This is a genomic window from Streptomyces sp. NPDC055013 (assembly GCF_053608645.1).
The window spans coordinates 1-115,343 of the sequence record NZ_JBSGVW010000031.1; the positions used below are offsets into that span (position 1 = coordinate 1).

The 115,343-nt window shown below is 71.3% G+C and carries 97 protein-coding genes and 4 pseudogenes; 58 read left to right on the top strand and 43 right to left on the bottom strand.

Translation table 11 applies throughout. From position 1 onward, the window contains the following. Window positions 1–55: 55 nt before the first annotated feature. Window positions 56–1,495 (bottom strand): NADP-dependent phosphogluconate dehydrogenase, encoded by a 1,440-nt coding sequence (gene gndA / locus ACWGDB_RS30830; RefSeq protein WP_453825428.1) that lies wholly within the window; start codon window positions 1,493–1,495, stop codon window positions 56–58. A 299-nt stretch (window positions 1,496–1,794) separates the two neighbouring features. Between gndA and ACWGDB_RS30835 the strand changes: the two genes are divergently transcribed. Further along, complete coding sequence (locus ACWGDB_RS30835; RefSeq protein WP_453825429.1) at window positions 1,795–2,955, top strand: transglycosylase family protein; 1,161 nt, start codon at window positions 1,795–1,797, stop codon at window positions 2,953–2,955. Here ACWGDB_RS30835 and ACWGDB_RS30840 read toward each other — a convergent pair. After that, window positions 2,945–4,144: a DMT family transporter gene (locus ACWGDB_RS30840; RefSeq protein ID WP_453825430.1), complete on the bottom strand. Its 1,200-nt coding sequence runs from the start codon at window positions 4,142–4,144 to the stop codon at window positions 2,945–2,947. The genes ACWGDB_RS30835 and ACWGDB_RS30840 overlap by 11 nt on opposite strands. A gap of 210 nt (window positions 4,145–4,354) precedes the next feature. Here ACWGDB_RS30840 and ACWGDB_RS30845 point away from each other — a divergent pair, with 210 nt between their 5' ends. The 6 genes from ACWGDB_RS30845 (at window position 4,355) to ACWGDB_RS30870 (ending at window position 12,358) form a co-directional block, all read left to right on the top strand. Then, complete coding sequence (locus tag ACWGDB_RS30845; protein ID WP_453825431.1) at window positions 4,355–5,110, top strand: (2Fe-2S)-binding protein; 756 nt, start codon at window positions 4,355–4,357, stop codon at window positions 5,108–5,110. Between the two features lie 41 nt (window positions 5,111–5,151). Continuing rightward, complete coding sequence (glgA, locus tag ACWGDB_RS30850) at window positions 5,152–6,303, top strand: glycogen synthase (RefSeq protein ID WP_453825432.1); 1,152 nt, start codon at window positions 5,152–5,154, stop codon at window positions 6,301–6,303. Between the two features lie 50 nt (window positions 6,304–6,353). Beyond that, entirely contained in the window at window positions 6,354–7,610 is a 1,257-nt protein-coding gene (gene glgC, locus ACWGDB_RS30855; RefSeq protein WP_453825433.1) for a glucose-1-phosphate adenylyltransferase, read from the top strand. A gap of 99 nt (window positions 7,611–7,709) precedes the next feature. Then, window positions 7,710–9,155, top strand: coding sequence for a sialidase family protein (locus tag ACWGDB_RS30860; protein ID WP_453825434.1), 1,446 nt, complete (start codon window positions 7,710–7,712; stop codon window positions 9,153–9,155). 223 nt (window positions 9,156–9,378) lie between these two features. Then, window positions 9,379–10,716, top strand: a complete 1,338-nt coding sequence (locus tag ACWGDB_RS30865; RefSeq protein WP_453825435.1) for a wax ester/triacylglycerol synthase family O-acyltransferase — start codon at window positions 9,379–9,381, stop codon at window positions 10,714–10,716. Window positions 10,717–10,840: 124 nt separating this feature from the next. Then, window positions 10,841–12,358 carry an SDR family NAD(P)-dependent oxidoreductase gene (locus ACWGDB_RS30870; protein WP_453825436.1) on the top strand — a complete coding sequence of 506 codons (1,518 nt, stop codon included), beginning with the start codon at window positions 10,841–10,843 and terminating at the stop codon, window positions 12,356–12,358. Here ACWGDB_RS30870 and ACWGDB_RS30875 read toward each other — a convergent pair. Then, complete coding sequence (locus tag ACWGDB_RS30875; protein ID WP_453825437.1) at window positions 12,337–13,128, bottom strand: SDR family oxidoreductase; 792 nt, start codon at window positions 13,126–13,128, stop codon at window positions 12,337–12,339. The genes ACWGDB_RS30870 and ACWGDB_RS30875 overlap by 22 nt on opposite strands. Before the next feature lie 25 nt (window positions 13,129–13,153). After that, window positions 13,154–13,612, bottom strand: coding sequence for a hypothetical protein (locus ACWGDB_RS30880; RefSeq protein ID WP_453825438.1), 459 nt, complete (start codon window positions 13,610–13,612; stop codon window positions 13,154–13,156). A gap of 473 nt (window positions 13,613–14,085) precedes the next feature. On the opposite strand from ACWGDB_RS30880, the gene ACWGDB_RS30885 reads away from it, so the two are divergent. From ACWGDB_RS30885 to ACWGDB_RS30900, 4 genes are all read left to right on the top strand, one after another. Next, window positions 14,086–14,259, top strand: coding sequence for a hypothetical protein (locus ACWGDB_RS30885; RefSeq protein ID WP_328420641.1), 174 nt, complete (start codon window positions 14,086–14,088; stop codon window positions 14,257–14,259). 71 nt (window positions 14,260–14,330) lie between these two features. Beyond that, on the top strand, window positions 14,331–14,813 hold the full coding sequence (locus ACWGDB_RS30890) for an N-acetyltransferase family protein (RefSeq protein WP_453825439.1): 483 nt from the start codon (window positions 14,331–14,333) through the stop codon (window positions 14,811–14,813). An 81-nt stretch (window positions 14,814–14,894) separates the two neighbouring features. Further along, window positions 14,895–15,473: a TetR/AcrR family transcriptional regulator gene (locus tag ACWGDB_RS30895; protein WP_453825440.1), complete on the top strand. Its 579-nt coding sequence runs from the start codon at window positions 14,895–14,897 to the stop codon at window positions 15,471–15,473. A 44-nt stretch (window positions 15,474–15,517) separates the two neighbouring features. Beyond that, window positions 15,518–16,717 (top strand): SGNH/GDSL hydrolase family protein, encoded by a 1,200-nt coding sequence (locus ACWGDB_RS30900; RefSeq protein WP_453825441.1) that lies wholly within the window; start codon window positions 15,518–15,520, stop codon window positions 16,715–16,717. A 27-nt stretch (window positions 16,718–16,744) separates the two neighbouring features. Here ACWGDB_RS30900 and ACWGDB_RS30905 read toward each other — a convergent pair whose 3' ends face one another. After that, window positions 16,745–18,088, bottom strand: coding sequence for an amidase (locus ACWGDB_RS30905; protein ID WP_453825442.1), 1,344 nt, complete (start codon window positions 18,086–18,088; stop codon window positions 16,745–16,747). Between the two features lie 249 nt (window positions 18,089–18,337). Here ACWGDB_RS30905 and ACWGDB_RS30910 point away from each other — a divergent pair, with 249 nt between their 5' ends. The 4 genes and pseudogenes from ACWGDB_RS30910 (at window position 18,338) to ACWGDB_RS30925 (ending at window position 23,445) form a co-directional block, all read left to right on the top strand. Beyond that, window positions 18,338–20,173, top strand: a complete 1,836-nt coding sequence (locus tag ACWGDB_RS30910; protein WP_453825443.1) for a family 20 glycosylhydrolase — start codon at window positions 18,338–18,340, stop codon at window positions 20,171–20,173. 29 nt (window positions 20,174–20,202) lie between these two features. Next, a pseudogene (locus tag ACWGDB_RS30915) lies at window positions 20,203–21,715 on the top strand (alpha-L-fucosidase). Window positions 21,716–21,784: 69 nt separating this feature from the next. After that, window positions 21,785–22,888 carry a serine hydrolase domain-containing protein gene (locus ACWGDB_RS30920; protein WP_453825444.1) on the top strand — a complete coding sequence of 368 codons (1,104 nt, stop codon included), beginning with the start codon at window positions 21,785–21,787 and terminating at the stop codon, window positions 22,886–22,888. After that, window positions 22,888–23,445, top strand: coding sequence for a hypothetical protein (locus tag ACWGDB_RS30925; RefSeq protein WP_453825445.1), 558 nt, complete (start codon window positions 22,888–22,890; stop codon window positions 23,443–23,445). Before ACWGDB_RS30920 ends, ACWGDB_RS30925 begins: the two co-directional genes overlap by 1 nt. 10 nt (window positions 23,446–23,455) lie before the next feature. On the opposite strand, the gene ACWGDB_RS30930 is transcribed toward ACWGDB_RS30925, so the two are convergent. Further along, window positions 23,456–24,502 (bottom strand): LacI family DNA-binding transcriptional regulator, encoded by a 1,047-nt coding sequence (locus tag ACWGDB_RS30930; protein WP_453825446.1) that lies wholly within the window; start codon window positions 24,500–24,502, stop codon window positions 23,456–23,458. Between the two features lie 221 nt (window positions 24,503–24,723). Between ACWGDB_RS30930 and ACWGDB_RS30935 the strand changes: the two genes are divergently transcribed. The 7 genes from ACWGDB_RS30935 to ACWGDB_RS30965 all read left to right on the top strand — a co-directional run bounded on the left by ACWGDB_RS30935 (window position 24,724) and on the right by ACWGDB_RS30965 (window position 35,137). Continuing rightward, window positions 24,724–26,025, top strand: a complete 1,302-nt coding sequence (locus ACWGDB_RS30935) for an ABC transporter substrate-binding protein (protein WP_453825447.1) — start codon at window positions 24,724–24,726, stop codon at window positions 26,023–26,025. A 6-nt stretch (window positions 26,026–26,031) separates the two neighbouring features. Continuing rightward, window positions 26,032–26,934, top strand: coding sequence for a carbohydrate ABC transporter permease (locus tag ACWGDB_RS30940; protein WP_365052955.1), 903 nt, complete (start codon window positions 26,032–26,034; stop codon window positions 26,932–26,934). After that, the gene (locus ACWGDB_RS30945) at window positions 26,931–27,881 is read left to right on the top strand and encodes a carbohydrate ABC transporter permease (protein WP_453825448.1); all 951 of its coding nucleotides are present in this window, start codon (window positions 26,931–26,933) and stop codon (window positions 27,879–27,881) included. Before ACWGDB_RS30940 ends, ACWGDB_RS30945 begins: the two co-directional genes overlap by 4 nt. A gap of 42 nt (window positions 27,882–27,923) precedes the next feature. Further along, window positions 27,924–29,180, top strand: coding sequence for a glycoside hydrolase 5 family protein (locus ACWGDB_RS30950; protein ID WP_453825449.1), 1,257 nt, complete (start codon window positions 27,924–27,926; stop codon window positions 29,178–29,180). Further along, window positions 29,177–31,183: an endo-beta-N-acetylglucosaminidase gene (locus ACWGDB_RS30955; protein WP_453825450.1), complete on the top strand. Its 2,007-nt coding sequence runs from the start codon at window positions 29,177–29,179 to the stop codon at window positions 31,181–31,183. Before ACWGDB_RS30950 ends, ACWGDB_RS30955 begins: the two co-directional genes overlap by 4 nt. Before the next feature lie 26 nt (window positions 31,184–31,209). Then, the gene (locus tag ACWGDB_RS30960; RefSeq protein ID WP_453825451.1) at window positions 31,210–34,227 is read left to right on the top strand and encodes an alpha-mannosidase; all 3,018 of its coding nucleotides are present in this window, start codon (window positions 31,210–31,212) and stop codon (window positions 34,225–34,227) included. 94 nt (window positions 34,228–34,321) lie between these two features. After that, window positions 34,322–35,137, top strand: coding sequence for a peptidoglycan recognition protein family protein (locus ACWGDB_RS30965; RefSeq protein ID WP_453825452.1), 816 nt, complete (start codon window positions 34,322–34,324; stop codon window positions 35,135–35,137). A gap of 29 nt (window positions 35,138–35,166) precedes the next feature. On the opposite strand, the gene ACWGDB_RS30970 is transcribed toward ACWGDB_RS30965, so the two are convergent. Further along, window positions 35,167–35,871 carry a FadR/GntR family transcriptional regulator gene (locus ACWGDB_RS30970; RefSeq protein ID WP_453825453.1) on the bottom strand — a complete coding sequence of 235 codons (705 nt, stop codon included), beginning with the start codon at window positions 35,869–35,871 and terminating at the stop codon, window positions 35,167–35,169. Window positions 35,872–36,066: 195 nt separating this feature from the next. On the opposite strand from ACWGDB_RS30970, the gene ACWGDB_RS30975 reads away from it, so the two are divergent. Genes ACWGDB_RS30975 through ACWGDB_RS31010 form a run of 8 tightly spaced genes read left to right on the top strand, consistent with a single transcriptional unit; the run spans window position 36,067 to window position 43,893 of the window. Then, window positions 36,067–37,137, top strand: a complete 1,071-nt coding sequence (locus ACWGDB_RS30975) for a sugar ABC transporter substrate-binding protein (protein ID WP_453825518.1) — start codon at window positions 36,067–36,069, stop codon at window positions 37,135–37,137. Then, window positions 37,134–38,648 carry a sugar ABC transporter ATP-binding protein gene (locus ACWGDB_RS30980; protein ID WP_453825454.1) on the top strand — a complete coding sequence of 505 codons (1,515 nt, stop codon included), beginning with the start codon at window positions 37,134–37,136 and terminating at the stop codon, window positions 38,646–38,648. Before ACWGDB_RS30975 ends, ACWGDB_RS30980 begins: the two co-directional genes overlap by 4 nt. Further along, a complete protein-coding gene (locus ACWGDB_RS30985) occupies window positions 38,641–39,666 on the top strand; it encodes an ABC transporter permease (protein WP_453825455.1) in 1,026 nt (341 codons plus the stop codon). The genes ACWGDB_RS30980 and ACWGDB_RS30985 overlap by 8 nt, the downstream gene beginning before the upstream one ends. A gap of 37 nt (window positions 39,667–39,703) precedes the next feature. Next, complete coding sequence (locus ACWGDB_RS30990; RefSeq protein WP_453825456.1) at window positions 39,704–41,056, top strand: L-fuconate dehydratase; 1,353 nt, start codon at window positions 39,704–39,706, stop codon at window positions 41,054–41,056. After that, a complete protein-coding gene (locus ACWGDB_RS30995; protein ID WP_453825457.1) occupies window positions 41,053–41,808 on the top strand; it encodes an SDR family NAD(P)-dependent oxidoreductase in 756 nt (251 codons plus the stop codon). The genes ACWGDB_RS30990 and ACWGDB_RS30995 overlap by 4 nt, the downstream gene beginning before the upstream one ends. Next, on the top strand, window positions 41,805–42,752 hold the full coding sequence (locus ACWGDB_RS31000) for an aldo/keto reductase (RefSeq protein ID WP_453825458.1): 948 nt from the start codon (window positions 41,805–41,807) through the stop codon (window positions 42,750–42,752). The genes ACWGDB_RS30995 and ACWGDB_RS31000 overlap by 4 nt, the downstream gene beginning before the upstream one ends. After that, on the top strand, window positions 42,749–43,063 hold the full coding sequence (locus tag ACWGDB_RS31005) for an L-rhamnose mutarotase (protein WP_453825459.1): 315 nt from the start codon (window positions 42,749–42,751) through the stop codon (window positions 43,061–43,063). Before ACWGDB_RS31000 ends, ACWGDB_RS31005 begins: the two co-directional genes overlap by 4 nt. Continuing rightward, on the top strand, window positions 43,060–43,893 hold the full coding sequence (locus tag ACWGDB_RS31010) for an amidohydrolase family protein (RefSeq protein WP_453825460.1): 834 nt from the start codon (window positions 43,060–43,062) through the stop codon (window positions 43,891–43,893). The genes ACWGDB_RS31005 and ACWGDB_RS31010 overlap by 4 nt, the downstream gene beginning before the upstream one ends. On the opposite strand, the gene ACWGDB_RS31015 is transcribed toward ACWGDB_RS31010, so the two are convergent. Continuing rightward, a complete protein-coding gene (locus ACWGDB_RS31015; RefSeq protein ID WP_453825461.1) occupies window positions 43,881–45,302 on the bottom strand; it encodes a lipase maturation factor family protein in 1,422 nt (473 codons plus the stop codon). The two genes, ACWGDB_RS31010 and ACWGDB_RS31015, sit on opposite strands and share 13 nt — an antisense overlap. A 137-nt stretch (window positions 45,303–45,439) precedes the next feature. Between ACWGDB_RS31015 and ACWGDB_RS31020 the strand changes: the two genes are divergently transcribed. The 3 genes from ACWGDB_RS31020 to ACWGDB_RS31030 all read left to right on the top strand — a co-directional run bounded on the left by ACWGDB_RS31020 (window position 45,440) and on the right by ACWGDB_RS31030 (window position 49,794). Beyond that, window positions 45,440–46,735: a DUF6777 domain-containing protein gene (locus tag ACWGDB_RS31020; protein WP_453825462.1), complete on the top strand. Its 1,296-nt coding sequence runs from the start codon at window positions 45,440–45,442 to the stop codon at window positions 46,733–46,735. A gap of 88 nt (window positions 46,736–46,823) precedes the next feature. After that, window positions 46,824–48,899, top strand: a complete 2,076-nt coding sequence (locus ACWGDB_RS31025) for a SpoIIE family protein phosphatase (protein WP_453825463.1) — start codon at window positions 46,824–46,826, stop codon at window positions 48,897–48,899. Window positions 48,900–48,930: 31 nt separating this feature from the next. Continuing rightward, window positions 48,931–49,794, top strand: coding sequence for an Fpg/Nei family DNA glycosylase (locus ACWGDB_RS31030; protein ID WP_453825464.1), 864 nt, complete (start codon window positions 48,931–48,933; stop codon window positions 49,792–49,794). 26 nt (window positions 49,795–49,820) lie between these two features. Here ACWGDB_RS31030 and ACWGDB_RS31035 read toward each other — a convergent pair whose 3' ends face one another. The 3 genes from ACWGDB_RS31035 to ACWGDB_RS31045 form a co-directional block, all read right to left on the bottom strand. Beyond that, window positions 49,821–50,474 (bottom strand): zf-HC2 domain-containing protein, encoded by a 654-nt coding sequence (locus tag ACWGDB_RS31035; protein ID WP_453825465.1) that lies wholly within the window; start codon window positions 50,472–50,474, stop codon window positions 49,821–49,823. Between the two features lie 151 nt (window positions 50,475–50,625). Further along, window positions 50,626–51,141, bottom strand: a complete 516-nt coding sequence (locus ACWGDB_RS31040) for a hypothetical protein (protein ID WP_383599845.1) — start codon at window positions 51,139–51,141, stop codon at window positions 50,626–50,628. Window positions 51,142–51,287: 146 nt separating this feature from the next. After that, the gene (locus tag ACWGDB_RS31045) at window positions 51,288–51,833 is read right to left on the bottom strand and encodes a sigma-70 family RNA polymerase sigma factor (RefSeq protein ID WP_369274950.1); all 546 of its coding nucleotides are present in this window, start codon (window positions 51,831–51,833) and stop codon (window positions 51,288–51,290) included. A gap of 212 nt (window positions 51,834–52,045) precedes the next feature. Here ACWGDB_RS31045 and ACWGDB_RS31050 point away from each other — a divergent pair, with 212 nt between their 5' ends. Further along, window positions 52,046–53,194, top strand: coding sequence for a CapA family protein (locus ACWGDB_RS31050; protein WP_453825466.1), 1,149 nt, complete (start codon window positions 52,046–52,048; stop codon window positions 53,192–53,194). A 10-nt stretch (window positions 53,195–53,204) separates the two neighbouring features. Here the strand turns inward: ACWGDB_RS31050 and ACWGDB_RS31055 are convergent, their stop codons facing one another. Next, entirely contained in the window at window positions 53,205–53,678 is a 474-nt protein-coding gene (locus ACWGDB_RS31055; RefSeq protein ID WP_453825467.1) for a MarR family winged helix-turn-helix transcriptional regulator, read from the bottom strand. A 57-nt stretch (window positions 53,679–53,735) separates the two neighbouring features. Between ACWGDB_RS31055 and ACWGDB_RS31060 the strand changes: the two genes are divergently transcribed. Continuing rightward, window positions 53,736–54,551: an alpha/beta fold hydrolase gene (locus ACWGDB_RS31060; protein WP_453825468.1), complete on the top strand. Its 816-nt coding sequence runs from the start codon at window positions 53,736–53,738 to the stop codon at window positions 54,549–54,551. Window positions 54,552–54,690: 139 nt separating this feature from the next. Here the strand turns inward: ACWGDB_RS31060 and ACWGDB_RS31065 are convergent, their stop codons facing one another. Then, window positions 54,691–55,152 (bottom strand): universal stress protein, encoded by a 462-nt coding sequence (locus tag ACWGDB_RS31065; protein WP_453825469.1) that lies wholly within the window; start codon window positions 55,150–55,152, stop codon window positions 54,691–54,693. A gap of 88 nt (window positions 55,153–55,240) precedes the next feature. On the opposite strand from ACWGDB_RS31065, the gene lysX reads away from it, so the two are divergent. Together lysX and ACWGDB_RS31075 are read left to right on the top strand one after the other, a co-directional pair. Then, window positions 55,241–58,519: a bifunctional lysylphosphatidylglycerol synthetase/lysine--tRNA ligase LysX gene (gene lysX / locus ACWGDB_RS31070; protein WP_453825470.1), complete on the top strand. Its 3,279-nt coding sequence runs from the start codon at window positions 55,241–55,243 to the stop codon at window positions 58,517–58,519. A gap of 102 nt (window positions 58,520–58,621) precedes the next feature. Continuing rightward, window positions 58,622–59,476, top strand: coding sequence for a polysaccharide deacetylase family protein (locus ACWGDB_RS31075; protein ID WP_453825471.1), 855 nt, complete (start codon window positions 58,622–58,624; stop codon window positions 59,474–59,476). A gap of 27 nt (window positions 59,477–59,503) precedes the next feature. On the opposite strand, the gene ACWGDB_RS31080 is transcribed toward ACWGDB_RS31075, so the two are convergent. Continuing rightward, the gene (locus ACWGDB_RS31080) at window positions 59,504–60,175 is read right to left on the bottom strand and encodes a class F sortase (protein WP_453825472.1); all 672 of its coding nucleotides are present in this window, start codon (window positions 60,173–60,175) and stop codon (window positions 59,504–59,506) included. Between the two features lie 331 nt (window positions 60,176–60,506). Between ACWGDB_RS31080 and ACWGDB_RS31085 the strand changes: the two genes are divergently transcribed. Continuing rightward, a complete protein-coding gene (locus ACWGDB_RS31085; RefSeq protein ID WP_453825473.1) occupies window positions 60,507–61,001 on the top strand; it encodes a hypothetical protein in 495 nt (164 codons plus the stop codon). Between the two features lie 429 nt (window positions 61,002–61,430). Here the strand turns inward: ACWGDB_RS31085 and ACWGDB_RS31090 are convergent, their stop codons facing one another. The 3 genes from ACWGDB_RS31090 to ACWGDB_RS31100 form a co-directional block, all read right to left on the bottom strand. Next, window positions 61,431–61,940 (bottom strand): hypothetical protein, encoded by a 510-nt coding sequence (locus ACWGDB_RS31090; RefSeq protein WP_453825474.1) that lies wholly within the window; start codon window positions 61,938–61,940, stop codon window positions 61,431–61,433. A gap of 265 nt (window positions 61,941–62,205) precedes the next feature. Further along, the gene (locus ACWGDB_RS31095) at window positions 62,206–62,970 is read right to left on the bottom strand and encodes a bestrophin-like domain (RefSeq protein WP_453825475.1); all 765 of its coding nucleotides are present in this window, start codon (window positions 62,968–62,970) and stop codon (window positions 62,206–62,208) included. A 15-nt stretch (window positions 62,971–62,985) separates the two neighbouring features. Beyond that, window positions 62,986–63,576 carry a hypothetical protein gene (locus ACWGDB_RS31100; protein ID WP_453825476.1) on the bottom strand — a complete coding sequence of 197 codons (591 nt, stop codon included), beginning with the start codon at window positions 63,574–63,576 and terminating at the stop codon, window positions 62,986–62,988. A 271-nt stretch (window positions 63,577–63,847) separates the two neighbouring features. On the opposite strand from ACWGDB_RS31100, the gene ACWGDB_RS31105 reads away from it, so the two are divergent. The 6 genes from ACWGDB_RS31105 to ACWGDB_RS31130 all read left to right on the top strand — a co-directional run bounded on the left by ACWGDB_RS31105 (window position 63,848) and on the right by ACWGDB_RS31130 (window position 72,133). After that, a complete protein-coding gene (locus ACWGDB_RS31105; RefSeq protein WP_453825477.1) occupies window positions 63,848–64,834 on the top strand; it encodes an SCO0930 family lipoprotein in 987 nt (328 codons plus the stop codon). A 373-nt stretch (window positions 64,835–65,207) separates the two neighbouring features. Beyond that, the gene (locus ACWGDB_RS31110) at window positions 65,208–66,020 is read left to right on the top strand and encodes an SAM-dependent methyltransferase (protein WP_383599802.1); all 813 of its coding nucleotides are present in this window, start codon (window positions 65,208–65,210) and stop codon (window positions 66,018–66,020) included. After that, window positions 66,017–68,152 (top strand): putative bifunctional diguanylate cyclase/phosphodiesterase, encoded by a 2,136-nt coding sequence (locus ACWGDB_RS31115; protein WP_453825478.1) that lies wholly within the window; start codon window positions 66,017–66,019, stop codon window positions 68,150–68,152. Before ACWGDB_RS31110 ends, ACWGDB_RS31115 begins: the two co-directional genes overlap by 4 nt. 992 nt (window positions 68,153–69,144) lie before the next feature. Continuing rightward, window positions 69,145–70,047 carry a LysR family transcriptional regulator gene (locus ACWGDB_RS31120; protein ID WP_453825479.1) on the top strand — a complete coding sequence of 301 codons (903 nt, stop codon included), beginning with the start codon at window positions 69,145–69,147 and terminating at the stop codon, window positions 70,045–70,047. A 132-nt stretch (window positions 70,048–70,179) separates the two neighbouring features. Then, entirely contained in the window at window positions 70,180–71,190 is a 1,011-nt protein-coding gene (locus ACWGDB_RS31125) for an alcohol dehydrogenase catalytic domain-containing protein (protein WP_453825480.1), read from the top strand. 46 nt (window positions 71,191–71,236) lie between these two features. After that, complete coding sequence (locus ACWGDB_RS31130; RefSeq protein ID WP_453825481.1) at window positions 71,237–72,133, top strand: SDR family oxidoreductase; 897 nt, start codon at window positions 71,237–71,239, stop codon at window positions 72,131–72,133. 3 nt (window positions 72,134–72,136) lie between these two features. Here ACWGDB_RS31130 and ACWGDB_RS31135 read toward each other — a convergent pair whose 3' ends face one another. Next, window positions 72,137–73,021, bottom strand: a complete 885-nt coding sequence (locus tag ACWGDB_RS31135; RefSeq protein ID WP_453825482.1) for a LysR family transcriptional regulator — start codon at window positions 73,019–73,021, stop codon at window positions 72,137–72,139. 120 nt (window positions 73,022–73,141) lie between these two features. On the opposite strand from ACWGDB_RS31135, the gene ACWGDB_RS31140 reads away from it, so the two are divergent. From ACWGDB_RS31140 to ACWGDB_RS31160, 5 genes and pseudogenes are all read left to right on the top strand, one after another. After that, window positions 73,142–73,813, top strand: a complete 672-nt coding sequence (locus ACWGDB_RS31140; RefSeq protein WP_453825519.1) for a succinate dehydrogenase — start codon at window positions 73,142–73,144, stop codon at window positions 73,811–73,813. A gap of 1 nt (window position 73,814) precedes the next feature. Continuing rightward, entirely contained in the window at window positions 73,815–75,764 is a 1,950-nt protein-coding gene (locus ACWGDB_RS31145; RefSeq protein ID WP_453825483.1) for a fumarate reductase/succinate dehydrogenase flavoprotein subunit, read from the top strand. After that, a complete protein-coding gene (locus tag ACWGDB_RS31150; protein WP_369274969.1) occupies window positions 75,761–76,507 on the top strand; it encodes a succinate dehydrogenase/fumarate reductase iron-sulfur subunit in 747 nt (248 codons plus the stop codon). The genes ACWGDB_RS31145 and ACWGDB_RS31150 overlap by 4 nt, the downstream gene beginning before the upstream one ends. A 302-nt stretch (window positions 76,508–76,809) precedes the next feature. Next, window positions 76,810–77,580 (top strand): GNAT family N-acetyltransferase, encoded by a 771-nt coding sequence (locus ACWGDB_RS31155; RefSeq protein ID WP_453825484.1) that lies wholly within the window; start codon window positions 76,810–76,812, stop codon window positions 77,578–77,580. A gap of 14 nt (window positions 77,581–77,594) precedes the next feature. Beyond that, window positions 77,595–78,215: pseudogene (locus tag ACWGDB_RS31160) on the top strand (lysophospholipid acyltransferase family protein); the annotation flags it as partial. A 249-nt stretch (window positions 78,216–78,464) separates the two neighbouring features. Here ACWGDB_RS31160 and ACWGDB_RS31165 read toward each other — a convergent pair. Both ACWGDB_RS31165 and ACWGDB_RS31170 read right to left on the bottom strand, forming a co-directional pair. After that, the gene (locus ACWGDB_RS31165) at window positions 78,465–79,220 is read right to left on the bottom strand and encodes a hypothetical protein (RefSeq protein WP_453825485.1); all 756 of its coding nucleotides are present in this window, start codon (window positions 79,218–79,220) and stop codon (window positions 78,465–78,467) included. Between the two features lie 155 nt (window positions 79,221–79,375). Continuing rightward, window positions 79,376–81,709 carry an ATP-binding cassette domain-containing protein gene (locus ACWGDB_RS31170; RefSeq protein ID WP_453825486.1) on the bottom strand — a complete coding sequence of 778 codons (2,334 nt, stop codon included), beginning with the start codon at window positions 81,707–81,709 and terminating at the stop codon, window positions 79,376–79,378. Between the two features lie 201 nt (window positions 81,710–81,910). Here ACWGDB_RS31170 and ACWGDB_RS31175 point away from each other — a divergent pair, with 201 nt between their 5' ends. After that, window positions 81,911–83,227, top strand: a complete 1,317-nt coding sequence (locus ACWGDB_RS31175) for a phytase (RefSeq protein ID WP_453825487.1) — start codon at window positions 81,911–81,913, stop codon at window positions 83,225–83,227. Window positions 83,228–83,252: 25 nt separating this feature from the next. Here ACWGDB_RS31175 and ACWGDB_RS31180 read toward each other — a convergent pair whose 3' ends face one another. The 6 genes and pseudogenes from ACWGDB_RS31180 to ACWGDB_RS31205 all read right to left on the bottom strand — a co-directional run. Then, on the bottom strand, window positions 83,253–84,251 hold the full coding sequence (locus ACWGDB_RS31180) for an LLM class flavin-dependent oxidoreductase (RefSeq protein ID WP_453825488.1): 999 nt from the start codon (window positions 84,249–84,251) through the stop codon (window positions 83,253–83,255). 34 nt (window positions 84,252–84,285) lie between these two features. Continuing rightward, window positions 84,286–85,659, bottom strand: coding sequence for an FAD-binding oxidoreductase (locus tag ACWGDB_RS31185; RefSeq protein WP_453825489.1), 1,374 nt, complete (start codon window positions 85,657–85,659; stop codon window positions 84,286–84,288). A 133-nt stretch (window positions 85,660–85,792) separates the two neighbouring features. Further along, window positions 85,793–87,466, bottom strand: a complete 1,674-nt coding sequence (locus ACWGDB_RS31190; protein WP_453825490.1) for a LuxR C-terminal-related transcriptional regulator — start codon at window positions 87,464–87,466, stop codon at window positions 85,793–85,795. Between the two features lie 73 nt (window positions 87,467–87,539). After that, the gene (gene rpmF / locus ACWGDB_RS31195; RefSeq protein ID WP_453825491.1) at window positions 87,540–87,710 is read right to left on the bottom strand and encodes a 50S ribosomal protein L32; all 171 of its coding nucleotides are present in this window, start codon (window positions 87,708–87,710) and stop codon (window positions 87,540–87,542) included. 51 nt (window positions 87,711–87,761) lie between these two features. Beyond that, window positions 87,762–87,946 (bottom strand): annotated as a pseudogene (locus tag ACWGDB_RS31200) (hypothetical protein); the annotation flags it as partial. Between the two features lie 100 nt (window positions 87,947–88,046). Further along, window positions 88,047–88,319 (bottom strand): annotated as a pseudogene (locus ACWGDB_RS31205) (DUF1345 domain-containing protein); the annotation flags it as partial. A gap of 240 nt (window positions 88,320–88,559) precedes the next feature. Here ACWGDB_RS31205 and ACWGDB_RS31210 point away from each other — a divergent pair. From ACWGDB_RS31210 to ACWGDB_RS31225, 4 genes are all read left to right on the top strand, one after another. Beyond that, window positions 88,560–89,390 (top strand): FAD binding domain-containing protein, encoded by an 831-nt coding sequence (locus ACWGDB_RS31210; protein WP_453825492.1) that lies wholly within the window; start codon window positions 88,560–88,562, stop codon window positions 89,388–89,390. Beyond that, window positions 89,387–92,104: a molybdopterin-dependent oxidoreductase gene (locus ACWGDB_RS31215; RefSeq protein ID WP_453825493.1), complete on the top strand. Its 2,718-nt coding sequence runs from the start codon at window positions 89,387–89,389 to the stop codon at window positions 92,102–92,104. Before ACWGDB_RS31210 ends, ACWGDB_RS31215 begins: the two co-directional genes overlap by 4 nt. 5 nt (window positions 92,105–92,109) lie before the next feature. Then, a complete protein-coding gene (locus ACWGDB_RS31220) occupies window positions 92,110–93,084 on the top strand; it encodes an antibiotic biosynthesis monooxygenase (protein WP_453825494.1) in 975 nt (324 codons plus the stop codon). 131 nt (window positions 93,085–93,215) lie between these two features. Next, window positions 93,216–93,707 carry a phosphatase domain-containing protein gene (locus ACWGDB_RS31225; RefSeq protein WP_453825495.1) on the top strand — a complete coding sequence of 164 codons (492 nt, stop codon included), beginning with the start codon at window positions 93,216–93,218 and terminating at the stop codon, window positions 93,705–93,707. Between the two features lie 17 nt (window positions 93,708–93,724). On the opposite strand, the gene ACWGDB_RS31230 is transcribed toward ACWGDB_RS31225, so the two are convergent. The 5 genes from ACWGDB_RS31230 to egtA form a co-directional block, all read right to left on the bottom strand. Beyond that, a complete protein-coding gene (locus ACWGDB_RS31230) occupies window positions 93,725–93,940 on the bottom strand; it encodes a dodecin (RefSeq protein ID WP_369274981.1) in 216 nt (71 codons plus the stop codon). Window positions 93,941–94,006: 66 nt separating this feature from the next. Continuing rightward, window positions 94,007–94,969, bottom strand: a complete 963-nt coding sequence (egtD, locus tag ACWGDB_RS31235; RefSeq protein ID WP_453825496.1) for an L-histidine N(alpha)-methyltransferase — start codon at window positions 94,967–94,969, stop codon at window positions 94,007–94,009. Beyond that, entirely contained in the window at window positions 94,966–95,760 is a 795-nt protein-coding gene (gene egtC, locus ACWGDB_RS31240; RefSeq protein ID WP_453825497.1) for an ergothioneine biosynthesis protein EgtC, read from the bottom strand. Before egtC ends, egtD begins: the two co-directional genes overlap by 4 nt. Then, window positions 95,760–97,079 carry an ergothioneine biosynthesis protein EgtB gene (gene egtB, locus ACWGDB_RS31245; RefSeq protein WP_453825498.1) on the bottom strand — a complete coding sequence of 440 codons (1,320 nt, stop codon included), beginning with the start codon at window positions 97,077–97,079 and terminating at the stop codon, window positions 95,760–95,762. The genes egtC and egtB overlap by 1 nt, the downstream gene beginning before the upstream one ends. Continuing rightward, complete coding sequence (gene egtA, locus ACWGDB_RS31250) at window positions 97,076–98,380, bottom strand: ergothioneine biosynthesis glutamate--cysteine ligase EgtA (RefSeq protein WP_453825499.1); 1,305 nt, start codon at window positions 98,378–98,380, stop codon at window positions 97,076–97,078. The genes egtB and egtA overlap by 4 nt, the downstream gene beginning before the upstream one ends. 311 nt (window positions 98,381–98,691) lie before the next feature. On the opposite strand from egtA, the gene ACWGDB_RS31255 reads away from it, so the two are divergent. Further along, complete coding sequence (locus ACWGDB_RS31255; protein ID WP_453825500.1) at window positions 98,692–99,498, top strand: TIGR02452 family protein; 807 nt, start codon at window positions 98,692–98,694, stop codon at window positions 99,496–99,498. Between the two features lie 21 nt (window positions 99,499–99,519). Here the strand turns inward: ACWGDB_RS31255 and ACWGDB_RS31260 are convergent, their stop codons facing one another. From ACWGDB_RS31260 to ACWGDB_RS31275, 4 genes are all read right to left on the bottom strand, one after another. Further along, on the bottom strand, window positions 99,520–99,990 hold the full coding sequence (locus tag ACWGDB_RS31260; RefSeq protein ID WP_453825501.1) for a type II toxin-antitoxin system PemK/MazF family toxin: 471 nt from the start codon (window positions 99,988–99,990) through the stop codon (window positions 99,520–99,522). A 42-nt stretch (window positions 99,991–100,032) separates the two neighbouring features. Further along, on the bottom strand, window positions 100,033–101,502 hold the full coding sequence (locus ACWGDB_RS31265) for an SPFH domain-containing protein (protein WP_427844232.1): 1,470 nt from the start codon (window positions 101,500–101,502) through the stop codon (window positions 100,033–100,035). A 134-nt stretch (window positions 101,503–101,636) separates the two neighbouring features. Further along, window positions 101,637–101,855, bottom strand: coding sequence for a hypothetical protein (locus ACWGDB_RS31270; protein ID WP_453825502.1), 219 nt, complete (start codon window positions 101,853–101,855; stop codon window positions 101,637–101,639). Window positions 101,856–101,881: 26 nt separating this feature from the next. After that, window positions 101,882–103,306: an amidase gene (locus ACWGDB_RS31275; RefSeq protein ID WP_383616525.1), complete on the bottom strand. Its 1,425-nt coding sequence runs from the start codon at window positions 103,304–103,306 to the stop codon at window positions 101,882–101,884. Window positions 103,307–103,612: 306 nt separating this feature from the next. On the opposite strand from ACWGDB_RS31275, the gene ACWGDB_RS31280 reads away from it, so the two are divergent. Together ACWGDB_RS31280 and ACWGDB_RS31285 are read left to right on the top strand one after the other, a co-directional pair. Beyond that, window positions 103,613–105,001, top strand: a complete 1,389-nt coding sequence (locus ACWGDB_RS31280) for a glycoside hydrolase family 43 protein (RefSeq protein WP_453825503.1) — start codon at window positions 103,613–103,615, stop codon at window positions 104,999–105,001. 106 nt (window positions 105,002–105,107) lie between these two features. Continuing rightward, a complete protein-coding gene (locus ACWGDB_RS31285; protein ID WP_453825504.1) occupies window positions 105,108–106,565 on the top strand; it encodes a DUF1996 domain-containing protein in 1,458 nt (485 codons plus the stop codon). Between the two features lie 13 nt (window positions 106,566–106,578). Here the strand turns inward: ACWGDB_RS31285 and ACWGDB_RS31290 are convergent, their stop codons facing one another. The 4 genes from ACWGDB_RS31290 to ACWGDB_RS31305 all read right to left on the bottom strand — a co-directional run bounded on the left by ACWGDB_RS31290 (window position 106,579) and on the right by ACWGDB_RS31305 (window position 110,897). Continuing rightward, on the bottom strand, window positions 106,579–107,319 hold the full coding sequence (locus ACWGDB_RS31290) for an RNA polymerase subunit sigma (RefSeq protein ID WP_453825505.1): 741 nt from the start codon (window positions 107,317–107,319) through the stop codon (window positions 106,579–106,581). Window positions 107,320–107,355: 36 nt separating this feature from the next. After that, window positions 107,356–108,102, bottom strand: coding sequence for an SDR family oxidoreductase (locus ACWGDB_RS31295; protein ID WP_453825506.1), 747 nt, complete (start codon window positions 108,100–108,102; stop codon window positions 107,356–107,358). An 85-nt stretch (window positions 108,103–108,187) separates the two neighbouring features. Next, window positions 108,188–109,888, bottom strand: coding sequence for an L-aspartate oxidase (locus ACWGDB_RS31300; protein WP_453825520.1), 1,701 nt, complete (start codon window positions 109,886–109,888; stop codon window positions 108,188–108,190). A gap of 109 nt (window positions 109,889–109,997) precedes the next feature. Next, on the bottom strand, window positions 109,998–110,897 hold the full coding sequence (locus ACWGDB_RS31305) for an RNA polymerase sigma-70 factor (RefSeq protein WP_453825507.1): 900 nt from the start codon (window positions 110,895–110,897) through the stop codon (window positions 109,998–110,000). Window positions 110,898–111,108: 211 nt separating this feature from the next. On the opposite strand from ACWGDB_RS31305, the gene ACWGDB_RS31310 reads away from it, so the two are divergent. Next, entirely contained in the window at window positions 111,109–112,005 is an 897-nt protein-coding gene (locus ACWGDB_RS31310) for a UTP--glucose-1-phosphate uridylyltransferase (RefSeq protein WP_453825508.1), read from the top strand. Window positions 112,006–112,085: 80 nt separating this feature from the next. Here ACWGDB_RS31310 and ACWGDB_RS31315 read toward each other — a convergent pair whose 3' ends face one another. The 4 genes from ACWGDB_RS31315 to ACWGDB_RS31330 form a co-directional block, all read right to left on the bottom strand. Then, window positions 112,086–113,024 (bottom strand): hypothetical protein, encoded by a 939-nt coding sequence (locus ACWGDB_RS31315; RefSeq protein WP_453825509.1) that lies wholly within the window; start codon window positions 113,022–113,024, stop codon window positions 112,086–112,088. Continuing rightward, window positions 113,021–113,506 carry a hypothetical protein gene (locus tag ACWGDB_RS31320; RefSeq protein WP_453825510.1) on the bottom strand — a complete coding sequence of 162 codons (486 nt, stop codon included), beginning with the start codon at window positions 113,504–113,506 and terminating at the stop codon, window positions 113,021–113,023. The genes ACWGDB_RS31315 and ACWGDB_RS31320 overlap by 4 nt, the downstream gene beginning before the upstream one ends. Window positions 113,507–113,509: 3 nt before the next feature. Then, on the bottom strand, window positions 113,510–114,733 hold the full coding sequence (locus ACWGDB_RS31325) for a macrolide family glycosyltransferase (RefSeq protein WP_453825511.1): 1,224 nt from the start codon (window positions 114,731–114,733) through the stop codon (window positions 113,510–113,512). 116 nt (window positions 114,734–114,849) lie between these two features. Further along, complete coding sequence (locus tag ACWGDB_RS31330) at window positions 114,850–115,323, bottom strand: carboxymuconolactone decarboxylase family protein (RefSeq protein ID WP_383632674.1); 474 nt, start codon at window positions 115,321–115,323, stop codon at window positions 114,850–114,852. Window positions 115,324–115,343 lie beyond the last annotated feature (20 nt).

Genomic DNA, 115,343 nt, shown 5'->3' on the forward strand with positions numbered 1-115,343 from the left:
GGCGCGAACAGCCCCCACGCGGCGGAGCCGCGATACGACCGTCCCTACCGAGCCACTAGGCGGAAACCTCCGACCGGTCCCCACCCCACAGCGTGTGGAACGACCCGTCCCGGTCGGTCCGCCGGTAGGTGTGCGCCCCGAAGAAGTCCCGCTGCCCCTGCGTGAGCGCCGCGGGCAACCGCTCGGCACGCAGCGCGTCGTAGTACGCCAGCGCCGCGGCGAACCCCGGCGTGGGCACACCCTGCCGCGTCGCCGCGATGATCACCTCACGCCAGTCGTCCTGCGCCGCGGCGATCTCCTGCGCGAACGTGTCGTCGGACAGCAGGCTCGGCAGGTCGGCCCGGGCGTCGTACGCCGCGCGGATCCGGTCCAGGAACGCCGCGCGGATGATGCAGCCGCCGCGCCAGATCGCGGAGACGGCGCCCAGGTCGATGTCCCAGTCGTACTCGCCGCGCGCCGCGTCGATCTCGTGGAAGCCCTGCGTGTACGACACGATCTTCGACGCGTACAGCGCCTGCTCCACCCGGTCGGCGAACGCGCCCGCCTCCGCCTCGCTCAGCGGCGACGCCTTCGGGCCCACCAGGTCCCGCGAAGCGTCCCGCAGCGCCGCGTGCCCGGACAGGGAGCGGGCGAAGACGGCCTCCGCGATGCCGGAGACCGGCACGCCCAGGTCCAGGGCGATCTGGACCGTCCAGCGGCCCGTGCCCTTCTGCTCGGCCTGGTCGACCACCACGTCCACGAACGGCTTGCCGGTCGCCTCGTCCACGTGGGACAGCACCTCGGCCGTGATCTCGATCAGGTAGGAGTCCAGCCGGCCCTCGTTCCAGGTGCGGAAGATGTCCGCGATCTGGGCGGGCTCGTACCCGGCGACATCCCGCAGCAGCTGGTACGCCTCGCCGATGAGCTGCATGTCGGCGTACTCGATGCCGTTGTGCACCATCTTCACGAAGTGCCCGGCGCCGTCGGGGCCGACGTGCGTCACGCAGGGCGCGCCGTCCTTCGCCTTCGCGGAGATCTTCTCCAGCATCGGGCCCAGCGAGTCGTACGACTCCTTCGGGCCGCCCGGCATGATGCTCGGGCCGTGCAGCGCGCCCTCCTCGCCACCGGAGACGCCCATGCCGACGAAGTGAATGCCCTGCTCACGCAGGTCGCGCTCGCGGCGCCGGGTGTCGGCGAAGTGCGCGTTGCCGCCGTCGATGATCATGTCACCGGGCTCCAGCAGCGGCGCGAACTCCTGGATCACCGCGTCGGTCGGCTCACCGGCCTTCACCATGATCACAAGCCGCCGCGGCCGTTCCAGGGCCGCCACGAAATCCTTCGCGGTCTCGGCCGCGATGAAATCGCCCTCGCTCCCGAACTCCTCCACCAGCGCGTGCGTGCGCGCCGACGTCCGGTTGTGCACCGCGACCGTATAGCCGTTGCGGGCGAAATTACGGGCGAGGTTGCGGCCCATGACCGCGAGACCCGTGACGCCGATCTGCGCCGAAGTGCTCATGCGTTGGCTCCTAGTGATCTCGATACAGCAGCGGTACGGGTACCGCTCATGCCCGCCAGTATTGCCCCTCGTCCATCCTGACGTGCCGGTACTCCGACCGCACATCCGGGTGGCGCGTTGTCGCGCAGGCAGATACGGACGGAAGGCCCCGGCGCACTCAGTCGTCCCGGGGCGCCGGGCAACGTGCGCCGGTCGCGCGCCACTTGGCGTAAAGAGGCGGCTGATTTGCTGTCTTGTCATGGCCTGTTCGCAGCGCTTACTTTTGCCCCTTCTGACGCATGTCAATGGGGGGCTCCGTCATGGCCGTACGCGGCCGGCACCGCCGGTACCAGCCGAACAGGATCAACCGCGCCTCACTCACCGTCACCGCGGGCGGCGCGGGCATCGCGCTCCCGCTCATCGGCACCGGTACCGCGCAGGCGGCCGACGTGAGCACCTGGAACAAGGTCGCCGCGTGCGAGTCGACCAGCAGGTGGGACGTCAACACCGGCAACGGTTACTACGGCGGGCTCCAGTTCGCCCAGTCGACGTGGGAGGCGTACGGCGGCAGCCGGTACGCGGCACGTGCGGATCTGGCCACCAAGGACCAGCAGATCGCCGTCGCGGAGAAGGTGCTGGACGGGCAGGGGCCCGGCGCCTGGCCGGTGTGCTCGGTACGGGCCGGGCTGACGCGGGGCGGCGACACGCCCGACATCCACCCCGCCGGCACCGGCAGGAAGACCTCGGTGCAGGACGTCCAGCCGCAGACCCCGCCGCAGTCACGGGCGGGCACCGCCGAGATGTACACCGTCGTGCACGGCGACACCCTCTCGGGGATCGCCGAGTCGGAGCAGGTCAAGGGCGGCTGGCGGGGCCTGTACGCCGCGAACCGCAAGGCCGTCGGCGCGGACCCCGACCTGATCATTCCGGGCCAGCGGCTCGCACTGCGCGGCAAGGCCGCCACGGCGACGCCCCCGAAGACGGACCGGCCGGCGGCCACCCCGAAGTCCTCGCCCCGGAAGACCCCTTCGGAGAAGACCACCCCGAAACGGGAAGAGCAGGCGACGACGGCCAGTCGCTCCATGGTCGCCCCGGTGAGCGCCCCGTCGGGCACGCCGTACCGCAAGGCGGGTTCGGCCTGGTCGAAGGGCTACCACACGGGCCTCGACTTCCCCGTGCCGACCGGGACGTCCGTGAAGTCCGTCGGGGCCGGGCAGGTCGTGAGCGCCGGGTGGGAGGGATCCTTCGGCTACCAGGTGGTGATCCGGCACACCGACGGCCGCTACACCCAGTACGCCCATCTCTCGGCGATCTCCGTCAAGGACGGACAGTCGGTGGGCGCCGGGCAGCGCATCGGCCGTTCCGGGTCCACGGGCAACAGCACGGGCCCGCATCTGCACTTCGAGGTGCGGACGGGGCCCGGCTTCGGCGCGGACATCGACCCGGTCGCCTATCTCCGGGCCGGTGGCGTCAGGATTTGACGCGGATACGGTGCCGGTTGAGGACCGGCGTCGGGACGTACGGGCCGCCGTAGAAGGGACCGTAGAGGTACTGGGGTGCGCCCTCGGCGTGCGGCTCGTCCTCGTACGCGCCCTCCGCGACCTGGGCCGGCATGAGGATGTCCTCGATGCCCTCCGGTACCCGGATCTCGGACCCGTCCGCTTCGAGGAGCTCCCTCTCCGGTACGAGGACGCCCTCGTGCGGCAGTGCGGCCGCCCGCTCCGGAAGGCCGGCGAGCAACTCCTCGGCGGGCACCGGAGCCACCTGCGGCTCGGGCAGGGCGGCGGACCGGGCCGGCGAGGTCTGCGCCTCGGACAGAGCCGCCGAGGCCGGGGTCTCCGTGCGCGCGATCCGCTCCGTCGTCAGCAGGATCAGGCCGCCCGCCGCCACCACACCGCAGCCCAGGGCGAGCACGGTGCCCGTGGAGCCGTACCGGAACGTCTCGCCGAACATCGTGATGCCGACCGCGGCCGCGACCACCGGGTTCACGACCGTGAGCGTGGCCAGCGGCGCCGCGAGGCCCGCGCCCCGGTAGGCGGCCTGGGACAGCAGCAGACCGGCCGTGGCGAAGACGCCTATCGTCGCCAGCGCGGGGAGGTCGGATGCCGACACCCCGCCGTTCCAGTCGACCGCGACGATCTTCGTGAACACCGAGGACATGCCGAAGGCTATGCCGGACCCGATCGCGAGCAGCGTGCTGCGCACCGCCGGATGCCGGTGGGCCGCCCGCCCCGCGATCATCAGCGTCACGACGACGGAGCCGGTCACGAGAGCCACGGCCACCCGCTCGGCGCCGGCCAGCGACTGCGACTCCGAGGCGCCGACCAGGGACAGCAGACCCGCGAGACCCACGGTCGCCATGATGGCGCCCCGCCAGGCCGTCGACCCGGCCTTGCGGCCCACGAACAGCGCCGCCATCGGCAGCGCGAACACGATCGTCAGGGCACCCAGCGGCTGCACCAGACTCAGCGGGCCGAAAGCCAGCGCCACCACGTGCAGCAGACCACCGAGGCCGTTCAGCGCGACCGCCGCCCACCAGCCCGGCCGGCGCATCGGCGCGAACTGCTGTCCCGGAGAGGACACCGCGACACGCTCCTGTACGATCGCCCCGCCCGCGTACGCGACGGCGGAGACGAGCGACAGAAGCACGGACAACGCGAGGGCGCTCATGAGCTGGTCCTCTGCGTGAGGCGGGGCCGCTGACCCCGGCGCGGCGAACGGTCGGCTTTCATAATCAACACGATGCCGCGAAAACCTCTTCCCGTCGTCGTACCAGAGCACGCACTGTGTCGTACTACCGATGGAGTACGGCGCCGCAGGAGTCATCCCCAAGGCGGGTGACCCCGGGTGGAGACCCCCAGGTGATAACCCCGACGGGCCTTGGTACTACTGCTCTTCGTGGATCTCGACCCTCATCTCGCCGCGCTCCGGCCGCTCGGCGGCTTCTTCGTACTACGCACCCCCGGGGAAGCGCTCCGGCCGCTGCCGACCCTGGCGCAGACCTACCGGGAACCCTCGTCGGAGACCCGGGGAGACCCCCTGGGTCTCCGCGTCCGGAAGGTCGCGAACGCCCTGCACGCCCCCGAGTTGCGGATCGCCGCCTCCGTGGCCCAGCTGGGGCTCGCGGCCCGGCTCTGGTCGGTGGCCCTCGGCTGCGCCGCCCTGTACGGCCGCATCCCCGACCTCGACCCCGGCCTGCTGCACTGGGACCCCGACGGCAGCGCCCCGGCCGACCTGTGGCTCACCGAGGTGCGCCCGCTCCCCGCGGACCGGGCGACGGTGTCGGACGTCGTCCTGGACGGCCACCTCCAGCCGCTCACCGACGCCGTGCACGCCCGCTACCGCGTCGCCACCGGGCTGCTGTGGGGCAACGCGGGATCCGCCCTCGCGGGCGCCGCCCGGCAACTGGACCAGTGGGCCCACGCAGGCGGCCGTACGGACGTCGCCGCCCGGGCCCGCGCCCTGACCACGGAGCTTTTCGGCCACCCCCTCCTCGCCGGCACCGGCACCCTCACCGGGACCGCGTTCCGGCGCCGCAGCTGCTGCCTCTACTACCGCGTGCCGGGCGGTGGCGTGTGCGGTGACTGTTGCTTCACACGAGCCCCGCGCTCTTCCCCGCGCGCCCCATCTGGGTGACCATGAAAGGGCAACAAACCGCTGAGAACAGGGGGTTCCGGGTGCGTGTGGGACTGCTGACCCGGGAGTACCCGCCGGACGTGTACGGCGGCGCGGGTGTCCATGTCGAGTTCCTCGCCCGGGAGTTGCGGGACCTGGTCGATCTGGAGGTGCACTGCTGGGGCGAGGGCCGCGCGGTCGGCGTGCTGCGCCACCGCCCCTGGTCCGCGCTCGACACCTCGAACGACGCACTGCGGACCTTCTCCGTGGACCTCGCCATGGCCGCCGGCCTCGAAGGCCGCGAACTCGTCCACTCCCACACCTGGTACGCCAACCTCGGCGGCCACCTCGCCAAGCTCCTGTACGGCATCCCGCATGTGATGACCGCCCACTCCCTGGAGCCGTTGCGCCCCTGGAAGGCCGAGCAACTCGGCGGCGGATACGCCCTGTCGAGCTGGGCCGAGCGGACCGCGATCGAGGCTGCCGACGGGGTGATCGCCGTCTCCGGAGCCATGCGCGAGGACATCCTCAGCTGCTACCCGGCGTTGGACCCGGCGCGTGTCCACGTCGTGCACAACGGCATCGACACCACCCTGTACCGGCCCGACCACGGCACCGACGTCCTCAGCCGGTTCGGCCTCGACCCCGACCGCCCCTACGTGCTCTTCGTCGGCCGTATCACCCGCCAGAAGGGCGTGCCCCATCTGCTGCGCGCCGTACGGGACATCGACCCGGCCGCGCAGGTCGTGCTGTGCGCCGGGGCACCGGACACCCCCGAGATCGACCGGGAGTTCCGCGACCTCTACCAGGAGCTGAGCCGGGTTCGCGAGGGCGTGCACTGGATCCCGCAGATGCTGCCCCGCCCGGAAGTGATCCAACTCCTCACGCACGCCGCCGTGTTTGTCTGCCCCTCGGTGTACGAACCCCTAGGCATCGTCAATCTGGAGGCGATGGCCTGCGGAACTCCCGTGGTGGCCTCGCAGGTCGGCGGCATCCCCGAGGTCGTCGACGACGGCAAGACGGGCCTGCTCGTCCCGCTCGACGACGACTTCGAGGCGGGTCTCGCGCGGGCGCTGGACTCACTCATCGGCGATCCGGAGACCGCCGGACGGTTGGGGGAGGCCGGACGGCAGCGTGCGGTGGGGGAGTTCGGCTGGGACGCGGTGGCACGCCGGACGGCCCGGCTCTACGGCGAGATCCTCAAACAGGCTTAGCGCGCGGTACTCAGGGCAGGCTGGGACCAACCAGGGTGAGGGGAGCGGCCATGCGGCGATGGGGGTACCCCCGGTCGGGCGAAGCCGAGACTGGGGGAGGACCTTCGGTGCTCGGAATCGTACTGGCGGGCGGAGAGGGCAAGCGCCTGATGCCCCTGACCGCGGACCGCGCGAAACCGGCGGTCACCTTCGGTGGCACGTACCGCCTCGTCGACTTCGTGCTCTCCAATCTCGTCAACGCCGACATCCTGCGCATCTGCGTCCTCACGCAGTACAAGTCGCACTCCCTGGACCGCCACATCACCACCACGTGGCGGATGTCCAGCCTGCTGGGCAACTACGTCACCCCGGTGCCGGCCCAGCAGCGGCTCGGTCCGCGCTGGTACCTGGGCAGCGCGGACGCGATCCTGCAGTCCCTGAACCTGGTCTACGACGAACGCCCCGAGTACGTCGCGGTGTTCGGCGCCGACCATGTGTACCGCATGGACCCGCGTCAGATGCTCGCCCAGCACATCGAGTCCGGCGCGGGCGTGACGGTGGCCGGCATACGCGTGCCGCGGAGCGAGTCGTCGTCCTTCGGCGTGATCAGCCCCGGCTCGGACGGCCTGAGTGTGGATCGCTTCCTGGAGAAGCCCGCCGACCCGCCCGGTCTCCCGGACGACCCGGAGTGCGTGTTCGCCTCGATGGGCAACTACATCTTCACCACCAAGGCCCTCATCGAGGCGCTCCAGCGGGACGCCGAGGACGCGAACTCCGTGCACGACATGGGCGGTTCGATCCTGCCGCAGCTCACCGACCGGGGCGAGGCCCAGCTCTACGACTTCAGCGCCAACCACGTCCCCGGCGAGACCAACCGCGACCGCGGCTACTGGCGGGACGTCGGCACCCTCGACGCGTACTACGACGCCCACATGGACCTCATCGCCGAGCGACCGGCCTTCAACCTCTTCAACCGCAGCTGGCCCATCTACACCCACTCCAACCAGCTCTCCCCGGCCCGCTTCAACTCGGGCGGCATGGCCAGCGAGTCCATCATCAGCGCCGGCTGCCTGATCCGCGGCCAGGTCACCCGGTCCGTGCTCTCGCCGGGCGTGGTGGTCGACCCGGGTGCGGTGGTGCAGGGGGCGGTGCTGCACGACAACGTGCGCATCGGGCGGGGCGCGGTGGTGCGGGGCGCGGTGCTCGACAAGAACGTCGAGGTCCCGCCGGGCGCGACGATCGGCGTCAATCCGGAGCGGGACTCCGACCTGTACACCGTCTCCAAGGGTGGCGTGATCGCGCTGGGGAAGGGGCAGCGGGTTCCCTAGCTACTGCGCAGGACGCAGCGGCGGCGTCGCCCGGCGTACGACGACACCGCGGGACGGGCTCCCGAGGATGGTGACAACCGTCCGGAAGGAGCCGACGCCATGTACCGCGTCCTGCCCGTTCTCACCGCTGCCCTGGTTGCCTTACCCGTCCTGGCCGTCACCCCGGCGCAGGCGGCGACCGGAGCCCAACGCCTCTCCGCCGGCAGCCCGTTCGCCGACTGCGCGCCCGGCGCGCTGGACCCCCGAATGGCCGACGGCGCCATCGAGCCGCAGCTCGCCGTCGACCCGCACGACCCGCGCCGACTCGCCGCCGTGTGGCCGCAGGACCGGCAACGCGGGGTGGTGCTCGCCGCCAGCGACGACGGCGGCCGCTCCTGGACCCGGACCGTCGTCCCCGGCCTGACCCGGTGCTCGGGCGGCACGTACGACTACGTGGACGGCCCTGCCGTGACCTTCACCGGGGGCGGGGCGCTGCTGGTGACCGGCGGTCTCTTCATGGCCGACGGCTCGGCGAGCGCGGCCCTGTCCGTGCGCTCGGACGACCACGGCCGGACCTGGACCCGCCCCTCGGTCGTCGTCGAGGAGACGGACCCGGACCAGGGCGGACACGGCGGCGGTACGGCCGTGACGGACCCGCGCGACCCGGACGTGCTGTACGTCGTCACCCCGCGCTTCCCCGCCCAGAGCCGCACCCGCAACGACGCGTGGATCAGCCGCAGCACCGACGGCGGACGCAGCTGGGCGGCACCCGTGCTGGTGGCGGACGCCGGGGAGGGCCATCTGATCTCGGGGCACCGGCTGAGCGTGCTCGACGACGGCACGCTGGTCGACGTGTACAGCAGGGTCCGGTTCGGCGAAGGCCCGATCACCAGCCGGCTCACCCTGCAGGCCGTACGCTCCACCGACGGCGGCCGTACCTGGTCCGCGCCGGTGAAGGTGGCCGACCAGCGCACCAAGTGGCTGTTCCAGGACCCCGAGTCCGGCGAGCAGGTCTCACACACCACCAGTCTGCTTTCGGACACCGCCGTCGACCGGCGCACCGGCCGGATCTACGCGGCCTGGCAGGACTCGCGGTTCGGCGGCGGAGGCGCCGACGCGGTGGCCCTGGTGGCGTCGGACGACGGCGGCCGTACCTGGTCCGAGCCGGTGCGGGCGAACCGCACGCCCCCATCCGTCCCCGTGCCGAACCGGCAGGCCTTCACGGTGACGCTGGCCGTCGGCCGTGACGGCACCGTCGCCGTCGCCCATTCCGACTTCCGCCACAACGACGAGGGCTCGCCCCTGCTCACCGACCGCTGGCTGGTCCGCTGCCCCCCGAAGCCGGTCGACTGTGCGTCCGGCGGGGCGACTTGGCGAGAGGCCCGGCTGACCCCGACGTCGTTCGACATGCGCAACGCTCCTCGCATCCCCGACGAGGCCAGTCCCCGTGGCTACTTCCTCGGTGAGCAGATGGGGCTGGTCGCGACCGGGCGCGGCTTCACCGCCGTATGGGCGAAACCGGACGCACCCGGCCGGGCGGCGGTGTACGCATCCGCCGTGCGATGACCCAAAGGTGAAGCGATCCGTGACGCCTCCCGGGTGACAACCACAGGATGCCCGGTGCCGCTACCTGTGCTGGAGTGACCTCATATGCACCATGAGTCCCGCCCCTTTCACGAGAGGCGGGACTTAATCTGCCGTTAACTGAGCGTAGCTTGATCGTACTTGACTGTAATCGCCAGAGAGCGATTGACTGCTGGTCCACCCTTCGTCGACGCGAGGCAAGCCATTGACGTCTGACCTGCTCGCACCTCTCGACCTGGCGTTCTGGAACATCGAGTCCGCCGAACACCCCATGCACCTGGGCGCCCTCGGCGTCTTCACGGCGCACTCGCCCACCGCCGGCGCCCACGCGGCGGACCTGCTCGCCGCCCGCGCCGCCGCCGTGCCCGGACTGCGGATGCGGATCCGTGACGCATGGCAGCCCCAGGGCCTGCTGCGGCCGTTCTCCTTCGGAGGCGCCACCCGCGAGCCCGCCCCCGACTTCGACCCGCTCGACCACGTCCGGCTGCACGCCCCGACCGCCGACTTCCAGGCGGTCGCGGGCCGGCTGATGGAGCGCCCGCTGGAGCGCGACCGGCCGCCGTGGGAGGCACATGTGCTGCCGGGCGAGGACGGGGTGTCGTTCGCGGTGCTGTTCAAGTTCCACCACGCCCTCGCCGACGGACTGCGGGCGCTGACCCTCGCCGCCGCCGTGCTGGACCCCATGGACATGCCCGCCCGCAAGCCTCGTCCCGAGGCACCCAGGAGCGGCCGCCTTCCCGATGTGCGCAGGCTGCCGGGTCTGGTGCGCGGCGCCCTGTCCGACGTGGGGCGCGCCCTCGACATCGGTGCCTCGGTCGCCGTGTCGACGCTGGCGATGCGCTCGTCGGACGCCCTGACCGCCGAGCCGAGCGGCACCCGCCGCACCGCCGGGGTCGTCGTCGACATCGACGACGTGCACGTGATCCGCAAGGCCGTCGGCGGCACCGTCAACGACGTCCTGATCGCCGTCGTCGCGGGCGCCCTGCGCCGCTGGCTCGACGAGCGCGGCGACGGCAGCGAGGGCGTCGCGCCCCGCGCCCTGATCCCCGTCTCCAAGCGCCGTCCGCGCACCGCGCACCCTCAGGGCAACCGGCTCTCCGGCTACTTGATACGGCTCCCCGTCGACGACCCCGACCCGTTGCGCCGCCTCGACACGGTCCGCGCCGCCATGGACCGCAACAAGGACCTCGGCCCCAACCGGGGCGCGGGCGCCGTCGCCCTGCTCGCCGACCATGTACCGGCGCTCGCCCACCGGCTCGGCGGACCGCTGGCCGGCCAGGCCGCCCGGCTCTGGTTCGACATCCTCGTCACCAGCGTGCCGCTGCCCGGGATCGCCCTCAAGCTCGGCGGTCACCCCGTCACCGAGGTCTACCCGTTCGCCCCGCTGGCCCGCGGCCAGTCCCTGGCGATCGCGATCTCGACGTACCGCGGACGCGTCCACTACGGCCTCGTCGCCGACGCCGAGGCCGTACCCGACCTCGACGTGCTCGCCAAGGCCGTGTCCGAGGAGGTGCAGTCGCTGATCACCGCCTGCGCGCCCTGAGCCCCGCCGCCGCGGGCCTGATTCGCCGGATTTTGGAGGACCGGCCCGGCGCTCCGTAGAATTCCCCGTTCGAAAGCGGGCGCGGTCGGCGCGCCGCTCGGGTGATCAGGGAAACGGCAGCGCGATGACGGTGACAGAGGAAGGCCCGGCGACCACGGACGAGGTCGTGCACGAGCCCGGTGACCAGGTCGTGTACGGCCCCGGCATCGACCCGGAGCGGCTCGCCGTGTGCCTGAGCGTGCTGGACGAGCTCGACAAGCTGGAGGTCGACCACCCCGACGCGATCGCCGTGCGCCGGGCCACCGCCGGTGTCTACCGCACCGTCAAGCAGCGCCGCCGTCAGGAGCGCCGGGCCGCCAAGACCGCCCACGACAAGGCGGTCACGGAGGCCACGGCGACCGGCTCCGCCCAGCGCATCGACGACGAGACCGAGGGCCTGCTGCCGTCGTCGGCGACGGAGCAGGGCCGGATCGCGGGGATACTCCAGCGCCCGCGCTCCTGCTACACCTGCAAGACCCGGTACGTGGAAGTCGACTACTTCTACCACCAGCTCTGTCCGGACTGCGCCGCCCTGAACCGGGCCAAGCGCGACGTCCGCGCCGACCTCACCGGCAAGCGCGCCCTGCTCACCGGTGGCCGCGCCAAGATCGGCATGTACATCGCGCTGAGGCTGCTGCGCGACGGCGCCCACACGACGATCACCACGCGCTTCCCCAAGGACGCCATCCGCCGCTTCAAGGCCATGGACGACTCCGCGGACTGGATGCACCGCCTCGAGGTCGTCGGCATCGACCTGCGCGACCCGGCCCAGGCCGTCGCGCTCGCCGACCAGGTCGCCGAGGCGGGCCCCCTCGACATCCTCGTCAACAACGCGACGCAGACCGTACGCCGACTGCCCTCCGCCTACGCCGCGCTCGTCGACGGCGAGAGCGCCCCGCTGCCCGCCGGGGAGCTGCCCGCCCACCACGTCATCGGCGCCTTCGGGTCCGGCGCGGTCGACGGACTGGCCTCCCTGCCGGCCGGAATCTCCGGCATCGACGCCCAGCAGGTCGCCGACCTCGCCCTGGTCGCGGGCAACGCCAGCGTCGCCCGGCACCTCGACGGCACCGCCATCGACGCGGGCGGCCTGGTCCCCGACGTCGTGGACAGCAACACCTGGGTGCAGACCATCGAGCAGATCTCCCCGGTGGAGCTCCTCGAGACCCAGCTGTGCAACTACACGGCGCCGTTCATCCTGATCAGCAAGCTCCGGCCGGCCATGGCGGACGCGGCGAAGAAGGCGACGAGCGGCCGCGCGTACGTCGTGAACGTCTCGGCGATGGAGGGTGTCTTCGGCCGCGGCTACAAGGGTGCGGGACACCCCAACACCAACGCCGCCAAGGCGGCCATGAACATGGTCACGCGGACCAGCGCGCAGGAGATGTTCCAGAGCGACGGCATCCTCATGACCTCGGTCGACACCGGGTGGATCACCGACGAGCGCCCGCACTTCGACAAGCTGCGCCTCGCCGAGGAGGGCTTCCACGCGCCGCTGGACCTGGTCGACGGCGCGGCCCGGGTCTACGACCCCGTCGTACGGGGCGAAGCGGGCGAGGACGTGTACGGGGTCTTCCTGAAGGACTACCTGCCCGGCAAGTGGTGAGGGGCCACCGGGGTGGTCGGCGGGCGCGCTGCTCGTACATGGGTGCCGCCGTCCACCAGTAGGTCGGCTCCCGTGATCCACTGTGCCGCGTCCGACGCCAGCCACAGCACCGCCCGTGCGACGTCGTCAGGTTCCCCGATGCGGCCCAGTGGCAGCCCGCCTGCGATCTCCCGCTCTCCTGGTTCCCACACGAACCGCGCCATCTCGGTCCGTACCAGGCCGGGAGAGACGGAGTTCACCCGTACCCTCGGGCCCAGCTCGCCCGCGAGCTGCTGGGTGAGGTGCAGCAGCGCCGCCTTGCTCGTGCCGTAGGCCCCGACGCCGGGGCCCACGTGCCCGGCGCCCTCCGTGCAGATGTTGATCACCGACCCGCCGTGCTCCCGCATCCAGGCCCGCCACGCGCACTGCACCGACCGCAGCGCGGCCTCGACGTTCACCGTGAAGGCCGCGCGCCAGGCGTCCGGGTCGGCGTCCATGAGCGGTCCGTACGGCTGGTTGGTCGCCGCGTTGTTGACGAGGACGTCCAAGCGGCCGAACTCGTGCAGGGTGGCCCGCGTGACCTCCCGCAGGTGCGCGGGGTCCGCCACGCTCCCGGCCAGCCCGATGCCGCCCAGCTCGGCGGCCGTCCCGCGCACCTCGTCCGCGTCCCGCGCGGTCACGCAGACCCGCGCTCCGGCCGCGGCCAGTTGCCGGGCGACGGCGAGTCCGATGCCCCGCGTGCCGCCGGTGACCACGGCGGCCCTGCCCTCGAGACCGTGCGACGACGTCATCGCCGTACGGTCTCATGACGGGGCGTCAGTCAACAGCCCCGAGAGGCGAGTGCCGTGCCGCCACCAGTTCCAGGACCGTACGCCAGTCCTCCAGGACCCCGGCGTCGAACTCGGCGCTGCGGCCCTCCTCGTCGGCCTGGCGCAGCCGCACCAGGTCGTCGTCGGTGGAGTCGAAGGCACGGCACTGGTTGCGGACCAGGCGGGAGACCCGTTCGCCGAGGAGAGGCCGCACCGCGTCGGCGGCGCAGTCGAAGTGGCGGGTCACGTCGGCGGGGCCCAGCAGTGGGCCGATGGCATGAACGAGCCCCGCGACCTGGAGTTCCTTGTCGGCGGGGCGTGCGCGGCGCAGCAGTGCGGCTGTCTGCAGCGCGTGTTGGTGGAGATCGACTCGGATGCTCCCGAGGCCCGGGGTGTCCCGGGTGCCCCGGGTGCCCCGGCAGGCGTACAGCAGATCCATCAGCTCTTCGACACTGCGCAGCTCCATGCGTCAGTCCTCCCGCCGGACAAGCCGTTGCGGTACGTCAGCAGATCATGGCCGCCTTGCGATTCGGCCAACGGGACTTGAACTGCGTGGCGTGTTCGAGGCGGGGTCGGGCGGCGCGGTGGTGCTGAGCCGAACGAGTGACCTGTATATGGGGCATTTCATAGCAACTCGTGATGAGGTCGGCAGGTGAAAACCGGTCGACTCCGGATAGTTACAGCTTGTTTGCAGCCCCATCGAGCGGGCACCCGCTCATTTGGTTAATCTGTAGCGGACGGACAGCACTACAGGGTCCCAACCCACACCCATGGTCCGTCCCGGGACAAGCCGGTGCACAACGGCCTGCTCTCAGCACCAGTTACCGGCGCCACCGCGTCCGAGCCGACTTTGAGTATGACCCGAGCGGGCGTCAGGTACCGGACCGCAGACTGGGCTCGGCCCGCCCCGAGGGTGATCCGACACATAAGGAGTGCGCGGTGACACCTGAGAAGACGAATCGCGAACAGCGCCCCAAGGAACGCACGGAGCGCGCGGGCCGCCGGTCGAACGAGATCGGCAGTCTCGATGTGTGGGCCAGGTCCGCCCCCATCCGCCTGGCGGGCTACGAGGACGACCTCGCCGAGCCTCACATCCTGCCCAGCGTCGACTGACGTCCGACGTCGACTGAAGGGGCAGAACCCTTCGCGATTGCCGACCGCATGGGCGTGCGAGACTCACGCCCATGCTGATCAGAGAAGCCGCGGCCGACGACTGGCCGCGGATTTGGTCTTTCTGGCACCGGATCGTGGCCGCCGGTGAGACCTACACATGGGACCCGGACACCTCCGAGGACGCCGCCCGGGCGTTGTGGATGAACCCGGCCAAACGTGTCTACGTCGTCGAGGACGGCTCCGGATCGGTCGTCGCCTCCGCCTACGTCACCCCCAACTACGGTGGCCCCGCCGCCCGGATCGCCAACGCCGGCTTCATGGTCGACCCCGAGCAGGGCGGCCGCGGCATCGGCCGCCTCCTCGCCGAGTACATCCTGACCGCGGCCAAAGCCGACGGCTATCGGGGCATGGTCTTCAACGCCGTCGTCGAGACCAACCCGGCCGTGCGCCTGTGGACCTCCCTCGGCTTCACGATCCTCGGCACGGTTCCGGACGCGTTCGATCATCCGCGGCATGGCCGCGTGGGGCTGCACATCATGTACAAGGCACTTTAGCCAGGCGTCATAAGGGGTCCCCTGTTTGCCTAAATGATTTAGGTAAGTGCATACTCGCTTATGGTAAGCGAGAGGGTGGTTATGGCGCGCGTAGGGATGACCACGGAACGTCTGGTCCGGTCAGGTGCGGAGCTCGCCGACGAGGTCGGCTTCGAGCAGGTCACCGCGTCGGAGCTGGCCCGGCGGTTCGACGTCAAGGTCGCGAGCCTGTACTCGCATGTGAGGAACTCGCAGGACCTCAAGACGCGGATCGCCCTGTTCGCGCTGGAGGAACTGGCCGGCCGGGCCGCCGACGCCATCGCGGGGCGGGCCGGCAAGGACGCCCTGGTCGCCTTCGCGAACGTCTACCGCGACTACGAGCGCGAGCACCCCGGCCGCTCCGCCGCCGCGCGGATGCGGCTCGCCCCCGAGGCGGCCGCCGCCGGCGCGGGCGCCCGGCACGCCCAGATGACCCGGGCCATCCTGCGCGGCTACGACCTGACGGAGCCGGACGCGACACACGCCGTGCGGCTGCTGGGCAGCGTCTTCCACGGCTACTCCAGCCTGGAGTCGGCGGGCGGCTTCAGTCACAGCGCCCCCGACTCCGAGGAGAGCTGGATCCGGATCCTCGACGCCCTCGACGCCCTGCTGCGCAACTGGCCCACCGGGCCCACCTCCTGACCGACAGGCCGAGGACACAGGCCCAGAACAAGGACGCTGAGGACATGGACACCCCGCACGACTGGATCACCACGCCCGTCACCGCCGATCTCCTGCGCGGTGCCCTCGACGTCGAGCTCACCGAGCAGGGCGTACTGCCGCACCGCCTGCCCGCGCGGGCCCGCGCCCAGAACACCGACGAGCAGCTGGCCATGGCAGAGTCACAGCCCTCCGGCGTACGGCTGGTCTTCCGCACCCGTGCCACCGCCGTCGAACTGGACGCACTGCGCACCAAGCGCAGCTACGTGGGCGCCCCGCCCCGCCCGGACGGCGTGTACGACCTGATCGTCGACGGCCGCCCCGCCGGGCAGGGCAGCGTGACCGGCGGCAACGTCGTGACCATCGACATGATGGCCGGGACCGCCGAGGACCGGCCCGGCCCGGCCGGCACCGTTCGCTTCACCGGGCTGCCCGACGGCGACAAGGACGTCGAGATCTGGCTGCCGCACAACGAGACCACCGAACTGATCGCCCTGCGCACCGATGCCCCCGTCGAGCCGGCGCGCGACACGGGCCGCAAGGTCTGGCTGCACCACGGCAGTTCGATCAGCCACGGCTCCGACGCCGCGAGCCCCACCGGCATCTGGCCCGTGCTCGCAGCCACCCTCGGCGGCGTGGAGCTGATCAACCTGGGGCTGGCCGGCAGCGCCCTGCTCGACCCGTTCACCGCCCGCGCCATGCGGGACACCCCGGCCGACTTCATCAGCGTGAAGATCGGCATCAACCTGGTCAACATGGACCTGATGCGGCTGCGCGCGTTCGGTCCCGCGGTCCACGGCTTCCTCGACACCATCCGTGAAGGCCATCCGACGACACCGCTGCTGGTCGTGTCGCCGATCCTGTGCCCGATCCACGAGGACACACCGGGCCCCTGCGCCCCCGACTTCAGCGGTCTCGGCCGAGGCCGGCTGAAGTTCGTCGCCATGGGCGACCCGGCGGAACGCGCGAGCGGCAAGCTGACGCTGGGCGTGATCCGCGACGAGCTGTCCCGCATCGTGAAGCAGCGAGCGGCCGACGATCCGCACCTGCACCACCTCGACGGCCGCGACCTCTACGGCGAGGCCGACTCCGCGGAGCTGCCCCTGCCCGACGACCTCCACCCCGACGCCACCACCCACCGCCGCATCGGCGAACGCTTCGCGCAGCGGGCATTCACCGGCGACGGGCCCTTCGCGGCGGCGGCCTCACAGGATGGCGCCGCATAGCCGTCCGGCCGTCCATCGGCACGGGACCTAGTCGAGCGGCGCCGTCCGTTGCCAAGGACGCAGCTCCTGGATCCGCTCCGCCAGCGCCAGCAGCTCCGCCTCCGCGCCCGGACGCCCGACCAGCTGTATGGCACAGGGGGCGCCGGACGGCAGTGTGCCGAACGGGATCGACATCGCGGGCCAGCCGGTGAGGTTCCACGGCGGGGTCAGCGGCGAGTAGTTGGTGTTGGCCATGATGTTGCGCAGCCAGCCCCGCTCGTGCCAGGGCTCGGACTTGGGGGAGCGGCGGGCCAGGGCCGGGGTGAGCAGCACGTCGTACTCGGCGAAGAACGGCTCCAGCCGCCGGCGCAGCTGCTCCCGGCTCTCGCCGATCCGCACCCGGTTGACGAAATGCCTGCCGACGGCGGCGTGAACCCGGGTCCGGCGGGTGAGTCGCGCCGGGTCGAGGCCCTGCGCGTCCACCGCCGTGCCCGCAGTCCAGTGCGTCAGGGAAGTGACCCCCAGCGACATGGGATACGGCGGGTCGGCGCGTCGTACCTGGTGACCCGCCTTGATCAGCAGCCCGGCGGCGTCGCGTGCGGCGGTCGCGTACGGCCTGCTGATGGTGACCCCGGCGAGCGGGCTGCGCAGGGACACGGCGATCCTGTGCGTGCCGGGCGCCGCCGGACCCACGACCTCGGTGTCCGCGAGGACCGACAGCATCAGGCGCGCGTCCTCGACCGTGGTGGCCAGCGGGCCGTTCTCCGACATGCCGAACCAGTCGCCGTCACTCACGCCGGCCGGGACCACTCCGGTGCCGGGCTTGATGGTGACCAGGCCGCAGTTGGCCGCCGGTATGCGCAGGGAGCCCATGCCGTCGTTGCCGAGGGCGATCGGCACCATGCCCGCGGCGACCGCGGCCGCGCTGCCGCCGGACGACCCGCCCGCCGTGCGCGAGGTGTCCCACGGGTTGCGGGCGGTGCCATGCACGCCCTCGGTGGTGCCGAAGACACACAGCTCCGGCACGTTCGTCAGTCCCACGACCACCGCGCCGGCGGCCCGCAGCCGGGCCACGGTGACGTGGTCGTCGGCGGCCGGCGTGTCCGGCGTGGCCGCGGAGCCGATGCGCTTGGACTCGCCGCCCACCGCGAGATTGTCCTTGACGGCCACCGGCACGCCCGCCAGGGGCAGTTCGGCGAGGTCGGCGCGCGAGCCCACCTCGTCGGCCTCGGCGAGCGCCGCCTCCGCCCGGACCACCCGGAAGGCGCCGACGCGGCCGTCCAGCCGCTCGATCCGGGCCAGGTGCTCGGCCACCACCTCACGGGGCGTGGCCTGCTTCTCGCGTACGGCGGCGGCTATCTCGGCGGCGGTCCGGCCGACCCAGTTGGTCACGGGCGCTCCTCGGTGCTTACTCGCGAGTATGTAGGAGAACTCTGCCCGGCGGCAGGCCCGGCGTCGAGAGGTCGCCCGGCTTGGATATTCGGGACGGTCTTCTTGGACTTTTCACAGCGCCTCTCCTCGACACCACCCCGCTGACCTGCGCATCATCCGATCAATCAGTCAACTCGGCGCCAGCCGCATCCCATTGACAGCCTCTGGGGCCCGCCCAATCATCAGACATCCGATGAATGGGGGTGCCTCATGAGGAGACGCTGGCGATCGTTCAGTGTCCTCGCGGCGCTGATGCTGTTGCTCGCGGCCCCGGTGCCGGCGCTCGCGGAGGACGAGCAGAGGGCGCCGGTCACGGTGCCGGCCCTGGCCGACTGGACGCCGGCACCCGGCAGTTACACGTACGGGCGCTCCACTCGCCTGGTGGCCGACAGCGCGACCGAGCGGCGGGTCGCCGGCACCCTGGCCGACGACCTCGACGACGACGGCCACGGCAGGGTTCCCGTGGTGCGCGGCGGCGCCCGGACCGGTGACATCGTTATCGACGTCGCGCCCGCCCGGACCTCCCTCGGCGCGGAGGGCTACCGACTCCACGCGGACAAGCGGCTCTCGATCACCGCGGCGACCGAGACCGGCGCCTTCTACGGCACCCGCACCCTCCTCCAGCTCCTCGCCCAGGGCGACCGGATCCCGGCCGGCCGCACGGTCGACGTACCGCGCTACAAGGAGCGGGGCGTCGGCGTCTGTGCCTGCTACATCAACATCTCGATGCCGTGGCTGGAGAACCTCGTCCGCGAGATGGCGTACCACAAGCTCAACCAGTTGCTCCTCGAACTGAAGGTGAAGAGCGAGGCCCACCCCGAGGCCAACAGCTGGGGCTACTACACCAAGGACGAGATCCGCCGCCTGGTCGCCCTCGGCAAGCGGTACCACGTCGAGATCATCCCCGAGATCAACTCCCCGGGGCACATGGACCCGTGGATCGAGAACCGCCCGGATCTCCAGCTCACCGACTCCGACGGCAACAGGCAGCCCTCGCGTCTCGACATCACCCGGCCGGAGGCCTTCGCCTACTACGCCGGCCTGATCGACGAGTACGCCGAGGTCTTCCCCGCGACCTCCTGGCACATGGGAGCCGACGAGTACATGCTCGGCTCCGACTTCGCCAAGTACCCGCAGATCCTGAAGTACGCGCAGGACAAGTACGGCCCGGACGCCACACCGCAGGACGCGTTCATCGACTTCGTCAACCGTGTCCACACCTACGCGGCGGCCAAGGGCAGGAAGCTGCGCATCTGGAACGACGGGCTCACCGGAGCCAACACCGTCCCGGTGACCGCCGGAACGACGGTCGAGCACTGGCTGAACGTGGCGGTGAAACCGAGCCGACTCCGCGACCAGGGGTATCCGTTGATGAATGCGGCCTACGCCCTCTACCTGGTCCGCGGCGGCTTCCACAGCGACACCAAGGGGCTGTACGACCAGAGCTGGGACCCGCGCAGCTTCGAGGGGGAGAAGCTGGCCTCCCGTGCAGGCATCACCGGCGCGAAGATCAGCCTGTGGCCCGACAACGGCCGCGGCGAGACCGAGAACGAGGTCGCCGTCGCCCTGTGGCCCGCCCTTCGGCACATCGCCCAGGCGACCTGGGGCGAACCGCACCCCGACGCCACCTACGCCCAGTTCACCGCGCGCGGTACGACTGTCGGGCACGCGCCGGGGTGGCGGGACCTGACGCGGGTACCGGTGGCGGACGGATCGTACACCTTCCGCACGCCCGGCCGGTCCTTCGCCGCCGAGGTGAAGCGCACCGCCGACGGCTACGTGACCCTGCGGTCCGCGGAGGGCTGCCTCGAGGTGCGCGGCGGAAAGCTCACGCTCAACGTGCCGCTGCAGCCCGGAGTGGAGGCGGCGCCCCAGGCATGCGATGCGCAAAGCACCCTCCAGCGCTGGCAGTTGGAACCCGTGGCGGGTGGCTACCGGCTCGTGAACGCGATCACGCGGATGGCGCTGAGCGTGGCGGAGGACAGCCGGCTCGTGCAGTACCCGCCCGACCGGCACACGCCCGCCGTATGGCACCTGAGCACCTGACCCGAGGACCCGACCCGAGGAGCCGTCCCATGGCCGTTTCCCGACGCGTCTTCGTCGCGACAGCCGCTGTCCTCGCCGCGACCGGCGCGACAAGACCCGCCCTCGCGGCACCCGCCGCCGCTTCGACCGATGCCCGCTACCGCATCCCCGTCAGCCCCGACGACACCGAGGCCGACCTGGTCCGCAAGGCCTCCCAAGTCCGCCCCACCGCACGGCAGATCGCCTGGCAGCGGCTGGAGCGCACCGCGTTCCTGCACTTCGGAGTGAACACCTTCACCGGTCTGGAGTGGGGCACCGGCGACGAGGACCCGGACGTGTTCCAGCCGGCCGGCCTCGACACCGACCAGTGGGCCCGCGCCCTGCGCGACGGCGGCTTCAGGCTCGCCATCCTCACCGTCAAGCACCACGACGGCTTCGTGCTCTACCCGTCCCGCTACACCGGCCACTCGGTGGCCTCGAGCAGTTGGCGCGAGGGCCGGGGCGACGTGCTGCGCTCCTTCGCCGACTCCATGCGCCGGCACGGCATCAAGGTCGGCGTCTACATCTCACCGGCCGACGAGAACCAGTACCTGCACGGCGTGTACGCCAACGGCAGCGCCCGCACCGACCACATCGTCCCGACCCCCGTCGAGGCCGACGACCGCACCCCGGCGGCGGCACCGACGTACACCCTGCCCGCCACCGACTACGGCGCCCACATGCTCAACCAGCTCTACGAGGTCCTCACCGAGTACGGCCCGATCGACGAGGTCTGGTTCGACGGGGCGCAGGGCCGCATCCCGCCGGACAAGGTGGAGAAGTACGACTGGGACAGCTGGTACACCCTCGTCCGCTCGCTCGCGCCCGACGCCGTGGTCGCCGTGTCCGGCCCGGACGTGCGGTGGGTCGGCAACGAGGGCGGGCTGGCCCGGGAGGACGAGTGGAGCGTCGTACCGGTGCAGGAGAAGGACTACGGCCGGACGGACTACGCCCTCGCGTACGACGCCCCCGACATGGGCAGCCGTGCGGCACTGGTGCAGGCTCGGCCCGTCGCCGACCACCTGCAGTGGTGGCCGGCCGAATGCGACGTCTCCATCCGGGACGGCTGGTTCTACGGACATCTACTTCCGGTCCGTGGGCCGCAACTCGGTGCTCCTGCTCAACATCCCGCCGGACACGGACGGCCTGCTGCCGGCCGCTGACGTGGCACGGCTGCGGGAGTTCCGCGAGCGCGTGGACCGCGAGCTGCCGCAGGACCTGGCGCGCGACGGCCGTACGACCGCGTCGCCGGGGCGGGTCACCGTCGACCTCGGCCGCGAACGGGAGGTGGACCGGATCCGGCTGGCGGAGGACATCCGGCACGGCCAGCAGGTGGAGAGCTTCGTCGTCGAGGCCCAGCGGGACGGTGCCTGGGCGGAGGTGACCCGCGCGGGGGCGATCGGCGCGAGTCGCATTCTGCTGCTGGCGGCTCCGGTGCGGGCGCGGCGGTGGCGGGTACGGGTGACCGGCTCGCGGGCCGCGGTGCGCATCGTGGAGTTCGGGCTGTACCGGTCGCGGATCTGACCGCCGTACGGGTCGAGGAGCCCGAAAACCGGTTGACCGGGACGGGACGGCGCGGGCTGGATAGGGCTCATGGCCGACATTCAGGGCACGTACGACGACCTGTTCCTCGCTGTGCCGAACGCGCTGGCCGCGACGCTGGACGCGGGGGACGCGGGCGGCTCGGTCGCGGTCTTCGTGGACGGTGAGCCGGTCGTGGACGTCTGGGGCGGCTTCGCGGACGCCGGGCGCACCGTCCCGTGGGAGCGCGACACGATCGTCAACGTCTGGTCGGTGACCAAGACGATGACGGCTCTGTGCGCCCTCGTCCTGGCCGACCGCGGCGAGCTCGACCCGGACGCACCGGTCTCCCGCTACTGGCCGGAGTTCGCGGCGGCGGGCAAGGAGAAGGTGCTCGTACGGCACCTGCTCTCGCACACCGCCGGTCTGCCCGACTGGGACGGGCCGGTCGAGGAGCTGTACGACTGGCCCGCCGCCACGGCACGGCTCGCCGCGCGGGCCCCGCGATGGGAGCCCGGCGCGGCGGCCGGGTACCACTCGCTCACCCAGGGGTTCCTCGTCGGCGAGGTCGTACGGCGGATCACCGGTCGCAGCGTGGGCGAGTTCCTCGCCGAGGAGGTGACCGGGCCGCTGGACGCGGACTTCCACATCGGACTGGCCGCCGAGCACGACCATCGGGTCGCGCGCACGATCCCGCCGACGGGGCAGGGCGAGGACTACGCGGCGAGCGCGCCCGACAACCCCACGGGCTCCGAGGCGGGAAACGGCGTCCGTGTCCGCGACGGCAACAGCCTGGCCTGGCGCCGCGCCGAGATCCCGGCGGCGAGCGGCTTCGGCAACGCCCGTTCGGTGGCGTCGGTCCAGTCGCTGCCGGCCTGCGGGGGAGAGGTGAACGGGGTCCGGCTGCTGTCCCGGGCCGGTTGCGACCGCGCCCGGCAGGAGCAGTTCGCCGGCGACGACCGCGTCCTCGGCATGCCGATGCGGTGGGGCCTGGGCTACGGCCTGTTCGGCAGCGCCTACGGCTGGGGCGGCTGGGGCGGCTCCCTCGTGATGATCGAGCCCGACAGCCGGATGGTGGTGGCGTACGTGACGCAGCAGATGCGCGAGCCCGCGGAGGACACCCGGGGGATGGAGATCGTGACCGCCGCGTACGAAGGGCTGCAGGGGCTGCACTGATGACGTCCCGCGAGCTCAGTGATCAGGACTACCTCCGCGAGATAGAGCGCCTGGCCGGCCGTGTCCGGGCGGCGGCGTCCGACGAGGGCTGGCTCTCGTACCTGGAGGACCCGCAAGGCTCGACACCTCTGCAACGCAGCGTGAACGCCCTCGCTCGGGCTCTGCGCCACTACCACTTCAGCGGTGACGGCTGCCTGGAGGAGGACCGGCCCACCGTCCGACTCGCCGGAGCCACCGTGCTGAGACCGGGGACCATGCCGGCCTGGGTGGAGGAGACGTACGAGGACGTGTGCGCGCGCATCGGCGTGGAGCCCAGGCCGGAGGGCTGGGCCCTGTGGAACACCTGGAGCGACGGAGACCTGAAGGTGACCATGGTGGTGGCCGCCGTCGAGACGACCGAGGGGCTGTTCGCGAACTGGTCACGTGGCCGGCCCGTCGATCCCGTGACACCGCTGCCGTCCCAAGTCGCCCTCATCCGGCACGGATGGATCGGACCGATGACCTTCTCACCTCGCGGCGCCGACCGGACCGGCCTCGGCGGTCGGCCGCTGACCTAGGTGCGTGGGCTCACGCGCCCCGCGCCACCCCCGTGCTCCCCCGCTCGATCAGCCGCGGCACCGGCACCCGTACCGCCCGTGCCGACCCCCCGTCCAGCAGGGCGGTCAGTTCACGTGCCGCCGTGCGGCCGAACTCCACGCTGTCCCGGGACAGGGCGGACAGCCATGGCCTGACGATGCGGCACAGTGCCGAGTCCTCCCAGGACACCACCGAGACGTCCGCGGGCACGGCGAAGCCGAGTTCGGCCGCCGCGGCGGCGCCGGCCACCGCCATCACGTCGTTGTCGTAGATCAGCGCGGTCGGGGGAGCCGGGTCCTCCAGCACCCGGCGGGTGACCGCCGCGCCCTCGGCGTCGGAGTAGTCGGTGGTCACCGACTTCACCTCGGTCAGGCCACGCCGCCCGGCCTCGGCGCGCAGGGTGCGGATGCGGCGTTCGGTGTGGGCGAGGCCCGGCAGGCCGGCGATGTGCACGATCCGCCGGTGGCCGAGGGCGTACAGGCCGTCCACGACCGAGGCCATCGCTCCCGCGTCGTCCGCCCAGACCGTGGAGAGCCCGGGATGGCGGTCGTAGGGAGCGCCGCCGATCACCACGGCGGGCAGGCCGAGTTCGTCGAGGAGGTCGGGACGGGGATCGTCGGTGCGCGGGTCGACGACGAGGACACCGTCCACCCGGTGCTCGGCCCACCAGCGGCGGTACACCGCGCACTCGTCGGCGACGTCCTCCACCACCTGGAACAGCAGCCCGAGATGCCGCTCCGCCAGCACCTCCTGGATGCCCGAGACGAGTTGGAGGAAGAACGAGTCCACCCCCAACGTGTCGGCCGGACGCGCCAGCACGAAGCCGACCGTCGCCGCGCCCTCCCCGGACAGCGCCCTGGCTGCAGTACTGGGCCGCCAGCCCAGTTCCTCGGCGACCCGCCGCACCCGGTCGCGGGTCTCCTCCGACACGCCGGACCGGCCGTTCAGCGCGAAGGAGACCGCGCTCTGCGAGACCCCCGCGTGCCGCGCTATGTCCTTCATCGTCGGCCGACGGGCCGGTGACCGCTTGCCTGACATGGCGATTCCCCATTCCGCCGGCACATTCCCACGACTCATTCCCGGAGCAGTATGCACTAATACGGTTCAGGTCCGTGAACCTAATGCGGTTCAGCTCGGTGACCCTAATGCGCATTAGTCACTAATGAAATTAGCTCCGCAAGAGCCATTGACGGGCCCGTGGGGCGGCGTGCAGGGTCTGCCTCGTCGACCAACCCGCCCGCTAAGGAGGACGGTTCACGGTGCCCGTTTCCCGTAGTCCCCGCAGAGCCCTCGCCGCCGTTTTCGCCGCCTGTGTCGTCCTGCCGCTCAGTGCCTGCGGCTCGGGAGGAGGCGACAGCGGCACCGCAGACGCCTCCGGCAAGGTGGAGGGCGACATCACCTTCCAGACCTGGAACCTCCGCGCCAACTTCAAGCCCTACTTCGAGGGCCTGATCGCCGACTTCGAGAAGAAGTACCCCGGCACCGACGTGAAGTGGATCGACCAGCCCGCCGAGGGCTACGCCGACAAGATCAGCGCGGACGCCGCCGGCGGCACCCTCCCGGACGTCGTCAACGTCTCGCCGGACCTGGTCGCCCCGCTCGCCAAGGCGGGCCTCGCGCTCGACCTCGACAAGGCCGCCTCCCAGTACAAGAAGGAGTATCTGGAGGGTGCCTGGGCCAGCCACCGGATACCGGGCACGACCGGCACGTACGCCTTCCCCTGGTACCTCAACACCGGCCCGCTCTTCTACAACAAGTCCCTCTTCAAGGAGGCCGGACTCGATGCCGAGCAGCCGCCGAAGACGTACGACGAGGTCTTCGACGCTGCCCTGAAGATGGCGGACAAGACCGACGGCAAGGTCGCCACCCTCGCCAACGTGCCCACCGTCGAGGACTTCGGCCGCTACGGCGTCGAGCTCATGAACAAGGAGGGCACCGCCTTCACCTTCAACGACGCCAAGGGAGTCGAACTCCTCACCAAGTACAAGGAGTTGTACGACGCCAAGGCCCTCGACCCGCAGGCGCTGACCGCCACCCCCGAGTCGTCCGGCAAGAAGTTCCTCACCGGGGCGGTCGCCATGAACCCCGGCAGCGCACTGGACCTCGGCAACTTCAAGAAGCAGGCGCCGAACCTGTACAAGAACATCGGGATCACGGATCAGATCACCAGCACCGGCCACGTGAACATGTACGTGATGGGCGTGATGGTCAACGCGCGGACGAAGCGTGCGCCCGCCGCGGTCGCCTTCGCCCACTACGTCACCGACGCCGCGCACCAGATGTCGTTCGCCAAGCAGGTCGCGATCTTCCCCAGCACCGCGGGCTCCCTCGACGACCCGTACTTCACCAAGGAGGACGGCACCGACGAGACGCGCGTGCGGGTCGCCGCCGCCAAGTCGCTGAAGAACGCGGTCAACTACACGCCCGTGCTGTTCAGCGAGCAGATGAAGACCGAGCTGCGCAACGAGGTGGCCAAGGCCCTGCAGGGCAAGGAGAGCCCCAAGGAAGCTCTTGACAACGCTGTCGAGGCCTGTAACCGGCTCCTTCAGCAGCAGGGCTGATCCATCATGGCGAGCTCGGCTGTCCCACGTGTCTCCCGGGTGCGGCGCCAACTGCCCACCAGCCCCTGGCTGTTCGCCGCGCCCGGCCTGCTGATCATCGGCGCCTTCATCCTGTACCCGTTCGTCTCCACGCTGGTCAACGCCTTCACCGACCGCCGCACGCTGATCCCGGGCGAGTTCGTGGGCCTCGCCAACTTCCGCGAGCTGCTCGGCGACGACATGTTCTGGATCGGCCTGCGCAACAGCACGCTCTACGTCGTCGGCGTCGTCCCCGCCCTCGTCGTCCTGCCCCTGCTGCTCGCGCTGCTGGTGCAGAAGAACATCCCCGGCATCACCTTCTTCCGGTCCGCCTTCTACACGCCGGTCGTCGCCTCGATCGTCGTGGTCGGGCTGATCTGGGTGTGGCTGCTCGACGAGCGGGGTCTGGTGAACTCGCTCCTCGAGACGATCGGCGTCGGCCGGGTCGGCTTCCTCAGCGACCAGTGGCTGCTCCTGCTGAGCGCGATGGCCGTGACGGTCTGGAAGGGACTCGGCTACTACATGATCATTTACTTGGCCGCGCTCGCCAACGTGCCCCGCGAACTGCACGAGGCCGCCGCCGTGGACGGAGCGGGCGCGATCCGCCGGTTCCTCACGGTCACCGTGCCCGCCGTCCGCTCCACCATGGTCCTGGTCGGGGCGCTGTCGTCGGTCGCCGCGTTCAAGGTCTTCTCCGAGGTCTACCTGATGGCCGGCCCGAGCGGCGGCCCGGCGGGCGAGGACACCACCCTCGTGATGCTCGTCCAGCGCACCGGCACCGGCCTGACCGGCAGGGTCGGCTACGCCTCGGCCATCTCGGTCGTCGTGTTCGTCGTCACCGTCGCCCTGATGCTGCTCGTGCTGCGCGCGGACCGGAAGGACGAGTCATGAGCGTGCTGGAGAAGGTACGGCCCGCGGCGAAGGCGAAGGCGAAGGCGAAGGCGAAGGCGAAGGCGAAGTCCAAGGCCCCGGCCGTCGCGCGCGAACCCCGCGTCACCGACGAGCACGGCCGCCGCGTCCGCGTATGGGAACTCGCCCTGCGCTACCTGCTGCTGCTCGGCGTGCTCGCCCTCACCGTCGGCCCGTTCCTCTGGCAGCTGTCGACCTCGCTGAAGGGCCCCACCGAGGACATCTTCAGCTCCCCGCCGAAGTTCCTGCCCGGCGATCCCACCCTGCACAACTACGAGCGCGTCGCCGAGACCATCCCCGTCTGGGACTACGCCCTCAACTCGCTGAAGGTCGCCGCCGCCAACGTCGTGACCAACTGCGTCGGCGCGGCACTCGCCGGCTACGCCCTCGCCCGGCTGCGCTACCGGGGCCGCCGCGCGGCCACGCTCGCGTTCATCCTCGCGATGCTCGTGCCCGTGGAGGGCATCATCATCGCCCAGTTCACGACCATGCGGGAGCTCGGCCTCAACAACACCCTCGTCGGCGTCGTACTGCCCGGCTGCATCAGCGCCCTGAACGTGCTGCTGATGCGCAACGCCTTCCTCAATCTGCCGTACGAGATCGAGGAAGCGGCCTACGTCGACGGCGCCAACGTCTGGCAGCGGTTCCTGCGCATCGCCGTGCCGTCGGTGAAGGGGACCCTTGCCGTCGTCGCGATCTTCGCCTTCATGGGCGCCTGGGACGACTTCCTGTGGCCGCTCATCGTGCTGAGCGACCCGTCCAAGTTCACGCTGACCATCGGCCTCAACTATCTGCACGGCACCTTCGCCAACGACGAACGCCTCGTCGCCGCGGGCACGATCATCGCCGTGACGCCGCTGATCGCCCTCTTCGCCTGTCTCCAGCGGTACTTCTTCCGGGGCGTCGGGGAGGGCGCCGTCAAGGGCTGACCCGCCGAGCCGGCCATCCGTACCTCCGTCACAAGGACACGCATGCCTTCTGCCGTGCGCTTCGGCGTCAACTACACCCCGAGCGAGGGGTGGTTCCACCACTGGCTCGACTTCGACCTCGACTCCGTGCGCGCCGACCTCGACTCCGTCGCCGCGCTGGGTCTCGACCACGTCCGGGTGTTCCCGCTGTGGCCGTACTTCCAGCCGAACCGCACCCTGATCCGCGGCCGCGCCGTCGACCAGCTGGTCCAGCTCGTCGACGCCGCCGCCGAACGCGGCCTCGACGTCAACGTGGACGGTCTGCAGGGTCACTTGAGCAGCTTCGACTTCCTGCCTGCCTGGACCCGGACCTGGCACCGCCGGAACCTCTTCACCGACCCGGACGTCCTCGACGGCCAGGCCGCCTACCTGCACACCCTCGCCGCCGCCCTCGCCGACCGGCCGAACTTCCTCGGCATGACCCTCGGCAACGAGGTCAACCAGTTCTCGGCGGGCCCGCATCCCGACCCCGACCGGGCGACCGAGGAGGAGATCGACCGCTGGCTGACGCGCATGCTGGGCGCCTGTGAGGAGGGCGCACCCGGGCGGCTGCACCTGCACGCCGAGTACGACGCCACCTGGTACCAGGACGACCAGCCGTTCACGCCCGCTCAGGCCGCCCGGCACGGTGCCGTCACGGCCGTGCACTCCTGGGTCTTCAACGGCACCGCCCAGCGCCACGGCCGTACCTCCGTCCCGGCCGAGCACCATGCCGCGTACCTCGTCGAGCTGAGCAAGGCGTGGGCCGACGACCCGCGCCGTCCCGTCTGGCTCCAGGAGGTCGGCGCGCCCGCGCCCCTCGTCCCGCCCGAGCACGCCGCCGCCTTCACCGAGGCGACCGTCGCGAACGCCCTGGACTGCCCCGACCTGTGGGGCATCACCTGGTGGTGCTCCCACGACGTGTCCCGTGAGCTGGCCGACTTCCCCGGGCTCGAATACGGGCTCGGGCTGCTGACCAACGACCGCAAGCCGAAGGACGCCGCCCGGGTGCTGGAGCGGGCGGCCCAGGAGGCGCCACGGCCGCCCGAGCCGCGTACGACGGCGCTGATCGTGCCCGCCGATCCGTCCACCCGCTCACTCTGCGCGCCGGGCGGCGCGGTCTTCGACGCCTATTTCCGGCTGGTCGCCGACCGCGTCCGCCCCACCACCGTCCTCGACGTGCGTGCCGCCGACCAGGAACACCTGGCGGCGCGCGGCATCACCGAGGTCGTCGCACCCGATCAGGTACTCCCCACCCCACAAGGAGGCACCCGCTCGTGAAACCCACCAGACGCACCGTCCTCATCGCCGCCGCCACGGCCGCGATGCTCCCCTCGGCACCGGCGGTGGCGGCACCGCGGCCCAGAGCCGCCGCGCTCCAGCCGTACGCCTCCTACTGGTACCCCGACTCGCTGCCCTCCGGCACCCCGGGTGCCGGCATCACCTGGCGCAGCCTGAAGTCCTGGCGCCCGGCCGACGACGCGGACCTCGCCTTCAACGCCTCGACCGTGCCGCTCGCCCCGCGCTTCACCCCGGCCCCGGTCAACGGCACCGCCCGCGCGGGCCAGGCCCGCATCCAGTCCCTGGTGTCGTTCGGCCCGACCGCGAGCAACCCCTCTCAGGGCGCGGCCACCGCCGACTACTACGCCCTCACCCACTGGGCCTACATCGACGAGCTGGTCTTCTGGGGCGGCTCGTCGGGGGAGGGGCTGATCCTCGCGCCGAACGCGCCGATCGTCGACGCCGCCCACCGGCACGGGGTACCCGTGCTCGGCAACATCTTCCTGCCGCCCGTCGCCTACGGCGGGCAGCTGCAGTGGACCCGCGACCTGGTGCAAAAGGACGCCGCCGGGCGATATCCGCTGGCCGAGCGGCTGGTCGCGGTCGCCGACGCGTACGGCTTCGACGGGTGGTTCGTCAACGCCGAGACCAGCGGAGGGAACACCGCGCTGGGCACGGCGATGCTGGGCTTCATGCGCGAGCTGAAGACGCTCGCCAAGGCCAAGGGCCAACGCGTCACCTGGTACGACTCGATGACCGTGAACGGGTCCGTGAGCTGGCAGGGCGCCCTCAACTCCCAGAACGAGGCGTTCTTCCAGGCCGCGGACGACATGTTCGTCGACTTCCGGTGGACGGCGGCGAAGCTGACCTCGTCCGGTCAACGTGCCGGTCAACTGGGCCGCAGCCGCTACGAGTTGTGGGCGGGCGTCGACGTCGAGTCGAACGGCTGGAACTCGTCCGTGAACTGGGACGCCATGGTGCCCCGCGACAAGGCGCACGTGGTGTCGGTCGGCTTCTACCGGCCCGAGTGGACACGCAACCACCTGCCCGCGGACGGCCGCGGACCGGGAGCGTTCCACGCCGCCGACGACCGGTTCTGGACCGGGCGTTCGCTGGACCCGTCCCGGCCGGACGGCACGGACGACTGGCGGGCACCGGCCGTGACGGTCGCCGACCGGTCGACGGCCACGGCGGTCCCCTTCGCGAGCGTGTTCAACACCGGGCACGGGCTGCGGTGGTACGAGGACGGGGAGGTGACGTCGGACAAGCCGTGGAACCACCTGGGCCTGCAGGACCGGCTGCCGTCCCGGCGCTGGGTCGTGCACACCGACGGACGGCGCCCCGCCGTGACGCTCGACTTCGAGGACGCGTGGCGTGGCGGGAGCAGCGTGCTCGTCGACGGCGCGCTGGACGGGCCGGCGGTCCTGGACGTGTACGCGACCCGGCTGCCGATCACGGCCGACACGGTCGTCGAGCTGACGCACCGGACCGATGCGGGCAGCGTGAAGGTCGAGTTGGCGGTGGCCACGGCCGAGCCGAGCAGTCCGGGCGCGACACCGCCGTACACGTACTTCCCCGTGAACTCGGGCGGCGCATGGCAGACCTCGACCGTACGACTCACAGGCCTGACCGGCACCGCGCACGCGATCGGCGTCCGGCTCACTGCGACGGGCGGGGCCGTGAAGTGGCGGCTGGGCGGCATCGCGGTCCGGGAAGCCGTCACCACGCCGGCGGCGCCGACCGGATTCCGGATCACCGCGGGGTCCGGCGGAGACCTGCGTCTCGCGTGGAATCCCGGCTCCGGCGATGACGTACGCCACCACATCCTGCACCGCGTCCTTGCCGACGGCACCCGGCGCTTCCTCGGCGGCACCTGTCAGCCGGCCTACTTCGTCGCCGGTCTGCAACCCGAACAGGGGGAGCGGGCCGCACGGTTGGAACTGCGTGCCGTAGGGGAGCTCTACACCGCGTCGGCCCCCGTGACCGTGACGCACACCTGGTAACCGCCCTCACCCTTGGAGCACCCCGCATGCATGACGACCGCAGCCTGGTCGAAGCCCGCCTCAAGCGCGTCCTCGACGAGCGCATCCGACCCGCCGTGTACCCCGAGTCCGTGCCCCTGGACGTCGCGGTGTGGCATGCGCCCGGCGAGCCGGTGCCGGTCGCTGAGGGACTCGCGGCCGAGCCCGAGCCGATAGAGGTGGGGGCGCGGTGGGGTGCTCCGTGGGGCACCAGCTGGTTCCGGGTCACCGGGACGGTGCCCGAGGCGTGGGCCGGTAGGACGGTCGAGGCACTCCTCGACCTCGGGTTCGACGAGAACATGCCCGGCTTCCAGTGCGAGGGCCTGGTCTACCGTCCTGACGGCACCCCGGTGAAGGGCCTCAACCCGCGCAACCAGTGGGTGCGCATCGGCGCCCCCGTCGAGGGCGGGGAGCGGGTGCGGCTGCACATCGAGGCGGCCTCCAACCCGGTCATCCTCGACTACCACCCCTTCCTGCCCACGCAGTTGGGCGACAAGGACACCGCCGGCAGCGAACCCCAGTACACGCTCACCCGCATGGACCTCGCCGTCCTCGACGAGAACGTCTGGCAGCTGGTCATCGACCTGGAGGTGCTCGGCGAGCTGATGGCCGAGCTGCGGGTGGAGTCGGCGCGCCGCTGGGACATCCTGCGGGCGGTGGACCAGGCCCTGGACACGATCGACCTGCAGGACGTGGGCGGCACGGCGGCACGCGCCCGGGAACGGCTGGCCGAGGTACTGGCCACGCCCGCCGCGCCGTCCGCCCACCGCATCAGCGCCGTCGGGCACGCGCACATCGACTCGGCATGGCTGTGGCCGCTGCGCGAGACCGTGCGCAAGGTGGCCCGTACGACATCCAACATGACCGCGCTGCTCGAGGACGAGCCCGACTTCGTCTTCGCCATGTCGCAGGCCCAGCAGTGGGCGTGGGTGAAGGAGCACCGGCCCGAGGTGTGGGCGCGGGTGAAGAAGGCGGTGGCGGACGGGCGGTTCGTGCCGGCCGGCGGGATGTGGGTGGAGTCGGACACCAACATGCCGGGCTCGGAGGCGATGGCCCGGCAGTTCGTGCACGGCAAGCGGTTCTTCCTCGACGAGTTCGGGGTCGAGAACGACGAGGCGTGGCTGCCGGACACCTTCGGCTTCGCCGCCGGACTGCCGCAGATCATCAAGGCCGCGGGCTCCAAATGGCTCCTGACCCAGAAGATCTCCTGGTCACAGACCAACAAGTTCCCGCATCACACCTTCCAGTGGGAGGGCATCGACGGCACCCGGATCTTCACCCACTTCCCGCCCGTCGACACCTACAACTGCTCCATGAAGGGCAGCGAGATCGCCCACGCGGCCCGCAACTTCAAGGACAAGGGCGTCGCCCGGCACTCCCTCGCCCCGACGGGCTGGGGCGACGGAGGCGGCGGCACCACCCGCGAGATGGTCGCGAAGGCGGCCCGGCTGCGGGACCTCGAAGGCTCGGCGACCGTGGTCTGGGAGACCCCGGCGGAGTTCTTCGAGAAGGCCGAGGCCGAGTACGCGAACCCACCGGTCTGGGTCGGGGAGCTCTACCTCGAACTCCACCGCGCCACCCTCACCAGCCAGGCGAAGACCAAGCAGGGCAACCGACGCAGCGAGCACCTCCTGCGCGAGGCCGAACTGTGGGCCGCGACCGCGGCCGTTCGTACCGGATTTTCCTACCCGTACGAGGAGTTGGACCGCATCTGGAAGACGGTGCTGCTGCACCAGTTCCACGACATCCTGCCCGGCTCGTCCATCGCGTGGGTGCACCGGGAGGCACGCACGACGTACGAGCGCCTCGCGGGCGAGCTGACCGCGATCATCGAGTCGGCCCAGCGAGCGCTGGCGGGCGAGGGTGAGACCGAGCTCGTCTTCAACTCCGCCCCGCACCCGCGCGAGGGCGTACCGGCGGGCGGGGCACGCCCCCCGGTGACGGAGGGCCGCACGGCACTCGCGCCCCGCCCGGACGGCGGGTTCGTCCTCGACAACGGCCTGCTGCGCGTGGAGATCGACGCACGGGGCCTGGTCGTGTCGGCGTACGACATCGACGCCGACCGCGAGACGATCGCGCCGGGTGGAGCCGCGGGCCTGCTCCAGCTGCACCCCGACTTCCCGAACATGTGGGACGCCTGGGACGTCGACGAGTTCTACCGCAACACCGTCACCGATCTGACCGACCTGGACGAGATCGCCCCCGAGGGGGAGGGCGTGCGCATCGCACGGTCCTTCGGCGACTCCCGCGTCACCCAACTGCTCTCCCTCGCGCCGGGGGAGCGGCGGCTGCTGGTGGACACCGAGGTGGACTGGCAGGAGACGGAGAAGTTCCTGAAGCTCTCCTTCCCGCTCGACGTGCACGCCGAAAGGTACGCGTCCGAGACCCAGTTCGGGCACTTCCACCGGCCCACACACACCAACACCTCCTGGGAGGCGGCCAAGTTCGAGGCCTGCAACCACCGGTTCGTGCACCTGGAGGAGCCGGGCTGGGGCGTCGCCGTCGTCAACGACTCGACGTACGGCCATGACGTGACCCGCACGGTCCGCACCGGCGGTGACCGCGGCACGACCACCACGGTCCGGGTGTCCCTCCTGCGCGCCCCGCGCTTCCCGGACCCCGAGACCGACCAGGGCGTCCACCGCTTCCGGCACGCGCTGGTGCCCGGCGCGGGCATCGGGGACGCGGTGCGCGAGGGCTGGCGGATCAACCTGCCGGAGCGGTCGGTGACCGGCGCGCGGGAGGTGGCGCCGCTGGTGACGGTGGACCGGGACGCAGTCGTGATCACGGCCGTCAAGCTGGCCGACGACGGCAGCGGAGATGTGGTCGTGCGGCTCCACGAGGCCCACGGCGGCCGGGTACGGGCCACGCTGGCGGCTGGATTCGACGTCGCGGACGTCGCGGCGACGGACCTGCTGGAACGCCCGCTGCCGGAGACACCGTCGTACGACGGCCGTCGTGTCGCCCTGCGCCTGCGGCCCTTCGAACTGGTGACGTTGCGGCTTCGGCGCACTGCGCTCCACTGACGGGTGAACGGCGGCGCGGCATCGCGTGGCGGGCGGCAACCGGCCTCAGAATCAAGGCGATTCGGGGTCCCATGTGCGCCTTGGAGGCACTCTTTTGAAGCTTGTCACGCGAGCCCAGCTCGGCTGGCCCGCATCCGCCGCACCCACGCAGACGTCGACCAAGGGCGTCAAAGTCCACTACAAAGGCGCGCCGGTCAGCGTGCAGCTGCTCGACGACCACGATCTCTGCATCGCCAAGTGGAAGAAGATCCGGGTCGACCACCTGGCGAACAAGAAGGAGAACTACTCGGACATCGCCTACAACTACGGCGCCTGCCCGCACGGTCATCTCCTGGAGGGCCGGGGCCTCGGCAGACGCACCGGGGCGAACGGCAACCAGGACCTCAACCGCGGCCACTACGCGATCATGGGTCTGGTCGGCGACGAGGGGCTCACCAAGCCGACGGACGCGATGCTCGGCGCGATCCGCGACGGCATCGAGCTGCTGCGGAAGCACGGTGCCGGCATCGAGATCAAGGGGCACCGGGACGGCCTCGCCACGGAGTGTCCGGGCCGGCACCTGTACGCGTGGGTGAAGGAGGGCGCGCCGCGGCCGGGTGGGTCGCCGCCCGACCCCGCGCCGCGGCCGGTGGTCGACGTGTCGAAGGTGGTCGCCGCGGCGCTGAACGACCCGGCCGCGCCGGGCGCACCGGTGTCGTACCCCGGGGTGAAGATCGTGGAGAAGGCGCTCGTCGCGGAGGGCCTCCTCGGATCGAACCTCGCGGACGGCCACTTCGGCACGTCGACCGTCGAGGCCTACGCCGCCTGGCAGCGCCGCTGCGGCCTCACCGGCGATGACGCCGACGGCATCCCCGGCCACGCGTCACTGGAGACGCTCGGACGGGAGCACGGTTTCGACGTGAAGCCGTAGCTCACGGCACGGACCCGGCCGGGCGGCGGTCAGCCGCCCAGCTGCGTCCGCAGCCACTGCTCCACCTCGCCCACGTGCGCCGCCGCCGCGGCCCGGGCCGCCTCCGGATCGTGGGCCACCAGTGCGCGGTGGATCGCGGCGTGTTCGCGGCGGGTGCGGGTGAAGGCGCCCTCCTCCTGGTAGCCACGCCAGACGCGGGCGCGGAAGGTGCGCGAGGACAGGCCCTCCAGGATCGCCGCCATGGTGTCGTTGCCGGCGGCGGCCGCGATCGCGCGGTGGAAGGCCAGGTCGTGGGCGAGGATCTCCTCGGGGTCCTCCGTGGCGTTCATCGCCGTCAGATGCTTCTCGACCTCGGCGAGCTGGTCCGGCGTGATGCGCGCCGCCGCCAGCGCCGTCGCCGTCGACTCCAGGATGCGGCGCACCTCCAGCAGCTCCACCAGACGCGGGCCCCGGGAGAGGTCGGCGACCACGCCGAACGTCTCCAGCAGGTCGCCGGCCTCCAACTGGGTGACGTAGATGCCCGAACCGTGCCGGGCCTCCAGGACCCCCAGCACCGTCAGTGCGCGGATCGCCTCGCGCATCGAGCTGCGGGAGATACCGAGCTGGACCGCCAGATCGCGTTCGGTCGGCAGGCGCTGGCCGGGCTCCAGCCGTCCCTCGGCGATCATCGCCTTGATCTGCTCGAGGGCGCGCTGCGTCACGGTGCCCTTCTGCGGGGCTGTCTCGTCTTCCACGCCGTTCCTCCCGTCGCCCGAGGCGCCTGAGCGGGCCCGGTGAGCCGCAGTGTAATCACCAGGTTGGTCCGACCACTACGGCTCGAAACGGCGAGAATCTGCCCCCGGAGGGTGTTGTATCGCCGAAGTGGTCTGATAAATATGCGGGCATCTGCTCGAACACGCTCAACGAGGAGCCGCCAGATGCACGGCCAGATGCACGGCACGACAGCGCGGAAGCAGAACAGTTCGCGGAGGGGCAAGGCGGTGGCCGCAGTCGTCGGCGGCTGTCTCGTGCTCGCCGCGTGCGGCAGCACCAAGGACACCGGCGCCGCGAGCGCCGAAGGCGGCGGCAGCGGCGAGGTCGGGGTGATCCTGCCCCTGCTGACCTCGCCGTTCTGGCAGTCGTACAACGACTATGTGCCGAAGATGGCCGACTCCGAAGGCGTCGAGGCACTCAAGACGGTCAACTCCAACAGTGACCCCTCCCAGCAGATCACCGACATCAACAACCAGCTCAACCAGGGGGTGAAGGGTCTCGTCGTCGCCCCGCTGGACAGCGCGGCCATCGAAGCGGGCCTCGACCAGGCGGAGCGCAAGGGCGTGCCGGTGGTCGCCGTCGACGTGGCGCCCGACAAGGGCAAGGTCGCGATGGTGGTGCGCGCCGACAACGTGGCGTACGGCGAGAAGGCCTGCCAGTACCTCGGCGAGCAGATCCCCTCCGGCAAGGTCGTACAGATCATGGGCGACCTCGCCTCGGTCAACGGCCGGGACCGCTCCGAGGCCTTCCGGGCCTGCGTGAAGAAGAACTTCCCCAAGCTGAAGGTCCTGGAGATACCGGCCAAGTGGGAGTCCGACACCGCGGCCTCCAAGCTGGACACCCTCCTGAACGCCAACCCCGACATCAAGGGCATCTACCTGCAGGCCGGCGGCGTCTACCTCGCGCCGACCCTCCAGACCCTCAAGTCCAAGGGCATGCTGAAGAAGGCCGGGCAGTCGGGCCACATCACGATCGTCTCCAACGACGGCATCCCGCAGGAGTTCGACGCCATCCGCAAGGGCGAGATCGACGCGACCGTCTCGCAGCCCGCCGACCTGTACGCCAAGTACGGCATGTACTACATCAAGGCGGCGATGGAGGGGAAGACGTTCGAGCCGGGCCCCACGGACCACGACTCGACCATCGTGAAGCTCCCCAGCGGCATCCTGGAGGACCAGCTGCCCGCCCCGCTGGTCACCAAGGACAACGTCGACGACCCCAAGCTCTGGGGCAACACGGTCAAATGAGTACGGCCGTGATCACACCCCTCGTCGAGGCGCGCGACATCGTCAAGCGCTACGGGCCCACCACCGCCCTCGCCGACGGCCGGCTCACCGTCCTGCCCGGCGAGTCCCATGCCCTCGTCGGCCGCAACGGCGCCGGCAAGTCGACCCTGGTCCACATCCTCACCGGCCTTCAGGCCGCCGACGAGGGCGACGTCCGCTTCGACGGCGAACCCGCGCCCGCGTTGGCCGACCGGGACGCCTGGCGCCGCAAGGTGGCCTGCGTCTACCAGAAGCCCACCGTCGTCCCCGAGCTGACGGTCGCCGAGAACCTCTTCATCAACCGCCAGCCCCGGCGGCGCGGCTTCATCAGCTGGCGCAGGCTGCGTGCCGAGGCCGCCGAACTCCTCGGCACCTGGGACGTACACGTCGACCCCGAGGCCCGAACCTCCGACCTCAAGGTCGAGGACCGGCAAATGGTCGAGATCGCCCGGGCGTTGAGCTTCGGCGCCCGCTTCATCATCCTCGACGAGCCCACCGCCCAGCTCGACAACCGCGAGATCGAGCGGCTGTTCACGCGGATGCGGGCGCTCCAGGACTCCGGCGTCACCTTCCTGTTCATCTCGCACCACCTCCAGGAGGTGTACGAGGTCTGCCAGACCGTCACGGTCCTGCGCGACGCCCGCTGGATCACCACGGCGCCGGTCGCCCAACTCCCGCGCCGGGCGCTGGTGGAGGCCATGGCGGGGGAGTCGCTGGAGACCATCGCCGAACAGGCCGTGGACCCGAGGGACGTCGACCACGACGCCCCCGTGCTGCTCGAAGCCCGCGGGCTCACCTCACCGGCGTACCGGGACGTCGACCTCACCGTCCGCCGCGGCGAGGTCGTCGGGCTCGCCGGGATCAGCGGCAGCGGCAAGATCCAGCTCGCCGAGTCCTTCGCGGGCCTGCACACCCCGACCGGCGGCACCGCCCAACTGGACGGTGAACGACTTCCGTTCGGCGACGTGCAGGCCGCCCTCAAGGCGGGCGTCGCCTGTGTGCCGCGCGACCGGCACGATCAGGGCCTGGTCGCCGGCATGAGCATCGGCGACAACGCCACGATGAGCGTCCTCGACCGGCTCGGCCGCTTCGGCTTCATCGGCACCGAACGCAAGCGCGGCTTCGCGAGAGCCCTCATCGACCGTCTCGACATCCACGCCGTGGGCCCCGACCAGCCCGTCTCCGACCTGTCCGGCGGCAACGCGCAGAAGGTCGTCATGGCCCGCGCCCTCGCCTCCGACCCCCGTCTGCTCGTGCTGATCAACCCCACCGCGGGCGTCGACGTGAAGTCGAAGGAATCCCTACTCGCCCGCATGGACAGCGCCCGCGAGGACGGCACATCCGTCCTCGTCGTCTCCGACGAACTCGACGACCTGCGGCGCTGCGACCGCGTCCTCGTCCTGTTCCACGGCCGTGTCGTCGCCGAGCACCCGGCCGGCTGGCGCGACCACGAGCTGATCGCCTCCATCGAAGGAGTGGACAACCATGGCTGACACCAAGGCCCCACCGGCCCTGCCCGTCAAGGTGCCGGACGCCCGTGCCGCCAGGACGGTCCTGCTCCGCCGCGCCCGCGAACTCGCCCTGGTCCCGGCCCTGTTGCTCCTGCTGGTGCTCGGCGCGGTCGTCAATGACTCGTTTCTCACCGAACGCAACCTGATCTCGATCCTCGGCGCCTCCGCCGCGCTCGCGATGGTCGTGCTCGCCGAGTCGCTGGTCCTCATCACCGGCAAGTTCGACCTGTCCCTCGAATCGGTCGTCGGTATCGCGCCCGCCGTCGGGGCGCTGCTCGTACTGCCCGCCGCGCAGTCCGGCTGGGGCGCGGAACTCCCCGCCGCGCTGGCCCTGTTGGCGGTCCTCGTGGTCGGCGCGGCCGTCGGGGCCTTCAACGGCATCCTGGTCGTGAAGTTCAAGCTCAACGCGTTCATCGTGACGCTCGCGATGCTGATCGTCCTGCGCGGTCTGCTGGTCGGCGCGACCAAGGGCAAGACGCTGTTCGGCATGCCCGACAGCTTCTACTCCCTCGCCACCACGACCTTCATCGGCATCCCCATGTCGGTGTGGCTCGCGGCGGCCGCCTTCGCGATCACCGGGTTCGTGCTGAAGTACCACCGCGTCGGACGTGCCCTGTACGCCATCGGCGGCAACGCGGACGCCGCCCGCGCGGCCGGTATCCGGGTCGAGCGCGTGATGCTCGGCGTGTTCGTCGTGGCGGGCACGCTCGCGGCCGTCGGCGGGATCATCCAGACCGGGTACGTCGGCGCCATCAGCGCCAACCAGGGCAACAACATGATCTTCACCGTGTTCGCGGCCGCGGTGATCGGCGGCATCAGCCTGGACGGCGGCCGGGGCACCATGTTCGGCGCCCTGACGGGCGTACTCCTCCTGGGTGTCGTCCAGAACCTGCTCACCCTCGCCCAGGTCCCGTCGTTCTGGATCCAGGCCATCTACGGCGGAATCATCCTGATCGCCCTCATGATCGCCCGCGTGACGACGGGCCGTGCGCAGGACTGACCCGGCGCCGTCCCCTCCATCGACCGAAAGGCCCTCTGTGTCCCCGACCCCCGGTCCCCCCGTCCGCGTGACCGCGCTCGACACCTACGACATCCGCTTCCCCACCTCGCGCGAGCTCGACGGCTCCGACGCGATGAACCCGGACCCGGACTACTCGGCCGCCTATGTCGTGCTGCGCACCGACGGGACGGACGGGCACGAGGGGCACGGGTTCACCTTCACCATCGGGCGGGGCAACGAGGTCCAGGTCGCCGCGATCGAGGCGCTGCGCGGACATGTCGTGGGCCGGGCCGTCGATGAACTGTGCGCCGACCCGGGGACCCTCAACCGCGACCTGATCGGCGACAGCCAGCTGCGCTGGCTCGGCCCCGAGAAGGGCGTGATGCACATGGCGATCGGCGCCGTCATGAACGCCGTGTGGGACCTGGCCGCCAAGCGCGCCGACAAGCCCCTGTGGCGCCTGCTCGCCGACGCCGACCCGGACTGGATCGTCCGCCAGATCGACTTCCGGTACCTCTCCGACGCGCTCACCCCCGAGGAGGCGCTGGCCATCCTGCGTCGCGGCCGGGACGGAGTGGAGGAGCGCACGGCCCGGCTGCTGGAGCGCGGCTACCCCGCCTACACCACCTCCGCCGGCTGGCTCGGCTACGACGACGACAAGCTCGGCCGGCTCGCCGCCGAGGCCGTCGCCGACGGCTTCCGGCAGATCAAGCTGAAGGTCGGCGCTGACCTGGAGGACGACGTACGGCGCTGCCGTGTCGCCCGATCGGTCGTCGGGCCGGACATCCGCATGGCGATCGACGCCAACCAGCGCTGGGACGTGGCCGAGGCGATCCGCTGGACCAAGGCCCTCGCGGAGTTCGACCCGTACTGGATCGAGGAGCCCACCAGCCCCGACGACGTCCTCGGCCACGCGGCCGTCCGCGAGGCCGTCGCCCCGGTGAAGGTGGCCACCGGCGAGCACGTGCAGAACCGGGTCGTCTTCAAGCAGCTCCTCCAGGCCGGCGCCCTCGACGTCGTCCAGATCGACGCGGCCCGCGTGGGCGGGGTCAACGAGAACCTCGCCATCCTGCTGCTCGCAGCCAAGTTCGGCGTGCCCGTGTGCCCGCACGCGGGCGGCGTCGGGCTGTGCGAACTCGTGCAGCACCTGTCGATGTACGACTACGTGGCCGTCACCACAACCACCGAGAACCGTGTCATCGAGTACGTCGACCATCTGCACGACCACTTCCTCGACCCGGTGGTCATCAGGGAAGGTCACTACACGGCACCCACCGCGCCCGGCTTCTCGGCCGCCATGCGGCCCGAGTCGATCGAGCGGTACTCGTTCCCGGACGGCGCCTTCTGGGCCGCCGACCTCCGGACACAGAAGAAGGGGCACGCGGCATGAGCGACTTCGACGGTCTCAAGGCGCTGGTGACGGGAGGCGCCTCCGGCATCGGCCGGGCCACGGCCGAACTCCTCGCCGCGCGCGGTGCCCAGGTCGCCGTACTGGACCTGGACCCGTCCTCCGTCGAGAAGCCGCTGCTCGCCTTCCGCGCCGACGTCACCGACGACGCGTCCGTGCGCGAGGCCGTGGCGGCCGCCGTGGCCGGGCTCGGCGGACTGGACGTGCTGGTCAACAACGCCGGCATCGGCGCCCAGGGCACCGTCGAGGACAACGACGACGCCGAGTGGCACCGGGTCCACGACGTCAACGTCGTCGGCATGGTCCGGGTGTCCCGCGCCGCCCTGCCCCGGCTGCGGGAGTCCTCGCACGCGGCGATCGTCAACACCTGCTCCATCGCGGCCACGGCCGGACTCCCGCAGCGGGCGCTGTACAGCGCGACCAAGGGCGCCGTGTACTCGCTCACCCTCGCCATGGCCGCCGACCACGTCCGTGAGGGCATCCGCGTCAACTGCGTCAACCCGGGCACGGTGGACACGCCCTGGGTCGGCCGCCTGCTCGACGCGGCCTCCGACCCCGCCGCCGAACGCGCCGCGCTGGAGGCTCGCCAGCCCACCGGCCGCCTCGTCTCGGCGGCCGAGGTCGCGGGCGCCGTCGCCTACCTGGCAAGCCCGCTCTCCGGCGCCACCACCGGTACCGCCCTCGCCGTCGACGGCGGCATGCAGGGCCTGCGCCTGCGGCCGGTGAGCCGGTGAGCATCCCCCGCGGACTCGGCTTCGGCGCCGCCGTCATCGCCAACCTCTACACCGAGGTCACCGACGAGCAGGCCCACGAGGCGGTGTCCGCCGCCTGGCAGCGCGGCATCCGCTACTACGACACGGCGCCCCACTACGGCCTCGGCCTGTCCGAACGCCGCCTCGGCGCGGCCCTGCGCGAGCACCCGCGCGAGGAGTACACGGTCTCCACCAAGGTGGGCCGCCGTCTGGAACCTCAGGCCGACGCCGGCGACGACCTGGCGAACGGCTTCGCCGTCCCCGCCACGCACCGCCGCGTCTGGGACTTCACCGCGGACGGCGTACGCCGCACCCTGGACGCCAGCCTGGAACGGCTCGGCCTCGACCACGTCGACATCGTCTACCTCCACGACCCCGACGACCACGGCGAGCAGGCCTTCCGGGAGGGCTACCCGGCCCTGGAGAAGCTCCGCTCGCAGGGCGTGGTCGGCGCGATCGGCGCGGGCATGAACCAGGCGGAGATGCTCACCCGGTTCGTCCGCGACACGGACGTCGACGTGGTGCTGTGCGCCGGCCGCTACACCCTCCTCGACCAGAGCGCGCTCACCGAACTGCTGCCCGCAGCCGTGCAGCGAGGCGTCTCCGTGGTGGTCGGCGGTGCCTTCAACTCGGGGCTGCTCGCGGATCCCAGGCCGGGGGCGACGTACAACTACGTCGAGGCACCGGCAGAGCTGCTGGACAGGGCCGTACGCATGAAAGAGGTCGCACGGCGCCACGGCATCACCTTGCGCGCCGCCGCGCTGGCCTTCTGCACGGCCCATCCGGCGGTGGCGGGCGTCCTGGTGGGCGCCCGCTCGGCCGATGAAGTCCACGACTGCGTCGATCAGTTCGCCGCACCGGTCCCCGCGGCCTTCTGGCAGGAGCTACGGGACACCGGACTCCTGGCCACCGAGGAGCCCTCATGAGAGTCGCCCTGCACACCAAGGTCCGCGCGGACCGGGTCGCCGAGTACGAGGCCGCCCACCGGGAGGTGCCGGTCGAGCTCACGGACGCGATCCGCGCCGCCGGCGCCTCCTCCTGGACGATCTGGCGCAGCGGCACCGACCTCTTCCACGTCCTGGAGTGCCAGGACTACGGCCGCCTCCTCGCCGAGCTGGAGAAACTGCCGGTCAACGTGGCCTGGCAGGCCCGTATGGCCCAGCTGCTCGACGTGGTCCACGACTACTCCGGCGAGGGCGCCGACGCCGGCCTGCCCGTGGTGTGGGAGCTGCCGTGACGGTCGTGGACGCCCACCACCATGTGTGGGACCTCTCGGTGCGGGACCAGGACTGGATCACTGGCCACGAACTCCGGCCGCTCCGGCGGAACTTCACCGTCGCCGACCTCGCCTCCGCGGCACGGGCCGCCGGGGTCGACCGTACCGTCCTCGTCCAGACCGTCACCGTGCCCGAGGAGACCCCGGAGTTCCTCGCCCTCGCCGCCGAGCACGACCTCATCGCGGGCGTCGTCGGCTGGACCGACCTCACCCGCCCGGACGTCGCCGACGAACTGGCCCGGCTGCGGGAGCTGCGCGGCGGCCGCTACCTGAAGGGCATCCGCCACCAGGTGCAGGGCGAGCCCGATCCGGAGTGGCTGCTGCGTGCGGACGTACGGCGCGGCCTGGCCGCCGTGGCGGCGGAGGGGCTGGCCTACGACCTCGTGGTCCTGCCCCACCAACTGCCCGCCTGCACCAAAGCCGTGGCGTCCCTGCCCGAACTCACCTTCGTCCTCGACCACTTGGGCAAACCGCCCATCGCCTCCGCCGCCCGCGAGCCCTGGGCGTCCGAGGTCCGCGCCCTCGCCGCGCTCCCCAACATCGTCTGCAAGCTCTCCGGCATGGTCACCGAGGCCGACCACGCCTCCTGGACCGTCGACGACCTGCGCCCGTACGCCGACGTGGTGCTGGAGGCGTTCGGCCCGCAGCGGCTGATGTTCGGCTCGGACTGGCCGGTGTGCACGCTGGCCGCGTCGTACGGTCAAGTACTCGCCACAGCACAGGAGCTGATCGGGCCCGGCGATCGCAGCCACATCTTCGAGACCACCGCCAGCCGCGTCTACGACCTCTGAGCCACTCCCGCCAGGCGTGTCGGCGGCAGATACTCCCGCACATACGTCCGCTCCCAGCACGCGCCCGTCTCCCGCAGCTCACGCCAGGTCGTGTAGCGGTAGCGGAAGAGGCGGGCGCGGACGTAGCGGGGCGGGGCGTCCGGCGGGAACGGCGAGCGGCGCAGCAGCTTCAGCGTGTCGCGGTCGTTCTCCAGCAGCCGCTCCATCAGCGTGCCGAACCATGAACCGGCGTAGGCGGGCGACAGCGCGGCGAACCACATCAGCCAGTCCAGCCGCAGATGGTAGGGCGCGAACTGCCGCGGCCAGCGCCGGGGATCGCCCGGCTTGCCCTTGAACTCGTACTCCCGCCAGTCCGAGTCCTCGCGCGGAACGTCATCGGCGGTGCCCTCGATCACCACCTCGTACCGGACCCTGCTGACGCTGCCGAACGCGCCGTAGGTGTTGACCAGGTGGAGCGGGTCGAAGGAGCGGTTCATGACCTGGCGGCGGGAGATCATGTTCGCGACCGGGTGGTAGCTCAGGCCGACGAGGAGCAGGGCGACCGCGAGGACCACGATCACGTACCACAGCGGCGGGTCGGGCACGGACGGCGGATCGCTCGGGAAGCGCACCGCCGACAGGGCCAGCACGATGGTGATCCAGTTCAGCCAGGAGAAGTTGCCCGACAGGACCAGCCACAACTGGGTGACGATCATCAGCGCGGCGGCGGCCGTGGCGATCGGCTGCGGGGTGAACAGCAGGACGGGCACGGCGAGTTGGGTGATGTGGTTGGCGGCCACCTCGACCCGGTGCACGGGCTTGGGCAGATGGTGGAAGAACCAGCTCAGCGGGCCCGGCATCGGCTGGGTCTCGTGGTGGTGGTCCAGGCAGGTCAGCTTGCGCCAGCAGGCGTCGCCGCGCATCTTGATCAGGCCCGCTCCGAACTCCACGCGGAACAGGATCCAGCGCAGCAGGAACAGCACCACGATCGGAGGCGCCACCTCGTCGTTGCCCAGGAAGACGGCGAGGAAGCCGACCTCCAGCAGCAGGGACTCCCAGCCGAAGGAGTACCAGGTCTGGCCCACGTTCACGATGGACAGGTACAGGGCCCACGGGACGAGCCACAGCAGCATGGCGCCCCAGAGGGGTACCACGGAGTCGAGTCCGGCCAGCAGCGCCACCGACACCGCGCAACCGGCCCAGGCGCAGGCCGCGAAGAACCGGTCCGAGTAGTGGAGTTGGAACAGGCTGGGGGCCGCCTTGAAGGGCACTCGCTCGACGAAGCGGGGCACGGGCAGCATGCCGCGCTCGCCCATCAGTGCGCGGAACTGCAGCGCCGCCGTCAGGAACGCGACGAGATACACACCGGCGAGAGCCTTCTGGAAGACCAGCCGGCTCGTCCAGTAGTCCGGTGCGAGGAACCAGTCCACGGCCGTGCCCCTTTCTCTCCATTGTCGCGCCGGCGCACCTGTGTGACTCTCCGTATACCACCTCTCCGCTTGCGTAACCCGAGTGGCTGAAGCAGACAATAGGGACGAAATGCCTCGATGATCGGCGGGAGGACGTGGTGCGTACACCCACCCGAACCCTCGTCATGGCCTGCGCGCTCTCGGCGGCGCTCGTCGCCGTCGGCTGCGGTGTCGGCGGCGACGGGGACACGGACGCGGACGGGAAGCTCTTCCTCCAGCCCGTCGCCGACCAGGGGCCGGACCCCTTCACCGACTCCACGGCCACGTCGACCGTGACCCCGTCGCCGGTCACCCGGACGCCGAGGCCCGCGCACTCGGGGCGGGCCGGGCTCCAGCCCCTGTCCGGCGAGACGCCCGGCCTCTACGGCGGCACCCGGGGCACCGGAAGCTGTGACGTCCGGCGGCAGATCGAGCAGCTCACCTCGGACCGGGCCAGGGCCCGCGTCTTCGCCCAGGCGGCGGGCATCCCCCAGGCGTCGATCGCCACCTACCTGAGTGGGCTGACCTCGGTCGTCCTGCGCGCCGACACCCGGGTCACCAACCACGGGTTCCGGGACGGCATGGGCACCGGCTACCAGTCCGTCCTGCAGGCGGGCACCGCCGTCCTCGTCGACAACCACGGTGTGCCCCGCGTCCGTTGTGCCTGCGGCAACCCGCTCGCCCCGCCGGTCGACCCGCGCGGCAAACCGGGCACCAGCGGCAGGGCCTGGTCGGGGTACCGGCCGAGCCAGGTGGTCGTGGTGGCCCCGACGATCCGGATGATCACCAACATCACGATCATCAACGTCGTCGACAACACCTGGATCGAACGGCCGATCGGTCACGGGGGCCACGACCGTGACCATGCGGTACGGCTGCCCAAGCCGGTGACCCCGACTCCGCACGAAAGCGGCCCGCGCGGTGACGTCGGCGGGCTCCCCGAGGACGGGAGCGAAGCGCCGTCCGGTGGGCGCACCTCCCCGCACGAGTCGCCGACCGACTGCGTGACTCCGACGGCCACCGCCACCGCCGCGCCCGGGACCGCTGACGGCAGGCCCGCCGGGGCCCCGCCGGACACGCGGGACGCGCCCGATGCCCTCCCCGCCGACTGCCCGACGGCCACTGCCACGGCGTCGCCCTCGGAGGCCGACCCCGGCCACCCGCCCGCGTCGTCCGAGCCGCCCCAGTCGTCCACCTCACCCGAGGGGCCCAGCGCCTCCGAATCCGGTACGCAGCAGGACACCTCCCCGGGCTCCCCGGAGGAGGTCGGCCCCCAGGCCGTCCCGGACGCCCCCGACACACCCGACGGCGGCGGGCTGATCCCCGACGCCCCCGACGTGCCCGCCACCCCCGGCGCCTCCGACCGGACCAACGGCAGCATCTTCGGCAGCCCGACCGACGTGTTCGCCGGCTGATCGGGGCCGGAGAATGGTCATGGAATCGGGCCGGGACAGTTCCGTCGCCCCGGTCGAAGAATCCGGCAAATCCTGGCAAGGTGGCCCCATGGTTGATCGGGGAGCGAGCGCCCTGTCACTCCCGGACGACTGGCCCGCCCACCCGGATCCGATCCTGGCGCTCAACCGCATGGGCAGCTTCGACTGGGACCTGGACTCCGGTGTGTTCCACATGGACGCCCAGGCTCACGAGGTCTTCGACGTGCGTCCCGACGAATACGACGGAAACCCCGAGAGCCTGGCCATCCGGGTGCCGCGGCACGAGGCCTTCCGGCTGGACGGCATGGTCTCCAAGGCCCTGAAGGACGGCAGCGAGAACTACGGCGCGTACTTCCGCATCCGCTGCCGCGACGGCACCCTGCGCTGGACCCACACCCAGGGCTACATCCGCCGCGACGAGACGGGCCGCCCGCGGCGCATCATCGGCATCGTCCGGGACGCCACCGACGAACTCGCGGAGAGCGAGGAGCGGAGCGAGCAGGCGGCCGAGCACGAGGCGCGTCGTCAGCAGACCAGCGTCGTCCAGCTCACCACGGCCGCCCTCGCCCACGCGCGCACCGTCCAGGACGTCATCGACGTCCTCAAGGACACCCACGGCATCACCCACCTGGGCGCCACCAGCCTGGTCATGGGCCTGGTCGAGGCCGGCCGTATCCGGCTGGTCGCCGAGGGGCCCGCGGGCAGCTTCGTGCCCGGCACCCTGGTCACCAGGATCGACGAGCAGTACCCGATGAGCGAGGTCGTACGGACCCTCAGTCCGCGCTTCATCGAGTCGCCGGAAGAGTTCGCGGAGCGCTATCCGGTCCTCTGGCCGCACATCACGGACCTGCACATCACGGCCGCCGCCTACATGCCGCTGATCGCCCAGGCCCGCCCGATCGGAGCCATCGGCCTGCTCTACAGCGACCGCGGAGGCTTCTCCGCCGAGGACCGCAACGTGCTCGTCGCCCTCGGCAGCAGCATCGCGCAGAGCCTGCAGCGGGCCATGTTCTACGAGCAGGAGAAGGACCTCGCCACCGGCCTCCAGCAGGCGATGCTGCCGCGCACCATCCCCAGCGTGCCCGGCGCCGATGTCGCCGTCCGCTACCGGTCGGCCTCGCTCGGCCGGGACATCGGCGGCGACTGGTACGACCTGATCCCGCTGCCGGGCGGCCGGGTCGGCGCCGTCATCGGCGACGTCCAGGGCCACGACACCCACGCCGCCGCCGTCATGGGGCAGTTGCGCATCGTCCTGCGCGCCTACGCCGCCGAGGGGCACACCCCGGCCACGGTGATGGCCCGCGCCTCCGTGTTCCTGCACGAGCTGGACACCGACCGCTTCGCGACCTGCCTGTACGCGGAGGCCGACCTGTCCACCGGCGTCGTGCAGGTGGTCCGGGCCGGCCATATCGACCCCCTGCTCCGGGAGCCCGGCGGTGCCTGCCGTCGCGTCGCGGTGGAGGGCGGGCTGCCGCTCGGACTGTCGGCGGAGTTCGGGCAGCTCGAATACCCGGTCGGCACCATCGAACTGGACTCCGACCACACCCTCCTGTTGTGCACCGACGGCCTGGTCGAACAGCCCGGAGCCGACCTCGACGACGGCATGCAGACCCTGACCGCGCTCATCGCCACCGGCCCGAACGACGTACGGGATCTCGCCGACCTCCTCATCGACGTCGCCGAGGAACGTGGCGGCGACGACGACGTGGCCCTGCTCCTGCTGCGCCGCCGCGTCCTGGACGCCCCGCAGGCCGGCGGCCGCCTCCAGCAGCATGTCGCCCCCGGAGACCCCGAGGCACTCACCGGCGCCCGGCACATGATCCGCGCCGCGGTGCGCGCCTGGGGCGCCGGGGACCGGGCCGACGAGATCGAGCTGGTCGCCGACGAGCTGATCACCAACGCCCTGATGCACACCGAGGGGGCGGCCGTCGTGACCCTGCGGGTCCTCGCCGGCTCCGACCGCCGGCTGCGGGTCGAGGTCGAGGACTCCTCCAGCGCCCTCCCGCGCCGCCGGGAGGCGGGGGAGTCGGGTGTCTCCGGCCGGGGCCTGCTCCTTGTCGACCTGCTCACGGACGTGTGGGGCGTGGAGGCGCGCGGCGGCGGCAAAGCGGTGTGGTGCGAGTTCGTGGTGCCGGAGCGGAGCTGAGGCTGTCGGTGCCGGGTGGCACTCTGGACGTATGCCGGAACTCCCCGAGGTCGAAGCGCTCAAGGACTTCCTGACCGAGAACCTGGTCGGCCACGAGGTCGTGAGGGTGCTGCCCGTCGCGATCAGCGTCCTGAAGACGTACAACCCGCCGGTCACCGCCATCGAGGGGCACGAGGTCACCGCGGTGCACCGCTACGGCAAGTTCCTCGACCTCGTCACGGCCGACGGACCCCACCTGGTCACCCACCTCGCCCGCGCGGGCTGGCTCCACTGGAAGGACGAGCTGCCCAGCGGGATGCCCCGCCCCGGCAAGGGCCCGCTCGCGCTGCGCGTGGCCCTGGAGACCGGCGCGGGCTTCGACCTCACGGAGGCCGGGACCCAAAAGCGCCTCGCGGTGTACGTGGTGGGCGATCCCCAGGAGGTTCCGGGCATCGCCCGCCTCGGCCCGGACCCGCTCGCCGACGACTTCGACGAGACGCGGTTCGCGGCCCTGCTCAAGGACGAGCGCCGCCAACTCAAGGGCGCCCTGCGCGATCAGAGCCTGATCGCCGGGGTCGGCAACGCCTACAGCGACGAGATCCTGCACGCGGCGAAGATGTCCCCCTTCAAGCTGGCGGCGTCCCTGACACCCGAGGAGACGGCCACGCTGTACGAGGCTCTGCGGACGACCCTCACCGAGGCGGTCGAGCGTTCGCGCGGGGTGGCGGCCGGCCGGCTGAAGGCCGAGAAGAAGAGCGGCCTGCGTGTCCACGGCCGCACCGGCGAAGCCTGCCCGGTGTGCGGCGACACCATCCGCGAGGTCTCCTTCAGCGACTCCTCGCTCCAGTACTGCCCGACCTGCCAGACGGGCGGGAAGCCGCTGGCGGACCGCAGACTGTCGCGCCTGCTGAAGTAGCCGGAACCGGACAGCGGATCAACGGCTCAGCGGGGCTTGAGCGTCACCAGGTGCTCCCCGTCCGCCGTTCTCACCTCGTAGCGGGCGATCTCGTCCATGTGCATCGCCGAGGCACCCGTCATGGTGTTCTCGCCGGCGTCGTGGTCGCCGCCGTGCCAGCTGGTGACCGTCTCCTGCGAGCCGTCCCGGCCGACGGCGATCAGATGACAGGGGCGCGCCCCCGCGCCGTCCTTCACCTTCAGCTCCACCTGGCTGCCGTAGCCCTCGTTCTCGGTGGTGACCTGCGCCCACACACCCGAGCGGGCGTCGGTCGCCTCGACCACCTGGGCGGCACCGCTGTCGCCGCTCGCCATCATCGCGACCCCGGGTCCGGCCAGGGCGATCACCACCGAGGCCGCCACGGCGTACATCGTGCGCCGGCGCCGGGCGCGGTGGCGGGATGCCACCGTTTCGAGCAGCCGGTTCAGCATCTGCGGGCCCGGCTTGGCCATGGGGTGCACGAACTGGGGCGTGGACCGCCGGTACAGCATCAACTGGCGGGTGATGGGCCCGAACTCGGTCACGTGTGCCGCACAGCGGGGGCACTCCATGAGGTGGTCCTCGAAGCGGAAAGCCTCCGCCTCGTTCAGCACGCCGAGCGCGTACGCGGCGACGTCGCGATGCCTCTCCAGGGACCTCATGCCGAATCCTCGTGCCGTTGGGTGTGGGGTGTGTTACTCCTTGCGCCCACTGGTACGCACCAGGCAGTCGAATCACTCAAGGCCGCTACCGAATCGCAACCAAAGGATTCGTAGCGGCCGGGGCCGAGGATTGGTCCGAGAAGAAAACAACTTAAAAAAGATGGATGGCGAGGTGCCCGAGCGGCAGCCCGAGCTGCCACGCCGGCGTCCACACCTTCGGCCCGTCGTCCTCACCGACCAGCGCTCCGCCGCCCGGCACCGCGTTCAGATCGGGCGCGAGCAGCTCGGTCTCCTGCAGCCAGCGCCAGGCCGCTTCGGCCAGCTCCAGGTCGGGCGCGGGCCCGCCGGACTCGACCGCCTCGGCAGCCAGGCCCGCCATGCGCTCGCGCACCCAGTCCTGCCACGGCTGGTCGTAAGCCGTCAGCGACAGCCAGGTCTCCAGCTGGGTGACGACCCGGATGCCGGAGAGCTCGCCGTCGGTGTCGGACAGGAAGATGGTGAGCGCCAGGGCATCGCGCCCGGCGCGGAACTCGAAGGACGTCGGCGGCATGAGATCGCCGGTCCGCAGCAGCTCGTCGGCGATGTACTCGGCGTACAACCACGCCATGGGGACGGTCAGTTCACCGCCGCCGGTGCCGTCGGTGCTCTCTTGACCTCTGTGCAGCATCCCTTCCTGCCTTCCTCCGGTGAGTGCGTCGCCCTACCCCGGGGCGCTGGGCCCCTGCCCAATCCGGAACACGGATGAGGACAGCCGATTACTCAACCGGGGTGTTCAGCAAGGCGCTTTACGGAGGTTTGACTCAGCCGTTGGTTTCACCGCAGGTCGGCCGCGTATCCAGGAAGCACCCGGCGCAGGGCGCGCAGCGCATAGTACGCGCGGGACTTCACCGTACCGGGCGGAATTCCCAGGGTCTGAGCGGCTTCCGCAACACTCGCCCCTTGGAAGTACACCAGCACCAGAACTTCACGGTGCTCCGGAGTGAGTGTCTTCACAGCTTCGCGCACATCGAGCATCTCCGCGGCCCGCTCGGCGTGATCGGAGATGACCCGCGCATTCTCCAGGATCGCGTCGCCGACCTCGGGCGGCCGGGCCTGCCGGGCCCTCCGCGCGTCGATCGCCAGCCGCCGCCCGACCGTCATCAGCCACGGCCGCACGGAGTCGAAGTCGTCGGCGCGCAGAGCCTCGGGATGCTGCCAGGCGCGCACCAGCGTCTCCTGGACGAGGTCCTCGGCTCGCTGCCGGTCGCCGTCGCAGAGCCGGAGCAGGAGCGCGAAGAGGGGCCGGCCGTGCTCGCGCTGCAGCGCTGCGAGCTCGTGCTCGGCGGTCGTCCCGTTCGTGAGGGTGATTCCGGCCGTCATGGCCGTATGGCATCGCAGGCGCCTGTCGGGGGACAGGGCACGCACACGGATCTGCGGCGGACGGTCGATCGCGTCGGCGAACGGTTCGATGAACGGTTCCTTCCGCCTATGGGGCGCGCGCCGGACGGCCTAACGAAAGTGGCCGGATTGTTTGCGGGCGGGTAGGGCTTCGTACCTATTGATGCGTATATACGACCACTAGGGGTGAGCCGATGATCGCACGCAGTCGAGTTGTGGCCCTCGCTGCGACCGCCGTTCTCGCCGCAGGCGCCGCCTGCCAGGCCCACAGCCGGCAGGCCCCGGGACATCCGGGCCCCGCCGCCAAGGAGCCCCGTGGCTTCACGCTCGTGGCTTCCGGCGACGTCCTCCCGCACAGCGCGATCATCGAACGCGCCCGCTTCGACTCGGGCGGCTCCGGGTACGACTTCCGGCCGATGCTCGCCGGCGTCGCACCCGTGGTCTCCCGCGCCGATCTGGCGCTGTGTCACATGGAGACCGTCTACGGCGAGAACGGCGAGTACACCGGCTACCCCCGGTTCAAGTCCCCGCCGGAGGTGGCCAGGGGCCTCGCCGCCACCGGCTACGACGGCTGCTCCACCGCCTCCGAACACAGCCTCGACGACGGCGCCGCGGGCATCCTGCGCACCCTGAACGCCCTCGACCGGGCGAAGGTGCGGCACGCGGGAACGGCGCGCACCGAGGCCGAGGCGCGCACCGTGACCGTGCTGCGCGCGGGGCGGGCCAGGGTCGCTCACCTCGCGTACACCTACGGCGTCAACGGTTTCCCGCTTCCCTCGGGGCAGCCCTGGGCGGTCAACATGACCGACCAGACCAAGATCCTCACGGACGCCCGGGCGGCCCGGAAGGCGGGCGCCGACGTGGTCGTCGTATCGCTGCACTGGGGCACCGAATGGCGGGACGCACCCGACGGCGAGCAGGTGACCCTGTCCCGTGAGCTCACGGCCGCCCGCACCGGCGGCCGTCCCGACATCGACCTGATCCTCGGCACCCACGCCCATGTGCCGCAGGCCTACGAGAAGGTCAACGGCACCTGGGTGGTCTACGGCATGGGCAACCAGATCGCCGGCGCGATGTACAACGACCGGGGCGTGCAGGACCCGCGCGGCAACCAGTCCACCCTCGGCCGCTTCACCTTCAAGCCGCCGGCCCGCAAGGGCGGCCGGTGGGGGGTGTCGAAGGCCGAGTTCGTCCCCCAGCTGTTCGACATCGACGCCGGCCGGGTGATCGACCTCAACCGGGCGCTCGCCAAGGGCGCCGACGTGCGCGGGGTGCGGGACCGGATCCGGGACGTCGTGCTGAGCAGGGGGGCCGGGAAGGACGGGCTGGTGATGGCGGAGTAGGTGGGCGGGGTCAGTCGACGTCGACGTGGTCGAAGGTCCGCACCATCTCCGTCAGCACCCGCACGCACGCCTGCACCTCGGCTTCGGTGAGACTGCCGCCCACCTGCCGGTTGAGGGTGTGCTCCCGGGCGAGGACCGCGGTGATGACGGCACTGCCCTGCTCGGTCAGCCGGATCAGCGACGACCGCTGGTGTGCGGGGTTCGGGATGGGCTCCACCCAGCCGCGGGCCGCCGCGTCGTTGACCATGCGCTGCACGAACTGCCGGCTCAGTGCCTGGTCCCGGCCCATCTGCGGGACCGTCATCGGCCCGTGTTGCCGGAGCAGATTGAGAACCGCGCGTACCCCGGCGGACACCCCCTCCACCGGTTCGCCCTGTTCGACCTTGCGTGCGGCGAACCGGTAGAGGGGGCCCACCAGGTCGAAGACCTCGGTGAGCCGGCGGCCGAGTTCGTCGGGCGGGAGGGGTGCGTCGGCTTGAGTCACGCGTCCATCATGACACCTCGGTTGTCAAAGCCTCGAAAAGATGACACCTTGGTTGTCATGACAGTTGCTTCGGAACTGAGCACCTTCCCGTCCGCCGACGGCGACCTCGCCTACCTCGACACCGGCTCTGGGGACCTGGTCGTCCTCATCCACTCCGGGTATGTGGATCACCGGGTGTGGCACCGCCAGATCCCGGCCCTCGCCACCGGGTACCGGGTGATCGCCCTGGACATACGCGGCCACGGAGCCTCCGCCAACGCGTCCATGCCCTTCCGCTGGGCCGACGACGTGGCCGCCCTGCTGCGCCACCTCGACGCCGGGCCCGCCATCCTCGTCGGCGTCTCGATGGGCGGGCTGGTCGCCACCAACACGGTGCTGGAGTACCCGGAACTCATCCGTGCGGTGGTCACCTGCGGCGCCGCGACCGGAGAGTTCCAGTACACGGACGACTGGACCCGCGCGCTCCAGGCCGAGATGGCGGGCAAGCTGGCCGCCGGGGACGTCGAAGGCTGGCTCGACGCCTTCGTGAAGGTCGTACCCGGTGAGCACCGGAGCCTGGCCGATGTCGACCAGGACATCGTGCGCCTGATGCGGGAGATGGCCGGCCACACGCTCTTGAAGCACACGCCCGGCGAGAAGGACTGGTTCGTGCCCGTGACCGACACCTTCGCCCGGGCACCGGAGATCGCAGTCCCGCTGCTCACCCTCAACGGCGGCCTGGAACCCGCCGACATGCTCGCCGCGGCCGAGCGGCTCGCCGCCACAGCCCGTGACGGCCGCGCGGAAGTGATCGAAGGCGTCGGCCACTACCCGAACCTGGAGAAGCCGGAGATCTTCAACCGGATCCTGTCCGAGTTCCTGAACACCCTCTGACGCGTCGTCACCCGGCGGCGCAGCAACTCGGATCGTTCGTCACCCGCGAGTCCGGCGCGAGCCCCGGCCACACGGCCGCACGCCGCGCCGGATCGTAGTACCGACAGGCGACGACGCTCTCGTCCCGCCGCCCTTCCGACTACGGCACCACCGTCACCGGCCACCGCCCCGCCTTGACCAACCGCACCGCGACGGAACCGACGATCCGGTGCCCCGCCTGTTCCGACGCCCCGACCACCACGGCGTCCGCCTTCAGGTCGTCCGCCGCCTTCACCAGACCGTTGTAGGGGTCGCCGGGGAAGGTGTGGAACTCCCAGCGGACGTCGAATATCCCCTTCACCCGCTCGGTCGCGTCCCTGATCTGGGCGATCAGCTCCTCGGCGATCTCGTCGGTGGTCTCCGCGACCGGCGCCCCGAGGGCCGCGCCGGCCGACATCACCGGCTGCACGTACACGACGGCGAGCAGCGCGCGCTGCCGTCGGGCCAGGCCACCGGCGTACGCCGCCGCGCGGAGCGAGGAGTCGGAGCCGTCCACCCCGACCACGATGACCTTGGGCCCGTCCGTGCCCCGCTCGAACTGGTGCGAGTGCTGTTCCGTCACGGCACGGAGGCTATCGGAAGCCCCTGGTCCCGCCGTCGGGCAGGCCGCTCGACGGGCGAGGAGGCCGCGGGCTTCCTAGAGTCGGAGCATGAGTGCCACCGTGGAGGTCACCCGCGAGAAGGGTGCCACGGGCCCGATACGGTCGCCCCGGAACGGCTTCCTGCACAGGGTGCCGGAGGGATTCGCGATCTTCTTCGGCGCCCTGGGACTGCTCTGCGCCCTACTGGCCGTCATCCCGCCGCTGCGCACCGCGCTGCGCCCCGTCGTCCGAGGCCTCGACCAGATCATCGTCCCCGTCAGCGCCAACCTCGCCTACGTCGTCTTCCTCTTCCTGCTCGCCGCCGCCACGGCCGCCCGCAAGAAGATCGCCTGGTGGCTGGTGGTCGTCTACCTAGGGCTGCTGGTCCTGAGCGACCTGCTCGGCACGGTGTTCGGCGACTACGCCGACTCCGTCCCGTCCCTGATCGTCTGCGCCCTCGCCCTGGGCCTGCTGATCGTCGCCCGCAAGGAGTTCTACGCCGCCTCCCGCCGCGCCGCCGTACGCCGGGCCCTCGGCGTCCTGGTCGTCGGGCTGGCCATCGGGATCCTCATCGGCTGGGGGCTGGTCGAGCTGTTCCCCGGCACGCTGCCGCAGAGCCAGCGGCTGGCGTGGGCCGCCGACCGGGTCTGCGGCGGCCTGGTCTCCGGCGCCTCCTACGACGGACGCCCGCCCCGCCCGCTGTTCTTCGTGCTCGGCCTCTTCGGCGCGCTGGCCCTGCTGAACGCCGCCGCGACCCTGTTCCGCTCGCAGCGCATGGAGGCCGCCCTGCACGACGACGAGGAGGCCCGCATCCGCGCCCTCCTCAAGGCCTACGGCGGTCAGGACTCCCTCGGCTACTTCGCCACCCGGCGCGACAAGGCCGTCGTCTTCTCACCCAGCGGCAAGGCCGCCGTCACCTATCGCGTCGAGGCCGGCGTGTGCCTCGCCAGCGGAGACCCGGTCGGCGACCGGGAGGCCTGGCCGCGCGCCATCGCCGCATGGCTGGACGTGGCCCGCCGGCACGCCTGGGCGCCCGCGGCGATGGGCGCCTCCGAGGACGGCGCCAAGGCCTACGCGCGCGCCGGACTCGGCGCCCTCCAACTCGGCGACGAGGCGATCCTGCAGGTGTCGGACTTCGACCTCGACGGCCGTGATATGCGGGTCACCCGGCAGGCCGTCCACCGGGTCCGCCGCACCGGCGCCCACTGCCGGATCCGCCGCCACTCCACCCTCAGCGAGGCGGAGATGGAGGAGCTGATCGCCAAGGCCGACGCCTGGCGCGACACGGAGACCGAACGCGGCTTCTCCATGGCCCTGGACCGCCTCGGCGACCCGGCCGACGGCGACTGTCTCTTCCTGGAGGCCCTCGGCGAGGACGGCCGGCTGCTCGCGCTGCTGTCCTTCGTGCCCTGGGGCAGGGACGGCATCTCCCTGGATCTGATGCGCCGGGACCGCGGCGCCCCCAACGGCGTCATGGAGTTCATGGTCGCCGACCTGTGCGCGGCGGCACCGAAGATGGGCATCCGCAGGATCTCGCTGAACTTCGCCGTGTTCCGCTCCGTCTTCGAAGAGGGCGCCCGCATCGGCGCCGGACCCGTGCTGCGGCTGTGGCGCCGACTGCTGCTGTTCTTCTCCAAGTGGTGGCAGCTGGAGGCCCTGTACCGCTCCAACGCCAAGTACCAGCCGCAGTGGTTCCCACGCTTCATCTGCTACGGCGAGGCCGCCTCCCTCGCCCGCATCGGCACGGCGTCCGCCATCGCCGAGGGCTTCGTCTCCGTACCGTCGCTGCACCAACTCCGCAGAAAGGGGCACCCGCGAGGGGGACCGCGGCCCGCGACCACCGAAGGACTGCCCTCGCTGGCGGCGCTCGGCCTCGACGGAGGGGACGAGGCCGGGGCGGCCGGGCCGGATGCGGGCCTGCCCGAGCTGGTCCGCATCCGGCACCACACCCTCGACCGGCTGCGCGCCGACGGCGTCGACCCCTACCCGGTCGGCATCCCGGTCCGCACCCACGCCCTGGCCCAGGTCCACAAGGGCGAGCAGGTCACCGTCGCCGGCCGGATCATGCTCGTACGCGACTTCGGCGGCATCGTCTTCGTCGTGCTGCGCGACTGGTCCGGCGACCACCAGCTCGCCCTCACCCGCAAGGACTCCGGCGCCGCCCTCGACCGCTTCACCGCCGACACCGACATCGGCGACCTCATCAGCGCCACCGGCCCGGCCGGCACCAGCGACAAGGGCGAACCGACCGTCTTCGTCACCTCCTGGCAGCTCATCGGCAAGTGCCTGCGCCCGCTGCCCGACAAACGCCGCGGCCTCGCCGACCCCGAGGCCAAGGTCCGCCTGCGCTACCTCGACCTGGTCTCCAGCCCCGCCGCCCGCGACGTGGTCCGGGCCCGCTCCACCGCCATCCAGGCGGTGCGCCAGGGCCTGCTGCAGCGCGGCTTCCTGGAGGTCGAGACGCCCGTGCTGCAGCAGATCCACGGCGGCGCCAACGCCCGCCCCTTCACCACCCACATCAACGCCTACGACCTCGACCTCTATCTGCGCATCGCCCCCGAGCTCTACCTCAAGCGGCTGTGCGTCGGCGGTGTCGAGAAGGTCTTCGAGATGGGCCGCACCTTCCGCAACGAGGGCGTCGACTGCAAGCACAACCCCGAGTTCACGATCCTGGAGGCCTACCAGGCCTACGCCGACTACGACGTCATGCTCGACCTCGTCCGCGAGCTGATCCAGGGCGCCGCCACCGCAGCCTTCGGCTCGCCGGTCGCCCGCAAGGACGGCACGGAGTACGACATCTCGGGGCCGTGGCCGATCAAGACGGTGTACGGCGCGATCTCCGAGGCGCTGGGGGAGGAGATCGACCCCGACACGGAACTGCTCCGGCTGCACCGGTACTGCGACCGCGTGGGAGTGCCGTACACCGCCGACGACGGCCACGGCGACGTCGTCCTGGAGATGTACGAGCGGCTCGTCGAGGAGAAGACCCAGCTGCCGACCTTCTACAAGGACTTCCCGACCGACGTCTCCCCGCTCACCCGGCAGCACCGCACCGACCCGCGTCTCGCCGAGCGCTGGGACCTCGTCGCCTTCGGCACCGAACTCGGCACCGCCTACTCCGAACTCACCGACCCCGTCGAGCAGCGCCGCCGTCTCACCGCCCAGTCCCTGCTCGCCGCCGGGGGAGACCCCGAGGCGATGGAACTCGACGAGGACTTCCTCGACGCCCTCGAATACGCCATGCCGCCCACCGGGGGCCTCGGCATCGGCGTGGACCGACTGGTCATGTTCCTCACCGGCCTGACGATCCGTGAGACCTTGCCGTTCCCCCTGGTCCGCCGCCGCTGACGGCGCCCCGCGGGCCTGAGGGCTGCGCCGGGCGGGTGCTTTCGTACGGCCGTACCGGTGTCGCACTGGTGCGTCGGTCCCTCATCGGGCGACTGATGAGTCATGACGAAGGATCAGGTGCCCCCACGTCTGCTCACGCGGCGCCGCGCGCTGCTGGCCGGTGCCGCCGCCGTCGGAGCCGCCGGCTCGGCCGGACTGTTCGCGACGGTCGCGGGCGACGCCGACAAGCCGGTCCGGGCCGCCGCCCCCGCCGCGGGCGCCCAGGCGCGCCCCGCGCTCAAGCCCTCCAGCTACCGTCTCCAGCCCCTGACGGGGTACGGCCCGCCCAGGGCGGCACCCCGCCGGACCCTCATCCGGCGCGAGCCCCTGCTGCGCGTGTCCGGACGAGGCCGCACCATGGTGCTGACCTTCGACGACGGCCCCGATCCCCGCTACACGCCGCACATCCTGGACACCCTGCGCGAGTACGACGTCCGCGCGATGTTCTTCGTGTGCGGCGAGATGGTCGCCGCGAACGGCGACCTCCTGGCGCGCATGGCCGACGAAGGCCATGTCGTCGGCAACCACACCTGGTCCCACCCACTGCTCACCCGGCTCGGCCGCGGCCGGATCCGCGAGGAGATGGAGCGCACCAGCGACGTCATCGAGGAGACGTACGGCGAGCGCCCCGTCTGGTTCCGTGCCCCCTACGGTGCCTGGAACCGCACCGCCTTCCGGCTCGGCGCCGAGCTGGGCATGGACCCGCTGGCCTGGACCGTCGACACCCTCGACTGGACCGCCCCCGGCACCCGCACGATCATCGACCGGGTCGAGGACGGCGCCGCCCCCGGCGTCGTGGTGCTCTCGCACGACGCCGGGGGCGACCGCTCCCAGAGCGTCCGGGCCCTGCGCGCCTATCTGCCGCAGCTGCTGGACTCCGGGTATTTCGTCACCGTCCCGGAGCGGCACTACGCCTGATGGCTTTCGCCCGCCCGGCGAGGACGCTCAGCGCACCTCGACCAGGCTGGCGAAAGCGACGACGTTCCCGTCGTAGCCGTTCTGCTGGGAGAATCCGCCACCGCAGGTGATGACCCGCAATTCGGCACTTCCCTTCGAGGCGTAGACCCGGTCGCCGGGAAAGTTGTTCTTCTCGAACACCTCGATGCCGTAGATCTCGAAGACAACCGTCTTTCCGTCCTTGCGGACGATCTCGACGCGATTTCCCTTCTGCAGGCCCCCGAGCCCGTAGAACACGGCGGGGCCCTGAGCGTTGTCGACATGGCCGACGACCACCGCGGTGCCCTTCTCGCCCGGAGACACCGAACCGGTGAACCAGCCCGCCAGGTTGGGGTCCTCCGGCGGTGGCGCGCCGACCCAGCCGTCCACGTCCAGCCCGACCGGGATCATTGGCGCGTCGACCTGGATGCCGGGAATCCTGACGCGGTCCGGCAGGGCGTACGGCAGCGACTGCGCCGCCCCGGCGAGAAGGCCCCCGGGCACCCGGGTGTCCGGGGCGGCCGCCGAGGCGGGCTGTGGCGGCCCCTCGTCGAACTCCCCCGAGCCGTTGCGCACGAGCGCGAGGCCGGTCAGCAGAACCAGCGCTATCACACCCCAAGGAGCACGCCTCTTCCGTCGCTCCTCCTCTTCGGCCAGTTCGGCCAGCTCGGACGCAGACATTCCACTACCCCTCTCGACGCGGCCGTCGCCCCGTCATTCGCGCATATGTGAACGCTAAGTCCCGCGTGCGAATGCGGCGACGGGGAAGATACGAACGGGTGGCCCCGCTCCCTTTCGGTGCGCCATCCGAGTTGCCGCCCACAGGAAAATTCTGACGGTGCGTGACCTGCGGCAATTCAGCTTGTGGGGTTATCCGTCGGCGTGTCCTCTCACCAGGACGGACCATCGCCGAAATGCGGCCGGGGGCACGGCATCTGAGGGTCTTTATGGGAGGCGCTTTCTCGCCGATCGACCGGGGACGGTTCCCGGGGCGTCTTCCGCGGAGGATCACATGCGTACCACTCGTGCCATGGCGGCCGCTGCCACCGCGGTAGCCGCTCTCAGCCTTGCCACCCCCGCGGCCGTCGCGCGGGACGGCATGCCCGTCGGACCGAGCAACATCGTCGTCCTGCCCAGCGTCATCGCCCGCGGCGGGCAGATCACCATCACGGTCGACAACTGCCCGCGAGGCGGCACCGCGACCTCGGACGCCTTCCGTCCCACCCAGCTGAGCACGGTGCGTGGGAGCAACACCGCCAGGGGCACCGCCACGGTCAACAGGAACGCGCGGCCGGGTGCCCACAGCGTCACCGTCACCTGCGACTCCAGGACGCTGACCAACCCCACCGCCTTCACCGTCATCGGCGGCGTCCAGGGCGGCATCGGCGGCAGCAGCTCCACCGGGGCGACGCCGACCGACATGGCCATCGGAGGCGGACTCATCACCGTGGCCGTCGTCGGAGGCGGCGTGTTCTGGATGCGGCGCCGCGCGGAGAAGCGGATCTGACCCGGCGGGCCCGTCGGAGCGGGATCGCACGTCCACAGGCCTTCGCCCCGGCCCCCTTGTGGGGATCCGGGGCGAAGGCGTGCCTGTGCCGGTTGTGGGGTTCGGGGTGTTGGCGGGTTGCGGGTTGCGGGCTAAGGCCTTTGCGGGTGCGGGACTTGTGACCATGGCCGGGCGGGGCGCGGGATTGAGGCGTCGGCCTGTGTGGGGTGCGGGGCTTGGGGCGTCGGCCCGTGCGGGTCGCGGGATGGGGGCGCCGGCCTGCAGAGGTTGGGGGTTGGGGCGCCGGCCTGTGGTGGTTGCGGGGGTTTGGGGCAAGCCCTGCGGGGCGGGGATTCAGGGCGAAAGCCTCTGCAGACTGCAGACTGCGGGATTCGGGCGAGGGTCCGACACCCGGCGGTGGTGACGAAGGCCAGGCATCCTGCGGTGGTGTCAGGCGCCGTCCTCGTCCGCGCGGCGTCGGGAGAGGTGGTAGGCCGTTCCGAGTGCGGCCGTGATGAGCGCAGCGCCCAGGGCGACCTCCTTGAGGTCCAGACCGGCGAGCGTGCCGTCCCCGCCCGCGTGCACGCCCTTCTGCGGGTGATCCGGCCGCACCGGTTCGGGCCGGCCGCCCGCGATGGTGAGGTCGACGGTCTGCCAGAACGTGCCGCAGTAGAAGGACACCTCGTACACGGCACCGGGCCTGGCGTCCCGGTCGACCGTGACCCTGGCCGTCGTCCGCCCCCGGGGAATGGTGGTCGTGTCGAAGACCGCCGACGCCACGGTCACGCTCTGCTCGCAGCCGGTCGCGCGCAGCCTGACCTCTCCGCCGGGCGCGACGGTGGTGGGCACGACCCTGGCCCAGAAACCGGAGTTGCCGCCGGTCGCGTGGGCGGCGGGGACGGTCATGGTGAGGGCGCCGAGGCCCAGCAGGGCGGCCGAAGCGACACGTATCGCGCGCATGGTGGGTCCTCCCGGTTCCCCGAGGAGCAGCTGCGGAGCTTCTTCCGCTCGTGCCGGAATGCACCTCGATGAGCGAAACGCTAGGAAAGGAGCGCGCACCCGCGCGATCGCTGTCGTGCGAATGGGGCAACCCGGTGAGCCGCTCGGGGGACGTTCGTACCCGCGACCGGGCGACCAGTGCGGCGTGGCGGCCGCGCCTCGCCCAGTGCCGCTGCCGCCGGTCCGCAGGCCGCCGTCCCCCGGCGCACCGTCAGGTGAGGGGCTGTCAGTCCGTGGCCTGTGGGAAGAGTTCGAGGAACGGTTCCGCAGAGGCCGTGACGCCACGGCTGTACGGCGCGTCGAAGTCCCAGATGAGGAACAGCAGGAAGGCGATCAGCGCGGAGAACAGCCCGGCCAGGACCAGTTCGCGGGGTGTGCGCCGAATCTGCAGCGCGAAGATCATCCCGATGGTGACGACGCCGCCGGCGATCAGCCCGAACCACACCACGCCCGGCATGGTCTCCCCGGTCGAGTTCGCGCGGGCGTTGCGCGCCTGGTCGGCGGCGGTCACCTGGTCGAGGAGCGGCTGGTAGGCCTGCGCCTCGAAGTCCGTCCCGGGCTCGTAGTCGGTGACGTCCTCGCGGACGCGCTGCAGGAGTTCGGTGCCGCGCTCGGTCATCCGGCCGTCGTCGGCCATCGTCTTCCACTCGGTGGTCACGACGTGTCCGACATAGGCGTTGACATCCTCCCGAATGCGGTCGCGGACGTCGGTCGGATAGATCCGCACCCGCTCCGAGATCTCGTGCAGCGCCACGGCCTCCGCCTGGACGTGGTCCTGAGCGGCGCTACGGCCCTCCCACACGCCCGCGATGGCCAGGCCCAGGACGATGGCGTACACCACGCCGATCCACATCGTCATGTACTCGATGACGTCCGGAGTCTCGGAGGGATCCTCGTCGTCCGGCGCCGTGCGGTGCCGGACGAAGGTGATGATGACCACCACGGAGCAGGCGGCCAGCATCGCGAGGGTGAGAACAAGCCATTCCGGCAAGGGGAGCCTCCAGGATCAGCGCGGACGCAGTGCGGCGACGGCGACGATCGCCGGTGCCGCGATGAGCAGGACGAAGATGAGCGGTGACGGGGCGCTGTGCGCCGGCCGCCGGTGTGGGGTGGCCCGGTAGGGCGGGTAGTGCACGGGCGCGATGGACGGACTCGGGGTGGGCTCGGCCGACGGCTTCGGTGCGGGCGCCGGGGCAGGTGGGGGCGGCGGCGTGGGCGTGGGGGCCGGCCGCGGGCGGGGCGGCGCCGGCTGAGGAGCCGGGGGCGCGGGTGGAGGTGGGGGCGGTGGCGGCGGCTTGGGCTTCGGGGTGGGCGTGGGCTTCGGCGGTGGCGTGGGGGTGGGGTCCGGAGAGGGCGACGGCGTGGGCGCCGGGGTGGGAGTCGGTGTCGGCGTCGGTGACGGGCACTGCGGGGGAGTGGGCCAGGTGAGGCTCCCGGCGACCGCCACGGACTTCGCGCCGTCGGGACCGGTGTCGGCGTACGCACAGGCGGTGGCCCCGGCCACGCCGGCCGGCGCCGACACCAGCAGCCAGGTCAGCGTCAGCACCGTCAACGCCCGTGCGGTGAGCGTGGATTGGATCGGTTCGAGTCCATGCACGACGAAGATCCTGAGCCCCGCGCGCGGGGCGACATGCCTGAGAGTGAGAGGAATGCCCCGAACGGGCGACGGATGCCCCACGAAAGGTTTGATCAGCGGACGGAGGCGTAACCGCAGGGGCGCACGCCTGTGCGACGAGGGGCGGTGTTCACAGCTTCCGGAAAGAAATTTGTGCGCCGGTTGAACACGAGAGTGGCTTTCGTGCGTACCTCTTGTCGTGCGGCGGCGCAGCAGGGCGCTGCAACACCCTGGTGATTATGGGGAGTTGACGATGAAGACCTCGTGGCGGAGCGCCTCGCTCGTGGTGAGCGCCGTGGCAGTGCTGGCGCTGACGACGGCATGTGGGCAGGAAACGGCCCCGCCGGCGAGCCAGAACGTCGGCGCCACGGCCGCGGCCGGTGATTACGGAACCGCCGGTACGGGCCTGGGGAACGGCACCGGATACGACTCGGGCGCGGCGGGCCAGGAGAGCGCCGCCACCAAGCCGTCCTCCGCCGGTGAGCTGGCCGTTTCCACCAATCAGGAACTCGGCAAGGTGCTGACCGACAGCTCCGGCCTGACCCTCTACCGCTTCGACAAGGACACCGCCGAGCCGCCCAAGTCGAGCTGTGACGGCGACTGCGCCAAGAAGTGGCCGCCGGTCCCCGCGGACGACGCCACGGCCGGCGCCGGCATCGACAAGGCGCTGCTCGGCTCGGTCACCCGGACCGACGGCACCAAGCAGCTGACGGTCGACGGCTGGCCGGCGTACCGCTTCGCGAAGGACACCAATGCCGGTGACGTCAATGGTCAGGGCGTCGGAGGCACTTGGTACGCGCTCGCGCCCAACGGCAAGAAGGCGCAGGGCGGTGCGGGTGCCGAGGCCGGTGACCTGCCCGGTCTGTCCACCCGCAAGGACTCGAAGCTCGGCGAGATCGTCATCGACAAGAACGGCCACACGGTCTACCGCTTCATGAAGGACTCGCCCTGGCCGATGAAGACGGCGTGCACCGGCGAGTGCCTGGAGAAGTGGCCGGTCATCGCGCCGGTCGACGCCGAGGACACCGAGGGCATCGATCTGAAGGGGTCCGGTCCCCGGGGTCAGGGCTACGTGGTCTTCGACCGGCCCGACGGGATCAAGCAGCAGACCATCGACTGCGTACCGATCTACACCTTCGCCGGTGACAAGAAGCCCGGCGACACCAACGGTCAGGGCGTCGGCGGCACTTGGTTCGCCATTCGCCCCGACGGCAAGCCGGTCGGCGCGTCGGAGCAGTAAAAAGATCACACCTCCCCAGGGTTGATCGCCTCACCCAGTCGAGTTCCGACCACGGAAGGGAGGGAGAGACTGCGAGAGTGCCGGACGAACGGACGGCGCGCGCGACCCACCGGTCCGCCCCCTGATGCTCCATGCATAGGGGGCGGACCGGTTTGCCGTCATTCACCCTGATTCTTCGGACTCTTTCGCCATGGTTCGGAACTCTGTGGAATGCTTCGGATGCTTTCGTAGCGGGTGAGTGGGGCATCAATACGGCACGTGCCACAGGCAGTGACCGGGAACGGATGGTCAATTTCCGTTTCCGCTCGCTCCTTTGGCGGGCGATCAGTAGCCTCAGCTCGAACACCGGATCGCCTACGCCTTGGAGAGATAGATGGAGCGTCCCGCCTGGGCCCCTCGGAGCATCGACATCTCGGTGCCCAGTGTCTCGCGAATCTACGACTACTACCTGGGCGGTTCGCACAACTTCGAGGTCGATCGGGAAGCCGCCCGCAAGGCCATGGAGTTCATGCCGGGGCTCCCCAAGATCATGCAGGCCAACCGGGCGTTCATGCGCCGCGCGGTGCGCTTCGCGGTCGACGAGGGCATCACCCAGTTCCTGGACATCGGCTCCGGCATCCCGACGTTCGGCAACGTCCACGAGGTGGCCCAGTCCGCGGTCCCCGGCGCCCGCGTGGTGTACGTCGACCACGACCCGGTCGCCGTCGCGCACAGCCAGGCGGTCCTCGAGGGCAACGACGACGCGGACGTCGTCGCCGCGGACCTGCTCAAGCCGCAGGAGATCCTGGGCAGTTCCGAGGTCGAGCGCCTCATCGACCTGAACCGGCCGGTGGCGCTGCTGCTCGTTGCCATACTGCACTTCGTGGAGGACGAGGACGACCCGTACGCCGTGGTGGCCGAGCTGCGCGACGCGCTCCCGCCCGGCAGCATGCTGGTGCTCACGCATGCCTCGTACGAGGGAATCCCGCTGCCCGAGGAGCGGGCCAAGGGCACGGTGGACGTGTACAAGGACATTCGCAACCCGCTGATCATGCGCTCGCGCGAGGCCATCGCGCGGTTCTTCGAGGGGTACGACATGGTTGAACCCGGATTGGTGCCGATGCCGCTCTGGCGGCCGGACACCGCACCGGACGACGAGGATCCGTATGCCTTCTCCGGCTTCGCCGGCGTGGGACGTACGGCGTGAGCGCGGGGCCGGACGGGCCGGAGGACAGACTGCGCCGGTTCGCGACGATCTGGAGCCGGGCGGTCTTCCCGGTGACCTCGACGTCGTCGACCCGGCCGGAGTTCGAGGAGCAACTGCTGCCGCTGGCCCGGCGGTTGAGTGAGGCGCTCCGGTCCAGGGCCTTCGAGGCCGACGAGGGCAGGGCGGTCGGCGCCGCGCTCGTATCCGCGCACTGCACCGACCCGGAGGCGCTGAGTCGCTCGCTGGACTGCGTCGACGCCTACCTCGTGCTGTACTGCGGCACCGACGGCGACCAGGAGGACCAGCGGGCCCGCTCGTCCCGGCTCCAGCACGCCATGGCCGCCGGGTTCGCCCAGGCGCTGCGCGAGCGGACGCTGGCCGAGCAGGAGGCGATCTCCGCGGCCGCCCTCAAGGCGCAGGGCGTGGTGGCGCAGGCCCTGCACGCCACCGAGGCCCGCTTCCGCGCGGTCTTCGAGGGTGCCGCCATAGGAATCGGCATCGCCGACCTGGACGGCAACGTCCTGCAGGTCAATGGCGCGCTGCTGCGGATGTTCGGCCTCTCCGAGCAGTCCATGCAGGGCCGCAAGGTCATGGAGTGGACCCACCCCGAGGACGCGCCGCAGACCTGGAAGCTCTATGAAGAGCTCGTCCGCGGCGAGCGCGAGCACTACCACGTCGAGAAGGCGTTCTACCGCCCTGACGGAACGGTCCTGTGGACCAACCTCACGGTCTCCCTGCTGCGTGACGCCGACGGCGAACCGCAGTACCAGCTGGCCCTGATGGAGGACACCACCGAGCGCCGGCTGCTCAATCTGCGGCTGCGCTACGAGGCCACCCACGACGCGCTCACCGGACTGCCCAACCGCACCTTCTTCTTCGAGCGTCTGGAGAAGGCGCTGGGCGCCGGGGAAGGCCAGCGGTTCGGCCTGTGCTACCTCGACCTGGACGGCTTCAAGACCGTCAACGACAGCCTCGGCCACGCCGCGGGCGACCGGCTGCTCGTCGAGGTCGCCGACCGGCTGCAGTCCTGCGCCACCGCGCCCGGCGAGATGGTCGCCCGGCTCGGCGGCGACGAGTTCGTGGCGCTGACCACCGGCCCCGACACCGAGCGCGAGGTCGACGAGCTCGCCGCCCGGATCATGAACGTGCTGATCGCGCCGATCAGCGTCGACGGCCGCGAGTTGACCGTGCGCGGCAGCATCGGCATCGTCGAGGGCCCGGCCGGGGAGCGCAGCCCGGCGGAGGTGCTGCGCAGCGCCGACATCACGATGTACCGGGCCAAGTCGGCGGGCGGCAACCGCTTCGAGCTCGCCGACGAGGAGGCCGACGCCCGCGCCATCACCCGGCACGGGCTGACCACGGCGCTGCCGACGGCCCTGGACCGGGGCGAGTTCTTCATCGAGTACCAGCCGCTGGTCCACCTCGGCGACGGCAGTGTGCGCGGCGCCGAGGCCCTGGTGCGCTGGCTGCATCCGCAGCACGGCGTCCTCGGCCCGGACCGCTTCATCCCGCTGGCCGAGCACACCGGGCTCATCGTTCCGCTCGGCCGCTGGGTCCTGGAGCAGTCGGTGCGCCAGGCGCGCGAGTGGCGGGAACGCCACGTCGACGCGGGCCCGCTCCGCATCAACGTCAACCTCTCGCCCTGCCAGCTGACCCACCCCGGGCTGGTACAGGACACGGTGGACATCCTGGAGCGCGCGGGGGTGGCCCCCGACGCCCTCTGCCTGGAAGTCACCGAGTCGGCCCTCATCGGCGCCGACGACGACCTGCTCAAGCCCCTGCGCCGGCTGGCCGAGATGGGCGTCGACATCGCCCTGGACGACTTCGGCACCGGCTACTCCAACCTGGCCAACCTGCGCCGGTTGCCGGTGAGCATCCTCAAGCTGGACCGCTCCTTCACCCAGAGCATGCAGCAGTTCCCGGCCGACCCCGTCGACCTCAAGATCGTCGAGGGCATCGTCTCCCTGGCCCACAGCCTGAACCTGGCCGTGACCGTGGAGGGCGTGGAGACCGGCGCGCAGGCCGAACAACTGCGGATACTCGGCTGCGACACGGCCCAGGGCTGGTACTACGCCCGCCCGGGCCCACCGGAGCGCCTCCACGAACTGGCACTGGTGGACGCCACGGCTTGAGGTGGCGGGGCCGGCGCGGGTTGGGCGGGCTGCGAGGCCCGTCCCGGGCCGGGGTGGGGCGGGCTGGAGCCTGTTCGGTGATGCGGAGTGAGGCGGACTGTGGCCTGTTCCGGGGCCGATGGGATGGGCGGACCGCGGGACCTGTCCGGAAGCCGAGAGGGCGGGGCCGGAGCCCGTTCGGCGATCGGAGTGGGTGGGTTCGATCTGCTCCGGGGACCGGTGGGAGGGGCGGACTGCGGGGACTGTCCCGGATCGGAGAGTGCGGGCTGGGTCCGTTCTGGACCGGCCGCATGTGCGTCGGACCTCGCGCCGATCGGAGAGGGCGGGCCGGAACCCGGGCTCTTCGATCCGGGTGGGGGCGGGTTGGATCTGTTCCGGGATCGCGGGAGGGTCGGGCCGCGACCCGTGTCCCGGGACGGCGGAGGCGCGCTGAACCCCTCTCCGAGGCCGGAGGAGAGCGGGCGGAGGCGGACCGTGTCCCGGCGCCGGCCGCTCACCGCTCCCGTGCGGCCGTTGCTGTCGGCCGGGCTGGGCGGCGGTTCCCGTTGGGTGTGGCGGGGGCGTTTCGTGCGGTGTGTTCGGTTCGGTCGGAGGCTTCGGCCTGGTCTCGTGCGGGCGTGTTGTCGGTCGGGTCGGGCGGCGGTTCCCGTTGGGTGTGGCGGGGGCGTTTCGTGCGGTGTGTTCGGTTCGGTCGGGGGCTTCGGTCTGGTCTCGTGCGGCCATTGCTGTCGGCCGGGCTGGGCGGCGGCCCCCGTTGGGTGTGGCGGGCGTGTGTTCCGTGCAGGGCGTTCGGTTCGGTCGGTGACACCGGCCTGGCGTCGTGCGGCCGTGCTGTCGGCCGGGTCGGGCGGCGGCCCCCGTCGGCCACGCCCGACGGGCGATCCGAGCAACACGTCCCGTTCGGTCGGCTAGCGTGAAGTGCGTCGACTGCGGTAGCGCGCGCCGCGCCGGTCGGCGGGGAGAGCGGACGGGGCGGAAAGGCAGGACACGCCATGCCCGACAGGCCGATCGATCTGGATCTGCGCAAGCTGCGCTACTTCGTGGCCGTGGCCGAGCGCCGGCACTTCGGGCAGGCGGCCGTGGCCCTGCACGTCACCCAGCCCGCGCTGTCCCGGCAGGTACGGCAGCTGGAGCACGAGCTACGAGTCGAACTGTTCACCCGCAGCACGCGCGAGGTCTCGCTCACTCCGGCCGGCGAGCAGTTCCTGCGCGACGCCAAGGCGCTGCTCGCCGCCGCGGAGGCCGCCCAGGAGCGGGCCCGGCGCATCGGCGCCGGTGACGACGCGCTGGTCGTCGGGTTCATGCTGGGCACGGATGTGAGCCTGGCGCTGAACGCGTTCTCCGCGCGCTTCCCCCGCGTCTCCATCGAACTGGTCCGGCTGCGCTGGTGGAGCCAGGCGCGGGCCCTCCTGGACGGCAGTGTCGACGTCGGGTTCGTCCGGCCGCCCCTGGAGACCGACGGGGTGGAGCTGCTCGCCCTGTACGCCGAACAGCTCGCCGCCGTCCTGCCGATCGATCATCCGCGGGCCCGCGACGCCAAGGTCGCCCTCGCGGCCCTGACCGACGACCCCGTCCTCGAGTACGCCGAGGCGGCCGAGGCCTGGTCGGCCGTATGGAACGCCGACCCACGCCCCGACGGCACCCGGCCCGGCCACGGCCCCGCCTTCCACGACATGGAGGAACTGCTGGGCTACGTCAGAGGCGGGCGCGGAATCGCCTTCGTGCCGAGCTCCGTCGCGGCCGCGTTCCCCCGGTCCGACATCGCATACGTCCCCGTCGCCGACGTACCGCCGGGGCAGGTGTCCCTCGCCTGGAACGCCTCGCGTCCCTCGCACCTCGTGACGAGCTTCGTCGAGACCGTCCACGCCGCCGTGCGGGCCCGAGACACGGCGTAGACCTGCGCCGATGCCTCCTCGGCATCAATCGAGCCGTAACAAGCATTGGACGGGATCACAGTGGGCTCGGAGACTCGGAAGTACCAGGAAATCAACTGGAGCGCTTCCCCCCCGACCCCCTTGGAGCCCGCGATGCGTGCTGCCGTCGCCACCGGCGCGAACCTTCCCCTCGCCCTCGACACCCTCGACATCCCCCAGCCCGCCCCCGGCGAGGTCCTGGTCAAGGTCACGGCGTGCGGTGTCTGCTTCTCCGACCTGAACCTGCTGCGCGGCCACTACCCCTTCGCCCGGTTCCCCGTCATCCCCGGACACGAGATCACCGGAGTCGTGACCGCCGTCGGCGAGGGCGTGACCTTCCCCGAGGTCGGCACCACGGTGGGCGCCCAATTCCTCTACGACTCCTGCGAGCACTGCGACTACTGCGTGCGCGGCGACCAGATCCTGTGCCCCCGCAAGCGGATCACCGGCATCGTTGCCGACGGCGGCTACGCCGAGTACGCCCTGCTCAAGGCCAACTTCGTCACCCCGCTGCCCGACGGCCTCGACCCGGTGTCCGCGGCGCCGCTGATGTGCGCCGGCCTCACCGCCTTCAACGGCCTGCGGCAGGGCGGCGTGAAGGCCGGTTCCCGGGTCGCCGTCGTCGGCCTGGGCGGAGTGGGCACCCTGGCCGTGCGCTACGCCGCCGCCATGGGCGCGCGGGTCGCCGTGGTGGGCCGCTCCCGGCGTGGCGAGGACCAGGCCAAGACCCTGGGCGCCGAACTCTTCGTCGCCACCGACCAGTCCGACCCGGCCGAGGCGCTCAGGGCGTGGGACGGCGGCGCCGACCTGGTGCTCAACGCGGCCCCCTCCACCGCCGCTGCCGCAGCCACCCTGGGCGGCCTCGCCCCCGACGGCACCCTGCTGCTCCTCGGCTACGGCTCCGAGCCGCTCACGCTGCCCACCCCGCCCATGGTCCTCAACCGCCTGCACGTGGCCGCGTCCCCCTCCGGCTCGCCCCACGACCTGCGCGACACCCTCGCCTTCTCGCTGGCCCACGGCATCCTGCCCGAGGTCACGCCGATCGCCCTGGACCAGGCCCCGGCGGTTCTCGACGGCATGGCGGAGGGCACCGCCCACGGCCGCAGCGTGATCACCTTCGCCTGACCGCCCGGAACCCCCCTCATTTCCGCACGCAACCAAGGAGCCAGCCATGCCCCACGTCGTCCTCGTCACGGGTGCCTCCAGCGGCTTCGGCGCCCTGACCGCCCGCGCCCTCGCCGACGCCGGACACACCGTCTACGCCGGGATGCGGCAGACCACCGGCCGCAACGCCCCGGCCGTCGCGGACGCGCAGGCCTACGCCGACCAGCACGGCGTGGCGCTGCGTGCCGTCGAACTCGACGTGTCCGGTCAGCAGTCCGTGGACGCCGCGGTCGCGCAGGTGACCGCCGAGGCCGGGCGGATCGACGTCGTCGTCCACAACGCCGGGCACATGGTCCTCGGCCCGACCGAGTCGTTCACGCCGGAGCAGATCGCCGAGATCTACGACACCAACGTGCTGTCCACACAACGCGTCAACCGGGCCGTACTGCCACAGATGCGGGGCCGGCGCGACGGTCTGCTGCTGTGGGTGGGGTCGTCCAGCACCTACGGCGGCACCCCGCCCTACCTCGGCCCCTACTTCGGCGCGAAGGCCGCGATGGACCACCTGGCCAAGAGCTACGCGGTCGAGCTGAGCCGCTTCGGCATCGACACGGCCATCGTGGTCCCGGGTTCCTTCACCTCGGGCACCAACCACTTCGCCCACGCGATGCACCCCGAGGACACGGCCACCGCGGAGGCGTACGACGCCTTCTACGCGGGCCTGATGGACGACGTCGGCAAGGCCCTGGCCGCCCTGGCACCCGCCGACGCCGACGTCATGGAGGTGGCCCGAGCCATCGTCCGCATCGTCGGCACACCGAAGGGCGAGCGCCCCTTCCGGATCACCATCGATCCGGCCGACGACGGTTCGGAGCAGGTCAGCGACGTCGCCGACGGCGTCCGTGCCGACTTCTACGAGCGCATCAGCATGACGGACCTGCTCACGCCCCGCACGGCCGGCTGACCCTCACCGCTCCAGCAGCATCCGCTGCAACTCCCGCGCGGCCCGCGGCGGAGCCACGTCGCTGCGGTGGGCCAGGGCGATCGTCCGGTGCAGTCCGGGCCGGGCCAGCGGGGTGACCCGCAGCCCCCGGCCCGACCGGGCCGCCACCATGCGCGGTACGACGGCCATCCCCAGCCCCGCCCGCACGAACCCCAGCACCGCGTCCATCTCCCCGCCCTCGACCGCGAAGTCCGGCTCGAAGCCCTCGGCACGGCACGCGGCCACCGTCAGCTCACGCAGGTCGTAGCCGTGCCGGAACATCACCAGCCGCTCGCCCTCCAGGTCGGCGATGCGCACGGTGCGCCGGCCACCACCGGGACGGGGCGCCTCCGGCGAGGAGACGACCACCAGGTCCTCGCGCAGCAGCTCCACCGTGGTCAGCGCGGGGGAGGCCGTCGGCAGGGGCAGAACCACCAGGGCCAGGTCGAGGGCACCGCGGGCCAGCTCCCGGATCAGGTCGTGCGAGCCGCCTTCCTCGATCAGCAGCTGGATGCCGGGATAGCGGTCGTGGAAGGCGCGCAGCACATCGGGGAGCAGGCCCGTGCACAGGCTCGGCGTCGCGCCCAGCCGGACCCGCCCCCGGCGCAGCTGCACCAGTTCCTGCACCTCGTGGCGGGCGGTGTCCGCGTCGGCCAGGATGCGCCGGGCCAGCGGCAGCAGGGCCTCCCCGGCGTCCGTCAGCGTGATGTTGCCGCGTGCCCGCAGGAACAGATCCGCGCCCAACTCCCGCTCCAGCGACTTGATCTGCTGCGACAGCGAGGGCTGCGCGACATGCACCAGGTCGGCGGCCCGGGTGAAGTGCCGGGTCTCCGCGACCGCCACGAAGTACTGGAGCTGCTGGAACTGCATCCAGCAAGCATAGGGCTTGTCTATCGAAACGAGCCGGACCATGTCTTGGACCGATGGGGTGGCCCGGCCGTAGCGTCCTGTTCCATGGCTCTGGCAACGCGGACGGATCGACGGCCGTCCATGGCACGCACGGTGTGGGACTCGACCGTCGGCAAGAAGACCGTGATGGCGGTCAGCGGTCTGATCATGCTGGCGTACCTGGTCGTCCACATGATCGGAAACCTGAAGATCTTCTTCGGGGCGGGCGAGTTCAACCACTACGCGCACTGGCTGCGCACCGTCGGCGAGCCGTTCATGCACTACGAGTGGACGCTCTGGCTCGTCCGTATCGTGCTGGTCGTCGCCGTCGTCGCCCATGCCACGTCGGCGTACCAGCTCAGCCGCCGCGACATCAGGGCGCGCCCCAGCAAGTACGTGCACAAGAAGCCGCGGGCCTCCTACGCCACGCGCACCATGCGCTGGGGCGGCATCATCCTCGGCCTGTTCATCGTCTGGCACGTCCTCGATCTGACGACCGGCACCGTGCACTCCGGCGGCTTCCAGGAGGGCCGGCCGTACCAGAACGTCGTGGACACCTTCTCCACCTGGTACGGCAACGTGATCTACATCGTCGCGATGCTCGCCCTCGGCCTGCACATCCGGCACGGCTTCTGGAGCGCCGCCCAGACCCTCGGCGCCGGCAGCCGCACCCGCGACCGCGCCCTGAAGGTCACGGCCGACATCCTCGCGCTGCTGCTCACGGTCGGTTTCATCGCCGTACCCGTGGGCGTCATGACCGGATTGGTGAACTGACATGTCTACCTACGCCGAGTACACGACCGGCGAACCGGTCCTCGACACCAAGGCCCCCGCCGGGCCCGTGGGCGAGCGCTGGGACAAGCGCCGCTTCGAGGCCAAGCTGGTCAACCCCGCCAACCGGCGCAAGCACACGGTCATCGTGGTGGGCACGGGCCTGGCCGGCGGCTCGGCGGGCGCCACCCTCGCCGAACAGGGCTACCACGTCGTCCAGTTCTGCTACCAGGACTCCCCGCGCCGCGCCCACTCCATCGCCGCACAGGGCGGCATCAACGCCGCGAAGAACTACCGCAACGACGGCGACTCCATCCACCGCCTCTTCTACGACACGGTGAAGGGCGGCGACTTCCGCGCCCGGGAGTCCAACGTCCACCGGCTCGCCCAGATCTCCGTCGAGATCATCGACCAGTGCGTGGCCCAGGGCGTGCCCTTCGCCCGCGAGTACGGCGGTCTGCTCGACACCCGCTCCTTCGGCGGCGTCCAGGTGTCCCGCACGTTCTACGCCCGCGGCCAGACGGGCCAGCAGCTGCTGCTCGGCGCGTATCAGGCACTGAGCAGGCAGATCGCCGCGGGGAACGTCGAGATGCACCCGCGTACCGAGATGCTCGACCTGATCGTCATCGACGGCAAGGCGCGCGGAATCGTGGCCCGGGACCTCATCACCGGCCGCGTCGACACCTACTTCGCGGACGCCGTCGTACTCGCGAGCGGCGGCTACGGCAACGTCTTCTACCTGTCGACGAACGCCATGAACTCCAACGCCACCGCGATCTGGCGGGCCCACCGGCGCGGCGCCTACTTCGCCAACCCCTGTTTCACGCAGATCCACCCGACGTGCATCCCGCGCACCGGCGACCACCAGTCCAAGCTGACGCTGATGAGCGAGTCGCTGCGCAACGACGGCCGGATCTGGGTGCCGAAGGCCAAGGGCGACGACCGCCCCGCGAACAAGATCCCGGAGGACGAGCGCGACTACTACCTGGAGCGCATCTACCCGTCCTTCGGCAACCTGGTGCCCCGCGACATCGCCTCCCGCGCCGCGAAGAACGTGTGCGACGAGGGGAGGGGCGTCGGACCCGGCGGGCAGGGCGTCTACCTGGACTTCGCCGACGCCATCGAGCGGATGGGCCGCAAGGCCGTCGAGGCCAGGTACGGCAACCTCTTCGACATGTACCAGCGGATCACCGACGAGGATCCGTACGAGGTGCCGATGCGGATCTACCCGGCCGTGCACTACACGATGGGCGGCCTGTGGGTCGACTACGACCTGCAGACCACCGTCCCCGGCCTGTTCGCGATCGGCGAGGCCAACTTCTCCGACCACGGGGCGAACCGGCTCGGCGCCTCGGCCCTGATGCAGGGCCTGGCCGACGGCTACTTCGTGCTGCCGGCCACCATCAACGACTACCTCGCCCGCAATCCGCACCACGAGGCGGTCACCGACGAGCACCCCGTCGTGCAGGAGGTGCTGGCCGAGACCCAGGACCGGCTCAACCTGCTGCTGGCCGTGGACGGCGACCGTACGCCGGACTCCTTCCACCGTGAACTCGGCGAGCTGATGTGGGAGTTCTGCGGGATGGCCCGCACGGACTCCGGGCTGCGCAAGGCCCTCGAACGCATCCCGCAGATCCGCGAGGAGTTCTGGCGGCGGATCAAGGTGCCGGGCACCGGCGAGGAGTTCAACCAGTCGCTGGAGAAGGCCAACCGCGTCGTCGACTACCTGGAGCTCGCAGAGCTCATGTGCCTCGACGCGCTGGACCGCAGCGAGTCCTGCGGCGGCCACTTCCGCGAGGAGTCGCAGACGCCGGACGGCGAGGCGGCCCGCAAGGACGACGAGTTCGCCTACGCGGCGGCCTGGGAGTTCACCGACACGGGCACCGCTCCCGTGCTGCACAAGGAAGACCTGGTCTTCGAGTACGTCCACCCCACCCAGCGGAGCTACGCATGAAGCTCACCCTGCGCGTCTGGCGGCAGCGCAACGCCGACGCCGACGGCGCCATGTCCACGTACGAGGTGGACGGCATCTCCTCCGACATGTCCTTCCTGGAGATGCTCGACACCCTCAACGAAGAGCTCATCCTCCGCGGTGAGGACCCGGTCGCCTTCGACCACGACTGCCGGGAGGGCATCTGCGGCGCCTGCTCGCTCGTCATCAACGGTGACGCGCACGGCCCCGAGCGGACGACCACCTGCCAGCTGCACATGCGGTCCTTCAAGGACGGCGACACGATCGACATCGAGCCGTGGCGGGCGTCGGCGTTCCCCGTGATCAAGGACCTGGTCGTCGACCGGTCCGCCTTCGACCGGATCATCCAGGCGGGCGGGTACGTCACCGCCCCGACGGGTGCCGCGCCGGAGGCCCATGCCACACCCGTACCCAAACCGGACGCCGACTTCGCCTTCGAGCACGCCGAGTGCATCGGCTGCGGGGCGTGTGTGGCCGCGTGTCCCAACGGGGCGGCGATGCTGTTCACTTCCGCCAAGGTCAACCATCTGAACGTGCTGCCGCAGGGGGCGCCCGAGCGTGAGACCCGTGTCCTGGACATGGTGGCGCAGATGGACGACGAAGGCTTCGGCGGGTGCACTCTCACCGGAGAGTGCGCCACCGCCTGCCCCAAGGGCATCCCGCTGATGTCCATCACCAGCATGAACAAGGAGTGGCTGCGGGCCACGCGGAAGGTGAAGCGGTAGGGCGAGGCGCCCAACAGACGTTCGCCGAAAGGTGCGGACGGGCGGGGCCGGGAGTGGTGCTCTCCGGCCCCGTCTGGCGTTTCCGCACCCGCCGGGTGAACAGCACTGGATCGCCCGGCTGACCGGCCGGACACCGGAACATGGACGGCCGGTACCAGCTCGCGCCGTTCAACATTCGCACATCCACTCTCCTGGCACAGGTCACGCATACGCCAACCGGCATAGGAAGAACAGGGGCGGCACATCGCACCGCTCCCACCGAGCTCCGCTCGCCGTCCCCGGCCCGTGACCAGGAGTAAGCCATGACCGGCGTACTGACCGTCGACCGTCCCCCGCAGCCCACGGCACCCACCCGCTACACCGTCGGCCTCGCCCGAGGCGAGGAGGACGTGCGCGCCGCCCAGCGGCTGCGGCACGACGTCTTCGCCGGTGAGATGGGAGCCCTGCTGACCACCCCGCAGCCGGGTCACGACATCGATGCCTTCGACGCGTACTGCGATCACCTGCTCGTCCGTGAGGAGGTGTCCGGCCAGGTCGTCGGCACCTACCGGCTGCTCCCGCCGGAGCGGGCGGCGGTCGCGGGCCGGCTGTACTCCGAGGGCGAGTTCGACCTGAGCCGCATCGACGGCCTGCGTCCGAACCTGGTCGAGGTCGGCCGCTCCTGTGTGCACCCCGACCACCGCGACGGCGCCGTGATCAGCCTCATCTGGGCCGGCATCGCCCGCTACATGGTCGACCGCGGCCACGAGTGGCTGGCCGGCTGCTGCTCGATCCCGCTGGCCGACGGCGGCAAGCTCGCGGCGGCCACCTGGGACCGGGTACAGGCCAAGCACCTGGCCCCGGAGGAGTACCGGGTACGGCCGCTGCGGCCCTGGCAGCCCACCGAGCCCGCCCCCGCCGCCCGCATGGAACTCCCGGCCCTCCTGCGCGGCTACCTCCGCCTCGGCGCCTGGGTCTGCGGCGAGCCCGCGCACGACCCGGAGTTCGGCGTCGCCGACATGTACGTGCTGCTGTCGATGCGCCGGGTCAACTCGCGCTACCTGCGGCACTTCCTCTCCCTCGTCCCGGCGTGACGGACGTGGCGGCCATGAGCACCCACTCCCTCGGTGCCGTCGGTGTCCCCACCGCGACCGCTGCCAAGGCCCGGGCGACCGGCGCACCGGCCGCAGCGGCCCACCCCGTCGAGGTGGCGACCCTCTGGCGGCCCAGCGCCCCCTGCACCCCGCGCGGGTGCGTGGACGCGACGGGACCGGCCAGGGCCGTGCCGCTGGCCGCCCTGCGGATCGCGGCGGTCCTGCTCCTGCTGCTCGTCGGGTTCCTGCTCACCCCGCTGGGCGGGCGGATACCCGGCGCCCTCGTCCGGCGCTGGTCCCGGTGGGTCGTACGGGCCGCGGGCGTCCGGGTACGGATCGACGGCCGCGCCGCGTCCGACGGCGGGCTGCTGCTCGTCGCCAACCACGTGTCCTGGCTGGACATCCCGCTGCTCGCCGCCGTCCGTCCGGCCCGGATGCTCGCCAAGTCGGAGATCCGGGACTGGCCGGTGGCGGGGTGGATGACCGCCCGCAGCGGTGCCCTGTTCATCGACCGGGACCGGATCCGCGCCCTGCCCGACACGGTGGCCCGGATCGCCGAGGCGTTGCGGGCCGGCGAAGCGGTCGCCGTCTTCCCCGAGGGCAGTACGTGGTGCGGCCGGGCCCAGGGTCACTTCCGCCGGGCCGCGTTCCAGGCGGCCCTCGACGCGGGCGTCCCGGTCCAGCCGGTCCGCCTGCGCTACCGGGCGGCCCAGGGCACGCCCAGCACGGCGGCCGCGTTCGTCGGCGCGGACGCGCTGCTCACCTCGGTGTGGCGGGTGGTGCGGGCACGCGAGCTGGTCGCGGAGGCGGAGGTGCCGGAGCCGATGGCGCCGGGCAGCCACCCGGACCGCCGCTCTCTGGCCCGGGCGGCCGAGACGTCCGTACTACTGAGGGCGCAGCAGCCGGAGATCCTCGCCCCAGGCGTCCAGCACCGCCCCGTGACCCTCGCGGCGGGCCGAGGCCTCCACGCGGGCGAACAGCCGCCGCTGGACCGCCACGTCGCCGCTCGCGGAGATACGGTCCACAACTCCCAGCAGGGCGTCGCCGTCCCAGCCCGGCAACGGGTGACGGGCAAGCTCCCAGCGTAGGTACTTGTTGTACGGGCGGGGGCGCCGGTCGAGGGCGAAGAGCAGCTCCAGCAGGTGCCCCACGCTGTCGGTGGCGTCGAGCCGGGCGGCGAGCGGCTCGCCGTCACGGTCGTTCTTCACCGAGCGGTAAAGGGAGTTGGCGTATGCGTCCAGCCAACCGCCCGCGGCCCGGAACGCTTCGTCGGCGCTGAGCCGCGCCTTGGCGGCGAGGATCTCAGCGATCCCCCCGAAGTCCGCGATCCCTCCGGCGGGCCGGTCGAGTACGATCCGCGCCCGGGCGAGGGCGTAGCGCTCGTGCCCCGGCATTCCGGCTGCCCGGAACTCGGCGAGGGAGACGATCACCAGATCCAGTCGCGACGTGCGATGACCGGTGAAGCGACGGAGGTCCGTCGCCGCGCCGTCCGCGAGGACGACGTACAGATCGTGGTCGGAGTGCTCGGTGGCCATGCCGTCATGGGCCCGCGAGCCTTTGAGGACGAGGCCGACGACAGCGGGGTCGGCCGTGGCGAGCTCGACGAACGCGTCGTAGGTGAGGGACTGCTGCGCGGTCATGCGTGATCTCCGGTGGATCGGCGACGGGTATGCCTGCCGGGGCGGCCACGGAAGGTCCGGGCGCCCACACGGTCCGCGACGGCACACGCCGACGCGCGGAGGGTCAACGCACGGGGTCAGTCTACGACCCTCAAGTACCGTGTCGCCAAAGGCGGTTACGGCATGACGCGGGCCAGATACGGCGCCGTGGCGCTGCCCTCCGTCCGAGCCACGTCCACCGGCGGGCCCGCCGCCACGATCCGTCCGCCCGCGTCACCACCGCCCGGCCCCAGGTCGATCACCCAGTCCGCGCCCGCGACGACGGACATGTCGTGCTCGACCACGACGACGGTGTGCCCGGCGTCGACGAGGCCGTGCAGCTGGCGCATCAGCACCTCGACGTCGGCCGGGTGGAGTCCGGTCGTCGGCTCGTCGAGGAGGTAGAGGGTGTGGCCGCGCCGGCCGCGCTGCAACTCGCTCGCCAGCTTGATGCGCTGGGCCTCACCGCCGGACAGTTCGGTGGCGGGCTGCCCGAGGCGCAGATAGCCGAGGCCCACGTCCAGCAGGGCGCCGAGACTGCGGGCCACGGCAGGGGTGTCCGCGAAGAACTCCGCCGCCGCCTCGACCGTGAGGTCCAGCACCTGTGCGATGTTCCGTCCCCGGTACGCCACTTGCAGCGTCTCGGGGTTGTAGCGCGCCCCGCCGCAGTCCGGGCACGGCGCGTACGTGCTCGGCAGGAACAGCAGCTCCACGCTGACGAACCCCTCGCCCTGACAGGTCTCGCACCGCCCGCCCGCGACATTGAAGGAGAACCGCCCGACGCCGTAATCACGGGCCCGCGCCTCGTCGGTGGCTGCGAACACCTTGCGTACCACGTCGAAGAGCCCGGTGTAGGTGGCGAGGTTGGAGCGCGGGGTGCGGCCGATCGGCCTCTGGTCGACCGAGACCAGCCGCCCGACACCCGCCGACTCCTCGGTGATCTCGCCGATGAGCGTGGACTTGCCCGAACCCGAGACGCCGGTGACGGCCGTGAACACCCCGAGCGGGAACTCGGTGGTCACTCCGCGCAGATTGTGCCGGGTGACCGGGCCCACCTTCAACTGGCCGCGCGGGGCCCGCACTTGGCGAGCGGCGGCGGGCGAGCCGTCGAACAGGAAGCGCGCGGTGGCCGACTCCGTGACCGCCGCCAGCTCCGCCACCGGCCCGCTGTGCAGCACCTGCCCGCCGTGCTCACCCGCCTGCGGTCCCACGTCGACCAGCCAGTCGGCGCCGCGCATGACGTCGAGATGATGCTCGACCACGAACACCGTGTTCCCGCCCGCCTTCAGCCGCGCCAGCACCGTAAGCAGCGCCTCGGTGTCCGCCGGGTGCAGTCCCGCGGACGGCTCGTCGAGGACGTACACGACACCGAACAGCCCGGACCGCAGCTGCGTCGCGAGCCGCAGGCGCTGCAGTTCGCCCGCCGAGAGCGTGGGCGTGGCGCGGTCGAGGCTCAGATAGCCGAGGCCGAGCTCGACGACGGGCCCGATACGGGACTTGAGGTCCTCGGTGAGGACACGGGCCGCCTCCGAGGAGCCGCCCTTCAACAACCCCGCCAGCTCCGTGAGCGGCAGCGCGGCCACATCGGCGATCGTCCGGCCGGCGAAGGTCACCGCCAGCGCCTCGGGCCGCAGCCTGCTGCCGCCGCACGCCGGGCAGGGCGCGGCGGCGAGGAACCGCTCCGCCTTCGTCCTGAGGGTCGGGCTCTTGGAGTCGGCGAACGTCTTCATGACGTACCGGCGGGCGCTCATGTACGTGCCCTGGTACGGGCGTTGGATGCGGTCGGCGTCGCGCACCGGGTGCACGGTGACCACCGGCTGCTCCTGCGTGAACAGGATCCACTCCCGCTCCTCGGCGGGCAGCTCGCGCCAGGGCCGGTCGACGTCGTGGCCGAGCGCGTCGAGGATGTCGCGCAGGTTCTTGCCCTGCCAGGCACCCGGCCACGCCGCGATCGCGCCTTCCCGGATCGACAACCCCGGATCGGGGACCAGCAACTCCTCGGTCGTTCGGTGCACCTGCCCGAGCCCGTGGCACTCCGGGCACGCCCCGGCCGCCGTGTTCGGTGAGAAGGAGTCCGAGTCGAGCCGCTCGGCGCCCGGCGGGTAGTCGCCCGCCCGGGAGTACAGCATCCGCAGGGAGTTGGAGAGGTTCGTGACCGTGCCGACGGAGGAGCGGGATGTCGGCGCCGAGCGGCGTTGCTGGAGGGACACGGCGGGTGGCAGCCCGGTGATCTCACCGACCTTCGGCGCACCGACCTGGTGGATCAGCCTGCGTGCGTACGGCGCGACCGACTCGAAGTAGCGGCGCTGGGCCTCCGCGTAGATCGTGCCGAAGGCGAGCGACGACTTCCCGGACCCGGACACACCGGTGAACACGGCCAGCACGTCCCGTGGGATGTCGACGTCCACGCCCCTGAGATTGTGCTCACGGGCGCCGCGTACGCGGACGTAGGGGTCGTGCGGGGAGTGCATGGGGTGAGGGCTCCGGAAGGTGGGTGTCGATGTCGTGGGCAAACCTCGGTGGGGGCACACCACGGTGTGGGCAAACCCCGCAATTCTAAACGAACGGGGCGCGTGGGCCGCATGAGCCACCTGCTGTTCACGATGCCGTCGGCTCGCCCACACCGGCCCCCCATACCGTCTCGCCAGTCTCTCTTCCTACCGAGGAGTATCGTGAGCGCCTCAGCTCTGAGCACTCTCACCGCCGCGCTGCTGATGGTCACGGGCGCGTCCGCCCCGCAGCCGGTCTCCGTCTCCGCGCGCGTGGAGACCCCCGTCGTGTACGACGACGAGGCGGGCGGCAACGCCGACGCCGACGACCCGGCCGTCTGGGTCGACCCCCGCGACGCGGGCCGCAGCCTAGTGATCAGCACCCTCAAGGAGGCCGGCCTCGACGTCTACGGCCTCGACGGCAAGCGGCTCCAGCACATCGCCGCGCCCGCGGCACCCGGCGAGGAGGCAGCCCCCGGCCGCTTCAACAACGTCGACGTCGTCTACGGCTTCGAACTGGGCGGCAGGAAGACCGACCTGGCCGTGGTCAGCGACCGCGGCCGGGACCGCGTCCGGGCCTTTGCCATCGACCCGGCCGCGGTGGCGGCGGGCAGGTCCCCGCTGAAGGACGTGACGGCGGCCGGCGCCGCGCCCGTCTTCTCCGCGAGCGAGGCCGAGGTCGACGACCAGCGCACCGCCTACGGGCTGGCCGCCTTCAGCGACGACGACAACGCCTACGTCGTGGTGTCGCGCCGTTCGGAGACCCGGGTACGGCTGCTGCAGCTGGAGGACCGGGGCGGCCGCGTCGGCTACAAGGCCGAGGACACCCTCGACCTGCCCGGCTCCTTCACGCTGCCGAACGGCAGGAGCTGGACGCCCTGCGCCGACCCCGGCGATCGCGCGCAGGTGGAGGGCATGGTCGTCGACCAGGAGAAGCACGTCCTGTACGCCGCCCAGGAGGACGTCGGACTGTGGCGGGTCGACCTCGACGGCGAGGAGTTCGGCCGGCCCGAGCTGATCGACCGGGTGCGGGAGTACGGCACTCCGTGGACGTATGACACCGAGGAGGAGGAGTGCGTCGTCGACACGGCCAACGACCCCGGCTTCGGCGGTGAGCACCTGAGCGCCGACGCCGAGGGCGCCACGATCTACCACGCCGCCGACGGCAAGGGATACCTGCTCGCCTCCAGCCAGGGCGACAACACCTTCGCCGTGTACGAGCGCCAGCGCCGCAACGCCTACCTCGGCTCCTTCACCGTCACCGACAGCGCCGCCACCGACGGGGTGCAGCACTCCGACGGCGCCGCCGTGGTCAATGTGCCGCTCGGCCGCTCGTTCCCCAAGGGACTGCTCGTCACCCACGACGGCGAGGCCGCGCCGGCCGACGGGGACCGGGAGGGCACCAACTTCAAGTTCACGCGGTGGGACTCGGTGGCGACCGCGTTCCCGAAGCCGCTGACGATCGACACCAAGTCGTTCGACCCGCGCGACACGGACTGACGCCCCGGCCGGCGGCTCGCGCGGATCACGCAGCGGTGATCCGGGCGAGCCGCCGGTAGGAGTCCACCAGCGCCTCGCGGTCGTACGTGCTGGTCGTGACCAGCACCTCCTGCGCCTGAGTCTCCTTCAGCACCGTCTCCAGCTCGTGCGCGACCTGCTCCTCCGTGCCCGCGATGTGCCCGGCGAGGCCGCCCTCGTAGAAGCCGCGTTCCTTGTCGGTCATGGCCGACGCCTCGACGCGTTCGGCGGGCGCCAGCGGCGGGAAGGTGCCGTGCGTGCGCGAGTACGCCATCGCCCAGGCCTCCGGGACGAGCAGCCGCCGGGCCTCCTCGGGCGTGGCGGCCACCGCGATCGTGCCGGAGATGACGACGTACGGCTCACCGGCCCAGGCGGAGGGCTGGAAGCGGTCGCGATAGTGATCGATCCCGCGCTGCATCTTCTCCCGGTTCCGCAGATCCCCGATGACCATGGGCAGCCCGGTGCGGGCCGCGATGTCCGCCCCCTCGCCCATCGCCAGCACGAAGGGCGGCACGGTCAGGCCCTCCGCGGGCCGCGCGTGCACACCGGTCGGCGAGGTACCGCGGAACCAGTCGAGCAGCTCCCCGATCTGCGCCGCGAAGTCCTCGGCGTCCCCCTTGTCCCGTCCGAGCGCCTTGCGGACGCCGTCCGTGAAGCCGACCGATCGCCCGAGTCCCATGTCGACACGGCCGGGGAAGAGGGACTCCAGCACCCCGAACTGCTCGGCCACGACCAGGGGTTGGTGGTTGGGCAGCATCACCCCGCCGGTGCCGACCCGGATCGTACGGGTCGCGGCGGCGACGGCGGCGGCCAGCACGGTCGGCGCCGAGCCGGCGACCCCGGGCACACCGTGGTGCTCCGAGACCCAGACGCGGTGGTAGCCCAGTTCCTCGAGCTCCCTCGCCAGCCGAACGGTGTCACGCAGCGCTTCTCCGGTCGGGTGGCCCTCGCGGGTGCGGGAGCGGTCGAGGACGGAGAAGCGGGTCGAGGCGATCACGGAGCTCATACCGGGTTCAACACCTGAGAGCCCGCAGGATTCCTCACGGTGCGATGTTGTGGTTCAGGCGGAACAGGTTGCCCGGGTCGTGGCGCCGTTTCAGATCCCTGAGACGGTCGTAGTTCGCGCGGTAGTTGGCCCGTACGCGGTCCTGGTCGTCGCCGTCCATGAAGTTCACGTAGCCGCCGCCCATGGAGTGCGGTTCCATCGCCCGGTGGAAGGCGCGCACCCAGTCCTTGCGGTCCTCGCACTCCGCACGGGTGGTGAGCGTCGGGCTGAGCGCGATCGAGTAGTCGGCGTCCCGGTAGGAGAAGGCGGTCTCCTCCGGTGCGACGCGGTGGCAGGCCCCGTCGATGGGGAAGACGACCGTGACGCTCTGGATCGAGGGCGTGGTGGCGCCGTACTCGACGAGGGCGTCGACGGCGCCGTCCGGCAGGTCCTTGGTGAAGCTGCCCTTCCAGTAGTGGTACAGCCCGGCGGGCACCAGCTCGTCGAACAGGGTGTTGATCACGGGATAGGGCATGCGCTCCAGGTGCCGCCCCAGGACGGGTCCCAGCGCGGCGACCCGGTCCCGCATCCGGTCGTCCTCGTCCGGCGGGCCGCTCCAGCAGGCGACCACACCGCACAGCGGCCGCCCGTGCCAGCGCTCGGGCAGGAACGGCACCGGTGGTCCGAGCCCCACGACGAGGACCGCTCCGAGCCGCTCGTCCGCCTCGGCGACCAGTTCCCGGTACCGGCGGATCACCTCGGCGTCGAGAGGGAAGAACGTGGGCCCGCCGAGGATGTAGGCGACGGGGTGCAGCCGGAACGCGAAGGACGTGACGACGCCGAAGTTGCCACCACCGCCGCGCACCGCCCACATCAGATCGCTGTGCTGGTCGCCCGTGCAGGTCAGGAAGGACCCGTCGGCCGTCACCAGGTCAACCGAGACGAGGTTGTCGCAGGCCAGACCGCAGCGCCGGGCCAGGTGGCCCATGCCGCCGCCGGTCGTCAGGCCGCCGACGCCGGTCGTGGAGACGACCCCGCCGGTGGTGGCCAGCCCGAACGCGTGCGTGGCGTGATTGACGTCCGCCCAGGTGCAGCCACCCTCCACCCACGCCGTGCGGGCGCCGGGATCGACACGGATACCGCGCATCCGGCCCAGGTCGAGGACGACCCCGCCGTCACATGTGCCGTGGCCGGGGACGCTGTGGCTGCCGCCGCGCACGGCGAGCGGCAGGCCCTGCTCGCGGGCGAAGTTCACCGTGGCGACGACGTCGCCCGCATCGACGGCCCGCACGATGACGGCCGGCCGCTTGTCGTGCATGGCGTTGTAGACCTTGCGGGCCTCGTCGTAGGCCGGGTCACCGGGCTCGACGACGTCGCCGCGCAGCCGGTCCGTCAGCCGGTGGTCGAGGGTCGCTGTGAAGGTGGACATGGCCGCCGCTCTCCGTTCGGGTGCCGGGAGGAGGGGGATACACCACCGGTGTACGCGGGTGGAGGGGACGTGCTCATCGCCGGAATCGCCCATCCAGGGGGGAGCAGGGCATGGGCGGAACGGCCCATCCGCGTCACGCGAGACCGTGCCGGTACGCGTATCCCGTCGCCGCGGCCCGCGAGGACACCTGGAGTTTGGCGAAGATGTTGTTCAGGTGCCGGGCGACGGTGTGCTCGCTGATCACCAGCTCAGCCGCGACGGCCCGGTTCGTCCGGCCCGCCGCGACCAGCCGCAGCACCTGGATCTCCCGCTCGGTGAGCCCACCGGGTCGCCCCGGGCGCACATCGGCGAGCAGAGCGGCCGCCCGGAGCGCGTCCGGTACGGCGCCGAGCCGCCGGAACACCTGCTCGGCTGCCCGCAGCTCCATGCGGGCACCCTCGTCGTCCCCGGCGGCCCGGTCGGCGGCGGCCAGGGTCGTCCGCACCTGGGCCGTCTCGTACGGCACCCGCAGCTCCAGCCAGAGCGTCAGCGCCCGGCGCAGTTCGGGCAGCGCCCGGTCGAGGTCACGGGCGGCGAAGGCCACCGCGCCGGAGGCGGTGGCGGCGCTCGCGTGCAGCAGAGTCGTCTCCGAGCCGCACCGTCGCTCCCAGTCCCGCGCCAGGGAGCGAAGCTCCTCGGCAGCTGCGCGTGCCTCGTCCGTCCGGTACAGCGCCAGGCACACCTCCACCTGCGCCGCGAGCAGCCTGCAGCGTTCGAGACCGCCGGCCTCGGCTCCCTTCGCGAGGGCGAGCCGCAGGCCGGTGGCGGAGGCGTCGGCCTTCCCCTGGGCCAGCCGCAGCAGGGCGAGGCCGGGCTGTGGGTCGCGGCCGAGTTCGTGAGAGCGGTCGTACGACTGCTCGGCCGCCGGGAGTTCCCCGCGCCGCCGCTGGATCTGGCCGACCAGGTAGACGGCCTCGGCCGCCATCCGCCGCTCGTGCGGCAGCAGTTCCTCGCAGGTCCGCTCGGCCTCGGGCATTGCCTCCTCCCAGCTGCCCCGCAGCTCCAGGACCTCCACCCGGTGCACCCGGCACAGTCCGCGGAAGTTGTTCTCGGCCGGCATCGCCGCGCACCACCGCATGGCCGCATCGGTCCATTCGGCGGCGCGTTCCAGATCGACGCAGGCCATGGACTGCTGAAGGCCCAGGCAGTAGACCCACCCGGTGAAGAAGGAGCTGAGTTCACCGGCCATGGCCGAGCACATCGCCTCGTCCAGGAGATCGAGTCCCTCGCTGACGCGCCCCTGCGCCACCAGCACACCCGCCTGTGCCTGGACGCCCATGGCGAGCAGATCCGGGCTGCCGCCGCGGCGCGCGATCGAGGCCATCCGCCGGGCCGCGGCCATGGCCTCGTCGAACGCGCCGCGCCGCTGGGCGCCCTCGGCGTCGACCCACGCGAGGTAGCACTGCTCGACGCACTCCGGCTCGTCGTGCAGATGTCGCCGGGCTCGGCGCAGCCAGCCGGCGGCCACAGTGCTGCGTCCCGCCAGCTGATGCTCGTAGAAGAGCAGCCAGGCCGAGTGCCCGGCCTGCCGGGCCGCGCCCGCCGCGACATACCCGGAGTAGGCCCGCGTCCGCTGGACGACCGACTCATCGACCCGGCTCGTCCACCATGCGGCGTCGGCGAAGGCGGCGCAGTCGTCGGGGGTGAAACACGCGGGATCCAGGCCGCTCAGCAGCCCGTACGCCACGGCCCACGCCTCACGCGCGGCGGCGTCCCTGGCTCGCCGCAAGGTGTCCGCGGCCGCCCTGTCGATCGTCCGCTCGGTCACCCGCGGCTCCCTTCTCGCGCTCTGCGAGCAGGACCGGTCCCTCTCCAGAATAGGCGGGCTCCTCCGTGCCCGGTCAGCTCTCGGGGCGCAGCAATCCACGCTCGTACGCCGTGACCAGGTGCTGCGGCACGAGGTGGCTTGCGCCGTCGATGGTGACGAGCACCAGCCGCGGCGTGCGCGCCTTCCATCGGGCGCGGCGGTGGCGGGTGTTGCTGCGGGACATCTTCCGCTTGGGAACGGCCATGTCGGACCTCCTCGGTGGGTGAACACGCAGGTTACATGAAAATGGTTCCCATTAGCATGGGAGGGGGGTGGGGGGGCTGCCGGCGGTGCTGAGCACCGTGCCGAGCCGGCCGAGGAGGAAGCCCGCCGGGATGGAGACGATGCCCGGGATCTGCAGGGGGAACCAGGCGAAGATGGACTCCGGGTGGAACGACCCGGGCGGGAGGAGACGATGGGCGAGAACGGGACCAGCAGGACCGGGCCGCCCGCAGGAGAACGGCAACAAGACCGACGTCCGCTGGATCTGCCGCAACCACCAGACTCGCCACCGTCATGGTGGTGAAGACGCGGCGGACCGTTCGCCGGGAAAGTCCAGACCCTCTTCGTTCTCCAGCCGGTTGTCGGCCTGGAAGGTGACCGCGAAGGACACGCAGGCCCACGCCATGACGACGAGGGCGAGCGCCGCCAGCACCCGGGGCTGGACGGGGAATTGCGAGCCGAGATGCCCGGGGCGCCACACGTCGGCCATCACGAGCGCGTCCGCCGCGATGAAGAGCGACACACCGGGGCCGGGCGCGGTCCCGGACACATAGCGCTGCATCACCGTGCCCCGGTCGCAGGCGAACACCCACGCGTGACGAGCCCCTCTGTGTGGCCGCAGGCCCCTTCCGTACTCGCTGGTCCCGCCGGGCTCTCGTTCACATACTGCGATAAACTCTGATAAAGGCTTCTGGGTCCGCCGGTCCCTCGCGGCTCAGCCGCCCCTGACGGAGCGGGATGGCGGCCAACACCTGCTCGATCGGCAGGAACTACCCCAACAGTGCCTGGGGACATGCCTTCCCGCATGTCCGTTCTCCCGTAGGTCGGTCTCATGGACCTCAACACCATCACCGGAGTAATCAGGCGACCGTCCGAGCAACCAGGCCTGGACTGGCACGAGGGTGACGCCTGGCTCGCAGGTGGAACATGGCTGTATTCCACGGAGCAGCCGGACCTGCGACGGCTGATCGACCTGACGGCGTTGCGTTGGGAGCCCCTCGTCCCGACGGACAAGGGCCTGGAAATCAGCGCCACATGCACTATTCGCGACCTGTACGCCTTCTCATGGCCGGAGCGCTGGCGGGCTGCCGGAACTCTTTTCCGGAAGAGCTGTGAGGCATTCCTGTCCTCGTTCAAGGTCTGGAACGCGGCGACCGTCGGCGGGAACATCTGCATGTCCTTGCCCGCCGGCCCGATGATCACGTCGACGGTCGCGTTGGAGGCGCAGTACGAACTGTGGGCGCCCGATGGCTCCGTGCGCTTCGTCGACTCCCTCGATTTCGTCACGGGCGACCACCACAACGTTCTCGCCCCCGGGGAGCTCCTTCGGCGCATCACCGTTCCGGAGCACGCGCTGCGCAAACGCACCGCGCACCGTCGCTTCACGCTGACCCGGCTCGGCCGTTCGACGGTGTTCCTCGTCGGCACGCAGCGGCGGGGAGCGGCCGACCTGGTGCTCACCGTCACAGCCGGTACAACGCGGCCGATTCGCATCGCCTTCGACTCCCCGCCCGACGTCCGAACCCTGCGCCGGAGCATCGACGCCGTGCCCGCCGATGTCTGGTACGCCGATCCCAACGGAACCCCCGACCACCGTCGGCATCTGACGCGGCACTTCGCCGAAGAGATCTGCCGCGAACTCACGGCTGGGGACCTGACATGAGCTACACCGTGAACCGCCAGGAATTCGACCGGGAACCCGCCCCCGGCCAGTGCCTGCGCACCTTCCTGCGCGAACTCGGCCACTTCGGCGTCAAAAAGGGGTGCGATGCCGGCGACTGCGGCGCCTGTACGGTGTGGCTGGACGGTACACCGGTACACAGTTGCATCACCCCCGCGTTTCGCGCGGACGGCCGTGAAGTGACCACGATCGAGGGCCTTGGACGGCCCGGCGCCCCGCATCCCATGCAGCGGCAGTTCGAGGACGCTCCGGGATTCCAGTGTGGTTTCTGCACCGCAGGGATGATCATGACATCGGCGACCTTCACCGAGGAGCAGAAGGCGGACCTGCCAAGGGCGTTGAAGGGCAACCTCTGCCGCTGCACCGGATACCGGGCGATCGAGGACGCCGTGCAGGGTGTCGGCGCGGTGGAGACGGCGGCACCGGGCAAGGCCGTCGGTACGAGCGTCGGCGCGCCCGCGGGGCACGACGTGGTGACGGGCCACGCCGAGTTCACCATGGACACACGGATCGACGGCCTGCTGCACCTCAAGGTGCTCCACTCACCCCACGCGCACGCCCGGATCCTCTCGATCGACAAGAGCGCCGCCCTCGCGGTGCCCGGCGTACACCGGGTCTACACCTGGGAAGACGTGCCCAGCAGACGCTTCACCACGGCGATCCACACCGACCACCTGGTCGACCCGGACGACACGTACATCCTCGACGACACGGTCCGCTTCGCCGGCCAGCGCGTCGCCGCGGTCCTGGCTGACACGGTCGGGGCGGCCGAGGAGGGCTGCCGGCGCCTCACGGTCGACTACGAGGTGCTGCCGGCGGTGTTCGACCCCGAGGCGGCGATGGCCGACGGCGCACCCCAACTGCACGGCTCGCACGATCCGTTCGTCCGCGATCCCGCCCGCAACATCCTGCTCGAACTCCACTCGCACATCGGCGACGTCGAGGCGGGATTCGCCGCGGCCGACGTGATCCACGAAGGCACCTACTTCTCACCGCGGGTGCAGCACGCGCATCTGGAGACGCACGGTTCCCTCGCCTGGATGGAGGACGGCCGGCTGAACATCCGCACCAGTTCGCAGTCACCGTCGATCGCGAAGGTGAAGCTGGAGTACCTGTTCGCGCTGCGCCCGGACCAGCTGAGGGTGTTCTGCAAGCGCGTCGGCGGCGGATTCGGCGGCAAGCAGGAGGTGATCGCGGAGGACCTGGTCGCGCTGGCCACTCTGGACACCGGGCGGCCCACCTGTCTCGAGTACTCCCGTGAGGAGGAGTTCACCACCGCCTCGCCGCGGCATCCGATGACCCTGACGGTCAAACTCGGCGCGAAGGCCGACGGGACGCTCACCGCCGTCCAGGTGCGCAACCTGTCGAACACCGGCGCCTACGGCAATCACGGCGGCGAGACGCTGTACGCGGGCGGAGCCGCCGTCATGATCTACCGCTGCCCCAACAAGAAGTACGACGCGTGCTCCGTCTACACGAACACCGTGCCGAGCGGAGCGCTGCGAGGCTACGGGATGACGCAGCCGGCGTTCGCCGTGGAGTCGGCGATGGACGAACTGGCCCGCGCCCTTCACATCGACCCGCTGGAACTACGACGGCGCAACATCGTGCGGCCGGGTGAGCCCCTGGCCGCCCTGCACGACGGCCCCGACGACGTGATCTTCACCGAGGACGGACTCGCCAAGTGCATGGACCTGATCGACGACGCTCTGGCCCGTACGGTCGACCGGCCGTCTCCCGGCCCCGAGTGGCTCGTCGGAGCGGGCGTGGCGAGTTCACTGCACGAGACCGCGCCCCCGACCGAACACCTCTCCGAGGCCTGGGTCACCCTCGGCGACGATCTCGTCTACGAACTGGCCGTCGGAACCTGCGAGTTCGGGGAGGGGACCTCGACGGCCCATGTCCAGATCGCTGCCGATCAGCTGGGCACGACGCCCTCGCGGATCCGTCTGGTGCAGTCCGACACCGACCGCACGGGATTCGACACCGGCGCCTTCGCGAGCGCGGGCCTCTTCGTGGCGGGCAACGCGGTCCTGCGGGCGGCAAATGCCGTGCGCGACCGCATCCTGCACTTCGCCGCAGCGCACACGGGCGTACACGTCGTGATGTGCACGATGGACGACGACGGTGTCGTCTGCGAGGACCGGCGGGTGTCGCTGGCCGAACTCGTCGCGCTGGCCCGGACACGTGGAATCCGTTTCACCGCCGCACGCAAGGCGTACGGCTCGCCCCGGAGCGTCACCTCCAATACACAGGGGTTCCGGGTGGCCGTGCATCGCGTGACGGGTGAGATACGGATCCTGCACAGCGTGCATGCTGCGGATGCCGGGGTGATCATCAATCCGGCGCAGGTCCGGGGACAGATAGAGGGCGGTGTCGCCCAGGGAATCGGCTTCGCGCTGACCGAGAACCATCACCTCGACGACACCGGCGTCATGGTCAACCCGAACCTTCGGAACTACCGCATCCCCACCTTCGCCGACATCCCGCGCACCGAGGTCCTCCTGGTGGGCTCGACGGATTCGGTGGGGCCCATGCGGGCGAAGGGGATGGCGGAGTGCTGTATCAACCCGGTGGCCCCCGCGCTGGCGAACGCGGTGCATGACGCCACGGGGGTCCGCTACCGGGCCCTGCCGCTGACTCCGGAACGCATTTACGGCCGACTCCCTGCGGAGCAGTCGGTGTCGACAGGGTGAGCGCCATGAACACCGAGAAGAACGTAGCCGCCGCAGCGACGGCGATCATCGGTCAGAAGGTCCTGCCCGACTTGGAACGGGAGTACGAGTCGTGGCAGGAGGACCTCAACGCCGCAGCCGCCTACTACCCCGGTTTCCTCGGCGCCGAGATCTCCCCGCCGACACCTGTGCAACCCGATTGGGTCGTCGTGTACCGGTTCGACTCGGTGGCGCATCTGCAGGCGTGGATCAACAGCGGGACCAGGCAGACCTATCTCGACGCCGGCGCCAAGTACTTCGACGGTCCGGCGACCCAGCAGGTGGTCAGTAGCGGCACCCAGTCCCTGGATCCGCTGGTCACCGTGGTGGTCACCCACCGCGTCCCCCCGAACCAGGTCGACGACTTCCTGGACTGGCAGCATCACATGATCCAGGAGGAGAGCAAGTTCGAGGGGTTTCGCGGGACTGAGCTCTTCCGCCCCATCGAGGGGCTTCAGGAGGAATGGACCACGCTGTACCGCTACGACAGCGCCGAGCACCTCGACGCCTGGCTGACGTCGCCCCAACGCCAGGAGGTCCTGGCCGAGGGCGAGAAGTTCAGCGACTTCAAGCTGCACACGATCGACAACTCGTTCGGCAGCTGGTTCGCCTTCCAGGGAAACGGCAAGGAGACACCGCCGCCACCCTCCGAGACGAGGACCTCCCTGGCCATCTGGGTCGGCCTGTACCCGACCGTCGTGCTGCTGACGCTCGCTCTGTCGCCACTGCACATGCCGCTCTGGATCGGCCTGCTCGTGGGCAACCTGCTGTCGAGTTTCATCATGAGCTTCCTGACCATGCCCTACTACGTGAATCCACTGCTCGGGCGCTGGCTGCGGCTGCCCTCGAAGGAAGCGTCGGCAAGATCCAACCTCCGCGGCCTCGGAGTCGTCGCTGCGGCCATGGCCTTCTGGGCTGTCGTCTTCTACCTCGTCACGGTCCGGTGGTGGACCCTGCCCTGACCGGGGAACGCACGGACAGCGCGCGGGAGTTCGAGCCGCGCCGGGCGTTGCAGCCGGGTCAGGCGCAGGGCGAGCGTGCTGCCCGCCCGAACTTGCCCGGTCGGACTGGCTCCATCCATAGGATGAGCGGCGTGACCGACAGCAACGACCGCCCCCTCGCCGTCTTCGACCTGGACAACACCCTCGCCGACACGGCGCACCGGCAGCACTTCCTGGAGCGCAAGCCGCGTGACTGGGACGGCTTCTTCGGCGCCGCCCCGGACGATCCGCCCCTCGCGGAGGGCATCGCTCTGGTGCGGGAGAGCGCGAAGGAGTGCGAGGTGCGCTATCTGACCGGGCGGCCCGAGCGCTGCCGGCGCGACACGCTCGAGTGGCTCGCCGCGCACGGGCTGCCCGAGGGACGCGTGTACATGCGGCGCAACGACGACCGGCGGCCCGCCCGGCGCACCAAGCTGGAGATCCTGCGCGGCCTCGCCCGGACCCACGAGATCCGGGTCCTGGTGGACGACGACGAGCTGGTCTGCGAGGACGCCGAACGGGCCGGATTCACCGTCGTACGGGCACGTTGGTCCGCCCCGTCCGCGGCGCTGAAGGTGGCGCAGGAGCGGGAGGGGCGGACCTGAGGAGCGGACCGGGCCCGCTACCCGGCCTCGTCCAGGCGGAAGCCGACCTTCATGGTCACCTGCCAGTGCGCGATCTGCCCGTTGTCGAGCTGGCCGCGCACCTCGGTCACCTCGAACCAGTCCAGGTTGCGCAGGGTCTGCGAGGCACGCTCGATGCCGTTGCGGATGGCCTGGTCCACGCCCTCCGGCGAGGTGCCGACGATATCCGTGACCCGGTAGGTGTGGTTCGACATGTGGGTGCTCCTCTCACACGCGTCACTCCACGGTGCCCCAAGGCGGGGCATCGCGCGAGCCGTCCGTCACCGCGCCACGCTCAGTGACAGCGCGAAGCGACCTTCGCCGTCCGTCCACCAGTGCGCCAGCTCCAGTCCGGCATCCGAGAGTTCCGCGCGGACACCGTCCCTCCGGAACTTCGCCGACACCTCGGTGCGCATGTCCTCGCCCGCCGCGAAGTCGACGGCGAGGCCCAGCGCGGGCACCTTCACCGTCTGCGCGGTACGCGAGCGCAGCCGCATCTCGATCCACTCGTGGTCCGCGTCCCACACGGCGACGTGGTCGAACGCGGCCGGATCGAAGTCGGCGCCCAACTCGCGGTCGATCACCGCCAGGACGTTCTTGTTGAACGCGGCCGTCACTCCGGCCGCGTCGTCGTACGCCTCGACCAGGACCCTCTCGTCCTTGACCAGATCCGTGCCGAGCAGCAGCGCGTCACCGGGGGAGAGAAGGGACCGCACCGAGGCGAGGAACGCGGCCCGCTCGGCCGGCAGCAGGTTGCCGACCGTGCCGCCGAGGAACGCCACCAGCCGGGGCCCCGGTGTGTCCGGCAGCGTCAGCCCGCCGGTGAAGTCGGCGATCAGTGCGTGCACGTCGAGCTCCGGCCGCTCCTCGACGAGCGCCTGCCCGGCCTGCGTGAGCGCGCTCTCGCTGACGTCGACGGGGACGTACGTGTGCAGCCCAGTCAGCGCGTCGATCAGGTACCGCGTCTTCTCCGAGGAACCGGAGCCCAGTTCGACCAGTGTGCGGGCGCCGGTGGCCGCGGCGATCTCACCGGCCCGGGCGACGAGGATCTCCCGCTCGGCGCGCGTCGGGTAGTACTCGGGCAACTCGGTGATCTTCTCGAACAGTTCGCTGCCCTGCGCGTCGTAGAACCACTTCGGCGGCAGCGTCTTGGGCGTGCTCGTCAGGCCTTTGAGGACGTCGGCGCGCAGTGCGGCGTCGGTGGCGTCCTCGGGCAGGGTGCGAGTGAGAAGGAACGGACTCACGTGCGGGGCTCCTTCGGTGGTGCGGAGGGTTGCAGAGGGTCGCTCGGGTCCTTGAGCGGGGTGAGCAGCACGTCGGTGCGGCTCGCCGCGAGGAGGGTCCGGTCGGGGACCTCCTGCCAGTGCGGATCGTCGTCGTACGGCTCGGAGGCCACGACGGTGCCGCCGCCGGGCCGGGTGAGGTAAAAGAGGGTGTCGCCCCAGGCGGTCGCGGTGATGGTCTCGCCGTTGGTGAGCAGCAGGTTGAGCCGGGAACCGGGGGCCGCCTCGGCGACCTCCAGGACCGTGTCGGCCAGCGCCTGTCCCTCCTCGTCGCCGCCGCGCAGGCGCGCGAGGACCAGCGCCCACACGAGCGCCGAGTCGTTGCGGGCCTCCATCGACAGCACGTCCACCGCGGGCAGGGTCGGGACGAGCGGCGCGAGCGAGCCCGGCCAGCCCTTCACCGCGCCGTTGTGGCTGAACAGCCAGGGACCGCCGGCGAACGGCGCCGCCGCGGCCTCCTGATCGGCGCCCGGCAGCGTCGCGTCCCGTACGGCGGCCAGCAGCGCGCCGCTGCGTACGACCCGTGCCAGATCGGCGAAGGACGGATCCGCCCAGATGGGCCCGGCCCGGCGGTACCGCGCCGGCACCGGGTCCCCCTCGGCATACCAACCGACCCCGAAACCATCGGCGTTGACGGTCCCGTACCGCTGCCGCCGAGGCGCCCACGACTGGCGGTACAGGCCGTGCGGCGGCTCGACTAGGAGTCTGCCGAGCGGTTCCTCGGGGCCCAGATAAGCCAGGTGACGGCACATCAGGCATCCCCCGTGGACCGGGCCGTGCGGAACCCGGAGAAGATCTGCCGACGTATCGGATAGTCCCAGTTGCGGAAGGTGCCCCGGCAGGCCACCGCGTCCACGGCGAACGCACCGCCGCGCAGCACCTTGTACTCCGGCCCGAAGAACACCTCCGAGTACTCCTTGTACGGGAACGCCTGGAAACCCGGGTACGGCAGGAAGTCGCTCGCCGTCCACTCCCACACGTCACCTATCAACTGCCTCACGCCGAGAGGTGATTCGCCCTCCGGGTAGCTGCCGGCGGGCGCCGGGCGCAGATGCCGCTGGCCGAGGTTGGCGTGCTCCGGTCCGGGATCGTCGTCGCCCCACGGGTAGCGCATCGAGCGGTCCCCGGCGGGGTCGTGGCGGGCGGCCTTCTCCCACTCGGCCTCGGTGGGCAGCCGGCGCCCGGCCCAGCGGGCGTAGGCGTCCGCCTCGTACCAGCACACGTGCAGGACGGGCTCGTCCGGCGGTACCACCTCGGTGACGCCGAAGCGGCGGCGGAGCCACTGCTTGCCGTCCCGGCGCCAGAACAGCGGGGCGTGGATCGAGTTCCCGCGGATGTGCGCCCAGCCCTCCGGCGTCCACCAGCGGTCGTCGTCGTAGCCGCCGTCCTCGATGAACGCCTTGTAGGCGGCGTTCGTCACCGGCGTGGTGTCGATGTGGAACGGCGGCACCTCGCGCCGGTGGGCCGGGCGTTCGTTGTCCAGCGCCCACGGCTCGGTCGAGGTGCCCATCGTGAACGGGCCACCGGGGACCAGGACTTCGGACGGGCCCGTCAGCAAGGGTGCCGGTTCCGGGTCGGGGGCGGTCAGGGCCTGCGGGCCCTTGCGGAGCTGATGGGTGATCAGCATCGTCTCGTCGTGCTGCTGTTCGTGCTGCGCGATCATCCCGAAGGCGAATGCCGCCTCGGTCAGCCGCGTCCCGTGGAACGCGGTGCGCTCCAGCAGGTCCAGGACCCGCCCGCGCACCTCGGACGCGTAGTGACGGGCCTCGGTCGGCGGCAGCAGCGGCAGGGTGGGGCGGGCGGCGCGGGGGTGCTCGAAGGCGTCGTAGATGCCGTCGATCTCGGGCCGCATCGCCTCCCGGCCGGCGACCGTCCGGAGCAGCCACTGCTCCTCCTGGTTGCCGATGTGCGCGAGGTCCCAGACCAGCGGGGACATCAGCGGTGAGTGCTGGGCGGTGAGATCGGGGTCCTCGACGCAGGAGGTCAGCAGGGTCGTCCGGGCACGGGCGGTGGTGAGGGTGGTCAGTGCCCGCTCGCGGAGCGTGTCGGCGTCGTGGGCGGGGTCGGTCATGTCCGGTCGTCCTTCCCGTGCAGGGTGCGGTCCGTGCCGTAGAGCTCGTCCAGCAGGTCGTCGGCGGGGCAGCGGCCCTGGCTGACATAGCGGTCCCGGTACGCCGCGACGGCGTCCGTGACCTCGGTGGTGGCCCCCAAACGGGGCAGGGCCTCCTGCGCTGCCGCGAAGCAGGTGTCCGCCACCTCCTGCAACTCCGGGTCGGCGAGGCCCGAGCGGGCCGCGTCGAGCCACAGCGGATTGTGCGGAGCGGGCAGCGACATGCCGCGCTCGGCGAGCGGCTTCACCGCGCGGTAGGCGGTCTCGGCGGCCTCGGGGTCGTCGAAGAGCGCCGTGGCCACGGCGAGCGGCACGATCCAGCCGTCCTCGCCCGGCTGCGCGTCGATCATGCGCAGTTCCAGATGGCCCCGCGGTCTGACCGGCGGGAACAGTGTCGTCAGGTGATAGTCGAGGTCTTCCTGCGTCGGTGGCCTCGGCGCTCCCGACCTGGTCCACTCCCGGAACGTCAGCCCGTCCGGGACGTCCCATGGGCCGCCGTCCTGGCGTACGCACATCACCGGCGCGTCCAGGACGTGCCGCGCCCAGGCGACCCGCGGGTCGCCGTCCAGCGGAGGGGCGCCCGCGCGGCCCGGGCCGATCTCCATCCACAGCAGCTGCCGGGTGGAGAGCCAGCCCGTGGGTTCGTTCCCGGCCAGCGGGGAGTTGGCGAAGGCGGCGACCAGGACCGCGCCCAGCTGGTGTGCCAGCCACCAGCGCCGTCCGTGCCCGAGCGGGCCGGGCTCCTCGTATCCGGAGTCCAGGCACACCTGCACGGAGGCCGAGGTGCACATCATGGCGCGGCCGGCCGGGCCCGCCCGGTCCAGGTACGCCTCCATGGCGTCATAGCGCGGCTGGCGCAGGAAACGGCGGGGCGAGTGCCAGGGATCGTTGCCCATGCCGACCAGACCTAGGCTGTGCTCGCGCAGCACCGCGCGGGCGGCGTCGAGGTCGGCGGAGACGGTACCGATGCACTCCATCAGCGAGGCGGCGGGCGGGGAGCTCAGCTCCAGCTGACCGCCGGGTTCGACGGTGAGCGCCGACCTCAGGGGCACGGTCCGTACTGCGGCGTAGGCCGCTTCGAGTCGTTCGGGTGTCACGGGGAGCTGCGGGCTGTGCAGCTCGTGGACGAGCCATTCCACTTCGACCCCGAGGGTGCGGGGCGGGCCGGTCTTGAAGCAGATGCCCCTGACGAGGGCCTCCACCTCGGCTTCGGTGACTGCGGAGCGCGGCTGCTCCGTACAGTCGCTCACCGAATCTGACATGTCTTGGATCCTCCTGAGAGTCCACGATGCCGCCCGGCCCGGATCTTGTGGGCGGGCCGGCACACTCGTCCCACCCAAGACCCTCACGTCGCTTCGCACAAGGGCGCGTACCGGCACGTTCCGGGTGCGTAATCTTTGCTCTCCGGGCGTTTGCGGGGGCTTTCCCGCTCGTTCTCGGTCGGCTGTCGGCGCCCGGGAATTCTGTTGCACCGCACGACCAGCATCGCTCAGGATGCGTGCATGAGCACGGCGGGGGAGATCGCGTGCAGCCGACGCGGTCGCACGGTCATGGCGCGCACGGGGGTGGCGCCATGAGCGCGCGCCTGCGCGGCATCGCGCAGCAGACGGAGGAGATCGTGGCGGCGGGGAGGTACCGCGCGCCGGACGGCCGCGAGGTGTCCCTCGCGGCGGCGATCGAGGCGGCGCGGGACGGCACCCTGATGTACGGGCCGGACCCGGTGCCGGTGCCGCGGATCCCCCAGCGGGAGACGTTCTTCGAGGTCACCGGCGAGAGCAGCCTGGAGGCCGCCCGTCGCCTCGGCGCCGGGACGGCCGTACTGAACTTCGCCTCGGCCCGCAACCCGGGCGGCGGCTTTCTGAACGGCGCCCAGGCCCAGGAGGAAGCCCTGTGCCGCGCCTCGGCGCTGTACACCAGCCTGCTCGGCGCCCGCGCGTTCTACGACCACCACCGCGCCCACCGCGACCCGTTCTACACCGACCGAGTCATCCACTCACCCGGCGTGCCCGTCTTCCGCGACGACCGCGGCCGACTGCTCGAGGCTCCGTACACCGCCGGTTTCCTGACCGCCGCCGCACCGAACGCGGGCGTCATCCGGCGTACGGCCCCGCAGCGCACGGCCGAGCTGCCGGGCGCCCTTGCGAGCCGGGCGGAGCGGGTGCTGGAGACGGCCGTGGCGCATGGGTACCGGCGACTGGTGCTCGGTGCCTGGGGCTGCGGGGTGTTCCAGAACGACCCGGCGCAGGTGGCGGGCGCGTTCCGGGGGCTGCTCGCGCCCGGCGGGCGGTTCGCCGGGGCCTTCGAGCAAGTGGTGTTCGGCATCCTGGACCGTACGCCCGACAGCCCGGTGCGAGCCGCATTCGTACGGGCGTTCCCCTAGGGTCGGCTCCTGCGGTAGCGCTCAGGTCCAGCCGTAGCGCTCGTGCAGCCGGTGCCTGACCAGGTTGAACCGCCCGCGGTCCAGGGCGCACGCCTCCCGGCGCATGCCCTGCTCGTGCAGGCGGAGGATGCGGTCCACGTCGACCCAGGAGTCGCGCCCCGCCCGGTCCCACGGCCCGCTGCCGATGGCGACCCACTCACGGTCACCTCTTCCCCCTTTCGCCCACCCGGCGTCGTGCCGCTTGCTCGACAGCTGCACCGCGAGGAACGTCCCGCCGGCCTCCCGGGCCACCACGAGCACCGGCCGGTCCTTGCCCCGCCCGTCGTTCTCCTCGAAGGGCACCCAGGTCCAGACGATCTCCCCGGGGTCGGGGTCGCCGTCGTGCGCGGGGGAGTACTCGGTGCGCACCTTGCCGACCTTGCGGGGATCGGCCTCGGTGGTGGCGGAGGGGCCTTGGCGGCCCGGGACGTTCTCGTCGGTGGAGATGCTCACGGGGGCACCCTAGAGGCTGCCCCCGCAAGCGATTCCGCCGGGTCACTTCTCGTCCATCGGCACCTTCTGGGCGAGCCCGTTGAGCGGGGAACCCTCCTTCGGGACCTGCCCGTTCTGGTTCATCGAAGCCAGCAGCTGCCGGGCCAGCCCCAGTCCCGTACCGCCCATGGTGAGCGCCTTGGCGAACATGTCCGCCATCCCGTCGGCACCGTTGAGCAGCACCATGTTGTCGACGCTGCCGAAGGCGGACGCTCCGGCCCGGACGATCTCCGGCCAGTTCTCGGCGAGTTGCTGCGCGACCACGGCCTCCTGGTTCTCGGCCAGCGCGGCCGCACGGGCCTTGATGGCCTCCGCCTCCGCGAGTCCCTTGGCCTTGGTCGCCTCGGCGTCCGCGAGACCCCGTGCCTGCGCGGCGGCGGCCTCGGCCTCTCCGGTGGCCCGGGTCGCGGCCGCCGTGGCCGTGCCGCGGGTCTTGGTCGCCTCGGCCTCCGCGCCCGCGGCCGTCTTGACGCGGGTCGCCTCGGCCGCGGCCGCCAGCTCCGTCTCCTTCGCCTTGGCCTGCGCCGCCGAGATCCGCGCGTCCCGCTCGGCCTCGGCCAGCGTGCGCTTCTCGTAGGCCTGCGCGTCGGCGGGCTTGCGGACGTCGGCCTGGAGCTGCTGCTCGCGCCGGTGCGCCTCCAGTTCGGCGACCCGCGTCTCCTGGACGACGACCTCCTGCCGGGCGGCCGCGTCGGCGAGCGGACCGGCCTGCCGGGCCTTGGCCCCCGCCTTGTCGCGCTCGGCCTGGTAGCCGGCCTGGAGGATCTCGCTGTCCCGGGTCGCCTCGGCCATCCGCGCGTAACTCTGCTGCTCCGCCTCGGTGGCGAGACGGTTCGCCTCGGCCTGCGCGATCCGCGCGTCCCGCTGCACGGCCGCCGCGTGCGGCATGGCCAGGTTCTGGATGTACCCGGTGGGGTCCTCGATCTCGTGGATCTGCAGCGAGTCGACGATGAGCCCGAGCTTCTCCATCTCGGTACCGCAGGCCGCCCGGGTCTGCCCGGTGAGCTTGTCCCGGTCGCGGATCATGTCCTCCACCGTCAACCCGCCCACGATGGACCGCAGATGACCGGCGAAGACGTTGTGCACCCGCTCCGACATCAGCTTCTGCTGGTCGAGGAAACGGCGGGCCGCGTTGGCGATCGACACGAAGTCGTCGCCCACCTTGAAGATGACCACGCCCCGCACCTTCAGCGGAATGCCCTGGTGCGTCACGCAGTCCACCTGCAACTCGGTCTCGTTCAGGTCGAGCGACAGCTTGCGCACCGCCTGCACCCCGGGCAGCACCAGCGTGCCCCGCCCGGTGACGATCCGAAAGCCCATGCCCTCCTCGAGGCCCTCGGTGCGGTGCTTGGAACCGGAGATGACCAGCGCCTCGTTGGGCTCGGCGACCCGCCACATCATCTTGAACAGACCGATCAGAACGAGGACGGCGGCTACCGCCACCCCCGCAACGACGCCGACAACCATCGGCATACGCCCCCTTTGGATGGTGCCCTTTCGGCACCGAACGAATGGGAGTGTGCGCCTGTGCGCCACGCAGGTACAGGGGTTGACGCATCCTTGCCGCAACCTTGACGCAGACGGCTCTCACCTGCGAAGGAGCAGGCTCAACTGTCGTATGCAGCCTGGACGTAGACGGTTCGCGGCGGCTGGTACTCCACCACCATCACCACCGTGCCGCGGTCGATGCGGTCGGTGCCGGTGGCCGGATAGGCGAGGAAGTGCTCGGCGCCGCCGCGCACCCGCACCATCACCTCGCCGACGAGCCCGGGTCCCACCGTGCCGGTGACCCGCCCCATGAGCCCGACCATCGACGCATCGTCCATCGTCACAGGGTAGGTCCTGCGCTCCCTCAGACGACCGGGGCGGGAACGGTCTCGCCCTGCTGCGGCGGCCACAGCTCGTGCCAGCGCAGCTCCGCCTCCAACTGCGCGGCCAGCGAGATCAGCAGGGGCTCGCTGTTCGCCGGCCCGAGCAACTGGGCACCGACGGGCAGACCGTCCACGAACCCGGCCGGGACGTTCACACCGGGCCAGCCCAGCACGTTCCACGGCCAGGCGTAGGGACAGGCGGCGATCATGGCCCGGTCGGTGGCGAAACCGCCGAGTTCGAGCATCGCGCCGATACGGGGCGGGGGAGCGGCCGTGGTGGGCGCGAGGATCACGTCGTACGACTCGTAGAACGCGCCGATACGACGGTGCAGCACCGCCTCCGCGCGCCGGGCCGCCCGCAGCGGGACCCCGCCGAGGAGCCGGCCCAGCCGGGCGGCGTCCCGGGTGCGCCGGTCGAGCAGCGCGGGGAAGGGCGCCGCGCTCGCCCACTCGGCGATGCCGACCGTCGCGCGCGGGATGAAGGTCAGCCCGATCTGGCCGTACGGCGGATCGGCCTCCTCGACGAAGTGCCCCAACGCGCTCAGTTTCTCGGCGAGTCGGACGACCCTGGCCCGCACCTCCGGCTGCAGACGCGCGGGCAGTGCGGTGAACGGCGGCTTGAGGGAGAGGGCGATGCGAAGCCGTCCGGGTTCGCGGCCCACGGCCTGCGAGGCGTCGACCGCCGGCGGGCGGTGCGGGTCGAGGTCGTGGTTGCCGGCGGCGGCGTCCAGCAGGAGGGCCGCGTCGGCCACCGTACGGGCGAGGGTGCCGTTGACGGTGATGCCCTGGAAGGACTCGCCGCGCGGCCAGGTGGAGACGCGGCCGCGCTGCGGCTTGATGCCGATCAGATGCGTCCACGATGCCGGGATCCGCACCGAACCGGCGCCGTCCGAGCCGAGCGCGGCGGGCACCAGACCGGCGGCCACGGCGGCCGCCGAACCGCCGGACGAGCCGCCCGGCGTGTGGTCCGCGTGCCATGGGTTGCGGGTCGCGCCGAAGGCCGGCCCCTCGGTGAACGGCCACTGCCCCAGTTCGCAGGTGTTCGTCTTGCCCACGATCACCGCCCCGGCCGCGCGCAGCCGCCGTACCGCCTCACCGTCCTCGGCGACCGGAGGGAACTCGCCGCAACAGCCGAAGGCGGTCGGTTCGCCCGCCACGTCCATGTCGTCCTTCACCGCGACCGGTACGCCCAGCAGCGGCCGGCGCCCGCCGGCGGCGAGTTCCGCGTCGGCGGCCTTCGCCTCGGCGAGGGCGGCCTCGGCCCGGACCACCCGGAAGGCGTTGAGGGACCCCTGGGTCGCCTCGATCCGCGCGAGCGCCTCCGCGACCAGCGCCTGCGACGTCACCTCCCCGTCGGCCAGCGCACGGGCGGACTCGGCGAGGCCTACGGCACGGTCGGGTGTCATACGGGCACCTCCGGAACGACGTTGTCTACCGAACAGTAACCTCCGAGGCCCGCCGGTGGAACGACTTGGGAAACGGGGGGAGTCCGATTGGGGGAGCGCTGAAGGAGCACAGGTTTCCCACAGGCCTCTTCCGCTTCGTGCGCGAAGGATTGACGAGGCTTGGTCCCACCCCTACCGTCTGATCGCCTCACCGAACTACGTTCGGCATATCGAACGAAGCGATGTCGTGAACGTCCTGAACGTCCAGAGCCGTGCGACCCCTGACCAACCGAACCCCCGAACCCCCGAACGTCATGGAGAGCCGCCGTGACCCCACCGCCCCCCAGACCGTCCCGCCGCACCCTGCTGCGCGCGCTGGCCGTCCTGCCCGCCTCGGCCCTCGTGCTGGGGGAAGCGCCCGGACTGCTCGGTACCGCCCTGGCCGCCGCACCGCCCAGCGGCTCCGCCACCCGCTACACGATCGTGCCGTTCCTGAACAGCAACGACGGCACCGTGAACGTCTATCAGTCGGACGACGCCACCGACTTCCGCCTGGCGAAGGCCTCCGCGTACACCCCGCCCGGCAACCGCATCCGCGACGCGAGCATCCTCAAGCACACCAACGGCTACTACTACGTCACCTACACGACCCACACCTGGCAGGACCCCAGCACCACCATCGGCTTCGCCCGCAGCACCGACCGGCTCAACTGGACGTTCCTGTACGACTACACGGTCCCGATCGCGGGCCTCTCCCGCGCGTGGGCGCCGGAGTGGTTCGTCGACAGCGACGGCAGCGTGAACGTCATCGTGTCCTGCTCGACCACCAACGACGAGTGGATCTTCACGCCCTATCTGCTGAAGGCCACGAACTCCGCGCTGACGGCATGGAGTTCACCGGTGGCGCTGTCCGGCATCGGCGCGAACCACATCGACACCTTCGTCGTGAAGCTCGGCTCGACCTACCACGCCTTCACGAAGAACGAGACGACGAAGTACATCGAGTACGCCACGGCGTCCAGCCTCACCGGCCCGTACACGATCTCCCGCACCGGGGACTGGGCGGGCTGGGGCAGCTACCGCGAGGGCCCGGCACTCGTCCGGCTCGACAACGGCGGCTGGCGGCTCTTCTTCGACGGCTACGGCGACGGCACCTACTACTACAGCGACAGTTACGACACCTTCGCGACCTGGTCCGCCCCGGCCGCCCTGCCCGCCGTCTCCGGAACGGCCCGCCACTTCACGGTCGTCAAGGAGACCGTCACGGGCGGCCCGGCCCTGGCGAAGAACGTCACCCGTTCCTTCCAGTCGGCCAACTACCCCACCCGCTACTGGCAGACGCAGTCCTCCCTGCTCAACCTCCCGGTGGTCAGCGGCACCAGCACGACCGCCGAGAAGCAGGCGTCGACCTTCACGGTCGTGCCCGGCCTCGCCGACGCGAACGGTTACTCCTTCCGCGACCCCTCCGGCAAGTACCTCCGCCACTGGGACTTCCGGGCCCGCTCCGACACCGACGACGGCACGTCGACGTTCGCGAGGGACGCCACGTTCGTCGCCCGCACGGGCACATCGAGCGGCGCGCTCCGCTTCGAGTCGTACAACTATCCCGGGTACTACCTGCGGCACTACGGCTACCAGCTGCGGGTGGAACGGGCGGACGGGACGGAGCTGTTCCGGCAGGACAGTTCGTTCGTGCCGGTACCTGCCTGGTCCTGAGGACGAGTTCTTACGAGAAGCTGACGCGACGACCGAACTCCTCCGTCACATCAGTCCCGTGGACAACTCTGGTGGCGTTTCATCCACGAGAGCGCGGAGGAAGTCCATGCGGCGCAACGTACGAAAACGAACGAAGACCACGAGCGGCAAGGTCATTGCCGCCCTTGCGGCCCTCACGCTCGGAGGGGGCGGGCTGGTGGTCGTGAACGTGTACGCCTCCGCCCATGAGACGTCCGGCGGTAACACCGTCAAACGGTCGTCTCAGGGCGGAGCGGGCCAAGCCCCGGCCCCGCAGGCCTCGACCATCGACTGTCCTGACATCGGCAATCGGCTGGAGCAGACCCCGGCCGGGGCCCGGGCGCAGGTCGACAAGGAACTCGCGCTGCTGGACAGCCAGATCTCCGAGGCGTACCGGAAGCTGCGGAGTTCGGCCCGTGCGATACAGCAGGACGGCGACTTCGCGAAGAGTGCCGTGCTGGGCCCCCTGAAGGGCAAGCGGGCCGCGACGATCGAGCGGATCGCCGCCGCCGTCGACAGGGTGGGCGACCGACCGCAGGGTCTCGGGTCACTCGCCGCTTGTTCGTTGCGCGGGTCCGGCAGCAGCCAGGAGCCGGGCCAAGGCGACCCCGGCACCGGCGGACAGGAAGGCAACGGTCCCGTCGCCGCCGACTTCGTCGACATCACCGAGGTCCGGCCCAACGCGGCAGCGCCCCGCAAGTCGCGCAACGCGTCCCGCGGAACCTTCGCCACCCAGTGCGGTGTGAACGAGAACAAGCTGTACAACTCCGACAACGTCATTGTCGCGCCCGGCGTGGACAACGGTGCTCACCACACCCACGACTACGTCGGCAACCAGGCCAACGACGCGTTCGCCGACAACCAGGACTTCGCGAACGGCGAGACGACCTGCCGGAACCAGGGCGACAAGTCCTCGTACTACTGGCCGGTCCTGCGACTGCAGGACGGCACCGAGGAGTTCGACGCTCAGCAGCAGGGCGGCGGCGCAGAGGGCAACACCGGCAGGATCCTCACCGCGTCGCAGGTGACCCTGGACTACGTGGGGAACGCCAGGGGCAAGGTCGTCGCCATGCCCAAGTTCCTGCGGATCATCACCGGTGACGCCAAGGCGTTCACCAACGGCACCGCGAACGCCAACGCGGCGTGGAGCTGCACCGGCTTCGAGAACCGTCAGCTGACGGACAAGTACCCGATCTGTCCCGAGGGCAGCAGCCTGGTCCGGACGTCGAAGTTCCAGAGCTGCTGGGACGGCCGGAACGTCGACAGCGCCAACCACCGCACCCACGTCGCCTACGCAGATCCGCGGACGGGCGCCTGTCCGAGCGGCTTCCGGGCCATTCCGCAGCTCGTACAGCGTCTGGTCTACGACGTGAACGCGCCCAGCCTGAACGACAACGGCGGCTCCAGTCCGTTCTACGCGGTGGACGGCTTCCCCGAGCAGATGCACAAGCCGGTCACGGACCATGGCGACTTCGTCAACGTCTTCGACGAACGCCTGATGAACAAGATGGTCCAGTGCATCAACACCGCCCGCCGGTGCCGGTGATGTGCACGGTCCGTCAGGTGTCGGACGAGGGACGGTTCCAGGTCCGGAGCTTGTCGGGGTTGAGGGTGCCCCACACCTGGACGACCTGAGGGCCGGCGACGTCGAGGCTGATGACGGCGGCCACCTGGGGGCCGTAGCGCACCACCAGACCGGTCCGTCCGTTGACGGGCTGGGGGTGCAAGCTGGTCCGTGGATGGCGGGCCAGCAGGGTCAGCAGGGTGCGGGCCACATGGGTGTTGCCGTGTACCGGGTTGATCAGGGTCCGCACCTTGCCGCCACCGTCGAAGAAGGCCGTGGCATCGGCCACGAGGAGGGACGTCAGGAGTCCCTCGTCGTGCGTCACGCAGGCCAGATGCACCGCACGCGCCACCGTGTCCTGCTGCCGGGCCGACGTGGGACGCTCGCGCCGAGCCCGCAGACTGTGCCGGGCCCGGTCGGCCGTTTCGGCCCCCAGGGCTTCGGCAGCCAGCGGCTCGGTCCGGCGCACGAGATCGGCGATCGCGCCGGCCCTGTCCTGTTCGGGCAGGGCCGGCCACGTCAGACAGATACTCCCGGCGACGCTCGCCAGCCACGAGCGCGGGGCCGTGATCCGCGCCCGCACCGGTTCCGGCAGCGCGAACCACCGTCGGTACGTCTCGTCGATGACGCGCTCCGCCGCACGGCTGCTGCCGAGCATCCAGTACGCGACATGCAGCAGATGCCGCCGTTCGTCGAGCAACTCGGCGATCGGGACCGTGTCATCCGTGCTCGCCATACGGCATCTCCCGGGGCAGGGGCCACGTCGCAGGACCTACTGCTGCTTCGCGAGCCAGTCGGACAGCCTGGTCCCGGCGATCTGCGCGTCCGGGCCCGGCAGGAGGGTGGTCTCCTCCAACTCGGCACCGGAGTACGGGGCGTGCGGGTCGGTGACGACCGTGCGGGGGTCGTTCTGGGCGGAGAGTGTCTCGCGGATCAGCTCGTCGAGCTGGAACACGTCGGGGCCCGCTATCTCCACCGTGCCGTTGACGGGCTCGCCGACCGCGGTACGGCCGACGGCCGCTGCCACGTCGTCGGAATGGATCGGCTGGAACTTGGCCGGGGCCAGCCGCACCGTGTCGCCCTCGGTCGAGATGTCCGCGATCCCCTTGATGAACTCGAAGAACTGGGTGGCGTGGACGAGGGAGTAGGGCGTGCCGGACGCCTTGATCAGCTCTTCCTGGGCCTGCTTGGCGCGGAAGTACCCGCTCTGCTGGAGGCGGTCGGTGCCGACCACGGACAGCGCGACGTGGTGCGTCACGCCGGCCTCGGCCTCCGCATCGAGCAGGTTGGTGGTGGAGGTGCGGAAGAAGTTCAGGACGGCGTCGTCCTCCCACGAAGGGGAGTTGGACACGTCGACCACGACCGACGCGTCCTTCAGGACCTCGGCGAGGCCCTCGCCCGTCAGCGTGTTGACGCCGGTGTTGGGCGCGGCCGCGACCGCCTCGTGCCCGTGCTCCTCCAGCTTGCCGACGAGCTTCGAACCGATGAGCCCGGTTCCACCGATCACTACGACCTTCATGGCGGTTTCCTCTCGGAGAGATTCTGGTCTGCACTTGAAGTGACAGGACAGGGGCCCTACTTGTGACAGCGGCTCACCCTGCGACTCACTCGGCGAGCTTGCCGTCGGTCGAGACCTCCTCCATCAGTGAGGAGATCTCGTCGGGAACGCTCGGAATGCCCTCGCGGGTGACACCGGCCGTCGGGGACCACACGAGATTGACCTGCAGAGCGGGGTCCAGGTCGGGGTAGTCGCTGCGGTTGTGGCAGCCGCGGGTCTCGCGACGCTCCAGCGCGGCTTCGAGGGTGGCCCTCGCCGCCAGCGCGGCGGACTTGAGGTCGAAGGCGTGCGCGAGGTCCTGATAACCGGCGATGTCGGGGTGGACGCCGACGTCCGCCATCCGCTTCTCGATCACCGCGAGCTCCGCGAGCCCCGCACGCAGGCCCTCTTCGTCGCGTACGACACCGGCGTGCTCGGTCATGGTGTTGCGGATGGCGCGTTGCAGGGCACGTACGTTCTCCGGCCCGTCCGCCGCGAGAAGGCCGTCGACCTCCGCGCGGGCCTCGGCGACGGCCGACGCCGACCGGCGCTGCGCGGTCAGGGACTGCGAGTACGCGGCGGCCGCCTGGCCCGTGATACGGCCGAAGACCAGCAGCTCGATGAGACTGTTGCCGCCGAGGCGGTTGGCGCCGTGCAGTCCGCTCGACGCCTCACCGATGGCGAACAGGCCCCGCACATCGGTGCTGTGGTCCTCGGGACGCACCCACACGCCGCCCATCGAGTAGTGCGCGGTGGGCGCGATCTCGATCGGCTCGCGGGTGATGTCCAGCATCTGCAGGTCGAGCATCGTCTGGTAGACGCGGGGGAGTCGGGTCATGATCGTCTGCCGGGGCAGATGGGAGACGTCGAGCCACACACCTCCCTTGGGGGTGCCCCGCCCTTCCTTGATCTCGGTGTAGGAGGCCAGGGCCACGCGGTCGCGGGTGGACAGCTCCATCCGGTCGGGGTCGTAGCGGGCCATGAACCGTTCCCCGAGGGCGTTGCGCAGGATCCCGCCCTCACCCCGGGCGGCCTCGCTGACCAGGGTGCCGGCCGCGTTCTCCGGCTCGATGATGCCGGAGGGATGGAACTGGACCAGCTCCGGATCGCGCAGGCGGGCACCGGCCTCCACGGCCAGACGGAAGGAGTCCCCCGTGTTCTCGTCGCGCCGTGAGGAGGTACGCCGCCAGATCCGGGTGTGGCCGCCCGCGGCGAGGATGACGGCGTCGGCGTGGATCACGCAACGCCGCCCGGTCGCGAGGTCGAAGCCGTAGGCACCGAAGACGGCACCGTCACGCACCAGGAGCCGGGTGATGTAGAAGCCGTCCAGCACGGGGATTTTGAGCTGCTCGGCACGGCGGACGAGGGTGCGCTGGATCTCCAGACCGGTGTAGTCGCCGGCGAAGGCGGTACGCCGGAACTTGTGCGCGCCGAAGAACCGCTGCGAGATACGGCCGTCCTCCTCCCGGGCGAAGGCCATGCCGAAGCGTTCCAGGTCGTCGATGCCCCGGCCCGCGCCCTGGGTGACGATCTCCACGGTGCGGGGGTCGGCGAGCAGATAGCTCTCCTTGATCGTGTCCGCCGCGTGCTGCTGCCAGCTGTCCTCCGGATCCATGGTGGCCAGGGCCGCGTTGATGCCTCCGGCGGCGAGTGCCGTATGGGCGTCCTCCTTGGGGCGCTTGCCCACCGCGAGGACGTCGACGCCGGCCTCCGCCAGCTCGATCGCCGCGCGAAGGCCCGCACCTCCGGTGCCGATCACCAGCACCATGGTGGAAAGACGTTGTTCGGTGACTGCCACGGTCTTCTCCGATCAGGGGGCGTCACCCACTACGACCGACCAGGGGCCGGATCTGTGACAGCACCCGGTAGGAGCGTTCTCAGCCGGTCAGCGACGCCACGTAGGGGGCCAGCTTGGCCGGATTCATGACCCACATGATGCGTTCGATGCCCCGGGCCGACACGTCGACGCAGAGCAGCGCCATCGGGTTGCCGTCGGCCGAGACGACGAGGACGGCCGGCCTGCCGTTGGCCTCGACCCAGCGCACCTCCGTCGAGGGCCAGAACCGTGGGGCGAAGGCGGCGAGGTACTTGGAGACGTGCTCGAGCCCGACGACCGGGATCCTGGACGCCCCGCGCATTCCGCCACCGTCGGCGTAGCTGACCACGTCCTGCGTGAGAACCTCCTCAAGCACCGACAGACTGCCGGTCTGTGCCGCGGCGAGGAACGCCTCCAGCAGGCGCCGGTGATCGGTGGAGCTGACCGGCTCCCTGCGCTCCGCCGCCAGGTGCTTCTTCGCGCGGCTCACCAGCTGGCGGGTGTTGGCCTCGCTGGACTCCACGATGTCGGCGATCTGTTTGTAGGGGTAGGCGAAGGCCTCCCGCAGCACGTAGGCGGCCCGTTCCACGGGGTTGAGCTTCTCGAGGAGCAGCAGCACCGCCATGTCGAGTGCCTCGGCCCGCTCCGCACCCACCTGCGGATCCGCCCGGGTGTCGACCGGCTCCGGAAGCCAGGGGCCGACGTACGACTCACGCCGCATCCGCGCGGACTGGGCGAGGTTGATCGCCAGCCGGGTCGTGACGGTCGTCAGGAACGCCGTCGGCTCCTTGATGTCGGTGCGGTCGGTCTTCTGCCACCGCAGCCACGCCTCCTGGACGATGTCCTCGGCCTCCACCGTGCTGCCGAGCACGCGATAGGCGATGCCGAAGAGCTGGGGGCGCGCTGCCATGAACTGCTGGGCGGCCTGGTCGAGGGGGGCTGCGTCATCCTCGGCGCGCATGGAGTCCTCCAGTCCTGGACGACCAGGCTACAAGCGGGCATCCCAGGGCGCGCGCCGCCGGGAGCCCCCTTCCCCGGACGTCCGTCAGAGCTGCCCGAGCCCGGCCGCGATCCGCGCATCGGGCGGTCGGCGGGGTCGTGGCAGGCGTTGGTAGCGTCGAACACGTGCCGTGTCCGCCGGTGCGGCGCGTCGATCGACCGAGAGAGATGTGATGTCCCCGACGATCCGCAGGGCTGTGATCCCCGCCGCGGGGCTCGGCTCCCGACTGCTGCCCCTGACGAAGGCGACACCCAAGGAGATGCTCCCGGTCGGCGACAAGCCGGTCATCGAGCACACGGTGCGTGAGCTGGTGGATTCCGGCATCACCGACATCACCATCGTGGTCTCCGGCGGCAAGAGCCTCATCCAGGACCACTTCCGCCCCAACCCCGCCCTCGTCGAGCAGCTCCGCAAGGACGGCAAGACGGCGTACGCCGACGCGGTGGAGGAGGTCGCCGAGCTGGCCCGCCAGGGCCACATCACCTACCTCGACCAGTACGGTCCGTACGGCAACGGCACCCCGGTGCTGAACGCCGCCCGCTCCTTCGGCGACGAGCCCGTGCTGGTGCTGTGGCCCGACGACGTCTTCGTGGCCGAGGTCCCCCGCGCCCAGCAGCTGATCCGGGCCTACGAGCAGACCGGCTGCCCGGTGCTGGCCCTCCTGCCGATGGACCCCACCGAGTCCCAGCGCTACGGCGTGCCCATCGTCAAGGAGGACCTCGGGGACGGCCAGTTGCGCATCACCGGTCTGGTCGAGAAGCCCGAGCCCGCCGCCGCGCCTTCGTCGTACGCGGCGATCGGCGGTTACGTCGTCACCCCCGGCATCATCGACGAACTGCGCGAGCAGACCCGCCGCTGGTACGAGCACCGGACCGGCGAGGTCTATCTGACCGACGCGATCAACGCCTACGCCGCCACCCGCGCGGTGTACGGCCAGGTCATCAAGGGCCGCTGGTACGACACCGGCAACCCGGCCGACTACCTGGTCGCCCAGATGGCCTCCGCCCTCGCCCATCCGGAGTACGGCCCCCTGCTGCGCGGCCTGGTCTCCGGGCTCGACGCCGACTGAGTCGCCGCCCGCCGCACCGAGACCGACAGCTGATCCGCCGACACGGAGCCTCATGGCACGCAGCCCCATGGCATGGGGCCTCATGACATGGGGCGGTCCGTCGCCGCCTTCGCCCAGTGCCGGGCGCGGATGAGTGCGATCACGGTGTCGGCCGTGCGGTCGAGGTGGCTGCGGCCCTCGGGCAGCCGAGCCGACGGGCTGATGTAGCTGCGCGGGCCGAGGTGGGTGGCCGGATCGAGTCGGTGCACGGTGATCTTTCCTGCGCGGCGGGCACGGTTCCATCCGCTGCCGCGCAACAGCCGCCAGCGCTGCGGAAACATCCAGGTGCCGACCCGCTCGATCCGGTCGTACGCGCTGGTGAGTTGATGCAGGTGCTCGGCCTTGGCGAGGTCGTTGGCGCCGTTGTGGAACCCGCCGAGCGTGATCAGCAGGAGCGGGCAGCGCAGCCTGGTGTGCAGTTCGTCGACCGCGCCGGTGGCGACCTGGGCGCCGCCGCTGTAGCTGAGCAGTACCACGGGGATGCCGCTGTCGGGCTCGTAGCCGGCGAGCCGCAGCTGCGTGGCGATCTGGGAGCCGACGGCCCGGTTGTAGAGGGGGCGGTAGCGGTGGTCGGCGGCGACGAAGATCTGCATGACGTTGTGCAGGAACAGCAGCAGCCCGACGCGGCGGCGCAGCCACGCCCACACCGGCCGGTCGGCGAGCGGGTCGGCCAGCGGCGAGTAGGGCTGCACCTGCCCCAGCACGCGCAGCTCCGGCGCCGCGGCGAGCACGGCCTTGACCAGCTGACCGCCGTCCCGGGTGTCGCGCACGCGGCGCTTGCCGATGCCGTCCAGGTAGACCAGGTAGGCCTCCGGGGGTAGGTCGGCGGCAGCACCCCGGGCATAGGGCACGCCCTCGGGGAGCTCGCTGGTGGGGGCCCGGAAGCCGGCGCTGTAGGCCAGCACCTCGTAGCGGGCCAGCAGTCCTTCGGCGAGCAGGACGGGCCCCAGTACGCAGGCCCAGAACAGGAAGTCGTTCATGCGACCGGCTCCGGTGTCCGGGGCGCACTGATCCGGACCACCAGACGCCGAACGGCCTCCACGGTGACACCGAGTCCGGCCCCGGCGGCGGCCACGCAGCCGGCGGCGCCCCACCAGCCGAGCCCGGTCGCCGTCGCCAGCGGGTCGGCAAGCCCGGCGCCGACCCCCACGAAGAGCAGCAGGTGCAGCAGCGGCCCGAGGAGAGGGAACGCGAGTACGGCCGAGAGCATCAGCGGCGCGACCAGGCCCGGTGTCCAGCCCATCCCGTCGCCCGGCGGTGGCGAGGACACCACCAGCTCGGCCAGGGTCCAGGCGGTCAGCGGCCACAGCGCGAACACGGCGGCCTCGACCAGGCCGGCAGCCGGCAGCAGCCCGGCCACGAGCAGCCGCGGCATGCCCGGCCGACGGGCCAGCAGCGGCAGGATGCGCCCGGCGGCCTCGGACAGCCCGGCGAACAGCAGCAGGACGACGACAGCGGACATCGCTCAACCTCGCCGCGACGGGTCGGCGGGGGCCGGCCGGCGGACCGGGCGGGCCGTATGCGCGTACCGCTCCAGTTCGTCGGCGGCCCGCCGAAATCCACCGGCGTCGTGCTGGGCGGCCCTGAGGGTCGCCGCGGCCGCCCGGAACGCGGGCTCGTGCAGCAGACGTCGGGCGAGGGCGCGCACCGAGCCCTTGGCGACGTCCTCGGTACGGAGCGACAGGCCCGCGCCGAGCCCCGCGACGCGACGCGCGATCATCGGCTGGTCGGCGCCCTGCGGAACCACCAGCATCGGGACCCCGGCGTACATGGCCTCGTTGACGCTGTTCATGCCGCCATGGGTGATGAACAGCGCCGCCCGGGCCAGCACCTCCGGCTGAGGCACGAAACGCCGGGGGAGCACGTTGGCCGGCAACGGGCCCAGGGCGTCGGGATCGGTCTGCCCGGTGGCGACGATCACTGTGCCGCCCAGCGGGGCGAGTGCGGTGGCGAACGTGCGCAGCAGCTTCGGGTCGGCGTTGAACACCGTGCCGAGGGAGGCGTACAGCACCGGGTCCTGGAGCCGGTCGGCCTTGAACGACGGGTCGACCGGGCGGGCGCCGATGCTCGGGCCGACGAACCGGTAGGACTCGTCGAAGTGCTCGACGGCGGGCTGGAACGCCGGTGAGGTGTAGACCAGGTTCAGCGGCTGACGGATGTTCAGCAGGTCGAGCGGCGGCACCCCGCGCGCGTCGAAGCGGCGATGCAGCTCCCGGCGGGAGCGCAGGTAGCCCCGCACGCTGCGGGGTTGCCTCCGTGCCGCCGCCAACAGCTGCCACGACCCGCGGGTGGGGCTGGGGACCTGCCGGTTGAAGGCGAACGTGGTGAACGACGAGGCCGCCGGTACGTCGAGTTCACGTGCGGCCACCGCGCCCCACAGACAGGAACTGTCGTGGACGATCAGGTCGGGCCGGTCGCGGCGCAGGTCGTCGAGCACGGTGGGCAGCAGCCGGACGGCGGTGGCCGCGAGGGACTCCAGGAGGGTGACCGGCGTCGGCGGATCGGGAAGCGGCAGTTCTCCTCCGGGATAGGGGCGCACGGTCGCGCCGGTGGCCTCGATCTCCGCACGGAACGCGGGCGAGGTGTGGTAGGTGACGGTGTGGCCGCGCCGGACGAGCTCGGCCACGACCGGCAGGGTCGGGTTGATGTGCCCGTGCATGCCGATGTTGAGGAACGCGATGGTGCTCACAGGCCGGCCTCCACCAGGGAAGAAGTCGATGTCCCGGCCGGACCGGCGGCCACCGCGGTGCACGGGGCCGCCAACTCCTCGATCCGGGACGGCAGTCCAGCCCCCGTCATGACCGGTCAGCCGAACTGGCCGGGCTGGTAGTCCCCGGCGGGCTGCTGGTTGATCACGTTGATGCGGTTGTAGGCGTTGATGACCCCCAGGAGGGAGATGAGGGCCACCAGCTGGTCCTCGTCGAAGTGCTTGGCGGCGTTGGTCCACGCCTCGTCGGAGACACCGCCCGCGGCATCGGCGATGCGGGTGCCCTGCTCCGCCACTTCCAGGGCGGCGCGCTCGGCCTCCGTGAAGACCGTCGCCTCCCGCCAGACCGCGACCAGGTGGAGGCGCTGCGCGGTCTCGCCGGCGTGGGCCGCATCCTTGATATGCATGTCCGTGCAGAAGCCGCAGCCGTTGATCTGGCTTGCGCGGATCTTCACCAGCTCCTGGATGGCGGCAGGCAGGGTCGAGTCCGACACCACCTTGCCGGCCGAGTTGATGTGCTTGAGGACCTTGCCTGCCAGGGCGTTGCCGAAGTAGTTGAGACGCGATTCCACGGGATCTCCTTGTCTTGAAG

Coding starts and splice junctions, on each gene's coding strand:
- gndA (WP_453825428.1), bottom strand. CDS start 1,495: ATGAGCACTTCGGCGCAGATCGGCGTCACGGGTCTCGCGGTCATGGGC.
- ACWGDB_RS30835 (WP_453825429.1), top strand. CDS start 1,795: ATGGCCGTACGCGGCCGGCACCGCCGGTACCAGCCGAACAGGATCAAC.
- ACWGDB_RS30840 (WP_453825430.1), bottom strand. CDS start 4,144: ATGAGCGCCCTCGCGTTGTCCGTGCTTCTGTCGCTCGTCTCCGCCGTC.
- glgC (WP_453825433.1), top strand. CDS start 6,354: ATGCGGCGATGGGGGTACCCCCGGTCGGGCGAAGCCGAGACTGGGGGA.
- ACWGDB_RS30860 (WP_453825434.1), top strand. CDS start 7,710: ATGTACCGCGTCCTGCCCGTTCTCACCGCTGCCCTGGTTGCCTTACCC.
- ACWGDB_RS30870 (WP_453825436.1), top strand. CDS start 10,841: ATGACGGTGACAGAGGAAGGCCCGGCGACCACGGACGAGGTCGTGCAC.
- ACWGDB_RS30875 (WP_453825437.1), bottom strand. CDS start 13,128: ATGACGTCGTCGCACGGTCTCGAGGGCAGGGCCGCCGTGGTCACCGGC.
- ACWGDB_RS30880 (WP_453825438.1), bottom strand. CDS start 13,612: ATGGAGCTGCGCAGTGTCGAAGAGCTGATGGATCTGCTGTACGCCTGC.
- ACWGDB_RS30890 (WP_453825439.1), top strand. CDS start 14,331: ATGCTGATCAGAGAAGCCGCGGCCGACGACTGGCCGCGGATTTGGTCT.
- ACWGDB_RS30895 (WP_453825440.1), top strand. CDS start 14,895: ATGGCGCGCGTAGGGATGACCACGGAACGTCTGGTCCGGTCAGGTGCG.
- ACWGDB_RS30900 (WP_453825441.1), top strand. CDS start 15,518: ATGGACACCCCGCACGACTGGATCACCACGCCCGTCACCGCCGATCTC.
- ACWGDB_RS30910 (WP_453825443.1), top strand. CDS start 18,338: ATGAGGAGACGCTGGCGATCGTTCAGTGTCCTCGCGGCGCTGATGCTG.
- ACWGDB_RS30920 (WP_453825444.1), top strand. CDS start 21,785: ATGGCCGACATTCAGGGCACGTACGACGACCTGTTCCTCGCTGTGCCG.
- ACWGDB_RS30925 (WP_453825445.1), top strand. CDS start 22,888: ATGACGTCCCGCGAGCTCAGTGATCAGGACTACCTCCGCGAGATAGAG.
- ACWGDB_RS30930 (WP_453825446.1), bottom strand. CDS start 24,502: ATGTCAGGCAAGCGGTCACCGGCCCGTCGGCCGACGATGAAGGACATA.
- ACWGDB_RS30940 (WP_365052955.1), top strand. CDS start 26,032: ATGGCGAGCTCGGCTGTCCCACGTGTCTCCCGGGTGCGGCGCCAACTG.
- ACWGDB_RS30945 (WP_453825448.1), top strand. CDS start 26,931: ATGAGCGTGCTGGAGAAGGTACGGCCCGCGGCGAAGGCGAAGGCGAAG.
- ACWGDB_RS30950 (WP_453825449.1), top strand. CDS start 27,924: ATGCCTTCTGCCGTGCGCTTCGGCGTCAACTACACCCCGAGCGAGGGG.
- ACWGDB_RS30960 (WP_453825451.1), top strand. CDS start 31,210: ATGCATGACGACCGCAGCCTGGTCGAAGCCCGCCTCAAGCGCGTCCTC.
- ACWGDB_RS30975 (WP_453825518.1), top strand. CDS start 36,067: ATGCACGGCACGACAGCGCGGAAGCAGAACAGTTCGCGGAGGGGCAAG.
- ACWGDB_RS30980 (WP_453825454.1), top strand. CDS start 37,134: ATGAGTACGGCCGTGATCACACCCCTCGTCGAGGCGCGCGACATCGTC.
- ACWGDB_RS30985 (WP_453825455.1), top strand. CDS start 38,641: ATGGCTGACACCAAGGCCCCACCGGCCCTGCCCGTCAAGGTGCCGGAC.
- ACWGDB_RS30995 (WP_453825457.1), top strand. CDS start 41,053: ATGAGCGACTTCGACGGTCTCAAGGCGCTGGTGACGGGAGGCGCCTCC.
- ACWGDB_RS31005 (WP_453825459.1), top strand. CDS start 42,749: ATGAGAGTCGCCCTGCACACCAAGGTCCGCGCGGACCGGGTCGCCGAG.
- ACWGDB_RS31025 (WP_453825463.1), top strand. CDS start 46,824: ATGGTTGATCGGGGAGCGAGCGCCCTGTCACTCCCGGACGACTGGCCC.
- ACWGDB_RS31030 (WP_453825464.1), top strand. CDS start 48,931: ATGCCGGAACTCCCCGAGGTCGAAGCGCTCAAGGACTTCCTGACCGAG.
- ACWGDB_RS31035 (WP_453825465.1), bottom strand. CDS start 50,474: ATGAGGTCCCTGGAGAGGCATCGCGACGTCGCCGCGTACGCGCTCGGC.
- ACWGDB_RS31040 (WP_383599845.1), bottom strand. CDS start 51,141: ATGCTGCACAGAGGTCAAGAGAGCACCGACGGCACCGGCGGCGGTGAA.
- ACWGDB_RS31045 (WP_369274950.1), bottom strand. CDS start 51,833: ATGACGGCCGGAATCACCCTCACGAACGGGACGACCGCCGAGCACGAG.
- ACWGDB_RS31050 (WP_453825466.1), top strand. CDS start 52,046: ATGATCGCACGCAGTCGAGTTGTGGCCCTCGCTGCGACCGCCGTTCTC.
- ACWGDB_RS31060 (WP_453825468.1), top strand. CDS start 53,736: ATGACAGTTGCTTCGGAACTGAGCACCTTCCCGTCCGCCGACGGCGAC.
- lysX (WP_453825470.1), top strand. CDS start 55,241: ATGAGTGCCACCGTGGAGGTCACCCGCGAGAAGGGTGCCACGGGCCCG.
- ACWGDB_RS31075 (WP_453825471.1), top strand. CDS start 58,622: ATGACGAAGGATCAGGTGCCCCCACGTCTGCTCACGCGGCGCCGCGCG.
- ACWGDB_RS31080 (WP_453825472.1), bottom strand. CDS start 60,175: ATGTCTGCGTCCGAGCTGGCCGAACTGGCCGAAGAGGAGGAGCGACGG.
- ACWGDB_RS31085 (WP_453825473.1), top strand. CDS start 60,507: ATGCGTACCACTCGTGCCATGGCGGCCGCTGCCACCGCGGTAGCCGCT.
- ACWGDB_RS31090 (WP_453825474.1), bottom strand. CDS start 61,940: ATGCGCGCGATACGTGTCGCTTCGGCCGCCCTGCTGGGCCTCGGCGCC.
- ACWGDB_RS31105 (WP_453825477.1), top strand. CDS start 63,848: ATGAAGACCTCGTGGCGGAGCGCCTCGCTCGTGGTGAGCGCCGTGGCA.
- ACWGDB_RS31110 (WP_383599802.1), top strand. CDS start 65,208: ATGGAGCGTCCCGCCTGGGCCCCTCGGAGCATCGACATCTCGGTGCCC.
- ACWGDB_RS31120 (WP_453825479.1), top strand. CDS start 69,145: ATGCCCGACAGGCCGATCGATCTGGATCTGCGCAAGCTGCGCTACTTC.
- ACWGDB_RS31125 (WP_453825480.1), top strand. CDS start 70,180: ATGCGTGCTGCCGTCGCCACCGGCGCGAACCTTCCCCTCGCCCTCGAC.
- ACWGDB_RS31130 (WP_453825481.1), top strand. CDS start 71,237: ATGCCCCACGTCGTCCTCGTCACGGGTGCCTCCAGCGGCTTCGGCGCC.
- ACWGDB_RS31135 (WP_453825482.1), bottom strand. CDS start 73,021: ATGCAGTTCCAGCAGCTCCAGTACTTCGTGGCGGTCGCGGAGACCCGG.
- ACWGDB_RS31140 (WP_453825519.1), top strand. CDS start 73,142: ATGGCACGCACGGTGTGGGACTCGACCGTCGGCAAGAAGACCGTGATG.
- ACWGDB_RS31145 (WP_453825483.1), top strand. CDS start 73,815: ATGTCTACCTACGCCGAGTACACGACCGGCGAACCGGTCCTCGACACC.
- ACWGDB_RS31150 (WP_369274969.1), top strand. CDS start 75,761: ATGAAGCTCACCCTGCGCGTCTGGCGGCAGCGCAACGCCGACGCCGAC.
- ACWGDB_RS31155 (WP_453825484.1), top strand. CDS start 76,810: ATGACCGGCGTACTGACCGTCGACCGTCCCCCGCAGCCCACGGCACCC.
- ACWGDB_RS31165 (WP_453825485.1), bottom strand. CDS start 79,220: ATGACCGCGCAGCAGTCCCTCACCTACGACGCGTTCGTCGAGCTCGCC.
- ACWGDB_RS31170 (WP_453825486.1), bottom strand. CDS start 81,709: ATGCACTCCCCGCACGACCCCTACGTCCGCGTACGCGGCGCCCGTGAG.
- ACWGDB_RS31180 (WP_453825488.1), bottom strand. CDS start 84,251: ATGAGCTCCGTGATCGCCTCGACCCGCTTCTCCGTCCTCGACCGCTCC.
- ACWGDB_RS31185 (WP_453825489.1), bottom strand. CDS start 85,659: ATGTCCACCTTCACAGCGACCCTCGACCACCGGCTGACGGACCGGCTG.
- rpmF (WP_453825491.1), bottom strand. CDS start 87,710: ATGGCCGTTCCCAAGCGGAAGATGTCCCGCAGCAACACCCGCCACCGC.
- ACWGDB_RS31210 (WP_453825492.1), top strand. CDS start 88,560: ATGGACCTCAACACCATCACCGGAGTAATCAGGCGACCGTCCGAGCAA.
- ACWGDB_RS31215 (WP_453825493.1), top strand. CDS start 89,387: ATGAGCTACACCGTGAACCGCCAGGAATTCGACCGGGAACCCGCCCCC.
- ACWGDB_RS31220 (WP_453825494.1), top strand. CDS start 92,110: ATGAACACCGAGAAGAACGTAGCCGCCGCAGCGACGGCGATCATCGGT.
- ACWGDB_RS31230 (WP_369274981.1), bottom strand. CDS start 93,940: ATGTCGAACCACACCTACCGGGTCACGGATATCGTCGGCACCTCGCCG.
- egtC (WP_453825497.1), bottom strand. CDS start 95,760: ATGTGCCGTCACCTGGCTTATCTGGGCCCCGAGGAACCGCTCGGCAGA.
- egtB (WP_453825498.1), bottom strand. CDS start 97,079: ATGACCGACCCCGCCCACGACGCCGACACGCTCCGCGAGCGGGCACTG.
- egtA (WP_453825499.1), bottom strand. CDS start 98,380: ATGTCAGATTCGGTGAGCGACTGTACGGAGCAGCCGCGCTCCGCAGTC.
- ACWGDB_RS31255 (WP_453825500.1), top strand. CDS start 98,692: ATGAGCGCGCGCCTGCGCGGCATCGCGCAGCAGACGGAGGAGATCGTG.
- ACWGDB_RS31265 (WP_427844232.1), bottom strand. CDS start 101,502: ATGCCGATGGTTGTCGGCGTCGTTGCGGGGGTGGCGGTAGCCGCCGTC.
- ACWGDB_RS31270 (WP_453825502.1), bottom strand. CDS start 101,855: ATGGACGATGCGTCGATGGTCGGGCTCATGGGGCGGGTCACCGGCACG.
- ACWGDB_RS31275 (WP_383616525.1), bottom strand. CDS start 103,306: ATGACACCCGACCGTGCCGTAGGCCTCGCCGAGTCCGCCCGTGCGCTG.
- ACWGDB_RS31285 (WP_453825504.1), top strand. CDS start 105,108: ATGCGGCGCAACGTACGAAAACGAACGAAGACCACGAGCGGCAAGGTC.
- ACWGDB_RS31290 (WP_453825505.1), bottom strand. CDS start 107,319: ATGGCGAGCACGGATGACACGGTCCCGATCGCCGAGTTGCTCGACGAA.
- ACWGDB_RS31295 (WP_453825506.1), bottom strand. CDS start 108,102: ATGAAGGTCGTAGTGATCGGTGGAACCGGGCTCATCGGTTCGAAGCTC.
- ACWGDB_RS31300 (WP_453825520.1), bottom strand. CDS start 109,888: ATGGTGCTGGTGATCGGCACCGGAGGTGCGGGCCTTCGCGCGGCGATC.
- ACWGDB_RS31305 (WP_453825507.1), bottom strand. CDS start 110,897: ATGCGCGCCGAGGATGACGCAGCCCCCCTCGACCAGGCCGCCCAGCAG.
- ACWGDB_RS31310 (WP_453825508.1), top strand. CDS start 111,109: ATGTCCCCGACGATCCGCAGGGCTGTGATCCCCGCCGCGGGGCTCGGC.
- ACWGDB_RS31315 (WP_453825509.1), bottom strand. CDS start 113,024: ATGAACGACTTCCTGTTCTGGGCCTGCGTACTGGGGCCCGTCCTGCTC.
- ACWGDB_RS31320 (WP_453825510.1), bottom strand. CDS start 113,506: ATGTCCGCTGTCGTCGTCCTGCTGCTGTTCGCCGGGCTGTCCGAGGCC.